Origin of the sequence: Winogradskyella costae, from assembly GCF_013403865.1 — a bacterium.
In the GTDB taxonomy this organism is placed as follows: domain Bacteria; phylum Bacteroidota; class Bacteroidia; order Flavobacteriales; family Flavobacteriaceae; genus Winogradskyella; species Winogradskyella costae.
The window spans coordinates 1-90,169 of record NZ_JABFDK010000011.1; the positions used below are offsets into that span (position 1 = coordinate 1).

At 33.5% G+C, this 90,169-nt stretch carries 68 protein-coding genes and 2 pseudogenes; 34 read left to right on the plus strand and 36 right to left on the minus strand.

Annotated features, from left to right (window positions below):
* The first annotated feature begins 123 nt into the window (after positions 1-123).
* The 4 genes from HM986_RS16170 to HM986_RS16185 all read left to right on the plus strand — a co-directional run bounded on the left by HM986_RS16170 (position 124) and on the right by HM986_RS16185 (position 5,765).
* The gene (locus HM986_RS16170; RefSeq protein ID WP_179336100.1) at positions 124-1,098 is read left to right on the plus strand and encodes a hypothetical protein; all 975 of its coding nucleotides are present in this window, start codon (positions 124-126) and stop codon (positions 1,096-1,098) included.
* A gap of 165 nt (positions 1,099-1,263) precedes the next feature.
* Positions 1,264-1,731, plus strand: a complete 468-nt coding sequence (locus HM986_RS16175) for a DUF423 domain-containing protein (RefSeq protein WP_179336101.1) — start codon at positions 1,264-1,266, stop codon at positions 1,729-1,731.
* Between the two features lie 802 nt (positions 1,732-2,533).
* A complete protein-coding gene (locus HM986_RS16180) occupies positions 2,534-4,603 on the plus strand; it encodes a T9SS type A sorting domain-containing protein (protein ID WP_179336102.1) in 2,070 nt (689 codons plus the stop codon).
* A 673-nt stretch (positions 4,604-5,276) separates the two neighbouring features.
* The gene (locus HM986_RS16185) at positions 5,277-5,765 is read left to right on the plus strand and encodes a YqiA/YcfP family alpha/beta fold hydrolase (protein WP_179336103.1); all 489 of its coding nucleotides are present in this window, start codon (positions 5,277-5,279) and stop codon (positions 5,763-5,765) included.
* 162 nt (positions 5,766-5,927) lie between these two features.
* On the opposite strand, the gene HM986_RS16190 is transcribed toward HM986_RS16185, so the two are convergent.
* The 5 genes and pseudogenes from HM986_RS16190 to HM986_RS16210 all read right to left on the minus strand — a co-directional run bounded on the left by HM986_RS16190 (position 5,928) and on the right by HM986_RS16210 (position 18,319).
* The gene (locus HM986_RS16190) at positions 5,928-8,255 is read right to left on the minus strand and encodes a T9SS type A sorting domain-containing protein (RefSeq protein WP_179336104.1); all 2,328 of its coding nucleotides are present in this window, start codon (positions 8,253-8,255) and stop codon (positions 5,928-5,930) included.
* Between the two features lie 111 nt (positions 8,256-8,366).
* Positions 8,367-10,001, minus strand: coding sequence for a tetratricopeptide repeat protein (locus HM986_RS16195; protein ID WP_179336105.1), 1,635 nt, complete (start codon positions 9,999-10,001; stop codon positions 8,367-8,369).
* Positions 10,002-10,108: 107 nt separating this feature from the next.
* Positions 10,109-10,255, minus strand: a pseudogene (locus HM986_RS17845) (tRNA uridine-5-carboxymethylaminomethyl(34) synthesis GTPase MnmE); the annotation flags it as partial.
* 437 nt (positions 10,256-10,692) lie between these two features.
* Positions 10,693-11,598, minus strand: coding sequence for a PorP/SprF family type IX secretion system membrane protein (locus HM986_RS16205; protein ID WP_179336106.1), 906 nt, complete (start codon positions 11,596-11,598; stop codon positions 10,693-10,695).
* Positions 11,599-11,617: 19 nt separating this feature from the next.
* Positions 11,618-18,319, minus strand: coding sequence for a BspA family leucine-rich repeat surface protein (locus HM986_RS16210; protein WP_179336107.1), 6,702 nt, complete (start codon positions 18,317-18,319; stop codon positions 11,618-11,620).
* A gap of 251 nt (positions 18,320-18,570) precedes the next feature.
* Here HM986_RS16210 and HM986_RS16215 point away from each other — a divergent pair, with 251 nt between their 5' ends.
* On the plus strand, positions 18,571-20,295 hold the full coding sequence (locus HM986_RS16215) for a tetratricopeptide repeat protein (RefSeq protein ID WP_179336108.1): 1,725 nt from the start codon (positions 18,571-18,573) through the stop codon (positions 20,293-20,295).
* A 440-nt stretch (positions 20,296-20,735) separates the two neighbouring features.
* On the opposite strand, the gene HM986_RS16220 is transcribed toward HM986_RS16215, so the two are convergent.
* The 19 genes from HM986_RS16220 to mnmE form a co-directional block, all read right to left on the minus strand.
* A complete protein-coding gene (locus tag HM986_RS16220) occupies positions 20,736-21,377 on the minus strand; it encodes a DUF6266 family protein (RefSeq protein ID WP_179314320.1) in 642 nt (213 codons plus the stop codon).
* A gap of 125 nt (positions 21,378-21,502) precedes the next feature.
* Positions 21,503-21,943 carry a DUF6943 family protein gene (locus tag HM986_RS16225; protein ID WP_179336109.1) on the minus strand — a complete coding sequence of 147 codons (441 nt, stop codon included), beginning with the start codon at positions 21,941-21,943 and terminating at the stop codon, positions 21,503-21,505.
* 1,081 nt (positions 21,944-23,024) lie between these two features.
* Positions 23,025-24,971: a heavy metal translocating P-type ATPase gene (locus tag HM986_RS16230; RefSeq protein WP_179336110.1), complete on the minus strand. Its 1,947-nt coding sequence runs from the start codon at positions 24,969-24,971 to the stop codon at positions 23,025-23,027.
* Positions 24,968-25,330 (minus strand): DUF3703 domain-containing protein, encoded by a 363-nt coding sequence (locus HM986_RS16235; RefSeq protein ID WP_013622781.1) that lies wholly within the window; start codon positions 25,328-25,330, stop codon positions 24,968-24,970. The genes HM986_RS16230 and HM986_RS16235 overlap by 4 nt, the downstream gene beginning before the upstream one ends.
* A gap of 56 nt (positions 25,331-25,386) precedes the next feature.
* Positions 25,387-25,800 (minus strand): Fur family transcriptional regulator, encoded by a 414-nt coding sequence (locus HM986_RS16240; protein ID WP_013622780.1) that lies wholly within the window; start codon positions 25,798-25,800, stop codon positions 25,387-25,389.
* Between the two features lie 2 nt (positions 25,801-25,802).
* Positions 25,803-27,008, minus strand: coding sequence for an efflux RND transporter periplasmic adaptor subunit (locus HM986_RS16245; RefSeq protein WP_179314323.1), 1,206 nt, complete (start codon positions 27,006-27,008; stop codon positions 25,803-25,805).
* A 4-nt stretch (positions 27,009-27,012) separates the two neighbouring features.
* On the minus strand, positions 27,013-31,347 hold the full coding sequence (locus tag HM986_RS16250; protein ID WP_179314324.1) for a CusA/CzcA family heavy metal efflux RND transporter: 4,335 nt from the start codon (positions 31,345-31,347) through the stop codon (positions 27,013-27,015).
* Positions 31,348-31,470: 123 nt separating this feature from the next.
* Positions 31,471-31,866, minus strand: coding sequence for a hypothetical protein (locus tag HM986_RS16255; protein ID WP_236630970.1), 396 nt, complete (start codon positions 31,864-31,866; stop codon positions 31,471-31,473).
* Between the two features lie 63 nt (positions 31,867-31,929).
* Positions 31,930-34,041, minus strand: a complete 2,112-nt coding sequence (locus tag HM986_RS16260) for a Piwi domain-containing protein (RefSeq protein WP_179314325.1) — start codon at positions 34,039-34,041, stop codon at positions 31,930-31,932.
* A 31-nt stretch (positions 34,042-34,072) separates the two neighbouring features.
* Positions 34,073-34,396, minus strand: a complete 324-nt coding sequence (locus HM986_RS16265) for a hypothetical protein (RefSeq protein ID WP_179314326.1) — start codon at positions 34,394-34,396, stop codon at positions 34,073-34,075.
* A 6-nt stretch (positions 34,397-34,402) separates the two neighbouring features.
* A complete protein-coding gene (locus HM986_RS16270) occupies positions 34,403-34,720 on the minus strand; it encodes a helix-turn-helix domain-containing protein (RefSeq protein WP_179336111.1) in 318 nt (105 codons plus the stop codon).
* A 130-nt stretch (positions 34,721-34,850) separates the two neighbouring features.
* The gene (locus HM986_RS16275; RefSeq protein WP_179314328.1) at positions 34,851-36,602 is read right to left on the minus strand and encodes a DUF3987 domain-containing protein; all 1,752 of its coding nucleotides are present in this window, start codon (positions 36,600-36,602) and stop codon (positions 34,851-34,853) included.
* Positions 36,599-37,507 carry a BT4734/BF3469 family protein gene (locus tag HM986_RS16280; RefSeq protein WP_179336112.1) on the minus strand — a complete coding sequence of 303 codons (909 nt, stop codon included), beginning with the start codon at positions 37,505-37,507 and terminating at the stop codon, positions 36,599-36,601. The genes HM986_RS16275 and HM986_RS16280 overlap by 4 nt, the downstream gene beginning before the upstream one ends.
* Positions 37,494-37,790: a helix-turn-helix domain-containing protein gene (locus HM986_RS16285; RefSeq protein ID WP_092447182.1), complete on the minus strand. Its 297-nt coding sequence runs from the start codon at positions 37,788-37,790 to the stop codon at positions 37,494-37,496. The genes HM986_RS16280 and HM986_RS16285 overlap by 14 nt, the downstream gene beginning before the upstream one ends.
* Complete coding sequence (locus HM986_RS16290; protein WP_027879783.1) at positions 37,787-38,089, minus strand: helix-turn-helix domain-containing protein; 303 nt, start codon at positions 38,087-38,089, stop codon at positions 37,787-37,789. The genes HM986_RS16285 and HM986_RS16290 overlap by 4 nt, the downstream gene beginning before the upstream one ends.
* Positions 38,090-38,245: 156 nt before the next feature.
* On the minus strand, positions 38,246-39,193 hold the full coding sequence (locus HM986_RS16295; RefSeq protein ID WP_179336113.1) for a DUF6617 family protein: 948 nt from the start codon (positions 39,191-39,193) through the stop codon (positions 38,246-38,248).
* The gene (locus HM986_RS16300; RefSeq protein ID WP_179336114.1) at positions 39,193-40,287 is read right to left on the minus strand and encodes a site-specific integrase; all 1,095 of its coding nucleotides are present in this window, start codon (positions 40,285-40,287) and stop codon (positions 39,193-39,195) included. The genes HM986_RS16295 and HM986_RS16300 overlap by 1 nt, the downstream gene beginning before the upstream one ends.
* Positions 40,288-40,294: 7 nt before the next feature.
* Positions 40,295-40,747, minus strand: coding sequence for a helix-turn-helix domain-containing protein (locus HM986_RS16305; protein WP_246288526.1), 453 nt, complete (start codon positions 40,745-40,747; stop codon positions 40,295-40,297).
* 130 nt (positions 40,748-40,877) lie between these two features.
* On the minus strand, positions 40,878-42,284 hold the full coding sequence (mnmE, locus tag HM986_RS16310; RefSeq protein ID WP_179336115.1) for a tRNA uridine-5-carboxymethylaminomethyl(34) synthesis GTPase MnmE: 1,407 nt from the start codon (positions 42,282-42,284) through the stop codon (positions 40,878-40,880).
* A gap of 162 nt (positions 42,285-42,446) precedes the next feature.
* Between mnmE and HM986_RS16315 the strand changes: the two genes are divergently transcribed.
* Positions 42,447-43,619, plus strand: coding sequence for a TlpA disulfide reductase family protein (locus HM986_RS16315; protein ID WP_246288527.1), 1,173 nt, complete (start codon positions 42,447-42,449; stop codon positions 43,617-43,619).
* 77 nt (positions 43,620-43,696) lie between these two features.
* Here HM986_RS16315 and HM986_RS16320 read toward each other — a convergent pair whose 3' ends face one another.
* Positions 43,697-45,505 (minus strand): hypothetical protein, encoded by a 1,809-nt coding sequence (locus HM986_RS16320; RefSeq protein WP_179336116.1) that lies wholly within the window; start codon positions 45,503-45,505, stop codon positions 43,697-43,699.
* Between the two features lie 122 nt (positions 45,506-45,627).
* Positions 45,628-46,287, minus strand: coding sequence for a rhomboid family intramembrane serine protease (locus HM986_RS16325; RefSeq protein WP_394354228.1), 660 nt, complete (start codon positions 46,285-46,287; stop codon positions 45,628-45,630).
* A gap of 61 nt (positions 46,288-46,348) precedes the next feature.
* Between HM986_RS16325 and HM986_RS16330 the strand changes: the two genes are divergently transcribed.
* Positions 46,349-47,239: a lysophospholipid acyltransferase family protein gene (locus HM986_RS16330; RefSeq protein WP_179336117.1), complete on the plus strand. Its 891-nt coding sequence runs from the start codon at positions 46,349-46,351 to the stop codon at positions 47,237-47,239.
* 47 nt (positions 47,240-47,286) lie between these two features.
* Here HM986_RS16330 and HM986_RS16335 read toward each other — a convergent pair whose 3' ends face one another.
* Together HM986_RS16335 and glmM are read right to left on the minus strand one after the other, a co-directional pair.
* Positions 47,287-48,792 (minus strand): aminotransferase class V-fold PLP-dependent enzyme, encoded by a 1,506-nt coding sequence (locus tag HM986_RS16335; RefSeq protein WP_246288528.1) that lies wholly within the window; start codon positions 48,790-48,792, stop codon positions 47,287-47,289.
* 99 nt (positions 48,793-48,891) lie between these two features.
* A complete protein-coding gene (glmM, locus tag HM986_RS16340; RefSeq protein WP_179336118.1) occupies positions 48,892-50,280 on the minus strand; it encodes a phosphoglucosamine mutase in 1,389 nt (462 codons plus the stop codon).
* Between the two features lie 80 nt (positions 50,281-50,360).
* Between glmM and HM986_RS16345 the strand changes: the two genes are divergently transcribed.
* Both HM986_RS16345 and HM986_RS16350 read left to right on the plus strand, forming a co-directional pair.
* On the plus strand, positions 50,361-50,966 hold the full coding sequence (locus HM986_RS16345; protein WP_179336119.1) for an acyl carrier protein phosphodiesterase: 606 nt from the start codon (positions 50,361-50,363) through the stop codon (positions 50,964-50,966).
* A gap of 79 nt (positions 50,967-51,045) precedes the next feature.
* Positions 51,046-51,777, plus strand: coding sequence for a hypothetical protein (locus tag HM986_RS16350; RefSeq protein ID WP_179336120.1), 732 nt, complete (start codon positions 51,046-51,048; stop codon positions 51,775-51,777).
* Between the two features lie 103 nt (positions 51,778-51,880).
* Here HM986_RS16350 and HM986_RS16355 read toward each other — a convergent pair whose 3' ends face one another.
* A complete protein-coding gene (locus tag HM986_RS16355; RefSeq protein WP_179336121.1) occupies positions 51,881-52,405 on the minus strand; it encodes a hypothetical protein in 525 nt (174 codons plus the stop codon).
* 164 nt (positions 52,406-52,569) lie between these two features.
* Between HM986_RS16355 and HM986_RS16360 the strand changes: the two genes are divergently transcribed.
* Entirely contained in the window at positions 52,570-52,923 is a 354-nt protein-coding gene (locus tag HM986_RS16360) for a hypothetical protein (RefSeq protein ID WP_179336122.1), read from the plus strand.
* A gap of 80 nt (positions 52,924-53,003) precedes the next feature.
* Here the strand turns inward: HM986_RS16360 and HM986_RS16365 are convergent, their stop codons facing one another.
* The 5 genes from HM986_RS16365 to HM986_RS16385 all read right to left on the minus strand — a co-directional run bounded on the left by HM986_RS16365 (position 53,004) and on the right by HM986_RS16385 (position 56,746).
* A complete protein-coding gene (locus HM986_RS16365) occupies positions 53,004-53,834 on the minus strand; it encodes a T9SS type A sorting domain-containing protein (protein WP_179336123.1) in 831 nt (276 codons plus the stop codon).
* Between the two features lie 147 nt (positions 53,835-53,981).
* Positions 53,982-54,743: an NYN domain-containing protein gene (locus tag HM986_RS16370; RefSeq protein ID WP_179336124.1), complete on the minus strand. Its 762-nt coding sequence runs from the start codon at positions 54,741-54,743 to the stop codon at positions 53,982-53,984.
* Positions 54,744-55,033: 290 nt separating this feature from the next.
* The gene (locus HM986_RS16375; protein WP_179336125.1) at positions 55,034-55,465 is read right to left on the minus strand and encodes a DUF2452 domain-containing protein; all 432 of its coding nucleotides are present in this window, start codon (positions 55,463-55,465) and stop codon (positions 55,034-55,036) included.
* Positions 55,466-55,892: 427 nt separating this feature from the next.
* The gene (locus HM986_RS16380) at positions 55,893-56,507 is read right to left on the minus strand and encodes a fumarylacetoacetate hydrolase family protein (RefSeq protein ID WP_179336126.1); all 615 of its coding nucleotides are present in this window, start codon (positions 56,505-56,507) and stop codon (positions 55,893-55,895) included.
* 101 nt (positions 56,508-56,608) lie between these two features.
* Positions 56,609-56,746, minus strand: a complete 138-nt coding sequence (locus HM986_RS16385) for a hypothetical protein (protein ID WP_179336127.1) — start codon at positions 56,744-56,746, stop codon at positions 56,609-56,611.
* A gap of 354 nt (positions 56,747-57,100) precedes the next feature.
* On the opposite strand from HM986_RS16385, the gene HM986_RS16390 reads away from it, so the two are divergent.
* The 7 genes from HM986_RS16390 (at position 57,101) to HM986_RS16420 (ending at position 70,554) form a co-directional block, all read left to right on the plus strand.
* Positions 57,101-59,980, plus strand: coding sequence for an AsmA-like C-terminal region-containing protein (locus HM986_RS16390; protein WP_179336128.1), 2,880 nt, complete (start codon positions 57,101-57,103; stop codon positions 59,978-59,980).
* Positions 59,981-60,347: 367 nt separating this feature from the next.
* On the plus strand, positions 60,348-63,176 hold the full coding sequence (gene uvrA / locus HM986_RS16395; protein WP_179336129.1) for an excinuclease ABC subunit UvrA: 2,829 nt from the start codon (positions 60,348-60,350) through the stop codon (positions 63,174-63,176).
* A gap of 173 nt (positions 63,177-63,349) precedes the next feature.
* Positions 63,350-63,517 (plus strand): lmo0937 family membrane protein, encoded by a 168-nt coding sequence (locus HM986_RS16400; RefSeq protein ID WP_115808440.1) that lies wholly within the window; start codon positions 63,350-63,352, stop codon positions 63,515-63,517.
* 173 nt (positions 63,518-63,690) lie between these two features.
* A complete protein-coding gene (locus tag HM986_RS16405) occupies positions 63,691-64,377 on the plus strand; it encodes an LOG family protein (RefSeq protein WP_020896921.1) in 687 nt (228 codons plus the stop codon).
* A 176-nt stretch (positions 64,378-64,553) separates the two neighbouring features.
* Positions 64,554-67,394, plus strand: a complete 2,841-nt coding sequence (locus HM986_RS16410) for a gluzincin family metallopeptidase (RefSeq protein ID WP_179336130.1) — start codon at positions 64,554-64,556, stop codon at positions 67,392-67,394.
* A 154-nt stretch (positions 67,395-67,548) separates the two neighbouring features.
* Entirely contained in the window at positions 67,549-69,960 is a 2,412-nt protein-coding gene (locus HM986_RS16415; protein ID WP_179336131.1) for an alpha-ketoacid dehydrogenase subunit alpha/beta, read from the plus strand.
* Between the two features lie 117 nt (positions 69,961-70,077).
* Positions 70,078-70,554, plus strand: coding sequence for a hypothetical protein (locus HM986_RS16420; protein WP_179336132.1), 477 nt, complete (start codon positions 70,078-70,080; stop codon positions 70,552-70,554).
* Between the two features lie 158 nt (positions 70,555-70,712).
* Here the strand turns inward: HM986_RS16420 and HM986_RS16425 are convergent, their stop codons facing one another.
* Positions 70,713-71,870 (minus strand): THUMP domain-containing class I SAM-dependent RNA methyltransferase, encoded by a 1,158-nt coding sequence (locus tag HM986_RS16425; protein ID WP_179336133.1) that lies wholly within the window; start codon positions 71,868-71,870, stop codon positions 70,713-70,715.
* A 201-nt stretch (positions 71,871-72,071) separates the two neighbouring features.
* On the opposite strand from HM986_RS16425, the gene HM986_RS16430 reads away from it, so the two are divergent.
* The 17 genes from HM986_RS16430 (at position 72,072) to HM986_RS16510 (ending at position 89,999) form a co-directional block, all read left to right on the plus strand.
* Positions 72,072-72,803: a class I SAM-dependent methyltransferase gene (locus HM986_RS16430; protein WP_179336134.1), complete on the plus strand. Its 732-nt coding sequence runs from the start codon at positions 72,072-72,074 to the stop codon at positions 72,801-72,803.
* Positions 72,804-72,808: 5 nt separating this feature from the next.
* On the plus strand, positions 72,809-73,483 hold the full coding sequence (locus HM986_RS16435; RefSeq protein ID WP_179336135.1) for a ZIP family metal transporter: 675 nt from the start codon (positions 72,809-72,811) through the stop codon (positions 73,481-73,483).
* Between the two features lie 26 nt (positions 73,484-73,509).
* On the plus strand, positions 73,510-73,938 hold the full coding sequence (locus HM986_RS16440; RefSeq protein ID WP_179336136.1) for a DUF4268 domain-containing protein: 429 nt from the start codon (positions 73,510-73,512) through the stop codon (positions 73,936-73,938).
* 111 nt (positions 73,939-74,049) lie between these two features.
* On the plus strand, positions 74,050-74,634 hold the full coding sequence (locus tag HM986_RS16445; protein WP_179336137.1) for a leucine-rich repeat domain-containing protein: 585 nt from the start codon (positions 74,050-74,052) through the stop codon (positions 74,632-74,634).
* A gap of 155 nt (positions 74,635-74,789) precedes the next feature.
* Positions 74,790-75,494, plus strand: coding sequence for a M949_RS01915 family surface polysaccharide biosynthesis protein (locus HM986_RS16450; protein WP_179336138.1), 705 nt, complete (start codon positions 74,790-74,792; stop codon positions 75,492-75,494).
* Positions 75,495-76,101: 607 nt separating this feature from the next.
* Positions 76,102-76,908 (plus strand): IS3 family transposase, encoded by an 807-nt coding sequence (locus tag HM986_RS16455; protein WP_394354229.1) that lies wholly within the window; start codon positions 76,102-76,104, stop codon positions 76,906-76,908.
* Between the two features lie 55 nt (positions 76,909-76,963).
* Positions 76,964-77,509 carry an HNH endonuclease gene (locus HM986_RS16460; RefSeq protein ID WP_179336139.1) on the plus strand — a complete coding sequence of 182 codons (546 nt, stop codon included), beginning with the start codon at positions 76,964-76,966 and terminating at the stop codon, positions 77,507-77,509.
* Positions 77,510-77,691: 182 nt separating this feature from the next.
* A complete protein-coding gene (locus HM986_RS16465; protein WP_179336140.1) occupies positions 77,692-78,822 on the plus strand; it encodes a hypothetical protein in 1,131 nt (376 codons plus the stop codon).
* 157 nt (positions 78,823-78,979) lie between these two features.
* The gene (locus HM986_RS16470; RefSeq protein WP_179336141.1) at positions 78,980-79,759 is read left to right on the plus strand and encodes a hypothetical protein; all 780 of its coding nucleotides are present in this window, start codon (positions 78,980-78,982) and stop codon (positions 79,757-79,759) included.
* A 249-nt stretch (positions 79,760-80,008) separates the two neighbouring features.
* Entirely contained in the window at positions 80,009-80,572 is a 564-nt protein-coding gene (locus HM986_RS16475; protein WP_179336142.1) for a helix-turn-helix domain-containing protein, read from the plus strand.
* 172 nt (positions 80,573-80,744) lie between these two features.
* Positions 80,745-81,269 carry a hypothetical protein gene (locus HM986_RS16480; RefSeq protein WP_179336143.1) on the plus strand — a complete coding sequence of 175 codons (525 nt, stop codon included), beginning with the start codon at positions 80,745-80,747 and terminating at the stop codon, positions 81,267-81,269.
* Between the two features lie 107 nt (positions 81,270-81,376).
* Positions 81,377-81,790, plus strand: a complete 414-nt coding sequence (locus HM986_RS16485; RefSeq protein ID WP_179336144.1) for a hypothetical protein — start codon at positions 81,377-81,379, stop codon at positions 81,788-81,790.
* Between the two features lie 186 nt (positions 81,791-81,976).
* Positions 81,977-83,026, plus strand: coding sequence for an efflux RND transporter periplasmic adaptor subunit (locus HM986_RS16490; RefSeq protein WP_218841451.1), 1,050 nt, complete (start codon positions 81,977-81,979; stop codon positions 83,024-83,026).
* Positions 83,027-83,048: 22 nt separating this feature from the next.
* On the plus strand, positions 83,049-86,300 hold the full coding sequence (locus tag HM986_RS16495; RefSeq protein ID WP_179336145.1) for an efflux RND transporter permease subunit: 3,252 nt from the start codon (positions 83,049-83,051) through the stop codon (positions 86,298-86,300).
* On the plus strand, positions 86,290-87,735 hold the full coding sequence (locus tag HM986_RS16500; protein WP_218841452.1) for a TolC family protein: 1,446 nt from the start codon (positions 86,290-86,292) through the stop codon (positions 87,733-87,735). The genes HM986_RS16495 and HM986_RS16500 overlap by 11 nt, the downstream gene beginning before the upstream one ends.
* 165 nt (positions 87,736-87,900) lie before the next feature.
* Positions 87,901-88,353, plus strand: coding sequence for a DUF1569 domain-containing protein (locus HM986_RS16505; protein WP_179336147.1), 453 nt, complete (start codon positions 87,901-87,903; stop codon positions 88,351-88,353).
* A 200-nt stretch (positions 88,354-88,553) separates the two neighbouring features.
* Positions 88,554-89,999, plus strand: a complete 1,446-nt coding sequence (locus tag HM986_RS16510) for a S1C family serine protease (protein WP_179336148.1) — start codon at positions 88,554-88,556, stop codon at positions 89,997-89,999.
* A gap of 47 nt (positions 90,000-90,046) precedes the next feature.
* Here HM986_RS16510 and HM986_RS17780 read toward each other — a convergent pair.
* Positions 90,047-90,169: pseudogene (locus HM986_RS17780) on the minus strand (IS110 family transposase); the annotation flags it as partial.

A 90,169-nucleotide genomic window follows, 5' to 3' on the forward strand; every position in this document is an offset into this window, starting at 1 on the left:
GCGGAATATTCACGGGTTCGTAAAAGTTTACTAATTTAATTGCTTAACCACGCAACTAACCATACACAAAACCGTTAGCAGACATTTAAAAAACGAAGAATATTTAAAATTAAAATCAAACGAATGGGTCTTTTTATTTCCGGATTAGCAATCAACAAAAATTTCAAAAACGAACTTGATGTATTAAACAATATTCTTAAAATGAATGTTGTTAAAACTGAAGAATTAACTTTTGAAGAGGCTTTAGTTTCAAATACAGATTTGTTTTATTATGATGTATATTATACTGAGAATGGTACATTAGTATTATTAAATTATGACCTATGTACGTATTCATATCTCATAAATGAATTAAATGCTTTATCTTTTGTTGTTTCAGAACATACAGATTCCTATATGATTCATTATTCGGAAAATGGTAAAGATAAATTTAATATAACCAAAATTGAAGGAAGACTAACAGGTAACGGAAAAAAAATAATTAAAGATAATAACATAACAATTGATGAGTTAATTTATCAATATATTGAAAATTTAATTGGAAAAAATTTTTTCAACATTCAAAACGAAGAGAAAATCATTAGATGTCATGTTTCAAATTATGATTGGTTAAAAAAAGAGGAGATTAATAAAACAAATATTCTAGAGCCATTAGATATAAAATACTTTTCTGATGATGAACTTTTGAATTCATTCAATAAAATAGTTGAGTATTGTATTTTAAATAATATTAACTTCTATTTGCATCCAAGTTTAATTGAATTGAAAAATCAGAAAATTATTCAAAACATAATTGATTTAAAAAAATATATTGGCTATAAAGAAAGCTCTTTAGGAAAATTAAAACCTCAATTTTCAGAGGATGGCTGTCATGCTTATTATATGATTGGAAGATTTAATAAAGAAAATTTAGATGTCAAAAAATCTTTATATCTGTTCAATTTAATTAAAGGTGAAAATAGCAAAAATAATAACAGGACAGATTCACAATTTGATTTAAATTCGGATATGATTTTATTGATTTTTGCGGGTATAGTGATTTTACTATTAATTACAGGTTTAATTTATGTAATTTATAATGTTTTTACTTTACCTTAAATAAAAAACGTCAGCTAACACCGTGTATAATTAATTGCTTTGGTTGTTGATTACTTGGAAAATTCCTTCGGAATTTTCTCGCGTTCGTTTTTGTTTACTAAATTAGTTGCTTAACCACGCAACTAACCATACACAAAACCGTTACCAAACATTAAAACTAAAAATATGAAAGTATGGAATTTTAAAACAGAAAGTAATCCTACAGACATCAGCAAGAAATTAGAATCCAAACTTGGTTCGGACAATGGATTTGTTTTTAGTGTTGATAGTGATAAAAATAATTCAATAACATTTAAAATTCGTAAGCGGATTCTTTATGCGTGGCATTTGGCATACCAAAATTGGACTATCATTAATGGAAAATTATTAAATATAGATGCTGAAAATAAGACCAATGTCGAAGTTTCTTTTACTCAACACTTTTTAATAAGGTTGATAGTAATTACACATTTGTTTTTAGGTTTGGGTGCTCTAATTGCGGTATTCTCAGGAATAAATAGTAGTCCTTCCATGTACATCTTTGGAGGAATACTACTAGCTATAGGAATTGCATTATGGATTGCTGTACAAAAGAAATTTGAAAAGGATATTCAAAAATATAAAACACTTATTTCTGGAATATTAGAATCTTAAAAAAGAAAAACGTTTGGTAACACCGTATAAAAATAATTGCTGTTTTAGGCTTAAACAAAGGTCGTTGCGCTTTTGTTACGTCTGATTTTCCTTCGGAAAATCCTCGCACACAAACCCGCAACTATTCTTATACATAAACGCTACGCAATTTAAGAACACGTAAATTGTAACATATTAATATTTGAATCTACCAATACCTTGAACCATAACATACAAAAAATGAAAAAGAATAATGGAACGACCTTTATAGTAATAGGATTGATGTTTACAACCCTTGGATTAACAATTTTGAACGAACACAAAATTTTACAATATAGTGCTCTAATTCTTGGAGTTGCATTAACGATATATAGTGTATTTGTATCTGACAAATGGAAGAAAACCAAAAAAAAAAAAAATGGAAAATAAAAATTCAGCAAAATAGTAAAAGAAATAAATTAAAACAATTGAATAAAATACGCTGAATCGGAACAAAACACCGTATTTACTCTTGCGGAATTATTACGCAAACGGAAGTTATAAATGTTGCGTAAAAGTGAACTGAAAAACATAATTTACGCTTCCGAAATTTAACAAGTTTGTGAAATTGAAAACTAAAAGAAAAATTAAGCGGAATAAAAAACGGCGTAGAACACCGTATACAACTCACTATTAATGCACTGCCAACTTACAAACATATATGCAGAATATCCTATCTATGATTTATTTACTAAATTAGACGTTTAAACACACAACTAATCTTACACAGGACCAACAGTATTAATTTTTGAACCGAACATTTAACCGATCAATCATCGCACGTATGAATACCCCAATAAAATCTACAATACTTATAATATTTATAGCTCTAAATTCTTCAACTTTTGCGCAAGGTTGGGTACAGAGAAATCCGTTAAAGAATATCTCTGATATCACTGAGATGCATATCTCTGAAGACCAATCCATATTTGCCCTAGATGCGACTACAACACTTAAAAGCTTGTTAATAAGTACCAACAATGGATTAAGCTATCGAAATGCTTCTAGTCATGAGTCTAAAGATATGCATATGCTTACTGATGATTTAGGATTCTTAGTTGCCACAAACAAATTAATTAAAACAACAGACAAATTTGAGACCGTAGAGCAATTTACATTGGATAATTATGGCTTTTCTAATGTGTTTTTCTTAAATGAAAATTTAGGTTTTGTTTCTGGAGGTTCAGGTAGAATACATAAGACTTTAGACGGAGGATCAACATGGCAACAGTTAACAACAGGTACAACAGAAATCATTAAAGATGTGTTCTTTATAGATGAAAATATTGGTTTTGCCTGTGGTGAATATCTTACGTTTATAGGTACGACAGATGGCGGAACTACATGGAATGAAATTCCCTTACCTGTTGAAAACAATAGGACGTTAAATAAAATCCTATTCATAAACGCAATGCAAGGAATTCTCGTTGGATCTGGAGGGCAAATATTTAATACCAGTGATGCAGGCATTACCTGGACAGAAGCCACAAGCGGAACCCTAAACCCCATCAATGACATAAAGTATAATAATGGCAAGTATGTAGCAGCATGCAGTGCTGGTGTAGTTTTACAATCTACAGATATGGGAATCAATTGGTCAAACTACGAAATCAGCTATTGGAGTGATTTATCTTCTGTGGCCTTTTCTAATGACACAATTTATCTAGGTTCTGATGGCGATATTTTTCAATCTACTGATAATGGCGCAACATGGACAACACATCTTGAAGGTGTAACGATGAGTGATCTAAAAGGAGTCTCATTTGCCAACGATAATGATGGATTAGTTACTGGTATTCACACAGGAAGTAGTTCTGTATATGACAATTTAATGTTTAGAACTACTGATGGCGGTATTAATTGGGAGAAAATGTATATACCAAGTAATGCCTGCTGTTACGCCGTTCATTTTCTGCCAAATGGCAAAGCAATTACAACAAATCAACTCATTAATCGCGTTGCTTACAGCGCTGATTATGGAGAAACTTGGACTACTTTCAACGGGGCCAATATAACAGAACAATTTATAACTACAGCATTATGGTTAAAATCCGAAAATGATTATTTTGTTGGTGGTGGCTTTGGTTGGGGAGATTCGGGCCTTTATCGTTATCAAAATGGCACCGGGTGGACATTTGATTCAAGTTTCAATAGTGTGAGAACTATAAAATTCCTAGATGATAATTTTGGAATATTAGGTACCGTTGGTCAGTTTTACAAAACTACAGATGGAGGAGACACATGGACCCCTATAAATTTCAATGGAGCCACCTACTATGATATTAATTTAATAGATACCGATACATTTTATATTGGCCAATATATAACTACAGATGGAGGCAATACGTTTAATTTAAATCAATTTCCTGGTTATGTGTTTTTATACAAGTTTTTTGATGCTAATTATGCGCTGGCAATTAATAGCAATGGAGGGGTTTATAGAACTCTAGATGCTGGCAGTTCTTGGCAACTTATAGATGATAGTATAATTGAAGACCCAAATTGCTGCAATAATTTTCACATATCAGAAAATACTATTGTCGCTGTGGGTAATCGTTCAGATATTTTCACCTTAGATATTGGAACTACTTTAAATATTGAAGATGTTGAAAGCACAAAAAATAAATTTAATATTTACCCAAATCCATCTAGCGATAAAGTATTTATTAAAGAAATAAATACAACAGCAACAAATGCAACCATCTTTAACCTTAACGGGCAAAAAATAAAATCTTTTAATCTTTATGATCATCAAAATGGATTAGACATTAGCGATTTAGCCCAAGGAGTGTATTTTATGCATATTGAATCTGATTCACAACTCATATCTGTACATCGAATTTTGAAGAAATAATACTCTAAATTATCCCTTTACGTATTTCTTAAAATTTATTCTAACGCTCGCATACGATGATGTGCTAGTTGTACAACGATGGTTATACAATTTAGAAATTGCTAAAAATAAGAAATCCAATCATGCATTAAAGGTATTTTTTTAATAGTCATAAAGAGCATCCAATCGCTCTAGAATACAAAATACACCCATTAATATAAGATGTTTAGATCATTTTCATCAAAGTAAGCAATGGCTATTTTTGCTAAGATTTTAGCTTTTTATTTATCGGAATTGGTAAATTTCTGAAAATACTTTAGGCATTCATTTTAAGTCCTGATGATCACATTCTACATATAACCAATGACTTTAAAATACTTATAAAAACACGCGCCCCTTAAGTAATCCGTTTTGTTAATTTAGAGACACTTACAAAAACAAACCTAAACACCTATAAATCAAAAATATAGCACAAATCAAAATACAGGTTATAGCGTGGTTATAGCGTGCTTATAACATGCTTAAAACAAGCTTATAGCATAATTAATAAAATTACGTCAAGGCTAATATCAATAATAGATACGTAATTTAAACCTGCGACCTTAAACAATGCACTATAACTCATGACAATATCATGTATCAATTTAAGTATCTTACGCGTTGAACTCTTAAAAAGAAAGTCTAAAATAACACAATGAAAATCCTATATATACACGGTCTAAATGGAAGTTTAAGCCCCGAAAAACGCGCAGTATTAGAACGTTATGGAGACGTCTATGCACCTGCAATAGATTATGAAGGAGATGCATATGCCATTGCAAATCTAACTGCTGCATTTAAATCTAAGACTATAAACGTGGTCATAGGAAGTAGTATGGGCGGTTTCACAGGCTATTACCTGTCCAACCTCTTGCAATGTCCTGCCCTATTATTTAATCCAGCATTAGCCCAAAAATCTGTGCTTCAAAATATCCCTGTTATGACTAATAAAACAAGTGTATATAAGCAAATTGTATTAGGTACAAAAGATGTTGTTGTAACCCCACAACAAACCATGATTTTTTTAGCTGAGACATTAATAGACCATCCACAGTACAAATTACATATTCACAAAGATCTGGAGCATCGCATTCCTATGGCTATCTTTGAAGAAGAAGTTGCATTGTTTTTTAAGTCCTTGTGAAATTAAGTATAGTATATAGAACCACAAATTATGTGATATAGAAAGGAACCCTATTCTAAATAATGACATCATCATTACATAAAATGGGCTCCTAATCAATTTCAGTTCTTAAGTGATACAAGAACTAATAAGCTATAAAACTTTTAGGGAAAGCTTATAACACTAATTAGACTTTAGTAATCGCTTAGTAATACTACCTTTAGTCGTTTTTACGTTTACTAAATATACTCCTGGAGTTAAGTCACTAATATTAATCTCATTACTAGGGTGATTAATTGTTTTAACATTTTGACCAGTTAAAGTATAAATAGTAACAGCTATTACGTTAGCATCACTGTGTACTGAAAAGCTATTTTTGGTTGGGTTTGGGTATAATTGAATTGGGGTATCATTTAATATTTCAGAATTAACAGATAAGGTTTCTAAATCAATATCATATTTTATTAAACCTAAATCGTGTACTCCCAAATAAACACTTACTGCATCTTCAGTAAAAATAAATGCAGAAGACTCTGTAAAAGGATAGTTTAACCTCCCTGGTGGAATTTCAGTCCAAGTAGCCCCTAAGTCTGTGCTGATGATAATTTTTGCTTTGGCCACTGGCAACGGCACGTTAAATCCATCAGAGTAATGTGTAACTCCTACTATGGTATTCTCTGTAACAGATGAAAAGACAACGTTATCCGTAAATTCTGTTGAAATAGAAACCCAAGAATCTCCTTTGTCTTCAGATAAATAGATACCTGCAGTAGTAGATAACAACAACTGATTTGCATTTAAAGGGTTTTGCTCTATATCTACTATTAAATGATCACCAACGTCTAAAGCTTCTAAACCAACAGTACTTATATTCCAAGTAGCACCATCATCAGTCGATTTATAAAAATCAACACCTTGTGCAATGAAAATAGTAGTTGCAGCATCACTATCTACTTGTACTGCCGTTATAACCTCGCCTAACTCAGGGACAGCAATATTCTCATCAATAATATTATCCAAATCGGTTAAATCTACTTTATGTACTTCTATACCTGTAGATATCCAACTAATATTTGGGTTCGCAATAGATGTAGATACGTCCTCTAAAATTAAGAAGAACATTGAACTCGCAATCAATTTTAAATCTGCACCATGCGCTGAACTCACGTTAATATATGATGTATTCGATGATCTATTACCGATAAATACACGACCAGGTACAACAGGATCAGCAAACACTTTTACACCAGATCCAAATCCTTGAGTTAACGGTTGAAGAAAATACCCTTCTTCAGTATCATTTTGTAAATCTTTATGCATGTAACCTAAACGCATACCGTGATAAACGTGATTTTCGCTCTCAGAAGAGAAAGCGGCAATAGTTCCTGTTGAATTAATAAAAGGGTTTTCTAATTTACTAAGCGTTAAACCTCCATCTGTCGTTAAGAATGGATAAAAATTAGTTGTAATTAACAGTTCATCAGCCACAAAAGGATTATAAGATGCTGATAGACCGTAATAATAGGCCTCTGGATCTATTTCGCTAAAAACATAGTTTTCCCAAGTAGCTCCATTATCTGAAGACACAACCATTTCATTTTCTTCTAAAACGATGATCTCATTAGCATTGATTGGGTTAAACTCAATCTTATTAATGTTATCAGTAGACATTGTGGTCCATGTAATAGGTACAATGGCCCAAGTAGATCCGCCATCTAAAGAACGGTATAAGTTTTCTATATGAGTGTCATAACCATAACCCGTTCCCAATAATATATCATCTGAATTATCTGGGTTAAAAGCTATAGCGTCATAAGTGTTTCCTGGTATTTTATTTTCCCAAGTTTGTCCTGCATCTGAAGATACAAAGACTCCTCCTAACTCTCTAGTTGTAGAACCACCTCGCATAAGAAACAGCTTGTTATCATCACTAGGAGAAATACTTACATTGTTTACAGCAACATGATCGTTAATAGGACTATAGTAAACAGCGTTCCAATTTAGACCACCATTAGAAGTATAAAACACCTCATGAGTATAAGCACCTGCCAAAGAATAGGTCGTATGCATTAACACCACATCATTATTGGAATCTGAAATATCATAAGATTCAATTAAAATATCAAATTCATATGAGTTTGGTGGTGAAAACGTCTGCACAATAGAAGCTGTGGCTAAATCAAATATGATTATCTTGTTGTAATCAGTACCTTCTGCTCTAACATTAAAACTTAATGCAGCCCCTTCATTGATAAGTTTAAGATCTAATAATCTTGCATAATTATCTAAAGGGTCTGAATACAAAACAGTCCAACTACCGCCACCATCCGTAGATGTTACAACGTGATTCGTTAAGGTAAGCGCATAAATGACATCTTCTTGCGTTTGACTATAAGTAACATCAAGCAATTGTCCATAAGCGTTTGATCCTTCAAATTCAATTTGAGCAGTGGCTTTGATGGAAATGATAACGCTTAAGAAAAAAAATAGTAAAGTAATTTGTTTTTTCATAATATCTTATATTTAAGTTAGGTCGATAAATATAGATACAATGAATCGTTAGCGCCCTATTTTAAGCGTGACATTCCGTGACACTGCTGTTCTTTTAGCGTGACACAAAAATTATATCATGGATAAATAGTTATGAAGTGTAGTGTTATCGGGAATATTTAACTTACTAGAAAGTCGCTCCTTACGCTTCCTACAAGATTGCGGTGTAATGTTTAAAAGCGATGCGATTTCTTTATTTGATAAATTCATGTACAAATAAGTGATATACCGAATATCACTTGGGGTTAGTTTATCATGTTTATGTCTAAGCCGATCTAAAAACCCCTGATTAATTTCCTCAAAGTGCGTAAAAAAACTATCCCATTGGGTATCTGTTTTAAGGTGATTCTTTAACTCTCGTATCTGTTTTTTTAATTCAGCGTTTTCCACAATCTCTGTATTCTGAGATAGCGACTGTAGCACTTCTTCGATTAAATCATTCTTACTAGACAAATACAAAGCTTTAGCGGTAAGCTTTCTGTTTTTTACTTCTAACTCGTTCTTAAAACGTTCTTGCTCTAATAGCGCTAAAGTTTCTTGTTCATGCAATTGTTTTTGAATAAGCAAATAATCGCTTTTCTCTTTAGATAACTCTAATTCTACAATGGTTTTCCGTTGTTTATGTTTTATGGAATTACTTCTAAAAATCCACAAGATAAACCCCATACTGAGTAATGTGATTCCGATGATACTATAAAAGAAGCGTCGCTCTTGCTTTAAGACTTCTTTACTTTCAGAAAGTTCATGTTGATAATTTTGAATTTGAAACTTTACTTTTTCAGTTTCAAACAGTTTACTATTTCTAATATCGGCTAGCGAGTCTGAAGCAATAATTACAGAATCTTTATAAACTAGAGCCTTTTCGAGTTGTCCCTTTTTACCATATAAATTAGACAAATAACTATAGACTTCTTCTCTATTCTCAACGCCTGGTTGCGTATTTCGAGCTTCAATACCATAATACAGCGCTTTATCTAAACGGTTTTGATCTTCATTAATTTGTGCTAAAACCAATAGAATAAAAACTCTATTTTCTACTTGTGATAGATCTTGAAACTTGGGTAATAAATTGAGAGCAATGTCTTCAGATTTGGCATATTGTTTTTTTAAGAGAAACATTTCAGACTGCGCCATCTTTCCTGTTACTAAAACTTTAGGCTCGTTCTTTAATAAAGGTAAGGCCTCGTCAATATAAATTTGAGCAGAATCAGGAGCTTTCATTTTATTAGAGACCAAAGCCAAATTCACCGCATAATAGCCCACTTTGACCTCATCTCGTACTAATTTCGCTTTTTGATACGCTTTAAAGAAATAATCCTTAGCCTGTAATAAATCTTCTTCTTGAAAATAAAGAATACCTATATTATTAAGCACCGTCATTTCCTGCCGAGAATCTAAATGTTCAATGGCTATTTCATAGGCTTGTAAGTAATATAAAACCGCCTCACCATAATCTGAAAGAAAATAATAATTAGAGCCTATATTTAATGTGGACCTAAAAACTTGTTCATACCATTGATTTTTTTTAGCTATGGCTTCTGTGGTGATTAATAACTCAATAGACTGAGAATGTTCTTTTTGAAACATCAGAGCAATACCCTTATCTATCTGGTCATCTAGAGTTTGAGGTGTATCAACTTGAGAATAACTATGTATCGCTATCAATAAAGCAATACATCTGATGTATAAATGTAATTTGTTATGCATTAAATCTTAGCCTTTTTAAGGCTAAATGTAACTAAATTTTGAAGAACACTTTTTAGAAAATCTATCCGCCTATTTACAAACACGTTATGCGAGTATTAAATACAAATCTACTTTCCGATACAAAAATCAGCAAAAACATTACCTAGCAATTCAGCATTGGTAACCTGCCCTGTAATTGCACCAAAATAATATAGTGCTTCGCGGATCTCTATCTCCATTAAATCGCTCGACAAATCGGTGTATAAGCCGTGTTGAATTTTCTTAAGAGGCTTGCATTTAAAAAAATCTAAAAGTTTTGTCTTCAATTCCTCTACTCCGAAACCTATTTTCACATATAACAACTTGAAATTATACAATTTAACAGCTACATTGGTAGATTATATGGGTGGTATCCCCTATTCTGAAGCAGTGGATAATGCAATACTCCTTACTAAATAAAATAGACTTATTAATCACTTAAAATCTTTGTAATAAATTATATCATCGGTTTTAAGTTTCTTTTATTTTTCCGATACGTCCGACGAAATTGTTGTCTTTTAACTTAAAAACTTATAGTGTTCGTTGAATGAGTAAAACCTCAACTACGTTCACGACCTACGTTTTTTAATTCCTAAAAGATTAAATTAAACTGGTTGTACTTAGCCATGTATAACATATCATGACTTACCAAATTTTAAAAAAAATAGCATACCTACAATTGCCATTGCCTAAATAATTCTTTAGGGCGCTTAAAGGTATATTTTAAATGTAATTGATGAGAACTGAAGGCATATTTAGCAATTGAATTAATACTATAATCATAGGCATAACCTACTTGAAAATCTTTTAAAACTTCAAAACCTACTAATCCTGTTATGGCATTATTCCAACGATAGGATGCTCCAAAACGAAATACTTCTTGATACTCAAAGTTTAAAGCAAAATCGATTGCTAAGGGATTGTTTTTAACATGTTTTGCTAGTATAGAAGGCTCAAAAACAAGCTCCCTGTTTAACTCAATATTGTAGCCCGTGGTTACGTATATATTTGGCGATTTGGAAACCGTTGCACCATTTTCCATTTGCTCATAATTTTCTTTTATAAAATTGGGAGTCGAAATACCAATATACCAATTTGGAGTATTAAATAAAAATCCAAATCCTATTCTAGGAAGCATTTTATCCTCGATATTATTGGCAAAACTAAAATCTGAATTATCTTCTAAATCAAGCAGTGAATAATTAATATTAAGATTGCTCATACCAGCCTTTAAACCAAAAGTTAACATATATAATTGCCCCAAGTAAATGGTATAAGAATAATCTGCTGTAAAAGTAAACTCATCAGTAATGCCTAATTTTTCACTTATAATATTCACTGCCATCCCTGTATTTATGTTAAGCGGTGCATTTATACTTAAGTTAATACTCTTAGGTGCTCCTTCAATACCTGAAAATTGACTTCTATTAAGAAGCAAAACACTTCCATCAAAAAAGCCACCGAAAGCGGGGTTAAAAATGGATCTATTTAATTTATAATCAGAAAACTGTGGGTTTTGCTGTGCTTTAGCAGAAAATAAAGTAAGTATAAATAGTATGGATATATATTTAAAATTCATCTGTTATGTATTCTGTAAATTAATGGTTTAAGTGTAAAAATCCTGTTTTAGTTATGCGCTTATTTTCATAATTTGTAAAAATGAATGCATAATAATAAGTCCCCGAAGGAAGTTGTACACCTTGTGATATATACCCTGTGTTAGAATAACCACTAAATACATTGCCGTTTGTATTGTACTTACTTGTTTTGTAAACCGACATTCCTGAGCTACTAAAAATTTCTATGGTATTATCAGGAAATGCAATAACACCATCTATAGCTAAATAATCATTAACGCCATCTCCATTGGCAGATACACCATTATGTATACGAACATCACAATAACGCTGCACAACCTCAACTTCTAAGCGATAGGCACTTTCACATATAGCGGATACATACGCTGCGTAATAGGTTTCATTATCTTCTAATGGCGTTGAAAAATCTAATGGATAGCCTCCAGTTGCCGTATCATACCAAACCACATTTTCTTGGTCGGTTTTTAAGTCTGCAATGGTTTGTCTTTTTTCTGTACACGAATAGTGTATAGATTCTCCAGTAGGAGTTAACGCATCATTTACAATAATGTTTATCGCTGCACGCATGCTAACACAGTTACCATTTGTTGTTGCGTAATAATAGGTTCCTGTCTCAAGCTCTGTGTTAGGTTGTAAAATGGTAGAGGACTCATTAGTGTCATACCACAGAACTGACAGTTCATCAACTAGAATATCAGAAATCCGAGGACTATCCACTAAACAAAATTCTTGATTTAAATAAGTAGGCATCGGTGCGGGAAGCGGAGATACTGTTACTACGGCGGTTGCAGACTCTGAATTTCCGTTTATATCGGTTACTGTTAATGTTACCGTATTATCTCCAATGTTAGAACAATCGAAAGTGGTTTCATCAAGCATCATTGATGCAATGGCACAATTATCTGATGAACCATTATCAATTTGCGATGGCGTTATTGTACTATTTAGAGACGCATCCAATGAAACCGTTATGTTTTGAGTAATCACTATTGGTTTAATGGTTTCCGATACGGTTACTATGGCTGTTACTGACTCTGAATTCCCGTTTTCATCGGTTACTGTTAATATTACCGTGTTATCACCAATGTTAGAACAGTCGAAAGTGGTTTCATCAAGCGTCATCGTTGCAATAGCACAATTATCAGAAGACCCATTATCAATTTGCGAAGCCGTTATAGCCGCTTGTCCCGTAGCATCTAATAAAATGCTTATGTTCTGCGTAAGCACTGTTGGTTTAATGGTTTCCGATACGGTTACTATGGCTGTTGCTGACTCTGAATTTCCACTAGCATCCGTTACTGTTAATGTTACGGTGTTATCACCAATGTTAGAACAGTCGAAAGTGGTTATATCAAGCGTAAGCGTTGCAATAGCACAATTATCTGAAGACCCATTATCAATTTGTGTTGCGACTATAGAAGCATTTCCCGCAGCATCCAATAAAATGCTTATGTTTTGCGTAAGCACTGTTGGTTCGATGGTTTCCGACACCGTTACTATGGCTGTTGCTGACTCTGAATTTCCATTGACATCGGTTACTGTTAATGTTACCGTGTTATCTCCAATATGAGAACAATCGAAAGTGGTTTCATCAAGCGTCATAGTTGCAATGGCACAATTATCAGAAGACCCATTATCAATTTGTGATGGCGTTATTGTAATGTTTTGAGATGCATTCAATGAAACTATTATGTTTTGAGTCATCACTATTGGCTTAATGGTTTCAGATACCGTTACTGTTGCTGTTGCTGAGTCTGAATTTCCGTTGACATCGGTTACTGTTAATGTCACCGTGTTATCTCCAATGTTAGAACAGTCGAACGTAGTTATATCAAGCGTACTAGTTGCAATAGCACAATTATCAAAAGACCCATTATCAATTTGTGAAGCCGTTATAGCCGCTTGACCCGCAGCATCCAATAAAATGCTTATGTTTTGCGTAAGCACTGTTGGTTTAATGGTTTCCGATACGGTAACTATGGCTGCTGCTGACTCTGAATTTCCACTAGCATCCGTTACTGTTAATGTTACGGTGTTATCACCCATATTAGAACAGTCGAAAGTGGTTATATCAAGCGTACTGGTTGCAATGGCACAATTATCAGAAGACCCATTATCAATTTGTGTTGCGACTATAGAAGCATTTCCCGTAGCGTCCAATAAAATGCTTATGTTTTGCGTAAGCACTGTTGGTTCTATGGTTTCCGATACCGTGACTATGGCTGTTGCTGACTCTGAATTTCCATTGACATCGGTTACTGTTAAGGTCACCGTGTTATCTCCGATGTTAGAACAATCGAAAGTGGTTTCATCAAGCGTCATAGTTGCAATGGCACAATTATCAGAAGACCCATTATCAATTTGTGATGGCGTTATTGTAATGTTTTGAGATGCATTCAATGAAACTATTATGTTTTGAGTCATCACTATTGGCTTAATGTTTTCAGATACCGTTACTGTTGCTGTTGCTGACTCTGAATTTCCGTTGATATCGGTTACTGTTAATATCACCGTGTTATCTCCAATGTTAGAACAGTCGAACGTAGTTATGTCAAGCGTCATCGTTGCAATGGCACAATTATCAAAAGAACCATTATCAATTTGCGAAGCCGTTATAGCCGCTTGTCCTGCTGCATCCAATAAAATGCTTATGTTTTGCGTGAGTACTGTTGGTTTAATGGTTTCCGATACGGTAACTATGGCTGTTTCTGACTCTGAATTTCCAATAGCATCCGTTACTGTTAAAGTCACCGTGTTATCTCCAATATGAGAACAATCAAAAGTGGTTTCATCAAGCGTCATAGTTGCAATAGCACAATTATCAGAAGACCCATTATCAATTTGTGTTGCGACTATAGAAGCATTTCCCGCAGCGTCCAACGAAACCACTATGTTTTGTGTAAGCACTGTTGGTGTAATTACATCCTCAACATGTACCGTGGTAGGTATTGAATTTGCGCTAGGAGATATACCGTTTTGTACTACTACTCTAAATTGTGTTGTTTCTGTTAATGCTTCAGAGGTATACGTGTCTAAAGTGTTAGCAATATCTGTCCAAGTTGTAAATGGGCTTACTGAAGATTGCCACTTTATAATACTTCCTGTATATCCTGACAATGTTAATTGAGAACTTGTTGTATGTGGGCAAATGGTTGTGCCTCCAGATGTGGTTCCTCCTAAACTTTGTGAATTAATGATAACCTCGGTATAGGTTGCGATTTCGTTTGAACAATTTTCAATTTGAACGAGGGCTCTAAATTGAGTCGTTTCATATAATGCATCAGAAGTATATGTGGTTGTAGTGTTAGCAATATCTGTCCAGATTGAAAAAGGGCTTACTGACGCTTGCCATTTTACCACATTTCCTGTGTGCCCTGATAATGTTAATAAGGCACTCGTACTTCCATATCCCACGGTGGTTCCTCCTGCAATGCTTCCGCCAACCGTTATGGGGTCACTTACAGTTTTAGAACTAGCATCAAAAGCGGTGCACCCTGCATCGGTTAGTGAAAAATTTGAATATGTTCCTGCTGCCAATCCCGTTAATGAAAAATTATTAGCTGAAATGGTTACATTTTGTGGGCTGGTAGTTGCGCCTGCACCTGTTGGCGTAAAACTTAAAGAATAAACACCATCGGGCATATTAGTAGATGTAAAAGCTATAGTACCATCCGTGCCACTACAACTTGTAGGGCTTGTAACAGTACTTGCAGTAATATTGACATCACAGCCTAAACCTTGTATGGCAAATGTATACGGATTATCGTCTACATCGTTATTGGCAATACTAATGGTAGCCGTACTCATTCCGGCAGCAGAAGGATTGAAAGTGATTTCGAAAGTCGTTGTTCCTGTAGTTGCGGCTACTGTCGAAGTCGGTAATGCGGTTACCGTAAAATCGGCAGCGTTTGTACCGCTTATCGCTACGAGTGGTGTTCCTGTTAAATTTAGAACGCTACTACCTGTGTTTTCTATGGTGAACGTTCTTACAAGTGTACCAGCAGCAACATCAACAGCACCAAAATCGGTATGATTAAGACCCTCAGGTATGGCATCGCCATTAACAATATCGATAGTATTTCCTTTAATATTTATTTCGGGAATAGCACATGGTGTGTCTCCTGTAATTGTCCAGCCTTTACTAACTAAACTCGCTCTTTCTGGGACTGCTGTACAATATGTGAGTCCTATGGCACCTAAATCCCTGCCTGTTATCCCTCCGGCATCAAAGCCTATAAGTGTCGCATCATAATTACTGATGTCTAAACCTGAATTATTGAGCATATTTCTTAAATCAACAACTGTATTGAATTTAGTTCCCCAACTTGCTAAACTTTGATTGAAAGAAGTTGCTCCTGTAAACATCGAATTCATATAGATAACCTCACTAACATCCCAGCTACTTAGATCTTGATTAAATGCTGTTGCTCCATTAAACATATCACTGATATAGGTAGCTTTCTCAACATTCCAGCTACTAATATCTTGATTAAAAGCAATAGCTTCTTTAAACATAGATGCCATCTCCAAAACTATACTAACATCCCAACTGCCTATATCTTGATTGAAAGTAGTGGCCCCATTAAACATAGAAGACATATCAGTAACCTTACTAACTGTCCAACTTCCTATATCTTGATTGAAAGAAGTTGCTCCATTAAACATATTTATCATATGAATAACATTCGCTACATTCCAATTTCCTATATCTTGATTGAAAGCTTCTGCATTAGTAAACATCGTATTCATAGTAGTAACATTACCCACATTCCAGCTACCAATATTTTGATTAAAAACAGTTGCGCCAGCAAACATGAACTTCATATCAGTAACATTCTCTACATTCCAGCTATCAATATTCCCATTAAAAACTGTTGCCTCACAAAACATAAAACTCATATCTGTAACCAAATTTAAATCTGGCGCATCAATTGCATTACCATTCAAGTTAGCACATCCAAAGAAAGCATTCTCCATGGTTGTCCACTTATTAGTTCCCCATTGGTCTACGCTTAAAATCTTTTGTCGATCTCCAGTATTATTAAAATAAATCCTTGGGAAAGCACCTCGAACGGCAACGGTATAAGTTCCTGCCGTAACGTAATCGTTAGTTGCATTGCCTGTTACTCCAAATTCATCATAAATACCATCGTTGTTCCAGTCAATATCATAAAAATAACCTGTTCCTAATGTTGGGATGGTAATAGAAGTTGCGTTAGAGCTTCCTGTGTTATCCGTTTTCCAAGTCGTAATAAAAGGGCGTCCACCATAACCTTGTATCGCAAAGGTATAGGGATTCTCGTCTACATCGTTATTGGCAATACTAATGGTAGCGGTGCGCATTCCTGCAGCAGAAGGATCGAAAGTTATTTCGAAAGTAGTTGTTCCTGTGGTTGCGGCTACTGTCGAAGTCGGTAATGTGGTTACCGTAAAATCGGCAGCATTTGTACCGCTAATCGCTACGAGTGGTGTTCCTGTTAAATTTAGAACGCTACTACCTGTGTTTTCTATGGTGAAAGTTCTCACATTGGTGCCAGCAGTAACATCAACAGCACCAAAATCGGTATGATCAAGACCCTCAGGTATGGCATCGCCATTAACAATATCGATAGTATTGCCTTTAATATTTATTTCGGGAATAGCACATGGTGCGTCTCCTGTAATTGTCCAGCCTTTACTAACTAAACTCGCTCTTTCTGGGACTGCTGTACAATATGTGAGTCCTATGGCACCTAAATCCCTGCCTGTTATCCCTCCGGCATCAAAGCCTATAAGTGTCGCATCATAATTAGCGGTATTTAAACCTGAATTATTGAGCATGTTAACCAAAAATACGTTGGCATTGAATTTCGTACCCCAAGCTGCTAAACTTTGGTTGAAAGCGGTGGCATCTGCAAACATATCGTGCATACCCATAACATTCGCTACATTCCAAGAACCAATGTCTTGATTGAAGGCTGTGGCTCTATAAAACATTTGGTTCATTTCTGTTACATTTGACACATCCCAATTTCCAATATCTTGATTGAAAGAAGAAGCTTTATTAAACATACTCCACATATTGGTAGCATTCGTTACATTCCACGAACCAATATCTTGATTGAAAGCTGTAGCTCCCAAAAACATTGCATCCATTTTTGTAACATTTGACACATCCCAATTTCCAATATCCTGATTAAAAGAAGAGGCATCAGCAAACATAAAAACCATACTGGTAACTAATGTTAAATCGGGTGTATCTATTGCTGTTCCGTTTAAATTAGTACATCCAGCGAAAGCCACAGACATCGTTCGCCACTGATTGGTGCCCCATTGGTAAATACTTACTAAATTGTCACTGCCTACAGCATAATTAAAATAAATAGCAGGAAATATACCTTTAATAGCTACTTTATGATCTCCTACTGTAGGAAATATAAGTGTCATACTTGTAGTTGCGTCCGTGACTTCATAAATGCCATCATCGTCCCAGTCTATTTGGTAGTTGTAAGTGTATGAGGGATGTATTGGAATTGTTACACTTTCATTTGCCGTAGTGGTTCTAAAAATCATCACAAAAGCAGTTGGGTCTGGCGAGAGATCACTTTTCTTTGTTGTTGCCGTTGGTGTATTGCTAAATGCATTTGCAAATACCAGTGTAGGCATACCAATTAAAAAAAGAAAAACAAATAATTGAAGATTTAAGGCGTAATTTAATTTCATAGGCTTTATCATAAAGAGAGTGCTATCCGAAAACAGACGTCAATATATTTTTAATCTCTATAGTGTTTGGGGCATAACTATAAGGCGATAAAAGTACTTTGAAATTTCTCTTAACTACAAATTAGAAGGGGGACAAATTAGGGACATAATCAACACTAACCCCAACAAAACCAATAAATTAACATTAAACACATTTGCTTAATAACTTTTTATTATTTTTACATTCAAATTCCCCACTTGATCGTAACCCAATGTTTTCAAAAAAAATATTTTGTGTTGTTTTATACCTTTTCGCGATACAACTGCATTCACAAAATAACCCCATTCAATTCTCCTCAACTGAAAACACAATTAAAAGTATTGAAACCTTACTACTTCAAAAAAAGTCTTTTGGTAAGGATACGATGGCCCTAAAAAAGCATCTCCATCATTTCCAAAAAACAAAGTTAAATGGAGTTATTTATGAAGCCTTCCTTGCCAATGGATATAGCGACTATTATAATGCTCGCAATACGAAAAGTGATTTTCATTACCAGCAATCCATAAAAAAGGCTAGCGCATTAAAAGACCCTTCGCTTGAAATTTGGACACAGCTTAATTATGTATATTATCTGTATCACAACAGAGAGTATGCCTATATGACGCCACTGCTACTAAAACTAATTGATAAGATTGAAAAAAGGAATTTTGAGCAACTGATTTTACCTGGAGAATCTTTTAAAAAAATTGGTTGGATGATGCAAACCTTAGCTGATTATGAAAATGCTTTACATTATTTAAATCTTGCAAAAAAACACACTCCCAAAAACACAGCCGAATATGCTGCAATTTTAGATGCTATTGGGTTAAATTATCTTTGTATTGAAAATTTTAAAGAAGCAGAATCTTATTTTAGGCAAGTAGCCCTCTTAGCGACACAAATTGATGATAAGGTTCGTTACGGTAAAGCTTTAGGGAATTTGGCTGTGATAAAACAAAACACTGGCGACTTAAAAGAAGCTATCGCTTTAATTAATACAGACTTGAAGATTTCTGAAAGTGAAAACAGCGAACAAAACACATTGTATGCTGCTATTCTGCTTACAGAAATGTATGTTGCTACCGAAAATTGGAATAAAGCCGAAGAAACACTTCAAAAAGCACAAGATATAGTGCATTTAAAATCTTATTTTAAAAGGGAAGAACTGAAAGTCATCACATTAAAATTAACGATTTTAAAACACCAAAACAATACGGATGGTGAGTTAATACTCAGAAGACGCTTACATATTCTAGAAGATTCTTTAAAGAATAAAGATAGCGACTTGGCCATTAGTAACTCTAATTGGTTACTTCAAAAAGCAAAATTTAATCAAAAAGTAAGCCAAGCAGAGGATCAATTTAAGCATGAGTCAGCGATGAAAAACATCTATGCTGTCATCATTCTTTTAGTGCTTATATTAGGCTTTGTTCTGTTTCAAAATTTTAAAAAACAATTAAAAACGAAACAGTTATTACACCAACAAAAAATTATTTTATTCGAATTAGAAAAGATAAAAACAGAAAAAAAACTATTGCAAGCCCATGAAAGTTTAAACAGTCAAGTCAAATATTTAAAGGATAAGAATAGCCAAATCAAAAAATTAAAAACTGAAATCCAACAAATAAAAGAATCATCGTCTAATAATGCTAAAGATAAAACAGGAAAACTAAAGCGTTTATTAGAATCGCATTTGATGACAGAAAATAATTGGAATACCTTTAAAAAGGAATTTCAGAAAGAACATTATGAATTTTACCGTATGCTCGAAGACGATTTTCCTGAAATTACCGATTCTAACAAAAGAATACTGCTCTTAGAAAAGCTCGATTTTAGCAAAAACGAAATAGCCGGCTTATTAGGTGTTACACCAGGTGCTATTAAAAAATCAAAACAAAGACTTAAGAAAAAAATAGGCGATAGATACGACATTCTCTTTAACAATGTAAAATTTTAAAATTGAGTTTTTGGATGAACAGGCTTCTTTGGAGAAAAGATATCATTTTTAAGAAAATGCTTCTAAAAAACAGGAAATAAAAGACGACGCTAACACAGTACTGTAGGAAAACAACTAAAAGAGATTCGTATTAGAACCATCACTACATATAACGTTAATAGAAGAAAGTGTAAAAAAGTATACTCATCATAAATAATCGACTATCATCTAAATAACATTCTAGCGAATTAAAATGAATCTAAATACAATATCGATTTACTTCCCGATACAATATTTAACTAACCCTGTATTCATTGGTGCTATTGTATTTGGGCAACAAATAGCATACAAAAAATGGATAATAAGAGAAGATTAGTAACAACTATTAATAAATAGAGCAACAAATATAGCATAAAAAAAACCGCTCGATTAGAGCGGTTTCCAAATAAAAACACCAAGCATTAATTAGCTGTACCAGAGCCTAAATAAATACTGTTTGATACTTGACTACCATCAGCAGAAATAAAAGCCATAAATAGCTCTACTGCATCTCCTGCATAAGTTGTTGGGATTGGAATAATTTGAGAACCTACTGTTCTGTCTGCTCCATCAAGTAAAGAAATGGATTCCTTTTTTGAAGGATTGTAAACCAATAACATCGCCTTGTCAGTAGCATTTGCGTTACCTTCAGCAGAGTTATCATCCCAACCAAACGTTACTTCTCCAGCAGTTGCTAAATCAGTCGTTGGGTTTAGCACACCAGATAAACCTCCTCGACTTACTAAAGCGTTTGGATAGTCAACAACAAAGTTAGGTTCAGTACCTGTAATAGCATTATTCAATACATACGACATTGCAGCATTAAATTCTGTTTTCTTAACAGCTAACCCTTTATAACCTAACTTAATAAAAGGCTTTACAGCCTGTAAAAATTCTAAAGTGGCAGTAAACTTGGTTCTTTGGTTTACTTGACCAACAGTTCTTGGATTGGCTACACTTGAAGGTTTAATTCTAATGTAATCAATTCCTTTCCAGCTTCCACCGATAACGTTACCAACCTTACCTGAAAGACCTCCTAAAATACCTTGAGCAATTTTACCCATAACATAAATAATTTAAATGAAACATAATTTTCTTCGGACTTGGTACGGACTTAACACGAAGTTGTACCTTCCGTTGAAATATATGGCAAGTTTTATGCTATTCTTTTGATATGGATTTTGTTGCTTTAGATTGCTTCTTTTTGCATTTTAGAAAATAAACTTTGGATATATGATACTTTCAAATCTGCCATTTTTGAAATAATTTTATGAAGCTCCTTTTCCTTTTTATTAATTGCTGACACAATATTAATATGTTTTTGCAACTGAATTGCATCATAAAACAATGAGCTGTAGCTGTTTTTCAAAGTGTTCCTACAATCATCTATTGAAATAAACGGAATAACACTACCTTTTAAATAGTAAGCGTAAAAACCGCCTATTTGCAACATCATAGATAAGTGAAAAAGTGTGTGTTTTACCTCTTCTGTTGTAGTAGTGACAACGAAACAGTTAGCACAGGATTTTAAGAGTGATTTTCCGCTGTTTAGACCTTTGTTTAGAATGAAAAAATGAGGGTTCGAGTAAGTCTTTCCGACTTGGTGTGTTTTCAGTTCAAAAGTTGACATAGCTATCCAATTTAAAATTGCTCGCTACGCTTCGCTACATTATTTTTTTTGAAAAGAATAAAAAGATAGCCATAGTTGTTGTGGCGTGGGTAAGGCTGTCAAGGTTTTTGGATAAAAGTTTTTTGAGTTATAATGTTTAATGAGAAAGAAAAAAGCTTGTGAAAAAAGTTTTATTCAAAACCCGTAGGGCTTGACCTTTATAGCCTTGTGCGGCTGGCAGAGGAAGCCACATATATTTGCCATTTTTTTTTATTTAAATATTTCAAATCGGTTTAAACTTGATTCAATTTACTTTTAACTTTTCTGGGGAATTAACACTTAAAAAAATAGGTTTCAGTTCGTATTTGAGCGTTGGATGAAGCGTTTGTATATGTAGCGTTTTAAATAGTTGTTTGATAAAACAGCATTTAAACAAGCTACTTATACAGGACTTTTAGACAATAGCTTATTGCTTTTTTGAGGCACGATAAAAAGTAATGTGCTATGGCGTATTACTACATATTCTAAACCTATTTTTTTATATCCTATTTCTTGGGTGGTGGGGAAAAGTGGACATTAATATTTGTTAACGAAATGAAACAAACAAAGACTTGAGGTAAGGAATACTTGGACTTAACGATGGTTTTGTGCAGTTGAATGAGATAACGAATATTATAATAAATTAACGTTACCCTTTGAATGTTCGACTGTTTAATGTTTGTTGAAAATGTAGTTAGAAGTTCGGATGTGAGCGTTGGAATAGCGGATATTTTACATAATAGCAGTTATAGCGACGAAAATATAATAAAACGCCGTAGGCAACCATTGAAAGGATTTTTGCTCCTATAACTTCTATTATGTAACATAGCTTGGGATTGGTTTTTTGGCGTAATAGTTGTTTGAGCATTGGCAATAGCTCTTTGCTTTTTTATTGTACTAATTTATTTATATAGATACTTTTAAATAAAACAAGTAATGTGCTATTATAGCGTTGGATACAAGTATTATGACATAAAACCAATTATGCATTGGCGAGCGGAACAGCACAAAAGACAGAGGATTTTGAGGTACGAAAAAACTGGGTTTTGGGTTGTGGGGACAATTACCAACTCATTCGTTGTAATCTAACTGCATTTAAAATTGCTAATAATGCTACTCCTACATCTGCAAAAACTGCTTCCCACATTGTAGCTAAACCACCTGCTCCTAAAATTAAGACAATAACTTTAACACCAAATGCTAAAATGATATTCTGCCAAACAATTTTACGTGTAGAACGACTTATTTTAATGGCTCTTACTACTTTTGAAGGTTGGTCTGTTTGAATGATAACATCTGCTGTTTCAATAGCTACATCGCTCCCTAAACCACCCATTGCAATACCAACGTTACTTGCTGCTAAAACTGGTGCGTCATTAATACCATCACCTATAAAAGCTACTTTGTTTTCAGGATTTTTCTTTAAAATTTCAACTTCGTTTAATTTATCTTCTGGTAGCAAACCACCTTTAGCATTTTCGATGTTCAACTCTTTAGCGACTTGTTGCGTAATGGAATCTTTATCACCGGAAAGCATCATAATATTTTTAATGCCTACTTTATGTAAATTAGTAATTGTTTCTTTTGCATCTTCCTTTAATTCATCTGCTATTACTACAAAACCTGCAAATTGATTATCGATTGCTACCAACACTATCGATTCTACAATAGATTCCGTTTCCGTTGGAACATTAATATTATTCGCAGTCATTAAGGCTTTATTACCTACTAAAACTGTTTTACCATTTACAATGCCTTTTAAACCTTTACCTGCAACTTCAGAAACGTCTTGTGCTTCAAAATCTTCACCTTCAGCTTTGTACTCTAAAATGGCTTTAGCAATTGGATGCGTGGATTGTTCTTCCATCGCCATTAAGTATTGCATAAATTCGGTTTCATTCCAACCAATTGCTTTTACTTCTTTGATTTTAAAAACACCTTTGGTAACGGTTCCTGTTTTGTCCATTACCAAAGTATTTATCTTGGTCATTGCATCTAAAAATGAAGCACCTTTAAATAAGATTCCATTTTTTGAAGCTGCTCCCAATCCACCGAAATATCCTAATGGAATTGAAATCACTAACGCACAAGGACAAGATATTACCAAGAAAATTAATGCTCTGTATAACCAATCTCTAAACACATAATCATCTACAAAAAAGTAAGGTATAAAAGTAACACCAATAGCTAAAAACACTACAATTGGTGTGTAGATACGAGCAAACTGTCTGATGAATAATTCTGTTTTAGATTTACGTGCTGTTGCATTTTGAACCAAGTCTAATATTCTCGCAATAGAACTGTCTTCAAACTTATTGGTTACCTCAACTTCAATAACGCTTTCCAAATTAATACTACCTGCGTAAACCTTTGCTTCTTTTTGAATGGAATCTGGTTTGCTTTCTCCTGTTAACGCAGCTGTATTTAAAGATGCTTTTTCGGATAATAAAATGCCATCCAATGGAATTTTTTCACCTACACGAATTTGAATTTTCTCTCCAATATTGACAACTTCAGGCGAAACACTTTTATAATCTCCCTCACGAAATACATTGGCTTCTTTAGGTCTAACATCTAATAATGCTTTTATATTTCCTTTTGCACGATTTACAGCAACACTTTGAAATAATTCGCCTACTGCATAAAATAGCATTACTGCAACACCTTCGGGATATTCACCAATAACAAATGCACCAATGGTTGCTATAGACATTAAAAAGAACTCTGTAAAAACATCACCTTTTTTAATACTAATCCAACCCTCTTTTACAACAGGAAACCCTACAGGAAGATATGCAATACCATACCAAGCAATACGAATCCAATCCTTAAAGAATGAAACATCAAAATAATCTAAACCTATACCAATGATAAGCATTGTAAAACTTATTATTGCAGGCACGTAGGTTTTGAATGCACTTCCATTACCGTGATTATGACCATCATTATGCGTGTGTTGCACTTCTGAATTTGGTTTTAAATCTCTTAAATTGACTTTCTTTTTTTTCATTTAATATCTAATAATTTTTCAATGTCATTGGGAATAGGCATTCGTTTTAATGGTGGCACGTTTGCTCCACCAGTATTACCAAGTGGAACGTGATTTATAAATGATTTCCAGCCACCCACAAGCAACCTAATTATTTGACCTATTACTTCTTTCGTATCTTTTTGTCTAAATCCAAACTTTAGCATAAGCCAATGTGAATAGGTATGTTCTATAGGATAAGATTGTCCTATTATATGACTACGTTCTAAATGATACCAAGCATTACCAAACTGCTTATTTTCTAAACAGAAACTGTATTGTTTTAATTCTTGGTTATACGCCTGTTTTAGATGTTTAGGTATTTTAGTATTAAACTTCATATCCTCTAATTTTGGATAAATGTACTTTAATAGTAAGTGCAATGGAAGTGCAATAATTAGACACTACACTTATCGCAAATACCTTTTACCACCAAATTTACATTCTCTGACACAAAACCATCTGGCACTTTTATTTGAGGTATTTTATGTTCTGTTAAGCAAATGGTTTCATTGCAATTATTACAATGGAAATGTAAGTGCAAATCGGTTTCAATTTCACAATTACATCCCTTTTCACATAATGCATATTTTGTAATCCCTGTACCATCGTCTATTTGATGCACAATAGCCTTTTCTTCAAAGGTTTTAATAGTTCTGTATAAAGTGGTTCTGTCTGCTTTTGAGAAAGCATTTTCAATATCACTTAAAGTAACAGCGACCTCTTTTTCTGCAAGAAACTTATATATAAGCAAACGCATTGCTGTAACACGAATATTTTTTGACTCTAATACTTGTTCTATTGTTTCCATAATTAATGTGCGTGTTCTGCTTCTCCTTTTTTCATTTCTGCGTTAAGATAATAAGCATTGTTATAAGCAAATTTTGTATTACTTTCTATGTTTTCAGTAAATTGAACCGATACCCAATCACCATCTTTAGTGCCTAACACAACTTCAATAGGTTTAAAGCTCCAATCGTCATTTTCTTTTTCTACTGAAAACACATAATATCTTTCGCCTTCTTTTATAATTGCACTTTCTGGTAAAGCTTTTGTTTGGGTATTATCTACTTGAATTTTACCTTGAATATACATACCAGGAATTAAGTTACCTTTTTTGTTTTCTATTTCTGCGTGAACGTGGACTGCTTTTGGGTTGTCCTCAAAGGTTTTGCTTACGGAATAGATTTCTGCGATAAGCTCTGCATCTGGTATGGATTGTACCGTAAAGTTAACTTTCTGACCTTTCTGTACTTTATAAACATCTTTTTCAAAAACCATTAAATCGGCGTGAACGTGATGCGTATTTACAACTTCAAATAATTCGGTTTGTGGTTCTACATATTGACCTGTTTTTACTTCAACTTTTTGTACAAAACCCTCTATTGGACTTCTTAAAGCAATGCGTTGCGAAATTGTGCCATTACGAACAGAAGAGGTATTGACATTTAATATTTTTAATTGTGCTTGCATACCATTTACCATTGCTTTTGATGCATCATATTCTGCTTCTGCCTTTTGAAAATTAGCACCAGAGCCAACACCTGCTTCATATAATTTTTGTTGACGTTCGAAATTCTTTTTCAGAAAATTACTATTGCTATATGCGTTTAAGTAATCAGTTTGAGCTTGTATAATATTGGGATGCGAGAGATAAGCCACAACTTGACCTTTATTAACCTTGTCACCTTCAATCACTTCAATTGAAACAACATTTGCACCAATGACTGTGGTAATGGCTGCTTCATTTTGTGGTGGCACTTCTAACGTTCCATTTGCCTCAACATAACCGCTCATATTGCGTAATGCTAACGTATCTATTTTCATTTTTAAAGCATCGAATTGTTGTTGTGAAAGCATTACTTCTTCGCTTTCATTATGTTCTTCTTTAATTTCTGTTTTTTCTTCCTCATCGTGGGAATGACCATCATTTTCGTTATGATTTTCTTTATTTCCGCAAGCTGACACAAAAATGGTTAACACCATTACGATAAGGATTTTATATGTTTTACTTTTCATTGTCTTATTGATTAAAATATTGTAGTTGAAATGTGCTTTCTAAATAGTTTACTAATGCTGTTTGTGCTTCCAATTCTGACTGAATGGCTTCTTTTATCAACTGCGTAAATGCAGTATAATCTATTTCGCCTTCTCTATATGCCAGTAATGCACCTGTTTTTTGCTCTTTTGTTAATGGTAAAACTTGGTCTTTGTAAAACTCCCAAGATGTTTTCCATTTCATATATTTTTCTTTAGCCAGAACAAACCTTGATTGTACTTCCTGTTTTTTGAACGCTACATTGGTTTCGGCTATGTCTTTATCAATTCTGGCACTTCTAACTTGTGCTTTGTTAGAACCTGATAAAAACGGAATGGAAATACCTGCTTGATAGGTGTAAAACCCTGAATTGCCATTTACTTTTTGTAAACCACCTTGTAGATTGAACTTCGGTAAATTATCCGCCTTTGCAGCTTTATATTTGGCTTCTGCTTCATCTACAATGTTCATCGACATACTGTACAACGGATGATTTTCAATACTAATCGTTTCCACATCACTATCTATCGCTACATCAAATTCATCTGAAACCGTAAAAATTTCTTCTGAAACTAACCACAAATTGAATTGCTGTAAAGCAATATGATAATCACTATAAGCTTGCGCTTTTTTATTCTGAATTTGAAACGCTTGATTTTTTGCTGCTGAATATTCTAATTTAGAAATAGCTTCTACTTCATAATTTAAAGCTGCTGCTTGTTCAAATTTGGAATATATGGAATCCAGTTCTTTATACAAATCATAGTTTCGTTTCATTTGATAACATTTTGACCACGCTTTTTTGACTTCCAATTCTAATTCCAATTCGGAAAGTTGAAAGGCTTTTTGTGCCAATTGAATGCGTTGTTCTTGTAACTTCTTTTTAGAAGCTATACCAAATACATCGATATTTGATTGACCAATACCAATGGTTGTATAGATGCCATTTCCATTATCAATTTCTTCTCCACCTGTAAAAATTTGAGTCGTTCCGAAATCATAGGCAGTCGATTTTAATTGTTCTTGTTTTGTAATTTCCAACTGCTTTTGCTTCAATAATGGATAATTACTTTTTGCGAGTTTAACAGCTTCCTGTAATGAAATTTCGGGAATTGTATCATTCAACTCTTGTGCATTACTTTGTGGTGAAAAGCCAAATAGTAATAATACAACTGCTGTTGCTGTTACTAACTTTTTATTTGGCTTAAACGTAAAAGATTTGTTTTCTACCCAATGATATAAAATTGGTAAAACAAATAAGGTAAGCAAAGTTGAAGTTAATAATCCACCAATAACAACCGTTGCCAATGGACGTTGTACTTCTGCACCAGCTGATGATGAAATAGCCATTGGTAGAAAGCCTAATACATCTGTAAAAGCAGTTAGCATAATAGGTCTGATTCTTCGTTTAGTACCTTCAACTATTCTATCCTTTAGATTGGTTACACCTTCTTCTTTTAATTCGTTGAGTCCGCTTATCATTACCAAACCATTTAAAACTGCAACACCAAACAGCACAATAAAACCAACACCTGCCGAAATACTAAATGGCATATCACGTAACCACAACGCCACAACACCACCAATAGTTGCCATTGGAATAGCTATGTAAATCATTAAGGTCTGTGGTAAAGATTTTAATGCAAAATATATTAGTATAAATATGAGTAACAATGCAATAGGCACAACGGTTTGTAATCGGTTGCTGGCACGTTCTAAATTTTCAAATGCACCACCATAACGAATAAAATAACCTGATGGTAATTCTAATTGTGCATCTAATTTTGATTTAATTTCAGTTACTAACGATTTTACATCACGTCCTCTAACATTAACACCTACATAGGTTCTTCTATTGGTGTTATCTCTACTGATTTGCATTGGTCCTGCTTTATAGCTTACATCTGCAATTTCACGTAAAGGAATTTGAGCACCCGAAGGTAAATTGATATACAGGTTTTGAACATCTGAAATATCCTTACGGTTTTGATCGCTTAATCGTACTACTAAATCGAAGCGTTTTTCACCTTCAAAAATTACACCTGCTGTACCACCTGCAAATGCAGATTGTACGGTTTGATTAAGCGTATTTATTTGAAGACCATATTGCGCCAATTTATTCCTGTTGTAATTGATTGTCATTTGTGGCAAACCTGTTGTGGCTTCCGCTTTCATATCACCAATACCTTCAGTACCTGCGATAATTTTAGATATTTCTTCGGCTTTTTGAGATAGAATATCAATGTCTTCACCATAAAGTTTTATAGCAATATCTTCACGAACACCTTCTAATAACTCGTTAAAACGCATTTCAATAGGTTGTGTAAACTCATAATTAACACCAGGAACCATTTCAACTGCTTCTTTCATTGCTTCAATCAATTCATCTTTTGATTCTATAGTAGTCCATTCACTTTTAGGTTTCAGAATTACAAAAACATCGGCAATATCCATAGGCATCGGGTCGGTTGGAATTTCGGCAACACCAATACGACTCACAATTTTATCAACTTCTGGAAATTTTGCTTTTACTATTTGTTCTATTTTGGTAGTAGTTTCAATAGTTTCTGTAAGTGAACTACCTGGTTTTAAAATAGCGTGAAATGCAATATCACCTTCATCGAGTTGCGGAATGAACTCGCCACCCATTCTTGAAAACATAAAAACGGTTATTCCGAACAACACAACTGCAATACCAATTACCCATTTCCCTTTTCGCAAGGCTCTAACCAATAAAGGTTGGTATTTATCTTCAACCCAATGCACAAATCTATCTCCATAAGATTTTTTATCGTTTTTAGGTGCTCTTAATATTAAAGCTGACATCATTGGCACATAGGTTAAACAAAGTACCATTGCACCAATCATAGCAAAAATAAAGGTCAAAGCCATTGGTTTAAACATCTTTCCTTCAATACCTTGTAAGGCTAAAATGGGTAGAAAAACGATAAGGATAATCAACTGACCGAAGAAGGCAGCATTCATCATCTTTTTTGAAGCATTAGAAGCAACTTTATCTCTTTCTTTAGATGTAAGTTGTTTCTTTTTCAAAACTTGTGATGCTATAAGAAAAACAGTGCTTTCAACAATAATTACAGCACCATCTACAATGATTCCGAAATCAATTGCTCCTAAACTCATTAGGTTTACCCAAACATCAAAAACATTCATTAAAATAAAAGCAAATAATAAGGATAATGGAATAGTAGAGGCAACTATTAAACCTCCTCGCCAATTACCTAATAAAAAGACCAACACAAAAATGACGATTAATGCACCTTCAATAAGATTAGTTGTTACTGTAGAAGTTGTTTCGCCAATTAATTTACTTCGGTCTAATAATGGTTCAATAATTACGCCTTCTGGTAACGACTTTTCAATTTGAGTCATTCGCTCTTTTACATTGGCAATAACATCATTGGAATTAGCTCCTTTTAGCATCATTACCAATCCACCTACAACTTCTCCTTCACCATCTTGGGTTAATGCACCGTAACGAATTGCAGAGCCAAATTGTACCGTAGCAATATCGCCAATAGTGACAGGTATATTATTAATATTCTTGACAGTGATTTTTTTAATGTCCTCTAAACTTCTCACCAAGCCTTCACCACGAATAAAATTGGCTTGATGGTTCTTTTCAATATATGCACCTCCTGTATTTTGATTATTGGCTTCAAGTGCATTAAACACATCTGTAATGGTAAGGCCAATAGCATTTAAATCGTTTGGGTCAACCGCTACTTCGTATTGTTTTATTTTTCCACCAATAGCGTTTACTTCTACCACACCAGGAACCATTGCCATTTGACGCTGTACAATCCAGTCTTGCATTGAGCGTAAATCTGCAATGTTGTATTTGTCTTTAAACTCTGGTGCAACTTTTAGTGTGTATTGGTAAATCTCTCCTAAACCTGTTGAAATAGGACCCATTGTAGGTTCGCCAAATCCAGCAGGTATTTGCTCTTTGACTTTGTTTAGTTTTTCGGCTACTAATTGGCGAGGTAGATATGTTCCCATATCATCATCAAATACAATAGTAACCACAGATAAGCCAAAACGAGAAATTGACCTTATTTCCTGAACATCAGGAAGATTGCTCATTGCCACTTCAATTGGATAAGTAACAATTTGCTCAATATCTTCAGTACCTAAATTGGGGGATTGTGTTATAACCTGTACTTGGTTATTGGTAATATCTGGAACAGCATCTATTGGCACTTTGGTCATACTCCAAATACCTGTTCCGATTATGGTAAGCGTAAGCAAACCAATAATGAATTTGTTATTGATTGAAAAATCAATGATTTTATTAATCATAGAAAATGTATTAATTCAGTTAAACTATTCGATACAATTCTGATATAAGAAAATAGAATTACACAAAATGAAATGAACCCTTTAGGCTCAAAATTGGATATAGCTATCCATTAAAAAACTGAATTATACTTTAGGTGGCTGGAAAAGTGATTCCAAATATCTGGAAGTGAAGTTTACTTTATGTAAATTATATTGTTTTTTCTCTTCAAACTTTAATCGATTGGTTAAAGCCAAATTATTGTTCGCAATAATTAATACCAAAGGGTGACAACATTGATTATGGGAATGGACTGGTGTATTCTCCTTATCTGGGTTATGATGATGCTCTTCATTTTTAGCATCGCTCTCAATGTAATCTTCAACTACATATTCAAAGAAAGAGTCTCCATAAACTTTATGGTCTTGATAATGGGTAATTACATTTGAAATTTCTTTAATTGGACCACAAAAGTCCATATCTATGCTTATCCCTTGAAAAAAGAATAAAATAGACATTGATATGGAAACAAATATTTTCATATAATTTATACAAATATACAAATTATTGAATGCAATGGTGTTGCAAATAAATTGATTGGTAAATTACAAAAACCATAGAGCATCTTTAGCATCGTCTGGAACCCCATTATTAAAATGTGGTGCTATTTGTGCTACCATTTCTGGATATTTTATTGTGATTGGTACATTTTGTTGTCGAAGCGATTTCCAATATAATCTGCTAAACTGATACACTTGTGTTAATAATTCTAACACTACATCTGCATCTTCAAAAGCATCTTCATCTGGACTGCTTACCTTAATTTTTATTGGGAACGGATAACCATCTGTATCTGCATACCGCTGTGAATTAGGGTAACGTGCATTATTAAACAACAAAAAATGATTTTCGCTAATACGTATGTATGTACCACTTACAGGCATTAACTTTTTGTTCCAATTAAGGTCGTAAGCAATAATATCTTCTGCTTCTGTTTTATTGATATTTAGAATGTAGAGCGGAATTTTTAACCCTAATGTATGCATCCCTCTAATAATTGGTTTTAGTTCCTCGTAACTCATTTCCTTATAGAAGTGAATGACTACTTTATCTGCTTCTGCAACCGATGTAAAATCTCTAATGGCTTTACATATACTTCCTGCCAATAGTTCTGTTTCGCTTTGGTCAAAATATTCGAACTTTCTAAATAAGCCATTGTTTTGAAAACTAAAGGCACTTGCTATATAACGTCTGTTTTCGCCTTGATTGGTAAATGCACCAACACCTATTACTAATTCTTTTTTATCGGTTACTGCAAGTTTCCAAGGTGCGCCACCTAATTTGGCGTGAATAGCTAACGCCATATTTTGCAATGAAAATTGGAAGTTGTATTGATTCTCGATATTGACCACCATTTTTTCATAATCTACCACTTGTGTAACAATGCCTTCATTTAAAAACAGTTCTTTGATTTGAATATAGATTTCGCGGTCTTCGGGATTTTGTGTGAACTTATCGAAAGGACTTAAATAAAAAGCTGCGTAAAGCACATTATCGTGGTCGAAGGTTAAACTCTCTAACTTTTCAACTATTTCTGGTATTGGGTCGTTTTCGTTGGTAAATTCAATGAAGTGTTCTTTGGATGATGATGCTTTAATGTTCACATAGGCTTCTAATCCTTTATAATAATTCTTTTCTGTATTTACACCTTCCTTTAAATTTTGATAGAAAGACAATACCGAATCTTTATGAGAAGTATGGCAAATGAAAAATATCTTGATATTTTGATTGTTTGGACGTCTGTAAGGGTTTAGGATATTCATTGCCTTTTTAGGCACTAAATGGGTTTTCTTGTTACCGTATTGGTCTTTACCAAATTCCAATAAACCTACTTGTGGGTCGATATGGTTGATACGATTGAGTGGCACATCTATAAACGTATCAGTTTTAAATGGAAATATGACTTTAAAATCTTCTTTAAACAGATAGTTGGTTGCAAAATTATTAATAAGTGCTACGTACTTTTGATATTTATTAATTGGTCTTATAGGTTCCTCAATAGGTATATCTAATGCTCGTGCTAATGACAAATTAAAAATTGGGTATGCTTGGTCAAACTGAATAGCATTGTAAAATTCTTGTTTTTCCTCTGTATCGAGGTCCATTTGGTAATTGAACGTTTTTTGACCATATACACAACGCTTTATTAGCTCTGAATCCTCTATATCCTTAACCGACGTTGTAAGGACTTTTGAAGTACCATCGTATGATACAATTAACTCTGGTAAGTCTGTGAGTTTTGCAAACTGTATCTTAAATGAAAATTTATAGTAGAGGTTATAGTCTGCTGTATTCCCTTTTTTTGAAGGCATCCACACTTGTACATCGCCAACAAAGTTTTTTACTACTATATAGTCTTTAGATTTAAAATAGCTTCTTAATTGGTGTTTAAGGTATTGTTTATATATTCTCAATTCTCTACCATTTACTAAATTCAGCTTAATGCTTGGTGCATTGGGTATTTCTGTAATAAATGTTGTAAATATTTGGTCTGTATTAGATAGGTCTGTGTCTGGAAACACCTCTTTAATCTGTCTTGAAAATTTAGATTTATGAATGGGATGACTGCCTTCAATATCCTCTAATGATAAAAATATTGTAGGCGCACTATTAGGCCATTTAAAATTAAGTATGTTGGTTTTGAGGTGTTCTTGCATTGGTATTGTAATTTTCAGTTTTACATAAAATCTATTTGAATTGCTCTGTTATTTTTAATCCTTTTTCAATAACTAAATTAATATCATTACTGTTATTTGATTGTGCGTTTAGAGAGCCTAAAATTTTTAAACTTTCTTCTGTTTTATAGTCAATATCTTGTTTAAAAAACACTTCAATAGCTTGTTCTATTCTTTCTTGTATAATTTTAAGTTCTTTTTGTTGGTCTCCTTTTTGTTCTGCTCTGGTAAGTGAATAGTATTCACCTTTTGAAGGTCTTTTAATTCTTTTATCCAAATTATATGCTCTATTTAAAAATGCTTCCAAACGCATTGCTTTTATTTCTTCTGTTGCCATATTTATTTAGTTTTCATCAATCTTACTAATTTTTTCTTTAGCTATTTTGAGGATTTCCGTACGTTCTCTTTCATTTTTAAGCATTAGTACAATTTGTTCGGACATCCATAGCTTAATTAATTCGTTTTCGTCTTCTTTTAATGCTTTGGCGAATGCAACTACTTGTTCACGTCTTGCCATCCGATTTCCTCGTTCTATTTTGCTTAAATAGGCAACGTCCATATTTAGGTTTGCAGCCATTTCCCTTAATAGCAAATTGCGTTTTTCACGCAATGAGCGTATGTACTCCCCAAACTCCATAATAGAATTATTTAGACTTGTCAAATTTTGTCTAATTTAAGTAAAGGAAACTAAAGGAAAAGAAAAAGATATAAGTAGTTATTAACAGATAGTGAGGATATTAAGGATTTAAGGAAGTCATTTAACCATATCCCTAAATCCTTAATATCCTTAATTACGTCCTTGCAGGATTTGAATAGTTATTGTGTGCTTCTCTGTGAATTAATCCTGCTTCTACAAATTTGGTAATATAACCTTCTGCGGTTTTATGTGGGATATTCTGTTTTGTGGATAAATCTAAATACTCTTGTCTGCTAAATTGCTTTGGCAAACTTTCTAAAAAGCGTTCTTTTCTATTTGAACGTTTTGTTGCTCTCTGCTCTATTGGTAAATCATTAAATACTTTACTACTGTGCTTCACTAAAATTGAAATTATGGTTATAGCGTTTTCAAAATCTATATCCTCACATTCTTTAGTTGCGTTTACATCACCATCTTCCATAATGCGGAATGCTGTGAATAGCATCATTATTCTAAATGCAATTAAGCCTAACCGCCTTATTGTTGCAATGTATTCTTCGGGTTGTAGGTTGATGTATTTGGTTTGTAAGGATTCAAAAAACGTATTGAATTGCTGTTGTTGGCTTGTGGTTAATCGTATTTCAATCTCTGGGTTATTTTTAAGCGTTTTATACAGTTCTAAAAACTCGCTACCTAATTGGTTATAGTAATCATCTAAACCTACTTTATTGCTGTTTTGAAACACGTTTTTCCAAGTTGGTTTAATATTCATATAGTAAAACATAAAACGACTAAACAAACCATTTTCTGCGTTGGGTATTAGAGTCGCCACTTGTTTAGGTGTACCTGATAATACTGTTGATAAACACGGTTTTTCAATATCTACATATTCTCTATCTGTTCTGCGATAATAGCTTATAGTTTCGTGATGAAAGGCTTTACGAAAACCATCGGAATAATTACCATAATCGCTTTTAAAGGCTTGTGCTAACGTATCGCCTTCGGTTTCAAAAATTAAACCTCTGCCTTTATTATCAGAAATTAATTGATATACGCCTGTTACACTATTGTTAGCAGGAATGAACAGCATTCGCTCTGGCGGTTTACTCGGTTTTTCCAAGTTTTCATCTTTGCCTTTGTTCATATTGTAAGTAGCGTTTTCTGATTGAAATTGTTGCTTTAATACTTTGGCTTGTTCTCGTTTTAATTTGTGAACAGGCTCTACTAAATTTTTAATTTGGTTAAGCCTTCCTTTTCCTGCAGAAGCAGGTGCGGTTACAAATAAATATAAGTTGCTGAATACTTTACGTTGGTCATAGATTCCGAAGAGTTTAGGAAAACACGCACTAAATGCTGTTAATGCGCCTAACAATAAAATGTCCTTTTCTTCCTGTCCATTAGCAGGGTTTACAACTTGTTGTAAAAACTGTGGCAAATTCTCATATACCGTTTCTGGTATTGTAGGCATTGCTTGGTTGGGTGTATCGACAACAGTTGCAACGTTTGTTGCAACTTCGTTGTTGTACTGTTGTTTAGGCGGTTTGACACCTGACTGATGTGCATAGTGATAAAAGGTAGCAATTGTAATTCCGTGTCCTTTTGCGTTTAAGCATTTATTGAATTGTGCATCACACTCTTTAGCATCGTAACCTGCATAATTTTTACTTATTCGGTGGAAATAATCTCTTCCTGCTTCTCCGTATTCTTCTGCTAATGCAAAGCCTAAATCTCTCCAAATAGCGTAACTTCCTGTTATGTCTGTACCTGATTGCTCGATTACTGAAATGTAGGGTTCAATGTCGTTATCAGCAACAGCAACAACATTGGTTGTTGCTGTGTTGCTTTTTGGTTGAGGTTGCTCTTTAGGAACTTCTAACCAATCTTTTGGATTAAATATTTTACTCATAATGCTTGATGTCTTTTATGTAAAAAGGCTGTTGGGTCGTATGGTAAAAAACACGCTCTGGAAACGTCTTTACCTGACTGGTCAACCTCAATGTTATAATTGTGTTTAATGTAATTTGCAACTGCTGTGAAATATTCTGAATGTGTTACTTCTGAAATATCTATTCTAATAATCCATTTTAAACCATCACCAGATGGTGATATGAATAGCATTTCGGTTTCAAAATATTCATCATTTAAGAGCTGTGTTCTTAACTCTTGTAGATTCTCTAAATGGTCAAAATCAATGGTTAATAAATTAGAATGCTTTATCAAGTTGTTATCGCTTCGTTTTTCAAATGTTCCTGAAAGTGTTACGTAATCAAAGCGATTCGCTTTGAATTTACGTGCTTCTTTTACATTGGTAATTGCTCTTAATTCTTCAGTAATGCTTTTGTATTTATCACTTGTGATTAATGCAAACACTTGATGCAATCGCAAGGTTTCCGAGGGAAACACATTGCGAACAGGCGCTTTAAAAAAGCTACAGTTGGCATACCAGGTATCGTCTGGTTCATTCAACCATTCTAATTCGTCTTTTTCCTTGACTTCTAAATTTAGATGTAACTCTTGATTTATCTTCTGGTACAAATCTTCTTCATCGGTTATTCTAAAATGGTATTGTGCAAAATCAAATACATCACCTTTAAAGGCTTCTAATTCTGTATCTCGATGTGTTGCTATTACACCATCAATATGAATCCGTAAGGTTTCTTTACCACCATTAAATGGATTGCGAGTTATCCCACAGTCCCTTCCTTTTACAGAAAGGACTGTTTGATTAGGATAATACTGTCTCAACACATAGGCATAGATTTTTAAACCATAATGTGTTTTGTCTAAAATTGCTTCTCTACTTATTTCCATCTCGCTTGAAATTATGGTTGTAGTAGTTGTCTTGAAGCAACTGCTCAATGTCAGCAACTCTATAGTAAAATTTACCTTTTACTTTGCTGTAAGGCAAAGTGCCATTGGTTCTTAAAGTTTGTAGTGTTCGCTTACTTATATGTAAGGTCTGTAATACATCTTGATTGTCTATCCACGTATCTTTTAATACTTCTGCTCTCGATTGTCGTAACAATTCGATACGTGCTTTAATGTCCTTTATTTCTTGAGAGAGCGTTAAGAGTAAATCGATTATTTCAGTCATAACTTCACCGCTCCTTTCTTAATTAGGTAATCGGCAGCTTGCTGTTCGATTTCGTCTCTTGAGTCCATACGGTTACGCAGTAACCAATGGTCTAACTCTTCTCGTTGGAAATAAATCTTTTTACCATTCGGTTTATAATGTGGAATGGTTCCCGTACTTGTAAGTTTATACAAGTGAGATTGTGATAATTCTAAATACTTGCAAGTTTCATTAAAGTTTAATACTTGCTTTTGCATTGTTTGTTGCTCTAATAAGAGTTTTTCAATGCGGTCTAACTTTTCGATGATATTTGTGTCCATCGTTTATTTTGTTTTAAATAAATGAGGACATCTGGCCAAATGTCATTCTTGGTTTTCAAGAACAGGACAAAGGTTGAAAATTGGCTTCCCGATTTTAGTAAGAGTGTAAAACTAGGGTAAGACAACAGTAAGATTTCTTACTATTCTTACTGTTTTTTATTGCAGTTGTTGGATGATTTTATCTATTTCTTCCTTTTCTTTAGGATTATGAACTTTGTTTTTGTGAAGATTATTTGCTTTTAGTGGTGTATCTGTTTTAGTAACAAATTTTTCAGAACGTTCTATTGAGGTAGGATTAAAACCATTAAAAAATGGCTTTAGTTTCGTTACAAGGTAACTAAATTGTGTCGTCTCGCATTGAAGATAAATTTGCGATTCTGTATTGGTAAAATCTTTTGTTAATAAGAGTTCGTGCAACTGTTCAACAGTTGTGCGGTTATCTAACAAATCGATTTTTAGATTTACTTGTTTAAGTACAGTTAGCAAGGTTGAGGTGTCATTACTTTTATATCCAAAAGAAGTCTTGGGTGTTACTTTAGATTTTGATGTTTTTTTGGTAGCAACTTTTTTAGTGGTGTTCTTCTCTATTAAGCTAACATCAAAAGTTTCATCATTAAAGTACTTTTCTGCAATTTCAGAAATAGAGAACTTTGTATTTTCCGAAAATTGTCCGTATTGCTCTTGTAGCTCAGCATACAACCTTATTACAGATACTTTTAAGTAGCTTATGATATAATTGTCATCATTATTTAAATCTGTTGTTATACCTCTTTTATTGATATAAGGCGCAATGTCATTTAAGTACTTATCAAATTTATTAAGTAGAATGGTATAGCTGTATTTATTTTCTGGTGTAGTTGCATTTTTAGGAAATTCTTTTACAAATGATGCTACTGTATTTTCTGTTTTATTAAATATTAGCTTTTGATAGTATTCTTTTTTCGCATTTAAAGGCTTTTTAAAGTTTACTTTAAAAACTGCATTATTTGCTTTTGGATTCAATTTAAAATCAGACAGTAGGTATTTAAAATCCTTTTCTTGTCTATCATCTCTATGTAAGCCATTGGTTATAGAAACCAAACTTGAAAATATACTTCCTTTCATTATAAATCCAATTGAATACGGTTAGCAGCTTCTTTCTTTTTATCGTCAATTACTTTGGCATATATCTGTGTAGTGCGTAACTCTTTATGACCTAATAATTTTGATACAGTATATATGTCTGTACCCAAAGTTAATTGTAAGGTAGCGTAGGTATGACGCGCACAATGAAACGTAATAGTTTTAGTAATACCTGCTTTCATCATCCATTGTTGTAATTTTAAATTAGACCAGGCACTATAATGTAAGCCATCAAATACTTTATCGTCTGGATTACCTTTTTCTCCTAATAGATTTCTTGCTTGGTCTGATATTGGTAAGGTTTCAACACCTTTAGTTTTCTTTTGTCTAAATCGGATATAATATCCCATTTCTTTTGAGTGCTGGATTTCTGACCATATTAGTTTTTCAATATCTGACCAACGTAATCCGGTTAAAGCTGAAAAAATAAAAGCATTCTTTAAAATAGGAAGTTCACATTCTGTATTAACAGCATTTTGTAATTCGTCAAGCGTTAAAAATTCTCGTTGAGGTTCACCTTGTTTAAAATACTCTACGCCATTTGCAGGATTTACTTTTAATATTCCATCCTTAACCGCTTGTTTTAATGCTGCTGAAAATTTACCGTAATACGAATATTTTGAATTTTGAGACAGTTGCTTACCTGCTCTACCTATTGCATCTTTATCTAAATACTCTTTGAAACGTTCAACAAATGATTTGTCTATATCTTGAAAACTAACATCTGTTGGACAAAACTTTTTTAAATGTTTTAGCATACTATTCCAATTACCATAATTGCCAGAGCTTGTATTTTTCTTTTCTGCTAAAGCTGTGATATAAGTAATAAAACTACCTTTTAGCTTTTCAATATCTTGAAAGCCATAAATACCGTTTTGAATTTCTATTTGTCGCTGTGCACATATAGTTTCTGCAAGTTGCTTGGTTTTCTTATTTACCTCTCTTTCAGTTTTGGTTTTAGGATTAGATGTAAGGTATAAGCGTAAGTATTCAGTTTTGCGCTTGCCTTTATGATAGTAATCTAAATACAGGCTAATCTTATTATTCTTTTTGCGTTGTCTTAATGTTACTTTCATAATGGAATTAATTAAATAGGTTTTCTATTTGCCATCTGGCCACAATACGCTTTCTACCAAAAGGAACTGCTTTTAAACGTCCTTGTTGTATCATTCTTTGAATGGTCCATCTACTTACTCCAATAAGTTGTGAGGCTTCTGTAACACTTAAAAAATCCTTGTTATTTACTGCATTAGGATTATGAAACTCAACAATTTCTTTTTGTTGTTGCATATCTTCAGTAAGAGTAGCTTGAATTTTTTCTTTACGTTTGCGTGCCTTATAGGCTCTTTTTGCACAAGTATCACCACAGTATTTAGTAACTGTTGTACGTGCTGTAAATGCATTACCGCAATGCTTACAAGTTTTAGGAATGAATAAATTACTGCTCATAAATGGTGCTTTATGTAGCGTAATGGTGCAACGTGGTGCGTTATGGTGCATCATTTCGCCAATATCTTCGCCAACAGAAATGGGCAACAATTCTATATTTTAGGCAACAGATATACAACAAATTTAATTAAAAAAGAGCAAATAAACAACAAATAAAAGAAGATAAAATACTATAAAGTCAACAATAACAATGGATTAACAAATAAAAGAAAGTAAGTTACTTCCCGATACAAAAATTAGCAAAAATATTCCCCAATAAATCATCATTAGTAATCTCACCTGTGATCTCTCCAAAGTGGTATAACGCTTGACGAATATCAATAGCTAACAAATCTCCTGACAAATCGGTTTCTAAACCATATTGTACTTTTTGTACTTCTTCGAAAGCTTTTAATAATGCATCGTAATGACGCGAATTTGTTACAATAGTTTCATTATTCCGAAGTGCTCCGGTATTAATTAAATCGAGTAGCTTATTGGTAAGTTGTTCCACCCCAAAACCAGATTTTGCAGAAATAGGAATAACCTGAGTCGCTTTAGATTGTAAAGCCGTTCTAATATCAGCCAATTCCGAATCAGTAATCTGGTCAATTTTATTCAAAATAACCAACAACTGTTTTTGAGGAAACTTGTTCTTTACCTTTTCGATTTCAATAGTAATAGTTTTAATAGCCTCTTTATCCACAGCCAACTGAGGACTACTTACTAAAAACATCACCACTTGGGCCTGCTCTATCTTTTCAAAGGTTTTTTTAATACCAATACTTTCAACAATATCTTCTGTTTCACGAATGCCTGCGGTATCTATAAACCGAAAACCAATACCTCCTATAGAGATTTCATCTTCAATCGTATCTCTTGTTGTACCTGCAATTTCAGAAACAATCGCACGATCTTCATTCAGTAAAGCATTCAACAACGTGGACTTTCCAACGTTGGGCTCTCCGACAATAGCAACCGGAATCCCATTTTTAATAACGTTTCCAACGGCGAAAGAATCAATCAAACGTTTCAATACAAAAGTGATACGCTCTATCAATTGTTTAAATTGGGTACGGTCTGCAAACTCAACGTCTTCTTCTGCAAAATCCAATTCCAGCTCAATTAAAGATGCGAAATTTAGTAGTTCTTCGCGAAGCTTAGCAATTTCAGAAGAGAAGCCACCACGCATCTGCTGCATCGCAATTTGATGAGACGCTTCATTATCACTAGAAATAAGATCTGCTACAGCTTCTGCCTGACTTAAATCTAACTTACCATTTAAAAAAGCGCGCAGCGTAAATTCACCTGCTGTTGCCATACGACAACCTTCCCTTAAAAATAACTGAATAATTTCTTGTTGAATATAAGATGAGCCATGACAAGATATTTCAATCACATTTTCACCCGTATAAGAATTTGGATCTTTGAAAACAGACAGCAAAACCTCATCAATAGTGCGATTATTATCAATAACATGCCCTAAGTGAATGGTATGTGTCGCTTGTTGTTTTAAATCTTTATTAGAAATGGATTTAAAACATTTTGAAGCTATAGTTATGGCTTCTTTACCTGATAAGCGTATAACTGCAATGGCACCACTTCCTGATGGTGTTGCTAAAGCGACAATGGTATCGTTATGCATCTTCTAATTCTTTGTTGCAAAAGTATTGTAAATTATGGGATTCTTTAAATATGACGTCAACAACTTTTAAGAGTGAGTACTTATATTTTTCGTATTAAAGCTTTGTTTTTATATTTGCTATACTTTAAATTAACTAAGCCTATCAGGTTTAAAAATGGGATTATGAGAAACGTATTTATCTTTACAATTATTGGATTTTTAGTTTTGGGCTGTAAACCTGAAGAAAAACGAACGGATTACATCATTAATGGTAACGCATCAGGTATTTACAATGGTGTTAGAGCGTATTTAAAAGAAAAAGACCAAAATGGTAGAGAGAAAGTTATTGATACGGCCATAATTGTTAACGAGAAATTCTCATTTACTGGTAAAGTTGCGTTTCCTAAACCTTCGATTATATCAGTAAATTCGGTGAAAGGGAATCTAAACTTTATGTTAGAAAACAGCATCATTGACATTTCTATTGATAAAGCGAATATCTTAGAATCGCAAGTCTCAGGCTCGACTTCGCAAACAGACTTTGAGACTTACAATACAGGTCTCGAAAAGCTTAAAAAGGAATCTATTGATGTACAAAGAGAATTACGAAAACCACAAAGACAATTAGGTGGTAGCTCTAGACAATCACAGGCAACAAAAGACTCTTTGTCTAATCTTCTTTTAGCCATTCAGAAAAAACACCAAGACTACCCTCTTAATTATATAAAAGCAAATTCGAATAGTTATTATAGCCTCTCTCTAATTGAGCAAGAAATTAATAAAAAAAATGCTAATATTAAAGATTACCAAGAGGCTTTTAATAATCTTAACTCAGAATTAAAATCGTCTTCCGCTGCTACAAATCTAAAATTAGATTTGCACAATCTAATGCTTGCTTTTGAGTCTAAGACGAGGGTTGATATAGGTAAAACGGCTCCAAACTTTGAAGCCCCAACCCCAGAGGGAAATATAGTGAGTTTAAACGCTATAAAAGGAAAAGTAACAATTATCGATTTTTGGGCAGCCTGGTGTGGGCCATGCCGAAGAGAAAATCCAAATGTGGTTAAAATCTACGAAAAATATCACAGCCAAGGTCTAGAAATCATTGGAGTATCTTTAGATGGTACGCGTTCTCAAAAAGATCCTAAACAAGCATGGGTAAATGCTATTGAAAAGGATAAATTACCATGGACCCACGTTTCTAATTTACAATATTTTAGAGAGCCTATAGCCCAATTGTATAACATAAATGCGATACCCGCCGTTTTTATCTTAGACGCCGAAGGTAAAATTGTAGCTAAAAACCTTAGAGGAAATGCACTAGATGCTAAGGTAAAAGAACTTTTAAACTTATAGACAGCTTAAAGCTTCAAATAGAAAGCCTTTACAAGATGTTGTAAAGGCTTCTATTTTGTATATGCTATTAAAAAGTTCTAAGCGGTTTCTAATGTCGGTATGGACACATGTGCCAATTCGTCTTTATAAAACTGAAGTTGTTTCTCTATAGTATTAGAGGCTGAAAATAGAGAGCTCTTAAATAGGTTTTCATAATATGCAATACCATCAAACAGATTAGTCTTAAATGCTATCCATTTTTTGATCTGTTTAACCGTTAGCTCTTCAGAAATTGTATCTATCTCATTTTTTAAATAATCAACGTACATTTTCAATTCTTTGACAAACATATTTGGACGATCTGGATTTGAAAGTACAGAGGCATTTCCATAAATATGTTGCATCATTTGAGATAGCGGTACTTCTTTATCAAAATAAGCTAAATTTGGCCCGGGACAAATAACAACTCCTTGCTCCTGTCCTTTAATATCAATATCGTTTTCTAAATACGAAGCGTTTGCTAAACCAACGCATAAGCACGCTTTTTCAGTTATTTTTGCTTTAGCATTCTCATAAACAGTTGAGGATATATCTGCTTTTTTAGCGTCTAGTTCTTGTAGCTTAACATCTTGATATTTTTTTGAAGCCGTACAAATTCCTTCTGGACCGAACGCTTTACTCAATGCCAAAAATTTCTTTGGACAAGAACTGCCTGCTTTATTATTAGCTATACGCTTTTGCTTATGAAACTCATTGGTCGTGCCTTTAATAGTGTTAAAAGGAACACCTAAAGGAGAAATACCACTTAAATACAAGTCTTTTTCTTTAGCGCTACGTAATAAATCTCTAGTTTGTTGATCGACAGAGGTGGCCTCTGGCACTAACAAAAATGGGGTTCCCCAACCCACTGAATCTACCTGATAATTTTCAAGTAAAAAGTGATGCTCCTCTGCGGTACCCACACCACCTTGAACCGTAATTTTTAATTCTAAAGGTTGCTCTGGAGTTTCGCGTTTCTTTTGCTTTAAACCTTTTACAAAAACATCGTGCGTATCTTGTATTAATTCCATTTTCTTAGTTTTAAATTCTTCTAAGATTGGACCTAATAAAAAGCCTTCGGTTGCAAAAGCATGACCACCACAGTTTAAACCAGATTCTATTCTATATTCTGAAACCCATAGTCCCTTTTTAGCCAAAAACTTTCCTTGAATTGTTGCTGACCGGTAGTCGCTCACTTTTAATATAATTTTCTTTTTTAACTGCCCATTTACATCTGGAAAGAAATCACTAAAATTCTCAAAGTAGCTGTATAATCTTGGATTCATTCCTGCAGAAAGGACAACAGAAGAACTTAAATTACTATTCGCAAATCCACGTAACGACGCATGTGCATCATTGTAAGCTGTTGGTAATTGTTCTCCTTTTACAAAATTATCTTTATCTACTTTGGTCATGATGTTCACATCAATATCCCCAGCTTTTAAATGAGTTTCGAGATAACTTTTTACCTTTTCTTTAAATGTTACACCTTCTTGTAGTAAATTAAAAAGTCCATCTTTAAAATCCGACGTATTAGGTAAGGTGGTAATAAAATGTTCTAATGCGACTTTGCTTTCAGATAATTCTGTCTTAAAATTCGAGAATTTATCTTTAACTATAGTATCTGCTAAATTGAGGTACGCCGTAATCCGTTCGGCACGATAATCTTGGGCCTTCTTTGTGATTTCTTGGTATGGTAAATTAAATTTCTTACTGTAAAATGCATTCATTTTTTCTATGAGATCGTCGTCTATAATAGATACCACGGACGAAATACCATATTGAGCCACACGAATTGGACTATCAATAGTATATGCTAACCCCATTACTGGAATATGAAAACTGTGTAGTGATTTTGTTAAAGTCATCTTATAATTTTTTAAAAAATTAAATAAGCTACAAAGATGATTTTAGTTTTTATGTCAAAACATGACTTATGTCACGCCTTTTTATCCATTATTAATGTAGTTAATAAATCAGAACACATATTTTAATTCAACTTTCCTGCTTTATAAAGTACAAACAGAATAAGTATCGGTATAGCCAATAAACCAACATAACCGAGATTCGTGGTAAATAAGCTTGGCATCAGTATTAAGGTCACCGCATAACCACCAATTGCTCCTCCAAAGTGTGCATCATGGCCTATATTACCTATTTTCTTTTTCATGCCATATATAGAATATAGTAAATAACCAATTCCAAATACATACCCAGGAATCGGAATTGGTATAAAATACATATACAAGTTCATATCAGGTCGAAGAAGTATGGCTGCATATAACACACCTGTTACCGCACCACTCGCCCCAATGGCACTATACCAATACTCATCTTTATGAAAATACAATGAGAGTAAATTCCCAAAAATTAAACTAGCGAAATAAATAACAATAAATTTAAAAGAGCCAAGTATCATAACCACGGCATCTGCGAAAAAATAAAGTGTAAACATATTAAACAGCAGATGCGTAATATCTGCATGTAAAAACCCAGAACTCAACATTCTTATCTGTTCTCCTCGTTTTATACTCCCAACATTAAACTTATATTTCTCAAAAAAAATGCGATCATCAAATCCCTTAAAAGACATTATAACGTTAGCCGCAATAATCACAATGGTCACTATACTTATACCCAAATTGTCCATAAACTCTAATCCTATAAATCAAATATAATATATATTTGTACTTCAACGCTAATATATATTAATGCAACTTATTGCTTATATTTTAATCTATCCAATTCTTTGGCTAATTTCAATTTTACCTTTTAGATTGCTATACGGATTCTCTGATGTGATCTACATTTTTATGTATCGCATATTCGGCTATAGAAAATCTACGGTAAAAGAAAACTTAAGATTGGTTTTTCCTGATAAGTCTGAAAAAGAGATTTCTGAAATTACATCAAAATTCTATCATCACTTCTGTGATATGATGGTTGAAGCTATAAAATCTCTAACCATTTCTGAGGCTCAAATGAACAAACGCTTTAAGTTTACTAACGTAGACCTCATCACTGATTTAGAGAAAAAACAACGAAGCATTATTTTAATGTGTGCACATTATGGAAGTTGGGAATGGATATTCGTTTTACAAAAGCATTTAAATCACAAAGGCTATGCTGTTTATAAACGATTGGCTAACAAATATTTTGACAAACTCGTTAAACGAATTAGAGCAAAATATGATTCACATTTAATTACCACTAAAGAAACCTATGGTGTTCTGCTTGATAGCAAAAAAAGAAATGAACTCACCATTAACGGGTTTGTTTCTGATCAATCACCAAAAGCACAAAAAGCATTTCATTGGAGTGAATTTATGGGTATAAAAGTACCCATGTATACAGGTGCTGAAATGCTCGCTAAAAAATTAGATATGGCAGTGGTCTTTTTTAGTGTAAAGCGTATGAAGCGTGGCTACTATGAAACCACTTTTACAACCATCACCGAAAATCCAAAAGGGTATAAAGATTATGAAATCACAGACTTATTTTTTAAAATGGTTGAAAAACAAATCTTAGAAGCTCCACAATATTACCTTTGGACACACAAACGTTGGAAACATAGAGATAAAGTGCCTACCGCATTTCAATAAAAAATACGACAGTGAGTGTAATAATTGAGTTTTAGATGAAAACGTAATTAATTCATATCAAACCAAGCGTCTATATTTATTGCATTACAAGGGGTGTCAACTAAAGTTTTATGTACAAACTCATTGTTACACCTCGAGTATTCATAGTCTTTAGCCCATGCTTCATGGTGTTTTGCTAAATCGATAATACTATCGCAAACATATGTAATCTCCTCATTCGTCGTTGTTGGATGAATAGACATACGAATCCAACCTGGCTTACGAACTAAATCTCCAATTGAAATTTCATTCGTTAGTTCGTTAGACATTTGCTGGTCTACATGCAATAAGAAATGACCGTAAGTACCGGCGCAACTACACCCTCCCCTTGTTTGTATCCCAAACTTATCATTCAATATTTTAACCGCTAAATTAAAATGTAGATTGTCAATATAAAATGAAATAACTCCTAAACGCTCTTTATGCTGGCCAGCAAGAATATTAATATTTGAAACATTACCGAGCTTATCAAAGATAATATCAACCAACTCATGCTCGCGCTGCAACATTTTATCCACTCCCATTTGCTCTTTTAAACGAATAGAAAGTGCTGTTTTTATAACTTGAAGAAACCCCGGAGTCCCGCCATCTTCTCTGTCTTCAATATTATCTATGTATTTGTGCTCTCCCCAAGGGTTGGTCCAACTAACGGTTCCTCCTCCTGGGCAATCGGGCACCATGTTTTTATATAATTTCTTATTAAAAACCAATATACCAGAAGTTCCTGGTCCACCTAAAAACTTATGAGGCGAAAAGAAAATAGCATCGAGTTGCGCATCATCATCCATAGGATGCATATCCATCCCCACGTAAGGAGCCGAACATGCAAAATCCACAAAGCAAACTCCTCCATGCTGGTGCATTAGTTTGGCTACATCATGATGCGGAATTTGAATTCCTGTTACATTAGAACCTCCAACGACTGAAGCAATTTTAATGGTACACTCTTTATATTGATGTAAAAGGGTTTCTAAATTCTTAAGGCAAAATAACCCCTCTTCATTTGGTGGTACAACCTCAACCTTTGCTATGGTTTCTAACCACGTTGTTTGATTAGAATGGTGTTCCATATGTGAAATAAAAACCACTGGCCTCATTTCATCTGGAATCTTTGTATAATCTTTTATATTTTCAGGAATCTTTAATCCTAATATACGTTGAAACTTATTAATAACTCCGGTCATACCATTACCAGAACAGATTAAAATATCATCGTCGTTTGCATTAACGTGATCTTTAATAATGTGCCTCGCTTTATGATACGCTTTCGTCATAGCTGTACCAGAAACTGTAGTTTCCGTATGGGTATTTGCTACAAAAGGACCAAAATCATTCATCAGTTTTTCTTCAATCGGCCTATATAAACGACCAGAAGCCGTCCAATCGGTATAGATGATTTTTTGTTCTCCATAAGGGGATTCAAACCGTTGGTTTTGACCAATAATATGCTGTCTAAACTGATTAAAATAAGTTTCTAATTCAGTCATTTCCGTCGTATTCGTTTCTAAAATCATCCTCTACATTTTACTATTTAAGTCTCGTAAATAAAACTAGTAACTTAATCTTCTTTTTAATTCCTTCAAAATCAAAATTCTTTACAGAATCTTAATTTACTATATGTTAGCAATAGCTTTAATTTCAGCAATAAAACGATCTGCTAAAGTATCTGCTGCGTTTTGCGATGGTGCCTCGGTATAGATTCTAATAATTGGCTCCGTATTACTCTTACGTAAATGCACCCAACTATCTGCAAAATCAATTTTCACACCATCTATGGTGGTTAATTTCTCTTGACTATAATTAGATTCCATAGTGCTTAAAATACCATCAACATCCAATCCTGGAGTTAATTGAATTTTTTTCTTACTCATAAAGTAATTTGGATAAGACGCTCTCAGCTCACTGACTTTCATTTTTTTCTCAGCCAATAAACTTAAAAATAAAGCCACACCAACTAAGGCGTCACGTCCGTAATGAGAATCCGGATAAATAATTCCTCCATTACCCTCACCTCCAATAACCACATTATTCTTTTTCATTAAAGTTACAACGTTGACTTCACCTACAGCACTAGCTTCATAAGTTCCTCCATGCTTTTCAGTTACATCGCGTAAGGCACGTGTAGAACTCATATTACTTACTGTATTACCTGGCGTCTTACTCAATACGTAATCTGCACAAGCTACCAATGTATATTCTTCGCCAAACATTTCTCCCGTTTCATCCATAAAAGCTAAACGATCTACATCCGGATCTACAACGATTCCGAAATCAGCATGCTCTTTTACAACTGCTTGTGCCAAATCACCTAAGTGTTCTTTTAAGGGCTCTGGATTATGAGGAAAATGACCTGTTGGATCACAATATAGTTTTACAGGCTCAACACCTAAACGTTCTAATAATAATGGAATAGCGATACCACCTGTAGAATTTACACCATCAACAACCACTTTAAAATTCGCGTCTTTTATCGCTTGTACATTGACTAATTCTAAGTCTAAAACTTCATCGATATGAATATCGATATACGCATCGTTAATGGTTATTTTTCCTAAATCATCAACCTCCGCAAAATTCATCGTATTTGATTCTGCAATCTCTAATATTTTCTGTCCTTCTGCCCCATTCAAAAATTCCCCTTTAGCGTTTAAAAGTTTAAGAGCATTCCATTCTTTAGGGTTATGACTTGCAGTTAAAATGATACCACCATCCGCATGTTCTAAAGGAACTGCAATCTCTACAGTTGGCGTTGTGGATAAACCTAAATCAATAACGTGAATTCCAAGTCCGACTAAAGTATTCATCACTAAATTCTGAATCATTTCACCAGAAATACGAGCATCACGTCCAACCACAACTATATAATTGTCTTTTTGACGTTGTTGTTTTAACCAAGTCCCATAAGCTGCTGCAAATTTTACGGCATCAATTGGCGTTAAGTTATCATCTATTGGACCTCCAATAGTTCCTCTAATTCCTGATATTGATTTTATTAAAGTCATGTATATTTCTATTTTCAACAAATATAAATAGATATACCGTTTTTAACTATTTTGTGATTATGAATTTGTAATTTCGAAACATGAATTTTCTCGCTCATATTTATCTTTCAGGAGATAACGAACTCATTACTATCGGAAACTTTGTCGGAGATGGTGTAAGAGGTAATAAGTACAAATTATACCCTACCGAAATTCAAGCCGGTATTCAACTACATCGCCAAATTGACACCTTTACAGATGCACATCCACTATTTAGGCAATGCACCAAACGTTTACACAAAGGGTATAGTCACTACAGTGGTGTCATCGTAGATATATTTTTCGATCACTTTTTAGCTAAAAATTGGACGAGCTATTCAGACATTCCTTTAGACGTATATATTGCTGACTTCTATAAAAGCCTATCAAATCATATTGCTATTTTACCTCCGCGATTTCAAGATTTAACACCGATTATGATTGAAGGTAACTGGCTACTCAGTTATGCTACTATTGAAGGTATTCAGGTTGTTTTAAATGGAATGAATCACAGAACCAAAGGACTATCTAAAATGAATGAAGCAACTAAAGAACTCAAAGAACATTATGATGCTTTTGAGGCCGATTTTACGTTGTTTTTTGAAGACCTTAAAGCATTCAGTGTTTTAAAACGAATTGAGATTGAAAAGCAGTTTAAACTAAAATAACGTCTAATTTAGCAATCTTAAAACCGAATATATAAAGCTTTTTAAGTTTTATTAAATTTTATAGGACAAGTTACGTATTATGGCAAAATCATCTAAACTAAAAAAAGCATTTAAAATTATAGGTGGAGTTATTGTATTCTTCACTCTGCCAACTTTTCTTCTCTTTGGGTTTATTTATTTAAAATATAATGAAGAATTACCAACAGGTCAACAAGGTGCTAAAGCAGAACAATTAGCAGTAAAAATGCTTGAATCATTAGATGAATCTGCATATGTAAATACGGATTATATAGAATGGACTTTTAAAGGCAGCCATACCTATAAATGGTATAAAACTGATAATACCTGTGAAGTCTATTGGAAAGATTTTACAGTAATTTTAGATTTAGAGACCCCTAATAATTCAAAAGTTTTCGTCTTAAAACAAGAGTATAATGGCATAGAAAAACAAGACTATATTCTTAAAGCGGAAAACTACTTTAATAACGACTCATTTTGGTTGGTTGCTCCATATAAAGTTTTGGACGAAGGCACTGAGCGTCGTGTTGTGATCACAGAAGACAACAAAGAAGCCCTGTTGGTAACTTATAAGTCTGGCGGTACAACACCAGGCGATTCTTATTTGTGGCATTTTGATGATGAAGGAAAACCGAAAAGCTTTCAAATGTGGGTTGATATTTTACCTATTAAAGGTTTAGAAGCTACTTGGGAAAATTGGACAATTACGGAAAGTGGAGCCCAACTACCAACCTTTCATCAGTTTATGATTTTGGGTATTGAAATTACAGATGTTAAGGGCTTAAAGATGTAATACTATTGCCTTACCAATTGAAATTATTTCATGTGTTGTAATAAGATTTCAATTAAGTTTTTAAATAAACTATCTCTTTTAACTTTTCACTCCTAGCTAAAAACTATTTAGACCGCTGCCCAACAAACTGTTGACTCTTTAACTTAAATAGCACATTAAAACTTGTTAAGCTTCCATAGCTTCTTGTTATATACTGCTGAAGATCTATTTTTTCTTGTGCTTCCAAATTACTAGAATTAATTTTTTGCTCCATAACACGCAAGCGATCTCGCACCATAGTAATTTTATGAAAGAACGTATCTATTGGTACTTCACTAGACTTTAAATTAGAATCCCCAGGTGTCATAATCAATTTTCCGCCTTTCCATTTGTCTGCAATTGTAATAACTTCAGATACATCTGACCATTTTTTTAATATGGATTTTAAACTGCGTTCTACATCGTAAAAACTTACAGTGTCCACGTCGTCTTCTGCGGCTTCGATAATTTCGAACTCAGAATTTAAATCTATAGTTTCTAAACCATCTTCTATAAAGGTAACCCAATAATGTTTTGAAGTGACGTTAGTCACCACACCTTTTCCAAACTCTGAATGCTTAATTCTTGATCCAATTCCTAATAATTTCATAGTGTTTATTATGCTCTATATGAGCTATTAAAAAACTAAATTAATAAAAAAAAACAGCTTGAAATTAAAATGAATTTACAAATGTTAAGAATTATTAAAAGTTATATATCCTACGGAAAAATCTTGTTATTTTTACCATAAACTCAATTTAAACCCAATTAATTATGAAAAAAATAATTTTTACACTTTTATGCTTCGGATTTTTTTTAACAGCTTCTGCTAATAATGAGCCTAAAGTTGGCGATTTGCTAACGGTAAAAGCGAAGACTGCTCAAGGCTTTAATCATATTGATTTTCCGAAGGCAAATATTTTAAAAAAACGTGGCGTAGTTACTAATTATAAGTCAGTAGATAATCAGACCGTTATTATAGATAAAGTATCGACTAAAAATAACGGAACCACCACAGTTATTCTAAAAAAAGAAGACGGTTCTAAATTCTTTGGTTATTTAACTAAAGTTAAAGCGAATTATAAAGATGCGTTAGACTCTGGAGAACTCGTGATGATAAAAAATTAATTTCATCTTAAATTTTAAACAAAAAAAAACTTAGTCTCTAATTAGACTAAGTTTTTTTTATAGATGAAATTCTAAAAGTATTATTCTTTAATAACTCTAAAACTATGCTCACCTTCTTCTGCAGATAATTTTACGATATACACTCCAGAGGTAAGTCCAGAAATATCTAACTTCATTTGAGACGTTGCTGCAGTCCTATTTATGACTTCTTGACCTAAAAGATTGTATATTTGTGCACCTGTTAATGCTGATTTATAATCAATATTTAAAACGTCTTGTGCAGGATTAGGATATACTGTTAAGGCATTAATTTCAAATTCATTGATACTTAAAGTCGCTAAATTCAATGTGAAATCTAAGGCCTGTCCGAAGCTTTCCTGTCTTTCTACTCCAAATGCATTAAATACAATTCCACAAGGATCTACAATAGCTGTTGAAGGTGGATTAACATCAGTTCCTTGATCAGTATATGTTTTTGTGATTCTTATGCGTGTTTCACCTAAAACCGCATCGGTAGGTACGGTAATATCTAAAGTTACAGATACACCATCGGCACCATTAGTATCCGAAAGTAATCCAAGTTCGTATACTTCACCTGCGTCATCTAAAATGTCATTTTGGTTCCAATCTATAAAAGCTACAATATTAGAATCGAAAGCTCCATATGTATTTCCTGTTATAACAATTGAATACGTTTCATCTGGTGCCACGTTTACAGTTGTCGCTGTTTTATCAACTAAAATAGAGGAGGTTTCTGTATTTGTAATACTAATACCTGCAAAGCTCACCGTTGAGATTTCTTCAATTCCAAAAGGATTCATTGGTTCTGAAATATCACAGTATGGACTCGGAAAAGTTTGAGCCTGCGCTCCTAATGCTAACATGGCAATTGCTAAAGTAATTTTTTTCATATATTATTATATTAAATGATTAAAAGGCAATTTAGAATAATAAAACAGAAAACATTTAGCTTATTATCATTTTAACAGTAGAACCACTTACTGCGTGCTTAAAATAATTCCATTTAAAAGTTATATTACAGCTATATCATCTTTAAATTATCTCTTTTTTCGTTTTGGCTGCTCTTCTTTCAGTCGAACGTAAATTAATTTAGAACGTCCTCTCGAATCTTCACGTCGTTCAACTTCAAAATCAGAAATAGCGTTTATCAAAGGTGTTAATTTCTGAAAGCCGTAATTTCTAGAATCAAAATTTGGTTGTTTCTTCTGTAGTAAGCTTCCAACATCACCTAAAAACGCCCAGCCATCATCATCTGCCACATCATCTATAGTTGTCGCAATCAGCTTTACTTCTTTTACAGTAATAGTATCGTAATTATTTTTTGATACTGTAGACTTCGTTTTATCTTTTAATGGGCTTTCTTCTTTTATATTTTTAAGAATCTCAATATAAATAAACTTATCACAAGCCACGATAAATGGACTCGGTGTTTTCTTTTCTCCGATACCATAAACGGCCATACCGGCTTCGCGCAAACGTGTTGCCAGCCGTGTGAAATCACTATCACTAGAAACTAAACAGAAACCATCTACTTTTTCAGAGTATAGAATATCCATAGCATCAATAATCATTGCCGAATCTGTAGCATTTTTACCTGTGGTATAACCATATTGCTGTATGGGAGTTATGGCATTTTCTAAAAGCATATTTTTCCATTTAGATAAGTGTGGTTTGGTCCAATCACCATAAATACGCTTTATAGTTGGGTTGCCATATTTGGCAATTTCTTCCATCATTTCTTTTACATAAGCTGATGGTATATTGTCGCCATCAATCAGTACTGCTAATTTTATATCCATAAGTGATTTTACATATTAATTTTTGTAATCCTAAAGATAAGGGCTTTAAAATAAAAAACCACTTCAATTGAAGTGGTTTTGTTAACTCTACCGCGATCGTTATTTGCGACTTACCTTTTTTGCAATTTTATCTGCTTTTTTTTCTTTAGCCGATTTAACAGGCTCTTTTTTTGAATTTTTCTTTGCATCTTGTGATTTAGCCATGACTATATAATTTTAAGTTTTCACTTTTTAATTAGTATTAAATGTAATGAAAAAGAGTATATAAACACGTAATAAAACCAACGTCATTATTCTTTTTTATTTCGCTCCCCTTCGTCTTCAATCCGTTTCCAAATCAACTCACTATTGAGCAAAAAACTGCCAATGTGGTCGAAATTACAATCTGAAGGAGTAATAATAGACAAAAATGATTCTTCCTTTTTATCGCGATATAAGTGATAAGTCTCACCAACAATTGGCTCAAATGTATACCGCGAATTATAAACCAATGTGTTATATTCCAGTTCTGCCATCATTTTTTCATACTCGGCTTTTAGCTCCAAGTATTTGGCTTTAATTTGCTTATTAGCCTTATTGATGTTTCTGGTTTTCCAAGATGAATTATCCGTAACTTGGATGGCAGGTGCACCAACATTAGTAGCGTATGGCTTTAGATACGCATCATAACGCTTTGTAGCTTTATCGTATACAACCTGATCTGGCTTCTTATCGTTCGACATATGCAATTGCTTTTTATAAAAAATATCCTTAATGTCTCTTTTAAAGGAATTGATTGTGTTTTTTTTATTAAATTTAGATCAATTAATTAATCCGTTATAAACTTTATGAAAAAAATAGGCTCATTAAACCTCTTTATGATAGCACTATGTGTTTTAATTATTATAGTTGCCATGTATTTATTCTTAAGAGGAGATCAGCATCATGCCATTTTTATTGGACTCTGGGTCCCGACAATTCTCGCGTTCGCAATCTTTTTTAAACAAATCTTCAATGGAGGCAAATGAAATAATTTTATCTTTTTCGATATTTGTGTCTATATGCGTGGTCGTTTGGGCTGTTTTAGTCATTCGTGCTTACAACAAGATAGATCGAAATGATTAAATAAAACAATCTTTTTGCCCTATAAAAAAGCAATGTTTTGAAAATTTAAATCATCTTAAAATCCAAAAGCAATTCACCTTCAATTGAAGCCTGTAAATGATCACCTTTAAAAACCAAGCCCGTTCCACTGGCAGGCGTACCTGTAAAAATAAGATCACCTTCTTCTAAAGTCATAAATGACGAAATGTAAGTTATAATTTCAGCAAAATTATAAATCATTAAACCCGTTGTGCCCACTTGTTTTTGCTCCCCATTGATTTTTAAATCGAAATGTATAGCATCTAATTGTGAAAATTCTGAAACTGGTCTAAATGCCGAGATTGGTGATGCTCCATCAAACCCTTTTGCTAAAGCCCAAGGGCCTTTACTTTCTCTGCTTGCTGCTAAAACATCTTTAGCGGTATAATCAATACCAACCGCTAATTCTGAAATATAAGAAATAGCATCATTAAGTGCAATGTCCTTACCACGCTTTCCTATTTTAACGACTAACTCTACCTCGTAAGCCAATTGGTTAGTGATTTTAGGAAACTCTACATCCATATTATCTGTAACTAAAGACGAATCTGGTTTTGTAAATATAGTTTGTACTCCTGTTTTTATGGCGCTAATTTCTGATGTATCGTTAACGTAATTTTTGCCAATACCTATTATCTTCATAGAGATTTTATGTTTCAAATTAATTGAGAATAAAGATAGAAAAAGCCTTTATATATTCTAACAAAAAAAGCAAGGCATCTCTAAATTAATGACTCTAATTCTTAAAACACCTCAAAGACATAACCTAATAGCCAATACAGTATAAAAAACACAATTATAGTGCCTATACATCCACACTTACCACCCCCAATTTTCTTAGCTCCCCAAGCTGCACCTATAATTCTTAATAACTTTTCCATAATTGTTTGTGTTTACGTTATGTGTTGTAAATTTAATGGGTGTTTAGATAATTATTGAACTATAATCACACAAATGTGCGCTCTTCTGATTATTTAGTGCGTGTTCGATTACGCTTTAATTTTAGCGATTGTATATCCTAAGCTTTTAATAATAATAATACTAGCCAATAATAAAAAAATCCATCAGGTAAACATTATCTTGGACTTCAAAACCCTGACAGCTCAAAGACTGACCCTATTAATGTTCACAAGACTTTAACACAATAAATCGCTACAATTAACTTTGATACAACGTCGTACTCTCAAAATAAGATTAATTTTGACAGCTTAATCTTTTAGATCAGTAGCACGTTAATGGGAGCAGCAAAGAAGAACAAGTGGAAAAAAGTACTCAAATGGACTTTAGCGGTATTAGCATTTCTTATCATCTGTCTTTTTGCGATTCCTACCTTATTTAGTGATCTTATTTCTAATGAAATTAAAAAAGGAATTAATAGTAATTTAAACACCGAACTTCAGTTTAAAGATTCTAATATTTCGTTCTTTAATCATTTTCCTTCGTTAACGTTTTCTTTTGAAGATGTTAATTTAGCAAGTGCAAAACCTTTTGAAAAAGACACCCTGATTAATGCTAAAGAATTAGGGTTTGGCATCAACGTCTTTAAACTCATCTTTTCAGATAAAGTTGTGGTTAATGAAACCTACTTAACGGATAGTAACATCTATTTAATTAATGATGCTTTTGGCAGAAGTAATTATGACGTCTACAAAACTACGGACACAACTGTCGTTGCAAAAGACACCTCTGCATCAGACCTAAATCTTAATCTTAGACGCCTTAAATTAGACAATGCATCAATCCATTATATAGATAACAACAATGGCTTAATTATTAGCTCTCATGGACTCAATTATAATGGTCGTGGTGGTATTGTGAATGGCAAACTCGAATTGGGGTCACGTTTAAACGTCAACAGTGTAGATGTTACCTTTAATAATACCGATTACTTAAATGGTAAACAAATAGAAGCAAAATCCTTTACCATATATGACACTGAAAATTTATCAGTAGCCTTAGATAAAAACACCATTTCTTTAAATGATTTGAAAGTGAATTTTAACGGTAATCTCAATGTATTTGATAATGGCTTCGCTTACAACTTATACTTTAAAACTGAAAGCGGTTCCTTAGAAAAGGTAATCAGTGCTTTACCTCCAAAATATGCTGAATGGTCTAAAGAGGTATCATTTAAAGGAGATTTAGAAGCAACGTTCAATATTGCTGGGTATACGGGCACGGTTCCAGAAATCTCAGCTATAGATAAAATGGAAATTGCTGTCATGATAATAGACGGCACAGTTAAACATAATAATGCTGCAGAAGCCTTAGAGCATTTGCAACTAACACTTAAAGGAGATATCACTAATGACTTCATTAATCTTAAGGTAGATAATTTAGATTTCACTTTAAACAATGAACGCACCAAAGGAGAACTAATCATCAATGGAAAAGCTGATTCTTTATATGTAAAGTCGTCCATTCAATCCCATCTTAACCTCAACATACTTAACCAAACATTAGGTTTACCAGATCTTAAATTTAATGGCATCTTGTTCGCTGATATTACCACTGATGGTATTTACGAACCGCTCACGTCCAGGCTACCTAGAACTAATGGCATATTTAAATTAACGGATGGCGAATTGCAAACTTCTAGTCATCTAGAACCCATTAGAGATATTTCGTTAGATGCACGCATCCAAAACGAAGGTGAAACGTACGAGACATCAACTTTAACCATAAAAGCCTTAAACTTCAGTTTTCTCGAAAACCAATTTACAAGCACTGCGTTCTTTAAGAATCTTGAACAACCCGAATATGACATAAGAGGGAAAGGCTCCATCGATTTCACAGCATTAAATAAAGTTATCGAATTGCCGTTTCTTATTACAAACGGGCAACTCACAGCTGATATGCATTTAAAAGGACAACTTGATAATGTACAAACTGAAAATACCAACAGTGGAACTTTAAGCTTAAAAAACTTGACTTTTACCTCAGACATATTACAGTATCCATTAATCGTAAACCAAGGTCAATTTTTATTTTTAAATGATAAAATGGCCTTTACAAACCTTGCGGTTAAGCACCAATCTTCGGATATGATTATGGAGGGATATTTCACCAATTATATGGATTATGCTTTATTTTCGAAAGGAGTATTGCTAGGAGATTTACAATTGAAAGCTAAAAAACTAGATATTACGGAGTTCTTTCCAAAAGAGGAGCAATTAATAACACAAACAAATAATATGACCAACCCAGACACCGTTGAAAGTGTGGTCAGTGGTGTCATGCCAATTCCAAAAAATGTAAATCTCGCCATCAAAGTAATTATCGATAGCTTAAACTACAACAATCTCAATATTTCGAAGCTTTCTGGAGATTTAGGCATCAAAGACCAAGGACTTTTCTTAAAAAATAGCACCTTAAGTATGGTTGATGGTACTGCTAAAATTGAAGGTTTCTACCAACCTACCTCTAGTAAAGACGCCTTATTTTCTTTAAGTTTAAATGCCAAAAATTTAAATATTGAAAAAGGCTATAACAGCATGGCCTTATTTAAAGAATTAGCACCTGCTGCTGCACAAGCCTCAGGTATCGTATCTATCGATTATAACATCGCAGGCCTGTTAGATGAAACCATGCTACCGGTTATGACGTCCTTAAAAGGTAAAGGCACATTAAAAGTACACGATGTAAAATTTGATGGCTATAAACTCCTCGGAAAAGTCTCTGAAAAATCAGGTTTTGACGCTTTAAATGATCCTAAAGTCTCTGAGATTACAATCAAGTCTACTGTAGATAATAATGTTTTAAATATAGAACAATTCAAGTTTAAAGTCAGCCCGTTTCGGTTAAGAGCTGAAGGACAAACTTCTTTTGATGGAGACCTCAGTCTTAAAATGCGTATTGGCTTACCTCCATTAGGACTTATCGGTATTCCTGTAGTTATAGAAGGTACTAGCGATGATTTTGATATAAAACTTGGTAAAAAATCTAAAGATCTAAACATCGAAGACACCACTGAGAGCAGTACTATTAATGCGGAATTAAAAGATATTTCCAAACGTAAAGATTCTTTACGAGACAGTCAATCTGTAAATAAAATTAACACCTTACAGAACGACCTCAACCAGATAAAATTAGATAGCATAAAAACATACAAGTAGTACAGCAAAGTCTACCAACGATACGCTCGCGTATCTTGTCTTTCAAAGCATAACGAAGAAAGACCAAATGTATCTAGAAACTTATACCACCGAAATAGCGATAACAAAGAACCAAGAACAAACAATCAAATACCATACTCGGGTCATATTCGGATGATACTCGGGTCATACTCGGGTCATATTCGGGTTAGCCCCTGTTTTTTCTTACAATAAAAAGGAACATAATTAAAATTATACGTCATTAAGTCGTTAAAAAAACAATAACAACATCAAAATCAACTCAAATGATTTTAGTCGCAAACAAAATTAGATTCATAATTTGTACCTTTGCAACTTTGCTAAAAACAATAGGAGGATAAAACCATATATGAGCCAATTCAACGATTCAATCGAAGTAAAAGGAGCACGCGTTCACAACCTAAAAAACATAGACGTTACTATACCTAGAGACAAACTAGTGGTAATAACAGGTTTGTCTGGTAGTGGTAAATCGTCTTTGGCTTTCGATACTATTTATGCTGAAGGACAACGTCGTTATATTGAAACCTTTTCAGCTTACGCACGTCAGTTTTTAGGAAGCTTAGAGCGACCAGATGTTGATAAGATTGATGGATTATCTCCTGTTATTGCCATTGAGCAAAAAACAACGAGCAAATCTCCACGGTCAACGGTTGGAACCATCACTGAAATTTATGATTTTTTGCGTTTGCTTTACGCAAGAGCTGCCGATGCTTACAGTTTTAATACTGGCGAACAAATGGTCAGCTACAACGATGAGCAAATTAAAGACCTTATCTTAGAATCTTATAAAGGCAAACGAATAAACATTTTATCGCCTGTCATCCGTTCTCGTAAAGGGCATTATCGCGAATTGTTTGAGCAAATTGCCAAACAAGGGTTCGTTAAAGTAAGAACCGACGGTGAGATCGTAGATATTGAAAAGGGTATGAAATTAGACCGTTACAAAACCCACGATATCGAAATTGTTATTGATCGATTAAAAATCGATAGCACAGAAAATGACGAAAAGCGTTTAATGGAAAGCATCAATACAGCCATGTATCATGGTGAAGACGTATTAATGGTAATTGACCAAGACACCAACGAACCGCGTTTTTTTAGTCGTAATTTAATGTGCCCTAGTTCTGGGATTTCGTATCCCAACCCAGAGCCTAATAATTTTTCATTCAACTCACCAAAAGGTGCTTGTTATAACTGTAATGGTATCGGTGAATTATATGTGGTTAACGATCACAAGTTAGTGCCAGACGAATCATTATCTATAAAAAACGGTGCCTTAGCACCACATGGTCCACAGAAGAAAAGTTGGATTTTTAAACAGTTTGAAACCATAGCACAACGTTATGACTTTTCATTAAATGACGCTTGGAAAGATATTCCTGAAGACGCCAAACAGGTTATTCTTCATGGAGGAAAAGATAAGTTCACCGTAGAAAGCAAACTTTTAGGGGTTACCAGAGATTATAAAATAGATTTTGAAGGTGTTGCCAATTTCATTGAAAGTCAATACAATTCAGATTCAACATCCCTAACGCGTTGGGCTAAGGAATATATGGACAAAGTAGAGTGTCCGGTTTGTGAAGGATCGCGTTTACGTAAAGAATCACTTTATTTTAAAGTGGATGGCAAAAGTATAGCCGACTTGGTAAATATGGATGTTGTTGAATTAGGTATTTGGTTAGAGGGTTTATTAGAGCGCTTATCGAGCAAACAGCAACAAATTTCAGCAGAAATCATAAAGGAAATCAGAAGTAGAGTGCAGTTTTTACTCGATGTCGGACTTACTTACCTCAGCTTAAATCGAAGCTCAAAATCCTTATCCGGAGGAGAAGCACAACGTATACGATTAGCAACGCAAATTGGTTCGCAACTAGTTGGTGTACTTTATATTTTAGACGAACCAAGTATTGGTTTACACCAGCGCGACAACGAAAAATTGATTAATTCATTAGTATCCTTAAGAGATGTTGGCAATTCTGTAATAGTCGTTGAGCATGATAAAGACATGATAGAACGTGCCGACCATGTCATTGATATTGGTCCTTTCGCAGGCAAACATGGTGGGGAAATTATAAGTGAAGGCACGCCAAAAGAGTTATTAAAACAGCATACCCTTACAGCGGCTTATCTTAACGGTGAAAAAATCATTGAAATTCCAAAAAAACGCCGAAAAGGAAACGGCAAAAAACTCATTCTTAAAGGGTGCACAGGAAACAATTTAAAGAATGTAGATATAGAATTACCCTTAGGACAAATGATTGGTATTACCGGCGTTTCAGGAAGTGGGAAATCGACCTTAATTAATGAAACCTTGTACCCTATTCTTAACGCTCATTATTTTAATGGTGTTAAAAAACCAATGCCATATAAAAGTATTAAAGGCCTAGAACATTTAGATAAAGTTATTGATATAAACCAATCACCAATAGGACGAACGCCAAGAAGTAATCCGGCAACTTACACTAAGACTTTTGATGAAATAAGGAGTCTCTTTGCAAAGATTCCAGAGGCAATGATTCGCGGCTATAAACCTGGTCGTTTTAGTTTTAATGTCAAAGGTGGACGATGCGAAACATGCCAAGGAGGAGGCTTGCGCGTTATAGAAATGAATTTCTTACCAGATGTTTACGTAGAATGTGAAACCTGCCAAGGCAAACGTTTTAATCGTGAAACCTTAGAGATTCGCTACAAAGGTAAATCGATTAGTGACGTATTGAATATGACTATTGAAGAAGCCGTAGATTTCTTCGAAAACATCCCAAAAATCCACAGAAAACTTAAAACAATTAAAGATGTAGGCTTAGGCTATATTACCTTAGGCCAACAATCTACTACCCTTTCTGGAGGTGAAGCCCAACGTATAAAACTAGCTACAGAATTAAGCAAACGCGATACAGGAAACACGTTTTACATCTTAGATGAACCTACAACAGGTTTACATTTTGAAGATATCCGAGTGCTTATGAAAGTCCTTAATAAGTTAGCTGACAAAGGCAATACGGTTTTAATAATTGAGCATAATCTCGATGTAATTAAAACGGTTGATTATATTATTGATATCGGTTACGAAGGAGGAAAAGGCGGTGGAGAAGTTGTAGCGAAAGGCACGCCAGAAGAAATCATAAAAGATAAAAAGAGTTACACAGCCAAATTTTTAAAGAAAGAAATGGCTTAACTCTTACAGTAACAATTTTTGAATGTTTGAATCAAAAAAACACATAATTAATAGCACAAAAAGGCCAATACGAACTTAATTAAACATATTGTTAACTCGATTGCTTAACATATTATTAAGATACTATTTTATTTTATAATTTAACATCACTAACATGAAAAACCTTAAAAATTATGAAAAGTATTCTTTGGCTCGTAGCCGTTATTTGTATCGTTGTATGGTTGCTTGGATTATTAGATATCATTCCTGGCATGAGCAGTAATAGTCTCATCCATATATTATTAGTTATTGCAGTGGTTGTAATTCTATACAATATTATTTCAGGTCGAAAACCATTATAATATCTAAATAAAATAAATTCATAAGCATATCTTAATAATTAGGTATGCTTATTTTTTTTATGTTTAAATATCTATTTCAATCTATTTAACTTAAATTTGAAAGTCTCAAAAAATTAGACAAAGCCATATTGATATATGGCTTTTATATTGTTATAATAAATTATATTGATTTTATGCGAACAGAAAGCAACAGCAAACGATGGAATGAAATAAAGACAAATGACTCATGGGCGATTTTCAAAATCATGGGAGAATTTGTTAACGGATATGAAAAATTAAGTAAAATAGGTCCTTGCGTTTCTATTTTTGGATCAGCAAGAACTAAACCAGATCATAAATATTATAAATTAGCAGAAGAAGTTGCTGCTAAAATTGTAGACCAAGGGTATGGTGTTATTACAGGAGGTGGACCAGGTATTATGGAAGCCGGTAATAAAGGTGCACATATTGCAGGCGGAACTTCTGTAGGTCTAAATATAGAATTACCTTTTGAGCAGCATGATAATCCTTATATAGACTCAGACAAGAGCTTAGACTTTGATTATTTCTTTGTCCGAAAAGTAATGTTTGTAAAATACTCACAAGGCTTTGTTGTAATGCCAGGTGGTTTTGGAACTTTAGATGAGCTTTTTGAAGCTATAACATTAATTCAAACTCATAAAATAGAATCCTTTCCTATTATCTTGGTCGGAAAAGAGTTTTGGGGAGGTTTAATGGAATGGGTAAAAACAACCTTATTAGACGCAGGAAATATTAGCGCTAAAGATTTAGACCTTATTCACCTTGTGGATTCTGGCGATGAAGTAATTGAAATACTTAACGAGTTTTATAAAGAATATGATCTTAGTCCTAATTTTTAGAACAACCTTTTTTTAAATTCCATACTATAAAAAAGAAGTTTTTAGGTTTTTACACAATAATGATACTCACTTTAACCGTTTATAGCCAAGAAATGGTTAAAGTGATGTTTTACACTCTACAAAATACCCTTTTAAAAGATACAGTTCCTAATCGTTTTAATTTTATAACTCTCTAATTGAATAAGCATCTATTTATAACAGCCCTCTTAATTATTTTTAGCCACACGATTGTAGCTCAAAATAGCATTGCCATTAATGCCGATGTAGATGTAGACTCCAAAACTATTACTATAGAACAAACTATAGTCTACAAAAATGAAACTAACGATGTGCTCAATAGTATTTACCTCAATGATTGGAACAACAGCTACTCTACTAAATACACACCACTAGCTGAACGTTTTGAGCAAGAATTTAGCACTAAATTTCATTTAGCCAAAACCGAACAACGCGGATTTACAGTGGTGACTTCAATAAAAAACGATACTGAAACCCCATTAAAATATGACCATTTAAAAGCACACCCAGATGTTTTAAAAGTTGATTTAGCCAACCCTTTGCAACCTGGTGCGTCTTATTCTTTACAACTTAACTATCAACTAACAGTTCCTGATGCTACTTTTACTAATTATGGCGTGACTAAAGCCAAGGATTTCGACTTAAAATATTGGTACCTTACTCCTGCTGTATACGATGGTGAATGGCACTATTATAGCAACAAAAACTTAGATGATTTATTTGTCCCTAAAGCAGATGTAACCCTTAATATTACCTACCCAATAAATTATAAAGCTACGTCAGAGCTCAATTTTATTAAGACTACAATAAATAAAGCACAGAACACGCAAACCACGATTCTAAGTGGAAAGGATAGAATAGATACCTATTTATCACTGAATAAATTTCCGACGTACAATTTTGTACAGACTGATGATTTTATAATAATTTCGGATATAAAAGAAAAAGATTTACCAGATCCCGCTAAGGCATTAATAACTGATAAAATTACGAGATATCTAACCAAACATCTTGGAACCTATCCGCATGAGCAATTATTGGTAACATCTATCGATTATCAAAAAGATCCGCTTTACGGCCTTAATCAGTTGCCTTCTTTTTTAAGACCTTTTCCTGAAGATTTTCAATACGAATTAAAACTTCTGAAAACGGCATTAAAAAAGTATATTGATAATATCCTTTTACTAAATCCTAGAAAAGAGCATTGGTTAAGTGAAGGACTTCAAGTGTATTATTTAATTAACTATGTCGAGGAAAATTATCCCGACATGAAACTCTTAGGAACTTTGGCAGATGTATGGGGAATTAGAGCTTTTCATGCCGCTGATTTAGATTTTAATTTTCAATACTTCCTCTACTCTATGGAGATTGCTAGAAAAAATAGAGATCAGCCTTTAACCACATCTAAAGATTCCTTAACTAAATTCAACACTAATATTGCGGGCAAATACAAAGCGGGTGTTGGCTTAGATTACTTAGACCAGTTTACAGACGACATAAATTTATCTAATAACATCACAGAGTTCCTGCAAACATACCAATTAAAAACAGTCTCTTTAGTCGATTTTGAAACCTTTATCAGCTCTAAAACATCTAAAGACATTCGTTGGTTTTTTACCGATTACTTAAATACTAGAAAGAAAATAGATTTTAAAATATCCTCTGTTAAGTCTACAGAAGATTCCCTAAAATTAACTATTAAAAATAAGCGCGATAATACGATGCCTATTTCTGTTTTTAAGCTAAAAAATGATTCCGTTATTGATAAGTTATGGGTTGAAAATATAGAGGGCAAGAAAACCATTACATTACCTAAAGATAGCACAGAGACCTTTGTTTTAGATTACGATAATGTAATACCAGAATATAATCAGCGCGATAATTACAAAGTTATTAAAGGTTCTTTTCTAAACAACAAACCACTTCAGTTTAGATTATTTAAAGATATTGAAGATCCTAATTACAATCAGATTTTCTTTATGCCATTAGTAGAATTTAATAACATCTATGATGGTTTAACCTTAGGAACTAAGGTCTATAATAAAACCATATTAAGAAAGCGACTAAATTATAGATTCTCGCCCCAATACGCTACAAAATCAAACTCACTTACTGGCTCTACGTCTGTATTTTATTCGCATAATATAGAAGACCAAAATCTATATGATATTACTTATGGGCTCTCCGCAGGTTATCAATCCTTCGCCACAGATGCTTTTTTCACTAGAATAAGACCTTCGGTTGCTTTTAGTTTTAGAAATGATTCCGATTTTAGATCCCCTCAAACGGATCAAATTATGGCTAGGTATGTTAGTATAAAACGAGAGGTAGGTCCTAATGCTACCGTCATTTTAGATGAACCCGATTATGGTGTTTTTAATTTAAGATACACACATTCTAACCCTGGTGTTATTAATTATTCAAAATTATATACTGATATTCAGATCGCTGACAAATTCAGTAAAATCGCATTCAATTATGAATTTAGAAAACTCACTCAAAGTAACCGAAATATTAACTTTAGGTTTTTTGCTGGGGTTTTCTTAGACAACAACTCTGACCCCAATTCTAATTATTTTAGTTTTGCTTTAGATAGACCAGAAGATTACTTATTTGATTTTAATTACTTGGGACGCTCAGAGGACTCAGGGATTTTTAGTCAACAAATTATTATTGCAGAAGGTGGTTTTAAATCTAAGTTAGAAACAGACTTCGCCAACCAATGGATGACAACCGCTAATTTCAGTACCTCCATTTGGAGATATATACAGGCTTATGGTGACGTTGGATTGGTAAAAAACAAGCATAATAGCGCCAAATTTGTCTATGATTCTGGTATTCGATTATCTCTTGTAGAAGATTATTTTGAAATATTCTTTCCAATATATTCCAACCTTGGCTGGGAAATTGCCGAGCAAGATTACGACCAGCGTATTCGCTTTATGTTTTCTGTTGACCCACAAGTTTTACTCGGTCTATTTAGACGGAAATGGTATTAGGGAATTCTTATTGAAAAGTTAAAATAATTGATTAATTTAAGCTATTATCAGCAATAAAGCGATTTCGTTGAGAATATCACAAAACTATAACGCTGCTCACTGTTGCATAAAATTTTAAAATTTTGTACTTTCGCAAGACTTAAACAGTGACTACATGAAGACGGATCCCAACACCAAAACAGAAATTACTTTTGACGATTTTAAAACCGAAGTTTTAAACGACTATAAACTTGCTGTAACCAGCCGAGAATGTAGTTTGCTTGGTCGTAGAGAAGTTTTAACTGGAAAAGCCAAGTTTGGTATTTTTGGTGATGGAAAAGAAATCCCTCAAATCGCTTGGGCAAAAGCCTTTAAAAATGGAGATTTTAGATCTGGGTATTATAGAGATCAAACCTTTATGATGGCTATCGGCGAACTGACCATAGAGCAATTTTTTGCAGGTCTATACGCTAATACAGATATAAAAGAAGAACCGATGTCTGCTGGGCGCCAAATGGGAGGTCACTTTGCAACGCATAGCTTAGACGAAAATGGTCAGTGGAAAAACCTGACGGAACAAAAAAATTCTAGTTCAGATATTTCTCCAACCGCAGGACAAATGCCTAGACTTTTAGGTCTAGCACAAGCTTCTAAAATTTATCGAGAAGTTAAAGGCATTGATACTACATTGTTTTCAAATGAAGGAAACGAAATTGCATGGGGAACCATTGGTAATGCGAGTACAAGTGAAGGCCTGTTTTTTGAAACCATTAATGCTGCAGGTGTCTTACAGGTACCAATGGTAATTAGTATCTGGGATGATAATTACGGAATTTCTGTGCATGCCAGGCATCAAACAACCAAAGAAAATATTTCAGAGATATTAAAAGGTTTTCAGCGTGAAGAAGACCAAAAAGGTTACGAAATTTTTAGAGTTGACGGTTGGAATTATCCGCAATTAATCGATACGTATCAACGTGCTGCTAAGATTTCGAGGAACGAACATGTACCTGTAATGATACACGTTCAAGAATTAACACAACCGCAAGGCCATTCTACTTCTGGATCTCATGAACGTTATAAAAATAAAGAACGTTTAGCATGGGAGGCAGAATACGATTGTAATGTGCAGATGCGTCTTTGGATTATTGAAAACAATATTGCTACAGACGAAGAACTAACAGCTGTAGAACGCACAATTAAGAAAGCCGTTAGAGAAGGTAAAAAAGCAGCTTGGGGAGCTTGTATAAACCCCATTATAGCTGAACGCAAAGAGGCACTTGTGTTGTTAGAACAGTTAGCTGCATCAAGTTCGAATGGAGTATTTATTACTAAGCTAAAAAACGAATTAGAAGGTTTTGACGAACCTCTACGACGCAATATACTTACAGCGACTAGAAAAGCATTACGATATGTTGTTTCTGAATCATCTTCAGAAAAAATAGCGCTTCAAAATTGGATTACAAATTATATTAATACCATTCAACCTAAATACAGTTCGCATTTACACAGCGAATCACAACAAAGTGCTTTTAACCAAGCTGAAATTCTTCCAACTTATGATGTCAATGCTGAAGAAGTTGATGGACGTGTGGTTTTACGAGAAAATTTCGATGCTATATTAAGTAATTACCCAGAAGCTTTAATTTTTGGAGAAGATGCTGGTTATATTGGTGATGTTAATCAAGGTTTAGAAGGACTTCAAGAAAAACATGGAGAACTTAGAGTCTCAGATACGGGGATTAGAGAAGCGACGATTATAGGTCAGGGTATAGGAATGGCTATGCGTGGTTTAAGACCTATTGCAGAGATTCAGTATTTGGATTACATAATGTACGCCCTTCAAATTATGAGCGATGATTTAGCTACAGTTCAATACAGAACTAAAGGACGCCAAAAAGCCCCTTTAATTGTAAGAACCCGTGGTCATAGACTAGAAGGTATTTGGCATTCTGGCTCACAAATGGGAGGTGTTCTTAATCTAATAAGAGGTATTCATGTTTTAGTACCAAGAAACATGACTAAAGCTGCTGGTTTTTATAATACGTTATTAGAAAGCGATGAACCTGCTTTAGTTGTAGAGTGCTTAAATGGTTACCGATTAAAAGAAAAATTACCAAATAACATAGGTAACTTCAAAACACCAATCGGAGTTGTAGAAACTATTAGAGAAGGTGACGACATTACACTTATATCTTACGGTTCAACATTACGTTTGGTAGAAAAAGCTGCAAAAGAATTGCAAGTAGTTGGTATTGATGCAGAAATTATAGATATACAATCGCTGTTACCTTTTGATATAAATCACGATATCGTAAAAAGTATTGCCAAAACCAACCGTGTTATGGTGATTGATGAAGATGTAAAAGGTGGTGCTTCGGCTTATATTCTCAACGAAATTTTAAATACGCAAGGTGCATTTCAGTATTTAGATAGCACACCCAAAACATTAGCTGCAAAACCACACCGCCCAGCTTACGGTACTGATGGCGACTATTTTTCGAAACCGTCTGCCGAAGATATTTTTGAAGCGATTTATGACGTAATGCACGAGTTGAGTCCTGCTGACTATCCAAAATTACGATAGAAACAATTTTAATCGTACAAAACATAAAAAAGCAGTTAATTATCTTATATAATTAGCTGCTTTTAGTTTTACATTGGTTTCATGTACAACTACAACGAAAAGTCTTAAATTTATAGCATGAAGATTGAATCGATCGTTACCATTAAAAAAGAACTAAAACACCTTTCTCAAGAGGAGCTATTAGAACTTTGTTTGCGCTTAGGTAAATTCAAAAAAGAAAACAAGGCACTACTTACCTATCTATTATTTGAATCTCATGATGAGGATGGCTATATCACAAGCGTAAAGGCGAGTTTAGATACTCTGTTTGAAGGTATTAATACGGATAGTTATTTCTATATGAAGAAAACAATACGGAAGATCCTTAGAGAGATTCGTGTGTATAGCCGTTATTCATTAAAAAAAACTACAGAAGTGGAACTCCTACTCTACTTTTGTGAGCAAATGAATGAATTAAAACCCTCTATTCATAGAAATGTGACATTGAGTAATCTTTATGAACGCCAGGTTCTTTCTGTTAAGAAAAAGATTAAAGTGTTGCACGAAGATTTACAGTATGATTATAATTTGCAATTAGAAGAATTAGAACATTAAATACTCATAGGCGCAGCATTGTGTTCGTGATTAAGATAATTATTTCGCAGCGCCATAAGGCGATAAGGCGTATCTATAGACAATAAGCAAATGCGAATTACCTAACCTGTGACTGCGACTAAAAACTGTAAACCCAACACTGCCAACTAACCATTAATTTACTGCTTCTTAGTCTTTTTACTCCCCTCATACATTTCGTACTTCACCAAACGCGCTTCAAGCTTCGCATTAAAGACTTTTATCTTTCTAGAGGGTCTTAATCCCACAAATTTTAAAGCCTCGAGGTTAGAGGTAATTAACCAGGCATTGGTATTTGGATAGCCATGTTTTAACGTTGAGCCAATATTACCGTAAAACTCTTCTACATTTAAATTCTCTAAACGTTCACCATATGGTGGATTAAAAACCATATGCAATTTTTCATCACCCGATTTTTGAGTTTTGAAGAAATCTTCATGCTGAATATGCACAAACTCATCTAAATGTGCATTTTTAATATTCTCTTTCGCTTTAACAATTGCCGAAGGAGATTTATCATAACCCATTATTTTATGATGAAAATCGCGTGTTTTCTTCAATAAGGATTCTTCAATTTTTTCGAATAAATCAACATCCCAGTCTTCCCAACGTTCAAAGCCAAATTCCTTTCGCATTAAGTTAGGAGGAATATTACAAGCAATCATAGCTGCTTCTGCCAACATGGTTCCACTACCACACATTGGATCCATAAAATCAGACTGACCATCCCAACCACTCATCATAATTAAACCAGCAGCTAAAACTTCATTTATTGGCGCAATATTAGTAGCTGTTTTATAACCACGTCTATGCAATGATTCGCCAGACGTATCCAAAGAAATCGTACAAAGTTGTCTATCGATATGTACATTAATTTTTAAATCTGGAAAACGTAAATCCACATCGGGACGCACGCCACCATTTTCTCGAAATCTGTCTACTATGGCATCCTTAGTTTTTAAAGCGGTGTATAACGAATGCGTAAAGACACTGTTATGCACTGTGGCATCTACAGCCAATGAACCCGTAGGTTTTAAATAATCTTCCCACTTCATTTTCTTTACATTTTTGTAAAGATCCTCTTCTTTGTTCACTCTAAAAGAATGAATAGGTTTCAGAATTTTTATGGCAGTTCTAAGTCCAAGGTTAGCTTTATACATAAAACCTTTATCACCTTCAAAACTTACATTCCGTATTCCTTTCTCCACTTTCATGGCACCGAGTTGTGTAAGTTCCTTTGCTAAAATATCTTCGAAGCCAAATAGTGTTTTGGCTAACATCTTGTAATTATCTTCCATAAGTTCCGTCAAATAGATTGCAAAAATACAGTATTTTTGCAGCATGACATCCTAAAATTTTGATAGGACGCCTCATTACGAAATTTTAAGACTAAGTTCGCTCGGTTTTTTATTGATAATGAGAATCTCTGGTTCGTCGTGCTTGTAATGACAACTAATTATTTTAACTAAAACGACTCCTACTTTTATTAGGATACAAACATGAGTAAAGCAGCAAAACAATGGTACGCATCGTGGTTTGACACCCCTTACTACCACATCTTATACAAAGATAGAGATTACACCGAGGCTCAAGACTTCATGGATAATCTAACCAACTATCTCAATATTCCTGAACACGGCAAAATTCTAGATTTAGCATGTGGAAAAGGTAGACACTCCGTATATCTAAATTCTTTAGGCTATAATGTTACAGGGGCCGATTTATCAGAACAAAGTATTGCGCATGCCAAGCAATTTGCAAATGAAACATTACGGTTTGATGTACATGATATGAGCAAGCCTTATCCTGATACGTTCGATGCCGTTTTTAATTTATTCACCAGTTTTGGTTATTTTGAGGATGAGAAATGTAACCTCGAAACTATTAAATCTATTCAGTTAGAATTAAACGAGTTTGGATTTGGCGTTATTGATTTTATGAATACAAATAATGTAATTGACAATTTAATTCCTGAGGATGTCAAAACCGTTGAAGGTATTGATTTTCATCAAAAACGATCAGTTAAGGATGGTTATATCGTAAAAGACATAAATTTTGAAGCCGATGGTGAACATTTCGAATTTCAGGAACGTGTTAAAGCCTTTACACTAAAAGATTTTGAGACACTCTTTGAAAAAGCCGGAGTGCATTTGTTAGATGTTTTTGGTGATTATAAATTGCATAAATATCATGCTAAAACATCAGAACGCATGATTATGATTTTTAAGTAAACTGCATGAATAGTTATTTGTTACCATTACTTGCCGTTATTATAGGTATTGTTGTTGCTTTACTTACCAAAAAGCAAAAGTCTATATACACTAAATTGCTTTTGTCTTTTAGTGGAGCCTTTCTATTAGCCTTAACGTTTTTTGATTTATTACCAGAAGTTTACGAACACATAGACGCTAAGCTTACAGGCTTGTATATAATGTGTGGTATTTTGCTTCAAATCATTCTAGAATTCTTTTCTAAAGGAGCAGAGCATGGCCACGTCCATATCCATAAAGAGGATACCGAGTTTCCTTGGTTACTCTTTATAAGTCTTTGTATACATAGCTTTTTAGAAGGCTTCCCCATTCACCAACATAACGATATGGTTTATGGTGTTTTAATTCATAAAATCCCTATTGCTATATTAATTACGACCTTTTTATTGAAGTCTAGTTATAACAAAGTACAGATTATAGGTTTCTTAATAGTTTTTGCTGCGATGACACCTTTAGGGACATTTATTTCTAATCACTCTAGCTTTACGGCTAACTATATAGACGTCATTAATGCCGTTGTAATTGGTATATTTTTACATATTTCTACAACCATATTATTTGAATCTGGAGAAGGTCATAAGTTTAATTTATCTAAGTTAGTTGCTATCATATTAGGCATTTCGATTGCTTATATGATATAAAAAAAAGACTATTTTAATGCTTACCTATGTTTAGTAAAGAAGAAAGCAGATTATTAAGACAAGAGTTTTGGACCAGTTTTGGAAAGTCATTTCCAAGAAAATGGGTGTTATATGACACCAAGATTAAAGGGTTTTCTTTTAAATTTCATTTCGATAATAAATCGGCATTAATCGCTCTAGATTTAGAAGACGATTTAGAAAACCGAATTAACTGCTGGGAAAAACTCGTCGCTTTAAAAGGTATACTCACAAACGAGTACTTACCTGAAGTTATATACAATGAAGAATACTTTTTAGAAAACGGTAAAGAAATTTCTCGCATTTACTTACCCCTAGAGCAAAAAGTATCTATACATAACAAAAACACATGGCGTGTTGTTATGGAATTCTTTAATGAAAACATGAGTTTATTTGAAGCTTTTTTTGAGGAATACAGGGACACGATTAAGCAATAAGCAGTCAATAACAAAATCCCATAAAAACACTATAGAAGTTTTATCATCCCGAAATTACAATATACAAACTGTTATATTTGTTTTTATATAAGAAGTTAGCCAACATTTGAAATGAATCGACTAATTATAATTCTATTAATAATTCCAACTTTGAGTTTTTCTCAAACCAATCAGCAATGGAAAAAAGGGGATTTGAAAGATTTGAAAGTATTCACTGAGCTGGAAGTTGCTCTAGAAAACCCAAACGAAGTTAAAATACTTGATTTAGGTGGCCAAAATCTTAAAGAAATACCGAATGAGATTTCGGAATTTAAAAATCTTCGTGTCTTATTACTTGGTTGGAGACCAAAAAAAGACTTGGACAGTAGTACTCACAAATTGGCAAAAAATATTGGAGGTGGTTATTTACATCTTGACCGAAAAAAAGGAACAGTTTTAGACTATAATTATATTGAAAATCTAACACCTGAACTTCTGACTCTTGAAAAATTGGAATATTTGGAATTAGATTATAATCTTATAAAATCATTACCGAAAGAATTAGCGAATCTGGAAAATCTTAAGCAAGTTTCTCTTTATGGGAACTGGACAATCTTTAAGAATCATAAAATCGTTGAGGAATTGGAACCGGAAATGCCGAACTGTGAATTTCTTACTGCGAATAATTATATAAAAAAGAGAAAAAAGAAAGAATAAAAACGTTGGCTAACACCGTGTATAATTAATTGCTTGGGGCATTGCTTATTTGGAAAATTCCTTCGGAATTTTCTCTGGTTCGTTTTTGTTTACTCAATTAGTTGCTTAACCACGCAACTAACCATACACAATCACGGTAGCCATTTGAACGAACAATGAAAAAGAAAATAATAATATTCCTGTTGATTGCACTTACGAAATTTGGATATGGTCAAAATTTGGAAATATCAAGTAGTCAATTAACCGAACAAGAGATTGATTCCTTATTTACCGACAGTTTAAAGATTTCTCTTGAAATAGATTATTCAATATACCGAGTTTATAAATATGATGACAAAGGTGGAGCTCATTTTCTCATTATGACCAAAAATGAAATTGAATGTGATAATGGACAAGAATGTTTTGACTCAATAAAAGCTTTTTGCTTTAATTTAAAAGGTGACCGATTTATGCAAGAATGGAAATTAACCGACTTTATTCTTCCAAAGGGAAATGAAGTTTCGGAGGAATACTCTATTAATTTTTGGACAAAATATTTTGAATTAAATGACTACGATAGTGATGGATTTATTGATCCAATAATGGTTTATGGAACAGATGGAATGAATGGAACAAATGATGGACGAATTAAAATATTGGTTTATCATAATGGGAATAAGAGAGCAATTAGACATCAAAACGGAACGCTCGACTATGAGAGAAATACTAAAGTTGACGAATTATATTACGAACTTCCAATCGGAATAAAAAAACGAGTTAGTCAGATAATGGTAAATATAACAGAAAATGAACACGGAATTTTTCCTTATGACTGGCAAACGGCAATGGAAAATAAGAAATTGAACTTTGACGAAAATTAAAAATAAAAAACGGCTACCAACAATAGCTATAGGTAATTACTTGTGCTCGCCTACTTCTGAAAATTCTCGCGAATTTTTAATTTGGTGTGTACTTACAAAAGATATGTGTTAACCCACCCAACTACTCATAACCGAGACCGTTACCACACATTTTGACTTGTACGGAATAAAGGCTACATAATTTTAAACGTTATGTACAAAAATGACAAAGTAATCAGACGCTAATCCGAACCTTTTAAACTGAAAATTTTAGACGAGCTTACAACCTAAAAACTAAACAAAAGTCAACTATGTAAAGCTTATGGAACCAATCCTGCAACCATCAATGAATGGATTAGGAAGTACAACCGTAAAGACTTAATGAACACCAGAATTAAAGTGGAAACTAAAGACGAAATTACACGGATTGAAACGTTACAAAAAGAGATTGAATAGCTTAAAAAGCTTCTGCTCAAAAAGGATCTCGATGCAATGATTGAAGAATCGTATCTAGAAGTAGCTGCTGAAAAACTAGGATACAAAACCGCACTGCAACTTTAAAAAAACTAAATACGTAGCTTTAATTAAAGCCAATGTAAAATCTAAGAGATTTGCTTCCTTATCTACTATATGTAATTGTTTTGGCTTAAAACGTGATGCTAATTATAAGCATAAGCGCAGAGCTGATAAACGTTTAAAACTAGAACAACAGATTATTGATATCGTTAGAAAAAGACGCAAATCCCTTCCCACAGAAGACGCACGTAAACTTGAAAAATCATTGAAAGACGATTTTGCCAAAGCTAACTTAAAGGTCGGTAGAGATACTTTGTTTAATATACTTAGAAAACACAATATGCTAACACTTAGAAAGAAATCTAGTTCCAAAATTACGAACTCCTACCATCGTTTCTATAAGTATAGTAACATTACAAAAAATATAGAAGTCACTAGGCCTAATCAAGTTTGGGTCTCGGATATCACCTATATCAGAGCTATAAAAGGGTTCTGCTATCTAGCACTCATTACAGATATGTATTCTCGTAAAATTGTAGGCTACGACCTAAGAGATAACCTAGAACTAAATGGATGTGTAAAAGCCCTTAATAAAGCTATTTATCAAGCCAATAACATCAAAGGACTTATTCATCATTCAGACAGAGGGATACAGTATTGCAGCAACGTATACACTCAAATACTTAAAAGAAAAAAGATAGATATTAGTATGACCGAAGAAAATCATTGTTACAAAAATGCCATAGCAGAACGCGTAAATGGCATCTTAAAAGATGAATTTTACCTCGACCAAACCTTTGATAACATCAGTCATACTAGCAAAGCTGCAAAAAATGCAATTAATATATACAACGAAATAAGATTACATTTATCTTTAGACTATAAAACACCGAATATGGTATACAAATTATCAGCTTAATTCAATTTTAACCTGTAACCATATTTCAGTACAAAACATTTGAAAAAAATCAAGAATGACACGAAATTATTGGAAAGAAAAATGGAAAGAGATTAAATTTGACGACAAGATTTCAGAAAAAGAAAAATTTAAAATATCTAATTATGGTAGAATTTTAAATTGTAAAACTGACGAAGAATTTCTTGTAAAAGAAACGTTTATCAACGGATATCAAAATTTGCCTCTTAAACAAAAAAAGAACGGAAAACAAACAAGTAGATATGTACACAAACTTGTTGCGGAACATTTTCTGAAAAAAAATAACGGAATCTGTGTTATTCATTTGAATTATGACAAATCCGACAATCAAATTGAAAACCTAAAATGGGCAACAAAAAGAGAAAAGGAACTTCATCAATTCAGTCATCCGAATTGGGAGGAAGTTGTTAAAAAAAGAAGTAAAAATATTGGTAAATTAAACGCAGGAAAAGTAAAGATTATCAAACGACAATTAAAAAATAATAGAACTCGAATTAATATAATTGCAAAACGTTTTGGAGTATCTGATACTCAAATTCATAGAATAAAAACAGGAGAAAATTGGAATTACGTTACCGAATAAAAACGTTGGGTAACAATGTGCATAATTTATTGCTAGTTCTAGCCTACTTACGAAAGTCCTCGCGGACTTTCTATCTATGGTTTATTTACTAAATTCACTGCTTTAACACGCAACACCCGAGCGCAGCGAACAAACGAAGTAAACCATACACCGAACCTTAGGGGATCTCTAATCTAAATCTAATGAATAAATTAAATCTCTTTACTTTTTCACTACTTTTATTCATTTCAATTTCTTTTGGTCAACAAAAAAATACTATTTATGGTAAAGTCAAAACGATTAGAGAAAAAGTTGAATTTCTTACAGAAAAAGAAAATCCGCAATTCCTATACAATGACGATTATGGTCATTCAGGATTTATGGGAGCTGAATTAACAATTTCTCGATTTAAGAGTATTTGGTATTCAACCAACTTTTGTTACTACTTAAACTACAAAAGACATTACAATGAAAATGGTCTTTTGATTGAAGATATTTGGTACGACAAAAAAGACTCACTTGAAAACTATTACAGATATGAGTACGATAAACAAGATAGACTTATTAGAAAAATTGATTCCTTATACGATTTAGTTTATATTGATACTCATTACTATGAAAGAGATAGACACGAAACCATTATAAGCCAAAATTCGGATTTAGATTTTTATAATTATCGTTATAAGAGATATGACGAAAATGGAAAATTAATTAGGCAAAAAAGGATTGACGAATATGGAACAATAAATGAGTATATTTTCAAGTATAATGATAGTGGGGAATTACTTTATCGAATTTATAAAAACCCTAATAGCTACAGAAAAGTTGGAGAAAGAAGTTGGTCTTGGGGCGTGCAAGATACAATAGGTAATATTTATAAAGATTTGGTCAATAAATATGACGAGTCGAATAGGTTGATTGAGAGAAAAACATATGGATTAAAGTCAGATGGCGACCATAAGGGAACCAAGTTGGGCAAACACACAATCTTCAAATACAAGAATAATAACTTGATTCAAGAAATAACGGGTTCCTCAAGCGATAGACCTTATTACACAAATTATGAATATGATAAAGTAAATAGGCTAAAGAAAAAATACTATTATACAGAAAAAGAATCAAATACCAGACAAGTTGAAAAATATGATTATAAAAATGATAAAATAAAATTTTTAGAATACACAGAAGAAGATTGGTCTTCTAAAGAATTAAAAACCTATAAGGTTGAATTTGACTATAAATATGATGCCAACGGGAATTGGAATGAAATAGTTAAAAAAGTAGATGGTAAAGAATTATATAAGTGGATAAGACAAATAGAATATTATAAATAAAAACGCATTACAACAACATATTAGTTTGTTACTAGTTATAGCCTACTTTCAAAAATATTTACAGATTTCATATTCAGTTTTTATTTGCTAAATTACATACTAAACCACGCAACTAACCATGCAAAAAACCGTTAGCAACAATGTAAACAAAAGATAAATGAAAGAGATTTTGACAGTTTTACTTATACTGATTTCGACCAATATTTTTGGTCAAAAAAACATGTTAGATACACTTACCATTGATTCTAAAACAAAAATTATTGGAAGGTATCCGCAGTACGATAAAAATAAAACTTATGAAAAATATAATTTTATTATAGAAGATTCTGCAATAATATCAAACTTTATCAAAAACCTTAAACTCGGATATGAAGTTCCTAACTCTAGTGAAAGTCCTTCTTTTCGAATAACAATCGTAAAAAATTTCAAAGAAGAAGGAATTTGGACTATTAATCCAATACAGAAAAGCGTAATGACACACGACGGTCATACTTACAAGTTTGATATTGAACAAATAACCAAATTCAATGAAAAATTCCCTTTTCAGTATTTTTACAAAAAAATAATATTCAAAAGCCCAGAAGAATACCAAGAGAATTTGATTGAACAAAAAAAGAATCCAAAGTTCCTTTTTGACTATAAACCACAATTTAAATATGAAGGCAGTTTTGAAATAGAATTTAAAAAATCAAGTAAATTTTCAAGTCCCAAAACAATAAGTGAGTTTTTGTATCCATATATTGATAAAATAGCTGCTAGAGATGCATACAGAGTGAGCTATATTCTTAATAAAAAGAATATAAAAAACAACGGAAAGTCATATACCATGACAATTAATGGGTCGAAGAAAATATATGAAAGTTTAAAAATAAAAAAACTTAAAAACGAAAATTGGGAATCTACAGTTGAGGATGGTTGGTTCTTTTTTCGTGAATAAAAACTGTTGCTAAGACGGTATGTAATTTATGGCTAGTTCTAAACTACTTACTGAAATTTTTACGGATTTTTTATTCGGTTTTCAATTGTTAAATTACGTGCTTAAATAGGCACAAAAACGTAGTCACCTATAAGAAACCGAGCTAAATCAGCAGATTGACAAGAATGTCGTAAAAATGTCGTAAACAAACCGTTATCAAAATGATAGATTCATAACTAGTTTTGTCAAAACAGTAAACCAAAATTAATTATGAAAGAAATCGGAAAAAAAATTAAGGAATTAAGAAAGAAAAAAGGACTATCTCAAGAGGAGCTGGCTGAATCTTCAAAAGTTAATTTAAGGACAATACAACGAATTGAAAATAACGAAAGTGAACCTCGTGGAAAAACTCTGAATTTAATTTGTGAAGTTCTCAATATAAACGCAGAAGATATTTTAGATTACGGAAAACAAGCTGATAAAAGTTATCTTATAATTTTTCATCTTTCAGTAATAGCATTTTTGGCAATCCCTGTTGGAAATATAATTCTTCCTCTTATTTTATGGATGAACAAAAAAGATAGGATAATTGGGTTAAAACAAATCGGAGCAAATCTCTTAAATTTTCAAATAGTTTGGTCTGTTGTAACCTTCATTTCAATAACTGCTTTTGCCTTGTTTAAAATTATGCATTACGGAACTTATGAAATTCTATTTTATGTATTCATAGGACTTTACGCTTTGAACATAATCTTGCCTATATTATTTGCCATTAAAACGAATAAAGGAAAAACCGAAAATCTATATCCGAATATAATAAAACTGATAAAATAACTAGAGGCAGATAGCACCGTATACAGTTTATGACTAACCTTGCACATTCACAAAAATCTTATCGGATTTTAATCGATTTTTATTCGCTAAATTACATGTAAAATTAGTACCAATTCATAGCGAATCATAGTCAATCTTATGAGGAAGCTAAATTAAACATTAGGTTGAATAAATGAATAAACCATATTATGCCAAAAAAGGATTGTTTGTAGGAATCACTTCTATTCTTTGCGCTTTTTACTTTTTCGCGCCAACCCTTTTCACCTGTAAAAGTTCGTTAATTGAACACCATGGATACGTTGAAAATCTAAATACATTTTATACTGAAGTTGAGCATTGGAGAGGATCCAAAAGTACTAAATCTGAACTTAAGTTTTCTCTCAATTCAACCCATAGTTTTTATGTACTTATGAAAAACATAGGACAAAGTGGCTATAATAAAAGATTTGAAACCTTAGAAAAACAATTAAGAAAATCCAAAACAGTAACGGTTTGGATAAAAGAAAGTCAAAACGAAGAATACAAGCCAACCGTTTTTCAAATAGCCGATATAAACGGAAATATACTATATGACTTTAAGGAATCTAAATCACTTTCAAAATTTGGGTTTTTAATTTCTTTTGGTTTGGGCATATTCGGGATTGGACTATACCTAATACATAAATATAAGAAAAAGCCTAATCGCAAAACGGCCTAAACCACTGCGATTATATGTCTTTAAGAAATATTTATCATCCTGCTATTAAAATTTAAACAGTCCACTTTTGGTAATGTAAATCTTATGGTATAATTTTGACCCCTGAAATGAAAAACACTTTCAAGACATATTTATCTGTAGTTGTTGTTTTATTATTAAGCACATTTGCTAATTTACAAGCCAATGCGATTGTTAATACTACAGCTAATGCTTCTGCTATTGACCATTGTGATGTAGGTCATCATTATGCGAAGCAATTTACAACTACCACGATTCACTCGAGTCATAAAGATAGAGATGATCGTCACAATGTTGAAATCGTTGAAAGCAATAAAGTAGAAGACGAAGAAGCCTCTTCAAAAAAACAGTTTTACAAAAACTACTTAGAAACTGCCTTTATTAATGCCTTATTATTTGAGCAGTCTTCTAAACAGCTTCAAAGAAGTATATATCACCCACAGAGTCATCTCAGTGAGCCTAGTCTTAGGCTTCATGTACAATTCCAAGTTTTTATAATTTGATAATTTAAAAACGGACTAACAACTATAACTGGTCTGTTTCTTATTTAAAGGTTTAGAGTTTTCGACCAAAACTTTAAAGAATGGCATTCCCTATTCCCAATGGGATTGACCAATTAATTATCATTTTATAAAATAATTTTACAAGTGAACACCATTAAGAAAATCACCATTTTCACAGGCCTATGTATGTGTATAACTCTAGCAAGCTGTGAAGAACATAAAGAAGAAAAACACGAAGAATCGACATTCCTCGTAACTAACCCCATAAAAAAAGACACAACAATTGTCAAAGATTATGTGAGTCAAATCCACTCCATCAGACACATCGAACTCCGTGCTCTAGAAAAAGGCTATTTAAAAAATATATCTGTAGATGAAGGGCAACACGTTAAGAAAGGCCAACAGTTATTTCAGATTATGCCTAATATTTACCAAGCCGAACTCAATAAGGCCAAAGCAGAATCTAAAGTAGCACAAATAGAACTTGCCAACACACAACTACTTGCCGATGGCAATGTGGTATCCCCGAATGAATTGGCCATGGCCCAAGCAAATTTAGAAAAAGCGAATGCTGAAGTGTCTTTGGCACAAACCCATTTAGGTTTTACCAGTATTAAAGCCCCTTTTAATGGTATTATTAACCATTTAGAAGCCAGAGAAGGAAGTCTTTTAGATGAAGGCGAACTTTTAACAACGCTCTCAGACAACAGTGAAATGTGGGTGTATTTTAATGTGCCTGAAGCAGAGTATCTAGATTATATTACAAGTGAAGCTAAAAGAAACAATAAAAATGTTGCCCTTTTAATGGCTAACAACAAGCAATTTAATCAAAAAGGTATTGTAGAAACCATTGAAGGAGAATTTGATAGCGAAACTGGTAATATTGCCTTTAGAGCTACATTTCCTAATCCCGATGGTATCTTAAGACATGGAGAAACAGGAAGTATTCTTATGACAATACCTTTTAAAGATGTTGTTATCGTACCTCAAAAAGCCACTTTTGAAATCTTAGATAAAACTTATGTTTTTGTTGTAGATAAAAATCATGTGGTACACCAACGAGAAATCACTATTGGAGCCGAATTACCGCACTTATTTATCGTAGACAAAGGACTATCTGAAACCGAAACCATTCTACTAGAAGGGATTAAGATGGTAAGAGATCAAGAGGAAATTCACATAAAAACTGTAGATCCTGCTACTGTATTATCTAATCTAGAGCTTTACGCAGAGTAATTCTAACAAATCTACAAACATTATGTTTAAAAAATTTATTAAAAGACCCGTCTTGGCTATTGTCATTTCGGTGATCATTATATTTATAGGTGGTTTAGCTATAAAGCAATTACCTATATCGCAATTCCCGCAAATTGCACCAACTACTGTCAATATTTTTATTGCATATCCAGGTTCTAGTGCTGATGTATTGGTGAATTCTACACTAATTCCGCTAGAAACGGCCATCAATGGTGTGCAAGATATGCGTTACATCGCATCAGATGCCACAAGTGCTGGTGAAGGGACATTACGCGTTATTTTTGAACCAGGAACCGATCCCAATGAAGCGGTTGTAAGGGTAAAAACCAGAGTCGACCAGGTGATGCCTTTATTGCCTGAACTGGTACAACGTGAAGGTGTCATTATTACACCCGTACAACCGAGTATGTTAATGTACGTTAACCTGTCGAGTACGGTTAAAGACAACGACGAAAAGTTTCTATACAATTATGCGTACACTAAGATAATTCCCGAAATACAACGTATTAAAGGTATTGCCAGTGCACAAATTTTAGGAAGTCGAAAATATGCCATGCGTGTGTGGTTAAAACCAGATCGTATGCGTGCTTATAACATTTCTGCTGAAGAAGTTTTAGAAGCTATGGAAGACCAAAGTATTTTGGCACGACCTGGTCGTTTGGGACGAAGTTCTGGTAAAACCGCGCAATCTTTAGAGTATGTGCTAACCTATCAAAACCGTTACAACGAGCCCGAGCAATACGAAGAAATCATCGTTAAAGCCAACAAAGAAGGCCAAATTGTAACCCTTGCAGATATTGCTGATGTAAAATTAGGAAGTGAGTTTTTTGATATTTATTCGAATTTAGATGGAAAACCTTCAGCTTCAATCGTCTTAAAACAAACTTTTGGAAGTAATGGTAGCGATGTTATCGATGCCGTAAAAGAAAAACTCGACGAGCTTGAAGTGGAGTTACCACCAGGAGTGGATTTCCAAATTAGTTATGATGTCTCTAACTTCTTAGATGCCTCAATAGATCAGGTGATCCATACACTAAGAGATGCGTTTATCTTGGTTGCCATAGTGGTATTCTTATTTTTAGGAGATTGGCGTTCAACATTAATTCCTATTATAGCCGTTCCGGTTTCTTTAATCGGCGCCTTTTTTGTAATGCAGATTTTTGGCTTATCCATTAACCTTATTACACTATTTGCTTTAGTATTAGCGATTGGTATTGTGGTCGATAATGCTATTGTGGTCGTTGAAGCTGTCCACGTAAAAATGGAAGAAGACCACCAGCTCACACCCTACCAAGCATCTTCGGAAGTTTTAGGTGAAATTGGTGGAGCCATTGTGGCTATTACCTTAGTAATGGTCTCAGTATTTATTCCTATTTCGTTTATGACGGGTCCGGTGGGTGTGTTCTACCGACAATTCTCAATCACTATGGCTGGCTCAATAGTTATTTCTGCCATTGTTGCCTTGACTTTGACTCCGGTGCTTTGTGCTATGCTATTAAAGAATAATCATGGCAAAAAACGGACCTCCCCATTAGATCGGTTTATTGATTGGTTCAACGGTGGATTCGAAAAACTGACAGGACGTTATGTAAAGATTTTAAATAAAATCGTAGCCAGACGCTTTATCACCTTCGGTATATTAGCAGCCTTCTGTATTGGAATTTTCTTTACAAATGAAGTGTTACCAGCCGGATTTATTCCTAACGAAGACCAAGGAATGATTTATGCCATCATTCAAACACCTCCTGGAGCTACTTTAGAGCGTACCAATGAAGTGGCTAAAAACCTTCAGAAGATCTGTGAGGAAATGGACGGCGTAGAATCGGTATCCTCATTAGCGGGTTATGAAATTATGACTGAAGGTCGTGGCTCTAATGCCGGAACCTGTTTAATTAACCTTAAACCTTGGTCAGAGCGCGAGCACTCGGTTCATGAAATCATGGAAGCGTTAGAAGAAGAAACTAAAAACTTAGGAGCTGTTATAGAATATTTTGAACCTCCGGCGGTACCAGGTTTTGGATCATCAGGTGGATTTGCTTTACGTTTATTAGATAAAACAAACTCTACTGATTACCATCATTTTGAAAGTGTGAATAATGACTTCATGGAAGCCTTATCGGAACGCGAAGAATTATCAGGTTTGTTCACCTTCTTCTCGGCTAACTATCCGCAATATGAGTTGAAAATCAATAATAAAATAGCGATGCAGAAAGGCGTAACTATTGGTACAGCCATGGAAAATCTCAATATTTTAATTGGTAGTACTTATGAGCAAGGGTTTATTCGATTTGGTCGTTTCTTTAAAGTATACACGCAAGCAGCACCAGAATACAGGCGTTTACCTTCGGATCTCGAAAAGTTATTTGTAAAAAATGAAGAAGGTGAAATGGTCCCATATTCGGCTTTTATGAGTATAGAAAAAAAGTTAGGCCCTAACGAAATTACACGTTATAACCTTTATAATTCAGCATCCATAAGAGGCTTACCAGCTGCTGGATTTACAAGTGATGATGCTATTAAAGCCATAAAAGAAGTCGCAGCCACAAAACTACCTAGAGGTTACGATATTGCTTGGGAAGGTTTAAGTTTTGATGAAGCTCAAAGAGGGAACGAATCGATTTACATTTTTATCGTCGTACTTATATTTGTGTACTTTGTTTTAGCAGCACAATACGAAAGTTTCCTATTGCCTTTTGCTGTTATTTTATCCTTACCAGTTGGTGTTTTCGGTTCCTTTATTTTACTTAAAGCGATGGGATTAGCCAATGATGTTTATGCCCAAATTGGAGTCATAATGCTGGTTGGTTTACTCGGTAAAAACGCGGTTCTAATCGTGGAATTTGCTGTTCAAAAACGGAGACAAGGTGCTACCATTTTAGAAGCTGCGATTGAAGGCTCAAGAGCACGATTCAGACCTATCTTAATGACATCCTTTGCATTTATCGCCGGATTAATTCCGTTAGTTATTGCTTCTGGCGCTGGTGCTATTGGGAATAGAACTATTGGTGGCTCTGCTTTAGGTGGTATGCTTATAGGTACACTAGGTGGGGTCTTAATCATTCCAGGACTGTACTACATTTTTGCAAAAATGGCAGACGGTAAAAGTCTTATTAAAGACGAAGCCAGCGAACCTATTTCTGAAGAGATGATGCGTTCTAGTGAAACTAAGAATCAAAGTGTAGCCAATGCTGAAGAAATCAGTAAGCTCAGAAAACTATTGAAAAAATTTCGTAAAAACAGAAATGATGACTAAGATAAAAATGCATAGAAAATCATACCTTATAGGTATGCTCGCCTTACTCGTAGTCTTTTCTTGTGTACCAACACAAAAGGCTATTAGAGACGCCGATACAGAAGTCCCAGAGCACTATCAAAATGAATCCTCAGATACCACAAATGTGGCTACCGTACAGTGGAAGAATTTCTTTTCCGATTCAAAGTTAGTGGCACTAATTGATACGGCTTTGGCCAATAACCAAGAACTTCATATTATGCTTCAGCAAATTGCAATGGCTAACAATGAAGTCAAAGTGAGAAAGGGTGAATATCTACCTTTTGTCAATGTGTATGCGGGTGCTGAAGTTGAAAAAGTAGGTGAATACACCCGCAATGGAGCTGTAGAACAACAGTTAAACATCAGAGAAGGAGAAGAATTCCCAGAACCTTTAACCGATTTTTCGGTGGGTTTAGATGTATCATGGGAACTCGACGTTTGGAAAAAACTGCGTAACGGTAAAAAAGCTGCTGTATTAGAATACCTAAGCACTATTGAAGGCAAGAATTTTATGGTCACTAATATGGTTTCCGAAATTGCTAATTCCTATTACGAGCTTTTAGCCTTAGACAATCAATTAAGTATTATTGAGCAGAATTTAGAGATTCAAAAAAATGCTTTAGAGATGGTAAAACTTCAAAAACAAGCAGCGAGAGCGACGCAATTAGCCGTGAGACGTTTTGAAGCAGAGGTGTTTAAAAATCAAAGTAATAAATTTGAAATTCGTCAACAGATTGTAGAAACAGAGAATACAATTAATTTCTTATTGGGTCGTTATCCGCAAGCTATTGATAGAGATACCTCTGATTTTATTGATCGTCCAATAGACAGTATTGAAGCTGGTTTACCTGCACAGCTTTTAGCAAACAGACCCGATATTAAACAAGCGGAATATGAATTAGAAGCTTCTAAATTGAATGTCCAAATTGCCAAAGCCAACTTCTATCCTTCCATAGGTATTAAAGCTGGTATAGGCTTACAAGCGTTTAAAACGAAGTATTTAACCCATACACCAGAATCGCTTTTATATTCGTTAGTTGGAGATGTGGTAAGTCCGTTAATAAACAGAAATGCCATTAAAGCGGAATATAATAATGCTAACAGCAGACAATTACAAGCTGTGTTTGAATATGAAAAGGCCATCTTAAACGGCTATATTGAAGTTGCCAATACGCTATCTGACATCAATAATTTAAAGGCCAATTATGATTTAAAAGCCAAACAGGTAGATGCTATGACGGAAGCTATTGACCTTTCTATTCAACTTTTTAAATCTGCTAGAGCAGAATACACCGAAGTTTTATTAACACAACGAGAAGCTTTAGACTCCAAACTAGAAATTATTGAAACCAAAAGAGACCAATTTTTAGCAAACGTTAAAATCTATCAAGCCTTAGGTGGTGGTTGGAATTAACTGAAGCCCACTTCAAATCTTAAAGCCATTTTACAATATTGTAAAATGGCTTTTTTTTTACGACTATTTGCATTATTAATTCTATAGTTTTCATAAATTAAACCTATTTAATAATCCTTATATTTAGACTTTAACAAAAGCTAAAACCATTATTAAAAACCAGCCATGAAAAATATTTTTGATAAAACCATTACAGCTGAAGTTTTAGAGCGTATCAACAAACTACAGCCTACAACATCACCAATTTGGGGAAAAATGTCTTGTGACCAAATGTTAGCACATTGTAATGTGACTTACGAATTAGATTTTGAAGATAAACATCCGAAACCAAAAGGGTTTATGAAATGGATGCTTAAAACATTTATAAAAAACACCGTTGTTAGTGAAAAACCCTATAAGAAAAATGGTCGCACAGCACCAGTATTTCTAATCACCAATGAAAAAGATTTTCATCTAGAAAAAGACAGGTTAACAGCCTATATCATTAAAACACAAGAATTAGGAAGCGACTATTTTGACCAGAAAGAAAGCCATTCTTTTGGGAAATTATCTAAGACCGAATGGAACAATATGTTCTATAAGCACATAGATCATCATTTAACTCAATTTGGTGTTTAATAAAGAATAAAACTTAACTTTCTAAAATTTAGAAATCAACCTAAATAATTATGTTTTAACAAGTTAAGACTTATTAAAAACTAATAAAAGCTGTTGTTATCCCGATACCACTTTGGAATAAGATGTATATTTATGAGTTTATAACGAGTTGCCAGTAATTTGACCAAACCAACAAACATAAGAACTGAAATTAAAAATTAATGAAGAAAACACTATCCATTTTACTTATACTATTGGCTGTAAATTCAGCTTTTTCGCAAAACGATTTTGCTACTATTAATATTTATCGAACTAAATCATTTTGCATTGGATGTAATGTGAAAGTACTTTTAAATGATGTATTTCTAACTCAATTAGAGAATGGTGGGAAATTGGAATTAAAAATCTTCAACACAAATGGAACCAAAATAACAGTTACTGATGGTCGTAATTATAGGGATGATGTCACATTAAAACCGAGAAAAGGTCAAACTTTTCATTTTAATGCACAAGCAAGAACACCAAGAGTATTAGGTTTTAGATTAGACCAATTAGATAAACCAGTAAAAGACAGAAAATTGAGGTCGGACAGATTTTTAAGTATGTCTGATGTTGGTGTATTAGATAATAACACAAGTAGAAAACCTGATACTGAATGGACTGAAAAAAAACTAAAAGAACACTGGACTAAAAATGGCTCTAAAGACATCGAAGGAATTTATGAAAAAGTAGGTACTACATTAGAATACGAATTAGCAGTTTTAAAAGAAAATAATGACTATAAAATCATTTATTTAGATGGAGCAAAAGGCACAAGTTGGAATGAAGGAGATATAAAAGCAATTTTGCAAAAAACTGCACAATTTGGACTTTTTAAAGCAAATTGGTTTATGCTAAACAAATCTTATAACAACGATATAATTATAACGTTTAAAGATGCCACAATGAGTTTCATACCAGAAACTGGCAGAGACAAGGATATTTATATAAAAACTTACCCAACATACGATGAAGACAATACAACTTCAAAATCAGATTGGAAAAGTACTGGAACAGGTTTTTTTATTGATAAAAGGGGTTATTTAGTTACAAATCATCACGTAGTAGAAGATGGAAACACATTTGAAATTAGTGTTTCTAAAAATGGCAGGACATCTAAATATAATGCAGAAATTATAAGTGTTGACAAACAAAATGACTTGGCAATTTTAAAAATTGATGATAGTAATTTTTCAACTTTATCAACTTTAAACTATAATTTTGATACAGACAGTCAAGATGTTGGTTCTTCAGTCTTTGCTTTAGGTTATCCATTAACTCAAATTATGGGTAACGAAGTAAAGTTCACAGATGGCAAAATAAGTTCAAAATCTGGTTTTAAAGGAGATATAACTACTTATCAAATTAGTGTTCCAATACAACCTGGAAATAGTGGAGGACCATTATTTGACGAAAAAGGAAATTTAGTTGGTGTTACTTCTTCAGGAATAAATAGACAACTTGCTGATAATGCAAATTATGCAATTAAGACAAGTTATTTAAAATTATTAATTGACTCAATAGATGAAAAACTAGAATTGCCTAATAGTAACGGAATGGAAAATTTATCTGTTACGGAACAGATAAAAACAATTTCAGAATATGTAGTTCTGATTAAAGTAAAATAAAAACTACTGGCAACAAAGTACTGTGGTGAAAAACAAGTAGAAACTCATTAATTTTTCACTAAAGTACTTTTATAATTCCCATCATATATTAACCCTGATTTAGCGATTGCAAAGGCCTGTTTTAATAGTTTATTACATACTGCAATTAATGCTAATTTTTTGCTCTTTCC

Bases quoted from the DNA above. Each gene is read 5' to 3' on its own strand.
- HM986_RS16170 (WP_179336100.1), top strand. From the start codon at position 124: ATGGGTCTTTTTATTTCCGGATTAGCAATCAACAAAAATTTCAAAAAC.
- HM986_RS16175 (WP_179336101.1), top strand. From the start codon at position 1,264: ATGAAAGTATGGAATTTTAAAACAGAAAGTAATCCTACAGACATCAGC.
- HM986_RS16180 (WP_179336102.1), top strand. From the start codon at position 2,534: ATGAATACCCCAATAAAATCTACAATACTTATAATATTTATAGCTCTA.
- HM986_RS16185 (WP_179336103.1), top strand. From the start codon at position 5,277: ATGAAAATCCTATATATACACGGTCTAAATGGAAGTTTAAGCCCCGAA.
- HM986_RS16190 (WP_179336104.1), bottom strand. From the start codon at position 8,255: ATGAAAAAACAAATTACTTTACTATTTTTTTTCTTAAGCGTTATCATT.
- HM986_RS16195 (WP_179336105.1), bottom strand. From the start codon at position 10,001: ATGCATAACAAATTACATTTATACATCAGATGTATTGCTTTATTGATA.
- HM986_RS16205 (WP_179336106.1), bottom strand. From the start codon at position 11,598: ATGAATTTTAAATATATATCCATACTATTTATACTTACTTTATTTTCT.
- HM986_RS16210 (WP_179336107.1), bottom strand. From the start codon at position 18,319: ATGAAATTAAATTACGCCTTAAATCTTCAATTATTTGTTTTTCTTTTT.
- HM986_RS16215 (WP_179336108.1), top strand. From the start codon at position 18,571: ATGTTTTCAAAAAAAATATTTTGTGTTGTTTTATACCTTTTCGCGATA.
- HM986_RS16220 (WP_179314320.1), bottom strand. From the start codon at position 21,377: ATGGGTAAAATTGCTCAAGGTATTTTAGGAGGTCTTTCAGGTAAGGTT.
- HM986_RS16225 (WP_179336109.1), bottom strand. From the start codon at position 21,943: ATGTCAACTTTTGAACTGAAAACACACCAAGTCGGAAAGACTTACTCG.
- HM986_RS16230 (WP_179336110.1), bottom strand. From the start codon at position 24,971: ATGAAAAAAAAGAAAGTCAATTTAAGAGATTTAAAACCAAATTCAGAA.
- HM986_RS16235 (WP_013622781.1), bottom strand. From the start codon at position 25,330: ATGAAGTTTAATACTAAAATACCTAAACATCTAAAACAGGCGTATAAC.
- HM986_RS16240 (WP_013622780.1), bottom strand. From the start codon at position 25,800: ATGGAAACAATAGAACAAGTATTAGAGTCAAAAAATATTCGTGTTACA.
- HM986_RS16245 (WP_179314323.1), bottom strand. From the start codon at position 27,008: ATGAAAAGTAAAACATATAAAATCCTTATCGTAATGGTGTTAACCATT.
- HM986_RS16250 (WP_179314324.1), bottom strand. From the start codon at position 31,347: ATGATTAATAAAATCATTGATTTTTCAATCAATAACAAATTCATTATT.
- HM986_RS16255 (WP_236630970.1), bottom strand. From the start codon at position 31,866: ATGAAAATATTTGTTTCCATATCAATGTCTATTTTATTCTTTTTTCAA.
- HM986_RS16260 (WP_179314325.1), bottom strand. From the start codon at position 34,041: ATGCAAGAACACCTCAAAACCAACATACTTAATTTTAAATGGCCTAAT.
- HM986_RS16265 (WP_179314326.1), bottom strand. From the start codon at position 34,396: ATGGCAACAGAAGAAATAAAAGCAATGCGTTTGGAAGCATTTTTAAAT.
- HM986_RS16275 (WP_179314328.1), bottom strand. From the start codon at position 36,602: ATGAGTAAAATATTTAATCCAAAAGATTGGTTAGAAGTTCCTAAAGAG.
- HM986_RS16280 (WP_179336112.1), bottom strand. From the start codon at position 37,507: ATGGAAATAAGTAGAGAAGCAATTTTAGACAAAACACATTATGGTTTA.
- HM986_RS16285 (WP_092447182.1), bottom strand. From the start codon at position 37,790: ATGACTGAAATAATCGATTTACTCTTAACGCTCTCTCAAGAAATAAAG.
- HM986_RS16290 (WP_027879783.1), bottom strand. From the start codon at position 38,089: ATGGACACAAATATCATCGAAAAGTTAGACCGCATTGAAAAACTCTTA.
- HM986_RS16295 (WP_179336113.1), bottom strand. From the start codon at position 39,193: ATGAAAGGAAGTATATTTTCAAGTTTGGTTTCTATAACCAATGGCTTA.
- HM986_RS16300 (WP_179336114.1), bottom strand. From the start codon at position 40,287: ATGAAAGTAACATTAAGACAACGCAAAAAGAATAATAAGATTAGCCTG.
- mnmE (WP_179336115.1), bottom strand. From the start codon at position 42,284: ATGCATAACGATACCATTGTCGCTTTAGCAACACCATCAGGAAGTGGT.
- HM986_RS16315 (WP_246288527.1), top strand. From the start codon at position 42,447: ATGAGAAACGTATTTATCTTTACAATTATTGGATTTTTAGTTTTGGGC.
- HM986_RS16320 (WP_179336116.1), bottom strand. From the start codon at position 45,505: ATGACTTTAACAAAATCACTACACAGTTTTCATATTCCAGTAATGGGG.
- HM986_RS16325 (WP_394354228.1), bottom strand. From the start codon at position 46,287: ATGGACAATTTGGGTATAAGTATAGTGACCATTGTGATTATTGCGGCT.
- HM986_RS16330 (WP_179336117.1), top strand. From the start codon at position 46,349: ATGCAACTTATTGCTTATATTTTAATCTATCCAATTCTTTGGCTAATT.
- HM986_RS16335 (WP_246288528.1), bottom strand. From the start codon at position 48,792: ATGATTTTAGAAACGAATACGACGGAAATGACTGAATTAGAAACTTAT.
- glmM (WP_179336118.1), bottom strand. From the start codon at position 50,280: ATGACTTTAATAAAATCAATATCAGGAATTAGAGGAACTATTGGAGGT.
- HM986_RS16345 (WP_179336119.1), top strand. From the start codon at position 50,361: ATGAATTTTCTCGCTCATATTTATCTTTCAGGAGATAACGAACTCATT.
- HM986_RS16350 (WP_179336120.1), top strand. From the start codon at position 51,046: ATGGCAAAATCATCTAAACTAAAAAAAGCATTTAAAATTATAGGTGGA.
- HM986_RS16355 (WP_179336121.1), bottom strand. From the start codon at position 52,405: ATGAAATTATTAGGAATTGGATCAAGAATTAAGCATTCAGAGTTTGGA.
- HM986_RS16360 (WP_179336122.1), top strand. From the start codon at position 52,570: ATGAAAAAAATAATTTTTACACTTTTATGCTTCGGATTTTTTTTAACA.
- HM986_RS16365 (WP_179336123.1), bottom strand. From the start codon at position 53,834: ATGAAAAAAATTACTTTAGCAATTGCCATGTTAGCATTAGGAGCGCAG.
- HM986_RS16370 (WP_179336124.1), bottom strand. From the start codon at position 54,743: ATGGATATAAAATTAGCAGTACTGATTGATGGCGACAATATACCATCA.
- HM986_RS16375 (WP_179336125.1), bottom strand. From the start codon at position 55,465: ATGTCGAACGATAAGAAGCCAGATCAGGTTGTATACGATAAAGCTACA.
- HM986_RS16380 (WP_179336126.1), bottom strand. From the start codon at position 56,507: ATGAAGATAATAGGTATTGGCAAAAATTACGTTAACGATACATCAGAA.
- HM986_RS16385 (WP_179336127.1), bottom strand. From the start codon at position 56,746: ATGGAAAAGTTATTAAGAATTATAGGTGCAGCTTGGGGAGCTAAGAAA.
- HM986_RS16390 (WP_179336128.1), top strand. From the start codon at position 57,101: ATGGGAGCAGCAAAGAAGAACAAGTGGAAAAAAGTACTCAAATGGACT.
- uvrA (WP_179336129.1), top strand. From the start codon at position 60,348: ATGAGCCAATTCAACGATTCAATCGAAGTAAAAGGAGCACGCGTTCAC.
- HM986_RS16400 (WP_115808440.1), top strand. From the start codon at position 63,350: ATGAAAAGTATTCTTTGGCTCGTAGCCGTTATTTGTATCGTTGTATGG.
- HM986_RS16405 (WP_020896921.1), top strand. From the start codon at position 63,691: ATGCGAACAGAAAGCAACAGCAAACGATGGAATGAAATAAAGACAAAT.
- HM986_RS16415 (WP_179336131.1), top strand. From the start codon at position 67,549: ATGAAGACGGATCCCAACACCAAAACAGAAATTACTTTTGACGATTTT.
- HM986_RS16420 (WP_179336132.1), top strand. From the start codon at position 70,078: ATGAAGATTGAATCGATCGTTACCATTAAAAAAGAACTAAAACACCTT.
- HM986_RS16425 (WP_179336133.1), bottom strand. From the start codon at position 71,870: ATGGAAGATAATTACAAGATGTTAGCCAAAACACTATTTGGCTTCGAA.
- HM986_RS16430 (WP_179336134.1), top strand. From the start codon at position 72,072: ATGAGTAAAGCAGCAAAACAATGGTACGCATCGTGGTTTGACACCCCT.
- HM986_RS16435 (WP_179336135.1), top strand. From the start codon at position 72,809: ATGAATAGTTATTTGTTACCATTACTTGCCGTTATTATAGGTATTGTT.
- HM986_RS16440 (WP_179336136.1), top strand. From the start codon at position 73,510: ATGTTTAGTAAAGAAGAAAGCAGATTATTAAGACAAGAGTTTTGGACC.
- HM986_RS16445 (WP_179336137.1), top strand. From the start codon at position 74,050: ATGAATCGACTAATTATAATTCTATTAATAATTCCAACTTTGAGTTTT.
- HM986_RS16450 (WP_179336138.1), top strand. From the start codon at position 74,790: ATGAAAAAGAAAATAATAATATTCCTGTTGATTGCACTTACGAAATTT.
- HM986_RS16460 (WP_179336139.1), top strand. From the start codon at position 76,964: ATGACACGAAATTATTGGAAAGAAAAATGGAAAGAGATTAAATTTGAC.
- HM986_RS16465 (WP_179336140.1), top strand. From the start codon at position 77,692: ATGAATAAATTAAATCTCTTTACTTTTTCACTACTTTTATTCATTTCA.
- HM986_RS16470 (WP_179336141.1), top strand. From the start codon at position 78,980: ATGAAAGAGATTTTGACAGTTTTACTTATACTGATTTCGACCAATATT.
- HM986_RS16475 (WP_179336142.1), top strand. From the start codon at position 80,009: ATGAAAGAAATCGGAAAAAAAATTAAGGAATTAAGAAAGAAAAAAGGA.
- HM986_RS16480 (WP_179336143.1), top strand. From the start codon at position 80,745: ATGAATAAACCATATTATGCCAAAAAAGGATTGTTTGTAGGAATCACT.
- HM986_RS16485 (WP_179336144.1), top strand. From the start codon at position 81,377: ATGAAAAACACTTTCAAGACATATTTATCTGTAGTTGTTGTTTTATTA.
- HM986_RS16490 (WP_218841451.1), top strand. From the start codon at position 81,977: ATGTGTATAACTCTAGCAAGCTGTGAAGAACATAAAGAAGAAAAACAC.
- HM986_RS16495 (WP_179336145.1), top strand. From the start codon at position 83,049: ATGTTTAAAAAATTTATTAAAAGACCCGTCTTGGCTATTGTCATTTCG.
- HM986_RS16500 (WP_218841452.1), top strand. From the start codon at position 86,290: ATGATGACTAAGATAAAAATGCATAGAAAATCATACCTTATAGGTATG.
- HM986_RS16505 (WP_179336147.1), top strand. From the start codon at position 87,901: ATGAAAAATATTTTTGATAAAACCATTACAGCTGAAGTTTTAGAGCGT.
- HM986_RS16510 (WP_179336148.1), top strand. From the start codon at position 88,554: ATGAAGAAAACACTATCCATTTTACTTATACTATTGGCTGTAAATTCA.